Here is a 111,518-nt window from a genome sequence, read left to right as displayed (position 1 = left end):
CTTCATCATCGGTTTCATCGCCGATCTGTTTTCGGCGATCACGCCGGGCACCGGACGCTCGCGCGGCGGCTCTTGGTCGAGCGGCTCGTCGGGAGGCGGCTGGAGCAGCGGATCGTCGAGCAGCGGCGGGTTCAGCGGCGGCGGGGGCAGTTTTGGCGGCGGCGGCGCCTCGGGGAGCTGGTAGCGGTCATGAGCATCAAGCGCATTGCCAGACATCTCGTGCAGTATCATTGGCGGGCAAGGCAGATCTTTCCGCCAGACGTCCTCGCCCGCATCGAGCAGGCGGTCAGGCGCGGCGAAGCCACCCATTCCGGCCAGGTTCGTTTCGTGGTCGAAGGCGCGCTCGACGGCGTGCCGCTGTTCCGCAACCAGCCGGCGCGGGCGCGTGCGCTCGACGTGTTCTCGCACTTCCGCATCTGGGACACCGCGCACAACAACGGCGTCCTGATCTATCTCCTGCTCGCCGATCGCGACGTCGAGATCATCGCCGATCGTGGCATCGACGCGAAGGTGGGCGCGGCGGGCTGGGAGAGCATCTGTCACGCCATGGAGTCGGAGTTCGCCTCCGGCCAATTCGAGCGCGGCGTCATCGGCGGCATCGAAGCAGTGTCGCGCGAACTGGCGCGGCATTTTCCGCCGCAGGCGTCGCCTGCCAACGAGCTGCCGGATGCGCCGGTCGTGATGTGACGGACTGTGATGTGGCTAGAGCGGGCGCTCGATCTATCGCCGGCGCGTAGCTTCATTCCGCGGCCGTTCATCTTGCCCCGGTTACAAATTGTTTCACGCCCGCCACACCGGTTCCTTCTTCCCGGCCTAATTCGGCCCCGGATAATTTCCTAAAACTTCGGTAAGCGGGTCCCAAGGTAAGGATTTCGCAAGCAATGAAAGTTACCAAAAGGTCAATCCAGAGCGGAGTATTTGAACCGTGAGCGAACCAATGGCTGAGCAGGCTGCCCAGGACAACAGCGTCGTCGAAGCCGGGACGACCGTGCCGCGGGCTGTCGAGGCTGCCGGGATCGACGCCCCCTCGATCGCGCCCGACCACGAGGCGCCGCCGAAGCCCGACCCGGTGAAGGTCGAGCCACCGAAGATCGAGGTGCCGAAGATCGAAGCCAGGGTCGAGCCCAAAGCCGAGAGCAAGCCGGAGCCGAAGTCCGGCAAGCTGATCGTCATGGCGCCCTCGGAGCGCAGCTGGGACCGCGAGGATTTTGCTCCGCATGTGAAGGCGGACGAGCCGCGCGAGGCCGGCGGCAAGCGGCGCCTGTCGGCGATGGCCGCGGTGGTGGCGATCGCAGCCGGTGTCGGCGCGATCAGCGGCGCGCTCGCAACCGCCGGCATGATGCATTTCGCAAGCCCCGCCCAGGCACCGGTGCAGGTCACCGATACCAGCGCGCTCGATGCTTCGGTCGCGCGGATCGATGCCGATCTCGTCGCGCTCAAGGCCAATGTCGAGCACAGCTCGAAGACGGGTCTCAGCCAGTTCAATCGCGCCAACGACCGTCTCGACAAGCTCGAGAAGGCGCAGGCCGAGCCGCTCGCCAGGATCGCAAAGCTGTCGGAAGCGGTCGACAAGCTGCGTGTCACGCCGCCCGCCGCGCCCGCGCAGGCTGCCGCAGCTGCGGCGCCCGCGAAGGAGATCACCGGCTCGGTCGCGCCGACCCAGGTTGCGACCGCCGCCGCAGCGGCCCCGGTGGCTGCCGCTCCCAAGCCCGAGGTCGGCCGTCTGCCGACGGTCGAAGGCTGGCGGCTGCGCAACGCCGGCAATGGCGGCGCGCTGATCGAGGGCCGCGACGGCCTCTACGAAGTCTATCCCGGCGACCCCATCCCCGGCGTCGGCCGCGTCGATGCGATCCGCCGCCAGGACGGCCGCTGGGTGGTCGTCACCAGCAAGGGGCTGATCGTCGCACGCTGAGCGTCCGATATCCGAGTTCGAAGAGGCGCTTCACCAGCATGTGAGGCGCCTTTTTGCTTGAATAGGCATCCCGGCGCGGTGTTACCTAAGGCATGAGCCGCGCGCTGCGAATTCTCGTTGCTGCTGCCTTGTTGCTTGGCGGCGTCGCCTCGTCGTCAGCTGCGGAGACCGCACAGCTGCTGCGCGGCACGGCAATCACCGATCCCGATCTGTTGCGCAAGCTCGACGACGGCGACGTCCTCACGATCGCGCGCCTGCTGGCGCCTGAGCGCAAGGCGGACGGTCCGCTGACGACCGACCGGCTGTTCGCGGCGCTGCCGCAGCTCAGGGAGATTCCTCCCGCGATCGACGCGGAGCTCGAGCGCTACATCGCCAGGCAGAAGGCGGCTTGGCCGACCGAGACCATCGGCACCGGCGAAGGTTTCGACGTGCAGCTGTTCGATCGGGCAAATCTGACATCGCCCGACACGCGCTTCGTGCTGGCCGGCATCGTCAATCGCATGGACCGCGCCTATGTCGCCGAAGAATCCTGCGGCGAGATCCGGCTGATCTACCGGCTGGCGCGGTTCGACGCTGGCAAGCCCGCGACCCGCCTGCCGATGACGTTCAATCTGGTGCTGAAGGCGCGGGATGCGCGCCGGACGGAGCGGAACGGCAAGCCGGTCAGCTGCGCCGAGATCGCGCGGCGCTGGCTCGACAACGGCAATTGGCAGGAGCTGATCGGTGGCCGGGACGATGCCATGCTCGACCGCATCGAGACCAACATCCAGGTCTCCGTCGCGCCGAAATCGGCGCTTCACGATTTCCGCTCCGACTATCTGCTCAAGGTGTTCAAGTACGACGCCGCGACGAAGACGTTCGCGGAAGCGGTGCTGGAGAACCAGATCGACCGCGACCGTATCCTCGCCGACGATGTGCTCCGGCTGGATTTCAAGCACTGGCTGCTCACACCCGGGAATCTGCGCGAGTTCGATCGCGGCACGGTGGTGATCCCGGAAAGATTCCTGGCCAAGGCTGCGGTGGTGCCGACGCCCGCCGGCCTCGACGCTTCCGCGCTGCAGCCCGAGTTTGGCATGGTGCAAGGAGAGGAGAACGGCGAGGGCGGCGACCCGGTCTTCACCGATGACGACGTGGTCGGTGCGCTGAAACAGGCCGCCGCGCGCGGAGACATGCAGAACATCCGCTCGGTCGCGGGCTTTCAGCGTCGTCTCAATGACGTCACCTGCTCAGGATGCCACCAGACCCGCGGCATCGGCGGCTTCCATTTTCCTGGCGTCGACTGGCTCGCTGACAAGCGGTCCAACGCGGCCATCGTGCCGGCCTCGCCGCATTTCGTCGGCGATCAGCTGCGTCGCCGCGACATCCTGACCGCCTTCGCCGCGGGTAAACGTCCTGATTTCTCACGCGGATTCGCCAGCCGGCCGCAGACCCGCGGCAGCCGCGAGCTCGCCGGAAGCGAGTATCAGGACGGCTGGGGCGCGCATTGTTCCCTTGCGGATGCGGGATCGGGAACGCCAGACAAGAGTTTTACGTCATGGAACTGTGCTAACGGTCTCAGCTGTCAGGCCGCCGCGGCCTCGCGCCGCATCGGCATGTGCTTCATCAAGACGCGTTAGCCAACAAGCGATTTGGATGATTCATGACGGATACGGGCAACGCCAACAAGGCGCGCAATCGCCAGATCGCGCAGAACGAAGAAGCCAAGCAGGTCGCCGGCAGCGCCCGCGTCAGCGTCTGGGCGATCGCGATGGCCGTCGTGGTCGGCGGCATCCTGTTCACGCTCGGCTGGCTGTCGCTGCGGTAGGATCTCTGTCGACTGAGTCTCGGAACGAGCCGCGAGGTTCGCCTGGCCCCGCTTGCGGGGAGAGGCCGACGCGCAAAGCGCGGCGGGTGAGGGGACTCTCCGCGAGCCTCGCCGTGACCGTCCCCGTGGAGACTCCCCCTCACCCCAACCCTCTCCCCGCAAGCGGGGAGAGGGAGAAGAGACCCTCATTTCGCGTAATTCGTCATCCGCTTGCCCGGCAGCAGCTCATAGGCTGGCTTCCAGCCGGGCAGTGCGGCGATGCGGCCGAGCCAGGCGTAGATGGCGGGATGGCTCGTGGCAAAGTCGAAGCCGTGCTCGTCGCTCGGGTAATGCAGATAGGCCATCATCGAGATATCGGCCACCGTCGGCCTTGCACCGATCGCGAAATCGTTGTGCTGAAGATGCCCGTCGAGAATGCCGAGGAAATCCTCGAGCCGGCGGCGAAAATGCTTCAGCACCTGCGGATCGTTCTTCTCGGTGAAGGCGCGCATGAAGCGATAGGTCGCCATGTAGCCGGTGAGCTTGTGGTTGTCCCAGAACAGCCAGCGCAGCAGCTCGAAGTTTTCGTTCTCGGTCTCGGCGCCGAAGCGGCCATATCGCTCGGCGAGCTTGAGCAGGAGAGGCGCCGTCTGCGTCATCTTCGCGCCGTCGATCTCGAGCACGGGAATCTCGCCCATCTCGTTCACCGCCTGGCGCCATTCCGCCGCGCGCGTGACGCCGCCGGCAAAATCGGTCCACACCGGCTCGAACGTCTCGCCGCAGAGCGTCAGCATCAGTGCCAGCTTGTAGCTGTTGCCTGACTCGGGGAAATAGTGGAGGCGGTAGCGGGGCATTGAACGCTCCTTGCCTTCGGGGGCCTGGACAACGATATTACATATGATCCGTACAACAGAACATTTGTTCTGTCATCGGTCAAGAGCTGGATGCTGGGCCGGATGAGCAGGAATTCAAAAACAGAGGCGGGCGAGCGCGAGCGCCCCCTGATGCAGGCAACGCTGCGCATCATCGGGCGACATGGGCTCGACGGCGTGACCCACCGCGCGGTCGCGGCCGAGGCTAGGGTCTCGCTCGGTGCGGTCACGCATCATTTCGGAACCCGTGATGCGCTGATTGAGGCCGCCCTGCAGTTCGCTCTGGCGCGCGAAATCGGGAGGCTGCGTGCGTTGGCTCTCAGCCTTCAGGACAAGGCGTTCGAGGTGGAGGCCTGGATCGACGCGCTGGTCGATTTCTACGTCCGCGAGATCAGCACGGAAGCCGAGACGCATATCGCCTGCTATGAGGCCTTCCTGGCCGCCGCTAGGCAAGAGCACTATCGGCCCGTGGTCGCCGAGTGGTTTGACACGTGGCGGCAGAGTGCGGAGCTTGCGCTGAAAGCTGCGAAGTCACCAAACCCACGCCGCCACGCCGAGTTGTTCGTCTCGGCGCTGATTGGCTTGCTCTTTCGCCAACTCGCCACGCCCAGAGCCGGTTTCCGACGCGAGGCGAAGGCGGAGCTGTTGGACTTGGTGGGCGGCTTGATCGCGCGGAAGTAACGCCGGCGCGCCGGCCTATCCCACCGCCCCCTTCGACCGCAGCTGCTTGATCGCCGCCTCGTCGTACCCCGCGCCGCGCAAGATCTCGTCACTGTGCTCGCCGACGGCGGGCGGCTTGCGCGGCTGCACCTTCCTGGCGCCGTCGATCCAGATCGGGCTGCTGATGGTGAGCATGGTGTCGTTCTCGAACGGCACCAGCACCTCGTTGTCGAGCATCTGCTTGTCGTTCGGGATGTCGTCGAGAACGGCGACGACACCGAACACGAGGCCATTGCCGTCGAGGATCTTGCGCCATTCGGCGAGGTCCTTCGTCGCAAAGGTCTCGTCAAAGATCCTGATCAGCTCGACCGAGCGGGCGTGGCGGTCGGCCTTGGTGGCAAAGCGGGGGTCGGCGATCAGGTCCTCGCGCCCCAGGCACTTGGCCAGCGTCGGAAACTGCTTCTCCTCGCTCAGCAGGGACAGGATCAGCCAGCGGCCGTCCTTGCACTGGTAGTGGTTGGCGACCGCATTCAGCGCGCGCTCGCGCGGACGCCGCTCGCCGAACTTGGCGCCGCAGAGTTTTGCCTGCGCCAGCACGCTCGCGGCCCACACCCCGTTCGCCATCAGGTTGGAGGCGACGTGCGAGCCCTTGCCGGTCTTCTCGCGCTGATACAGCGCGGTGACGATGGCGCCGTAGAACGCCATGGCGCAGGGATGGTCGCCCATGCCGGCGACCGAGCGGGCCGGCGTGGTGTCGGTGTCGGCGCGGACCAGATCCATCAGGCCGGAGCGCGCCCAATAGGCGTTGCTGTCGAAGCCGGGCTTGTTGGCCTCCTCGCCCTTCTCGCCATAGCCGGTGAAGGAGGCGTAGATCAGCCGGTCGTTGAGATGGGCGAGATGGTCATAGGTGATGCCGAGCTTGGCGCGCACCGGCGGCGGCATGTTGGTGATGAAGACGTCGGCTTCCGCCGCCAGCTTGTACAGCACGGCCTGCGCCTCGGGCTTGGCGAGGTCGAGCGCGATGCTCTTCTTGTTGCGGGCCTCCAGCAGCCAGGCGAAATTGTGCTCGCCGGTCGGATAGCCCGGCAGGTTCGGCAGGTTGCGATAGGGGTCGCCGGCGCCGGGCGGCTCGATCTTGATGACGTCGGCGCCGAAGTCCGACAGCACGGTCGCGGCCGCGGGCGCTGCGATGAAGCTCGCGCAGTCCAGAACCTTCAGGCCGGCAAAAATGCCCTTATCCATCGCAGCGTCGCTCCCTTGGCTTCGGTCGTTTCCCGCGCGCTGGAATTGGCGCGGGCCGGTGGTGGGAGCCATTAGACCGATGTTTCCGCGGGATGCAACGGCGCCCGGCGCAGGGCCTCACTCCTCGCCCGCAAGCAGCGCCGCATTGCCGCCGGCAGCAGCGGTGTTGATGGTCACCGTCTGCTCGGTGGCGAAGCGCGCGAGGTAATGCGGGCCGCCGGCCTTGGGGCCGGTTCCAGAGAGGCCGTTGCCGCCGAACGGCTGCACGCCGACCACGGCACCGATCATGTTGCGGTTGACATAGATGTTGCCGATCTCAGCGCGATCGATGATGGCTTCGACGGTGTCGTCGATGCGGGAGTGGATGCCGAGGGTGAGCCCGTAACCGGTGCGCTCGATCGCCTGCAGCACGCGCGCGAGGTGTTCCGCACGATAGCGCACGACATGCAGGATCGGGCCAAAGACCTCCTCGGTGAGCTGGCCGGCGTCCCTGAGCTCGAAGATGTGCGGCGCGACGAAGCAGCCCTCCGGTGCGTCGCCTGCAAAGTGCAGCTTCGCCTCGCTCTTCATCCGCGCGACATGCGCATCGAGCCTCTGCTTGGCCTCGAGGTCGATCACCGGGCCGACATGGGTCGCGACATCGGAGGGATCGCCGATCTTCAGTTCGCGCGCGGCGCCCGCGATCATCTCGATCATGCGGTCGGCGACGTCCTCCTGCACGAACAGGAGACGCAGCGCCGAGCAGCGCTGGCCGGCGGAACGGAACGCGGAGGTGACGACGTCGTCGGCGACCTGCTCGGGCAGCGCGGTGGCATCGGCGATCATCGCGTTGATGCCGCCGGTCTCGGCGATCAGCGGCACGATCGGCCCGTCCTTGGCGGCGAGCGTCCGGTTGATCAGGCGGGCGACCTCGGTCGAGCCGGTGAAGACGACGCCCGCGATGTCAGGATGCGCCGTCAGCATCGCGCCGATCTTGCCGTCGCCGGTGACGAGATGCAGCGCGCTTCTGGGGATGCCGGCCTCGTGCAGCAGGGCTACGGCTTCGCGCGCGATGCGTGGCGTCTGCTCGGCCGGCTTTGCCACCACGCCGTTGCCGGCCATCAGCGCGGCCGTGACCTGACCCAGGAAGATCGCCAGCGGGAAATTCCATGGCGAGATCGCGACGAAGACGCCGCGGCCGCGCATCGCGAGCGCATTGCTCTCGCCGGTCGGGCCGGGCATCGCGGTCTCCCGGCCGAACAGCTTGCGGCCTTGCGCGGCATAATAGCGGCAGAAATCCGCAGCTTCCCGCAGCTCCGAGAGCGCATCGTCCAGCGTCTTGCCGCCCTCGGCTTGCAGCAGCGCGATGAAGCCGGCGCTGCGGCTTTCCAGCAGATGCGCCGCCTGCTCCAATGCCGCCGCGCGCGTGGCCGCCGGCGTCCGGCTCCAGGCGGCAAAGCCCCCGCGCGCCGCAGCGACTGCCGCATCGGTCTGATCCGGCGTGGCGTCAGCGATGGGCTCGAGGTCCACCGCCTCGGCCTTCACGTCGGCCAGCAATTGGTCGAGCGCGAGGCGGGCGCCGAATTCGACGCCGCGCGAATTGCGCCGCTCCGGCGCGAACAGGTCGGCCGGCAACGGAATCCTGGAATGAGCCGCCGCCTGCGGCCGGACAATGGCATCCGCTGGACGCTGCAGCAGTGCGGTCACCGGCACGCGATAATCGGCAGCCTGCGCCACGAAGGAGGAGTTGGCGCCGTTCTCCAACAGGCGCCGGACCAGATAGGCCAGCAGGTCGCGATGGCTGCCCACCGGCGCATAGGTGCGGTAGGCGATGTCGGGCTGATCCTTGGCGAGCTGCTCGTACAGCGCTTCGCCCATGCCGTGCAGGCGTTGGAACTCGAAACCTCCGCCGCCTGCGGCGAACTCCAGCACGGTCGCGACCGTCAGCGCGTTGTGGGTGGCGAATTGCGGGAAGATGCGCGGCCGCAGGGCCAGCAGCTTCGTCGCGCAGGCAACGTAGTTCAGGTCGGTCATCGCCTTGCGCGTGAACACGGGATAGCCAATGAGCCCGCGCTCCTGCGCGCGCTTGATCTCGGTGTCCCAATAGGCACCCTTGACGAGGCGCACCATCAGCTTGCGGTCATGAGCGCGCGCGAGTGCATCGACGTGGTCGATCACGGCGCCGGCGCGCTTCTGATAGGCCTGGATCGCAAGGCCAAATCCGTCCCAGCCTTTGAGCGAGGCATTGGCGAGCGTTGCCGCGATCACGTCGAGCGACAGCTCGAGCCGGTCGGCTTCCTCGGCATCGACGGTGAAGTTGAGGTCATGGGCCTTGGCACGCTGCGCCAGATCGAGCAGCAGCGGCACCAGCTCGGCCATCACCCGCGCGCGGCTGATCGCCTCGAAGCGCGGATGCAGCGCCGAGAGCTTGACCGAGATGCCGGGCCGGTCGGGCAGGGAATGAGTGCCTGCGGCCCTGCCGATGGTTTCGATCGCGCTGGCATAGGCATCGAAATAGCGCGTCGCGTCGGCCGCCGTGCGCGCGCCTTCACCGAGCATGTCGAAGGAATAGCGCGACTTCTGGCCGGAGCGCGGCTGCGCCCGCTGCAGCGCCTGCTCGATGGTCTCGCCCAGCACGAAATGGTTGCCCATCAGCCGCATCGCCTGGCGCGTCGCGGTGCGTACCGCCGGCGCACCCAGTCGCTTGACGAGGCGGCCGATGGTGCCGTCCGGCGTCTCGCCGGGCTGGATCACCCGTGCCGACAGCCCGAGCGCCCAGGCCGAGGCGTTGACCAGGAAGGCCGTGGACTTGGTCTCGTGGTGGATGAAGTCACCCTCGCCGAGCTTGTCCTCGATGAACTGGTCGGCGGTGCGGGCGTCGGGCACGCGCAGCAGTGCCTCGGCCAGCACCATCAGTGCGAGGCCCTCCTTGGTCGAGAGCGCGAACTCCCGCAGCATGTCCTCGACCCCGCCAAGATTACCTGCGAGCCGGTCGTCGCGCTTGCGGATCGCCTCGATCAGCCGGGTCGCGGTCCGGTCGATCCGTGCCTCCTGCGGCGGGGAGAGATGCGACGCCGGCAACAGCTGCGCGGCGAGCTCGGCATCGTCGGGCGCGTAGGGGGCGGCAAAGGGAGGCGGGATGTTCGGCATGGCGTGTCCTGTGGCTGAATTCAGGATAAGGCCCGCGTGACCGCAGTTCGATAGACATTCTAGCGCATTTGCCTTAGAAAATGAAGATTGACAGGCAAATGACCTCAGAAGCTATGGAACTAGATCGTATCGACCGGAGAATCCTCTCGATTTTGCAGGAGGATGGGCGGATCGCCAATGTCGACCTCGCCGAGCGCATCGGGCTGTCGCCGACCTCGATCGGCGAGCGGCTGAAGCGGCTGCAGCGCGAGGGCTTCGTCGAGGGCTACGGCGCGCGGCTCAACCCGCAGCGGCTCGGCCTTGGCCTTCTGGTGTTCGTCGAAGTGCTGCTCGACAAGACCACGCCCGACAATTTCGAGCGGTTCGCGCGCGCGGTGAAGCTCGCGCCGGAGGTGCTGGAGTGTCACATGGTTGCCGGCGGCTTCGACTATCTTGTGAAGGCGCGGCTTGCGGACATGTCCGCCTATCGACGCTTCCTCGGCGAGACCCTGCTGTCGATGCCGGGCGTGCGCGAGACGCGGACCTATGCGGTGATGGAAGAGATCAAGCGCGACGCACCGTTGCCGGTGGGCTGACGAAATGTCGTCGCGATTGTCATTGCTGCGGCGTCGAACAAGCGGTCTTCGCAGGAAAAATAGCTATCCTCGTGCAATCGCAACGCCTGTCGTCGAATGCACTGGCCGTCTTCTGAAATTTTCTTGGCCCGCTCCCGGAAGGTGATCCGGGAGGCAGCAAAGGCTGGCGGGCTTATACTTTGAGGTTCTCTGCGGAAGTCTTGCCCCGGTTTGCGATCTCTTCGTATTCCACCGTCTGTCCCTCGTTCAGGGTCGACAGACCGGCCTTCTGCACTGCCGAGATATGCACGAACACATCCTTGCCTCCCGACGCAGGCTGGATAAATCCATAACCCTTCGTCGGGTTGAACCACTTGACCGTACCTTTAGCCATCACGACTTCTCCGCGGGTCTTCCTCCGAAATCTCCGAACCGCCAGTCCCCGCCAACCGGCCGGTTCGGTCCTAACAGGATACGCGGAATGTGGCGGGCTTGGTAGCTCAAACCACATCGGCATTTCGCCGAATTCCGCTCAACTTCGCGGCGCTTTTGCCGGTTTTGCCCGTTTCGCGGTCAGATGACGGAGGACTGCGCCGTCAGTCCCCGTATCATTGATATGCGATTGGCTGCCGCTTGCGGGCAGAGGCGACATCACGCCGCGACGCGCTGGCTGCGATCGACCAGCGCGGCCAGCTCCCTTGCATCCGCCACCACCCGCACGGCAAGCGGCTCGTCGCGGCCGCGGATCGCGACCTCCTGGTGCGGCAAGGCATCGTCGGGGAGGCCCGCGCTGCGGCTGATCTCGTCCGAGACGATGGCCTCGCAGGCCAGCGTCTTGGTCATGTCCTGGAGGCGGGCGGCGACGTTGACGGCATCGCCCAGCGCCGTGAAGACGATGTGATCGCGATAGCCGATGTCGCCGATGATGACCTCGCCGCCGTGAATGCCGATGCCGAAGCGGATCGGCTGGCGCAGATCATGGCTCAGGAGCCGGTTCAGCTCGTCGAGTTGGGTGGCGATGCCGCTTGCCGCCTTCAGCGCCTGCCGGCAGGCGGTTTGCGGATCGGCCGTGAGCCCGAACAGTGCCAGCATGCCGTCGCCGACGAACTGGTTCGGCTGGCCGCCATTCTCGATCACGGCCTGCGACACCGCGCCGAGGAAGCGGTTGACGATGAACACGGTGTCGAACGGCAGCCGTTTCTCGGCGAGCTGCGTCGAGCCGCGCATGTCCACGAACAGGCTGACGAGATAGCGCTCCTGGCCGATGCTCGCCGGCGCCGAGGCGTGCGCGGTCGCCGTCGTCGCTTGCGGGGTGAAGAGCTGGAAGAAGGAGAGGTCCGACGTCGGCCGCAACTGGCAGGCCAGCCTGATCGAGGGATCGTTGGTGCCGACGCGCGTCAGCACGAAGGCTTCGCGCTGCGACGGCTCGGGCAGCGTGGCATGATCGCCGATGATCCGGATGCGGCAGGTCGAGCAGCGGGCCCGGCCGCCGCAGACGCTGGCATGCGGCAGATTGTGGCGCAGACTCGCCTCCAGCACCGAGAGGCCCTTGGGAACCCGCACCGTCTTGCCGTTGCCGTAGGACAGCGCGATCACGCCGCCGCGCCGCTCCCGCCAGGCGCGCACGCCGCGCGCCGCCAGCGCCAGGCCCACCAGCCCGAAATAGGCGATGGTGAAGCCGCCGGTGATGCGATCGAGCGTCGCGGCCTCGGCCGCGGTGCCGACCTGGCGTCGGGTGAGGTTGTTTGCGCGCCATTCGCCGTCTTCGGCTTCGAGCGCGACGCTGCGGCCGCCCTGGTAGATGCCGAGCAGCGACAGTGTCGGGATCAGCACGGCGGCGGCGAGCAGATAGGGGGCGGCACGCGTGAAGAACGGTTTGAGGCGCAGCCAGAAATAGATGCCGATGCAGCCATGGACCCAGGCGATCATGAGCAGGATCGTCATCTGCCAGAGCCGGCCCGGAGCGGCGACGAAGAACAGATAGAGCTCTTGCGGGTAGAGCTTCTCGTGATCGTACAGCGTGTAGCCGAGCCGCACCCCGACCACGTGGCCCATGACCAGAGCAGGGATGCTCAAGCCCAGCGCGAGCTGCAGCGGCTCGGTCGTCCGCCAGCGGAACTGGCGGCGCTGATACAGCGCGTAGATGCCGAGCCCCATATGCGTCAGCGCGGCGGTGTAGAACACGATCGCGACCGGCAGGAACTGCCAGAACAGGATGTGGTAGGTGACCCCGGCCTCCATGGCCTCGACCGAGATATTGCCGAGCGCATGGTTGAGGAAATGACTGATCACATAACAGAACAGGATCACCCCGCAGACGAGCCGCACCTGCCGCACGCTGGTGGCGCGGACGAGTTCGGACATCTGTGCAGCAGCGGTGACCATGATTCGGTTGTATCAGCTCGGAAAGCAGAACGGCCAGCCTAGCGTTTAATTCCCGGGGGTGACAGGTCACATGCGCGACAAGCCTCACTGTCGTCCCGGACAAGCGCGCCCCCCAACCACGGGTCTTCGCCAAACTCCTCCCTGTGGTTATGGATCCCCGGGTCGCGCTTCGCTCGCCCGGGACGACACCTGGGTTGGGGCCCCCCGCATTGACTCCCTCTCCCGGGTTGGCGAAAAGCGCGGCCGTGACGATCGCTGCCGATATCCCTGTGAAGCCAGACGGTGCCCAACGCCGTCTCATCCTTGTTGCCGTGCTCGTCATCGCCGCGATGACGCTGCTGCGCATCGTCTACGCTTCCGCGATCGAGCTGCGTACCGACGAGGCCTATTACTGGACCTGGTCGAAGGAGGGTGCGCTCAGCTTCCTCGACCATCCTCCGGGCATCGCCTGGCTGATCCGCCTCGGCACTGCGATCTTCGGCGACACGCCGCTCGGTGTCCGCTTCGGCGGCATCGTCGCGATGCTGCTGACGCAGCTGTTGCTCGCCGACATGGTCCGCCGCCTCACCCATGATGTGCGCGCGATCGCGCTCGCGGTGCTGATGCCCGAGGCCGCGCTCTATTACGGCCTGCTGATGGCCAAGGTCGCACCCGATGTCGCCATGATCCCGTTTGCGGTGGCGATGATGTGGTCGCTGGTGCGGCTGTCGCAGAGCGGCGACGGACGCTGGTGGCTGGCGGCCGGCCTGTTCGCCGGCCTCTCGATGCTGTCGAAATTCACCGCGATCATGTTCGCGCCGGCGGTCGCCGCCTTTCTGCTGGTGCCGGATTGGCGCTGGCGCTGGTTGCGCAGCCCCTATCCTTATCTCGCCGTGCTGGTTGCCACCCTCGTGTTCTCGCCGGTGCTGATCTGGAACGCGCAGCACGATTGGGCCTCGTTTCGTTTCCAGGGCGTGCGCGCCACCGCCAGTTACGGCATCTCGCTGCGGACGCTCGGCGATTACATCGGCCTGCAGTTCGGCCTGGTCGGCTTCGTCATGCTGCCGGTGGTGCTGACCGGGCTGGTGCTGACGGCGTGGCGCGGCTATCGCACGCGCGAGCCGGTCGCGATCCTGCTGTCGACTGCGGTGCTGGTGCCGTTCCTGTATTTCCTCGCGAAGTCGACCACGCTGCGGGTCGGCGATACCTGGCCGATGTTCATGTGGCCGGTCGGCTTCGCCGCGGCCGCCGTGAACCTCGTGGCGATGATGAAGGAGGATTGGTCGGCGCGCATGCTGAGATCGTCGCTGTTCTGGGCGAGGACCGCCATCGTCTCCGGCATCGCCTTCGTCGTCATCGTGTTCCTCTATTACGTCGCCGCGCCGTGGAATCTGCTCGGCAGGATCGACCCCATCGGTGCCGAGGCCGGCTATGAGCAGGTCGCCGCACGCGCGCAGGCCGCGCTGGACGAGACCGGCGCGACCTGGATCGCCACCACGGACTACCGCACCTACGCCATGATGCGCTGGCTGTTCAGGGGGCGCGTGCCCGTCATCGAGATCAACGAGCGCGGCCGCTTCCAGGATTTCGCCGATCCCGGCATGGACCGGATCAAGGGACACGCTGGCGTCTATGTCGGCCGCGAGCCGGACAACCGTTCGCCGCTGTGGCAGAGCATTCCGGCGAAACGTGAACAGCTCGGTCAGGTCGAGCGGCGCTGGCGCGGCCTCGTGATGGACACCTATGCGATCGAAAAGCTCTCCGGCTGGACCCCGGAGCTGTCGCCGCCGAAGGACTCGCCGCTGTTTCAGTGGAAGGTGCTGGCGGGCGCTTACCCTCCCCTGGAGGGGGAGGGTCGATCGCGCGCAGCGCGAGCGGGGTGGGGTGATCTCTCCACACGGGCAGTATCGTAGGACCTCCTAGCCTTGGTCAAGAGCTTTCGTGCCTTGGTGAACCAGGGTAGCGCGGTGCTCACCGCAGTCCAGGACGCTTCGCGCCGGCTACGCCGGTGCCGATGGCATCCTGGACAGCGGCTGGGGCGCGGGTCCTACGTCGGTGCTCAAGGCACAGGTGGGCAAGGCGGCTCCCGGCGGATCGGCCCGGCCGACCAGCCTACACCAACTGACTGGCCTCCGAACGCCAGAAGGGTACAGGGTGGGCAAAGCGAAGCGTGCCCACGCAGCTTTTGCGATCGAGGGAGATGGTGGGCACGGCGCAAGTGCGCCTTTGCCCACCCTACGATACTAGCCCTCTTCTCCCTCTCCCCGAAGAGGCGAAGAGAGAGGCTACTCTTCCTCGTCCTTCTTTCGCAGCAGATCGCTCGCCAGGTCCGACAGCTTCGGCGGCGGCAGTGCGGCGAACGGCAGCGGGCGCGTGACGTCGATCGCGGCGAGGCCGAGCCGCGCCGTCAGCAAGCCGTTCAGCACGCCTTCGCCGAGCCGCTGCGACAGCTTCGCCGCGATGCCGTGGCCGAGCACCTGCTGCACCAGGCTGTCGCTCGCGGCCATGCCGCCGGTGATGGCGAGATGGGCAATGACGTGGCGCAGCAGGCGGATCATGCCGAGCGCGCCGGGGCGGCCGCCATAGAGAAAAGCGAGCTGGCGGATCAGGCGCAGCGCGGCGACGAACACGAACAGCACGTCGATCGCGGCGCGCGGGCTCACCGCGGTCACGATCGAGACCTTCTGCGCGGCCGACGACACCAGCCGCCGCGCCTCCGCATCGAGCGGCGACATCAACTCGCGCTCGGCGAGCCGGATCATGTCGGCGCCGTCGATGATCTCGCCGGCATGGCTCTCCAGCGTCGCGCGGGCGCGCGCCAGCTGCGGGTTCTGGTGCGCGATCTTGAGCAGATCCTGCACGATGACGCGGCTCTCCTTGCGGTCGTCGCTGGCAAGGACGGTCGCTGCGCGCTCGTGCAGTTTCTCGATCGTCGCAAGACGCGCGAGGCCGAACGCCTCGCGTCCGATCACCACGGCCAGCGCCAGCGCGGTGACGGAGGCGAAAGCGAGGCCGACGAAGCCGAGCGTTTCGCTCCGCGCGAACAGATCCTCGATCAGATGGACCACGGCGAGCCCGGTGCCGAGCAGCGTCAGCCCGGCAAGCCCCGACCAGAACAGCGTGCCCCAGGGAAAGCCGCGCCGCGCCGGCCGCGCCGCCTCGATCGGCACCGGCAGCGCCTGGGGATCGTGCTCGGGCGTGATCTGGATGGTGGCGCGGCCGAGCCGTGCCGTCTCGTCGGCTTCGGTGACGACGACGCCGGGATCGTCGAGCCGGAACGTCGCCGGCCGCCGTGGCTTCGATCGGTCGTTCATGCGAGCTTGTCTCCGATCAGGAACTGCAGGGCGCGGTCGAGGCGGATGTGTGGCAGCGTCGGCGGCTCGGTGCCGTCCCGCTCGAGTGTTGGCGGACGGAAGCGCAGGAAGCGGAAATCGCTTCTCTCGGCAGCCTCGGTCGCAAGGCCGCGGAACGCATCCGTACCGTTGAACAGCGGCTCGGGGTCCAAGGGCAGGTCGCCCGGAAAGGTTGCCACTTCCGTGTTGCCGTCGAAGAACTCGCCGCCCGCGCTTTCGCCGGCGGCCGGCGTTCCCAGGATCGACGGCAATTTGTCGCGGCCGCGCGCGACCTGCGCTTCCCGCGTGGCGCGCACGGCGGCCAGCGCCACCACGTCGATGGAGGCACCGGTGCTTTCCGCGCGCGCAACCGCGCCCGAGACGGCGCGGCGCAGCACGGCCTCGAGCCGGTCGTGGCTGGAATGATGCAGATGGTCTGCCTTGGTGGCGGCGAACAGGATGCGGTCGATGCGCGGCCGGAACAGGCTGGAGAGCAGGGTGCTGCGGCCGATGTTGAAGCAATCGAGAATGCCGGCCAGTGCGGCTTCGAGATCGTGCAGCGCCTCGGGGCCGGAGTTGAACGCCGACAGCGCATCGGCCAGCACGATCTGGCGGTCGAGCCGGGCAAAATGATCGCGGAAGAACGGCCGCACCACGACGTCCTTGTAGGCCTCATAACGGCGCACCATCATCGCCCACAGCGATCCCTCGCCCGCCTGGCCGCCGATGGGCACGTCGAGCGGCGCGAAGGTCAGCGCGGGGGAGCCTGCGAGATTGCCGGGCATCAGGAAGCGGCCGGGCGGCAGCAGGCTCATCGCGAAGCGCTCGTCGCGGCAGGCGCGCAAATAATCGGTAAAGAGCTTCGCAGCGGCGAGCGTCGCCTGCTCGTCCTCGCGCCCCTCGGGCTTGAGCGTTGCGAGATGGGCGTGCCATTCGCCGGCGAGATGCGCGCGCGGCGCCTCGCGCGACAAGGCGAGGCTCTCCGCCGACCATTGCTCGAAACTCTTCTGCAGCAATGGCAGGTCGAGCAGCCATTCGCCGGGATAGTCGACGATGTCGAGCGTCAGCGTGCGGTCGGCGCCGTTCGGGCGCTGGTACTCGATCACGAGCCGGAGCTCGCTGATGTCGACGGTCGAGTTCGGCCAGCGCCGCTCCTCGACCAGCGCGTGCAGATGGCTCTCATAGGCAAAGCGCGGCACGGCATCGTCGGGCTGCGGCGCCAGATGCGCCCGCGCGATCCGGCCCGAGGCATAGGCTTCGAACACCGGAAACCGGCCGCCACGGGTGAGGCCGTGGATCAGCGCGGTGATGAACACGGTCTTGCCCGCCCGCGACAGGCCGGTAACGCCTAACCGCACCGTCGGATTGAAGAAGTGCTCGCCATAGTCGATCAGCGCCTGCGCGGACAGCCGCGCTTCTTCGACCATATCCTGGAAACTGAATGCCATCTGAACGTTAGAGGATCCGGGGCGGGAGGAATGTGCGGCCGTTCACAAAAGTGGCAATTGCGTGAGGAAAATCAAGCTCCATACTTCCACCGCCTTTGTCGGAGAATCAGCCGTTTGAACGACGCGCCGATCCCGAAACACCCATAGCAGAGGGCATCACCTCTTTTTGCGGATTGCCATGACCGTCTTCCAACTGAAACAGCTTGCCTCCAGCTCTGTCCACGCCGCGGCCGACGCCATGGGCTGGCACTACGACCGCGCCGAACTCATCGCCGACGGCGTCGTCCACGCGATCGGAGTGCTCGCCGGCATCGTCGCGGCCACCGTGCTGGTGGTGCTGACGGCGATCTATGCCGACGCGACCGACGTCGTCGGCGTCTCGATCTACATCGCCGGCCTGCTCTCGATGCTGGTGCTGTCGGCGACCTATAACCTCTGGCCGGTGTCGCCGGCCAAATGGCTGCTGCGCCGGTTCGACCATTCCGCGATCTATCTCCTGATCGCAGCGACCTACACGCCGTTCATCCTGGAGGTGAAGGACAGCGGCTTCGCGCTGGTGCTGCTCGCCGGCGTCTGGTGCGTGGCCATATCAGGAATCGTGCTGAAGCTTTGCTACCCCGGGCGCTTCGACCGCGTCTCGGTCGGCATTTATCTTGCGATGGGCTGGAGCGGGGTGATGCTCTACGACGCCGTGGTCCGGGCGCTGCCGGCGCTGGCGCTGGGCTTCATCCTGGCCGGCGGACTGCTCTACAGTTTTGGCGTGATCTTCCACGCCTGGCGGCGGCTGCGCTTCCAGAATGCGATCTGGCACGGCTTTGTGTTGGCCGGCGCGGCATGCCATTATACCGCGGTGCTCGACCTCGTGTTGAGCTGAGCAAGCCCCGCGCCGCGGAATAAGTGCGCGCGGCGTCAAGCGGTATGAGACAAGAGGAGACGTCGCATGCAGGTGACCGGCAAGGTCGTGGTCGTCACGGGCGGCGCAAACGGCATCGGCAAGGCGCTGTGCGAGGCGTTTCATAACGCGGGCGCGGCCAAGATCGTCGTCGCGGACATGGACGCCGCCAATGCCAGGGCGGTCGCCGCGATGGTGGATGGCGCCGCCTTCAAATGCGACGTCGCGCAGGAGAAGGACATCGCGCACGTCATCGAGGAAACCGAACGGCAGTTCGGTCCCATCGATTTGTTCTGCTCCAATGCCGGCATCGGCGGCGGCTTCGATCCGATGTCGGAGAATGCCGGCGGCGCCTCGGACGAGCCCTGGCAGCGCAGCTGGGCGATCCACGTCATGGCGCATGTCTATGCGGCGCGGCATCTCGTGCCCCGCATGAAGGCGCGCGGCGGCGGCTATTTCCTCAACACCATCTCGGCCGCTGGGCTGTTGTCGCAGGTCGGCAGCCCCGCTTATTCCACGACCAAGCACGCCGCGGTCGGCTTTGCCGAGAATCTCGCGATCTCGCACAAGGCCCACAACATCAAGGTCTCGATCCTCTGCCCGCAGGGCGTCGACACCAACATGCTGCGCTCGATCCCCAAGGGTCCGCAATCCGGCGACGGCGACCTGACGCCGGAGCAGGTGGCGAAAGACGTGCTCGCCGGCCTCGAGCAGGAAACCTTCCTGATCTTGCCGCACCCCCAGGTGCTCGGCTACATGCGCAAGAAGACCGAGAATTACGACCGCTGGATCGGTGGCATGGCCAAGATCCAGGCCAGGATGCGGGAAGAGTTCGGGAAGTAGGGAAGGAACACGCGTTTGAGCCACACTCGCGCTAAACACTCGCTGTCGTCCCCGCGAAGGCGGGGACCCATAGCCACAGGGAGAAGTTTGGCGAAGACTGATGGTGTCGTACCGCGGGACTGATACCTGCACTGATCGATCAATCACGCGGTATGGGTCCCCGCCTTCGCGGGGACGACACCGGTGACTAGGCAGCCGCCTCATCCTCCACCCGGCTCGCCCGCAGCGCCCGCGCGTAGAGCATCATGCCCTCGCGCACCTTGCGCTGCTCGGCGTCCGTCAGCGCCGCCAGCGCGCCGCGTACCTGCTGACGGCCGAAGGCGTGCAGCGCCTCCAGCGTGCGCCGGCCCTTTGCGGTGAGCGAAAGCCTCTTGCTGCGTGCATCCGTCTCGTCCGGTGTCTCGCGCAGCTCGCCGCAATCGATCAACTTGCGCACCAGGCGGCTGACGCTGGATTTCTCCAGACGCAGGAAATCGCCGAGCTCGCCCGAGGTCATGGGGCCGCGGATGCCGATCTCCAGGATGGTGTGGACGGCGGACGGCGGATAGTCCGACGCTGCCACCGTCGCATCCATGAAGCCGAGCTCGCGCACCATCAACCGCGAGGCGGCACGGATGTCGTCGATCAGCGCAAGCTCCGTCATCCTTGACTCCCGGCATATAGTTGTATCATACAACTATATGGGCGCAACGGCGCGCGCAAGCGTTTTGGAGTGGACCATGAGCGGAGCTTTGCCGGCAGGTCAGCGAATGAAGGGCAAGGTCTGTCTGGTCACCGGTGGCGGCAGCGGCATCGGCCGCGCCACCGCGCTGCGGATGGCATCCGAGGGTGCCGAAGCGGTCCTGGTTGCCGGCCGGCGCGAGGCCGAGATCGCGGCGACCGCCGCCTCGTGCCGCGAGCTCGGCACGGAGGCGATTGCGCTCAAGACCGACATCACGCGCGAGGACGAGGTCGAACGGCTGATCCGCACCGCCGTCGAACGCTGCGGTCGGCTCGACGTCGCCTTCAACAATGCCGGCTTCCAGGAGCGTCGCGCGCCGCTGGAGGAGCAGGGCACCGAGATCTACGACAGCGTGTTCGACACCAATGTCCGCGCGCTGTTCCTGTGCCTGCGCCACCAATTGCCTGTCATGCTGGCGCGGGGGCGCGGCAGCATCGTGGTCAACGCCTCCGTCAGCGGCGTGCGCAATCCCAATCCCGGCTTCTCGCTCTATTCGGCCTCCAAGGCCGCCGCGATCTCGCTGACGCGTTCAGTGGCGCTGGAGAACGCCCCGCGCGGCATCCGCATCAACGCCATCGCGCCCGGCCGTGTCGTCACCGACATGATGCTGCGCGCCGGCGTCGGCGACGTCGCAACCGTCAGCGCCGGCCTGCCGCTGCGGCGGATGGGGAGTCCGGAGGAGGTGGCGGAGGCCGTGGTGTGGCTGTCGTCGGATGCGTCATCCTACGTAGTTGGCCACGTGCTGGCGGCGGACGGGGGATTTCTGGCGTCGTAGTAGTGATCGTAGCCCGGATGGAGCGCAGCGTAATCCGGGGCCGACTCGCTTGTGGCATGAACCCGGATTGCGCTGCGCTCCATCCGGGCTACCGGCGCCTCAATGCTTCTGCCCGTACAGAACCGGCACCGCTGAATCCACCACGACCTCGACGAGGCTCGTGCCCTCGAACGCCATGCCGTGCTTCAGCGCTTCGCCCAGCTCCGTCGCCTTGCTCACCCGCACCGCATGGCAGCCCATGCCTTCGGCGAGCCGGACGAAATCGATCCCCGGCAGCTCCAGCCCGGGCACGCCCCGCACCTGCATCACCTGGCTGAACGAGCGCATCGCGCCGTAGCCGGAATTGTTGATGACGACGATGGTGAGCGGCAGGTTGCGCTGCGCGGCGGTCCATAGCGCCTGGATCGAATACATCGCCGAGCCGTCGCCGATCAGGCACACCGTGCGCTGCTTCGGCTTGCCGAGCGCCATGCCGACGGCGGCGGGCAGCGAATAGCCGAGGCCGCCGCTCGCCATGGTGTAGAAACTGTCCTGGCCGGGCATGGGCAGAAACTTCTGCATGGCCGGCCGGTGCGAGGGCACCTCCTCGACGAGCGAGGCGCCGTCCGGCATCGCCTGCGACAGCGAATGCAGCAGGAACTCGACCGGCAGCGGATCGCCGGCCTGCGGCGCCGGCGGCAGCGTGCGGCCCTTGGGTGTGGTGCGCTTGCTCTCGGGGAGCAGGTCAAGCAGCAGGCTGAGAGCCGGCTTCATCGTGGCGATGATGCTGGTGCCCACCGGAGTCACCGCCGCCGCGTCAGGATCGTCCGTGATCTGGAAGATCGTCGCGCCGCCGTCGAAGATCGCGGCATGGCCCTCGACATGGAAGGTGAACACCGGTGCGCCGATCACGACGACGAGGTCGTGCGCGCGCAGCGCGTCGGACAGCTGCGCGGGCGAAGCGTGCAGGAAGCCGGCGAATTGCGGGTGGCGCTCGGGGAAGGAGCAGCGCGCCGAGAACGGGCTGACCCAGACGCTGGCCTTGGCCTTCTCGGCCACGCGTACCATGAGGTCCACCGCGCCGGCGCGGTCGACGCCGGGGCCGACCACGAGGGCAGGGTGCTTTGCGCTGGCGAGCGCGGCAACCAGCGCCTTCATCGCGTCAGGCTCGGGGCCGATCTCGCGGCTGACCTTGCGCGCTTCCACGGGGGGGGTGGCGTGAGCCCAATCATCGATCGGGATCGACACGAAGGTCGGCCCGCACGGCGGCTGCATCGCGGTGTAATAGGCCCGCGCGATCGCGGCCGGCACGTCCTCCGGCCGCGCCGGCTCGACGCTGTATTTGACGTAAGGCCGCGGGAATTCCGAGGCGCGTTCGGCGTAGAGGAACGCCTGCAAGGGCAGGATCGAGCGCGCCTGCTGACCCGCAGTGATCACCAGCGGGGTCTGGTTGCGATGCGCAGTATAGATGTTGCCGAGCGCGTTGCCGACGCCGGCCGCCGAATGCAGATTGACGAAGCCGGCATTCCGCGTCGCCTGCGCGTAGCCGTCGGCCATGCCGACGGCGGAAGCCTCCTGCAGCGCCAGCACGTAGTCGATGTCGTCGGGCCAGTCGGACAGGAACGGCAGCTCGGTCGAGCCGGGATTGCCGAACACCCGGTCGATGCCGAAGCCGCGCAAGAGGTCGAGCGTCGCCTGCTTGACGGTGACGGACTTGCTGCCGGTCTTGCCGTTCTTGGCCATGGTTTCCGTCCCCTTCTTGTTCCTCATCCTGAGGAGCGCGTCTTCGCGCGTCTCGAAGGATGAAGGCCCGGCTGGTGGCCTCGCCCTTCGAGACGCGCGCGAAGGGCGCGCTCCTCAGGGTGAGGGTCTAACTTCCCACATCGCTGTTCGCAACGATGCGGACGGAGCTACCACACCGCCGTGCCCTTCATCGTCGGCTGCCCCTCCGCGTTCGCGGTCCACAGCTCCATGCCCGCCTCTAGCTCGTTGGCGTTGACCGAGAACTCCGTGCCCTCGAACAACGGCTGCAGCCCGCGATAGGTGAACTTCTTCGGCGCCTTGCCGCCACGCAAGCGCGCCGCCATCTCGATGATCAGCGCCGCCTGCAACGGCCCGTGGAAGATCAGGCCCGGATAACCCTCGACCTTGGTGACGTAGTCGCGGTCGTAATGGATGCGGTGGCCGTTGAAGGTCAGGGCGGAATAGCGGAACAGCAGCACGGGATCCGACACATGGGTCTCGCGGTGCTGCGCCTTCGGCGGATGAGGCGGGGCCTTCGCGCCCGCCGGCGCGCTGCTGGTCATCTCGCGATAGACGATATCCTGCCGCTCGCGGATGGCGGTGCCACGCGGGGAAGAGATGCTGTGCTCGACCGAGACGAAGCACAGCGTGCCGGTGGAGCCTGACTTCACCTGCACATCGGCGATGCGCGAGGTCCGGGTCGATTCGTCGCCGACGCGCAGCGGCTGCAGGAACTCGATCTCGCCGCCGGCCCACATCCGGCGCGGCAGGGGCACCGGCGGCAGGAAGCCGCCGCGGGTGGGGTGGCCGTCGGGGCCGAGCATCGACATCGGAAACACCGGCTGCGCCAGGCACCAATGCACCGTGAACGGCGCGGCGTCGCCCTTCCTGGGCTCGCCGACGTCCTGGAACAGCGTCGCGCGCAGGCCCATGACGAGCTGCGCGGTGACGATGTCGGTCGCCTCCGTGCTGCGGCCGATCCATTGCCGCAAATGATCGATGTCGAGCTTCTCGGTCATGACGCCTCGCTCTGTTACTTCTTGGACTGCGGATTTTCGCCGATCGCGGGCACGGCGCCATAGCTGCGCGTCTCGCCGACGACGATCGGCGCCGGCGCGGGATAGCTGACACGTCCCTGCGGCGTGTCCACCTCGATGCGGCGCAGATGCGGATGCTTGGCGAGGTCGGCCATGGTGTTGACCTCGGCGAATGCAATGTCGGCATCCGACAGCCGCTTCAGCAACTCGTCACGCGTCATCCTGCCGAAAGCCTCCGCCACAATCGTGTCGGTGAAGTCGCGGTTGCGCACGCGCTCGACCATATTGGCGACGCGGGGATCGGCCGGCAAATCGGGCTGATCCAGCACCTTGGCGCAGAGCGTCTTCCACTCGCGCTCGCTCTGGATCGAGATCAGGATGTCCTTGCCGTCCTTCGAGGTGAACACGCCGTAGGGCGCGATCGAGGGATGGCGCAGGCCCATCCGCTTCGGCGGATTGCCCGCTTCGGAGTTCAGCAGCGGCACGGTGCACCAGTCCGCCATCACGTCGAACATGGAGATGCGAATATCGGCGCCCTTGCCGGTGCGCCCGCGCGCGATCAGCGCCTCGAGGATCGCCGCATGCGCGGTGGCGCCGGTGGCGACGTCGACGATCGACATGCCGACGCGCGAGGCGCCATCGGGATTGCCGGTGATCGAGGCGAGCCCGCTCTCGGCCTGGATCAACAGGTCATACGCCTTGCGATGCGCGTAGGGACCCTCGTCGCCATAGCCGGTGATGGTGCAGGAGATCAGCTTCGGATAGTCCTTCAACAGCCGCTCGCGGGAGAAGCCGAGCTTGTCCATCGAGCCCGGCTTGAGGTTCTGGATCAGCACGTCGGCGCCGGCGATCAGCTTCTCCAGCTCGGCGCGGCCTTCCGTCGTCGTGAGATCGACCACCGCCGATTGCTTGCCGCGGTTGAGCCAGACGAAGTAGCTGCTCTGGCCCTTGGCCGCCGCGTCATAGCCGCGGGCGAAATCGCCCTCGGGCCGCTCGATCTTAATCACCTCGGCGCCGGCATCGGCCAGGCGCGAGGAGCAGAACGGCGCCGCCACCGCCTGCTCGACCGCAATCACCCTGATCCCGTCAAGTGCTCCCATGGCCGGACCTCAATACGAGCGCGGCATGCCGAGCACGTGCTCGGCGACAAAGGACAGCACGAGGTTGGTCGAGATCGGCGCCACCTGGTAGAGCCGCGTCTCGCGGAATTTGCGCTCGACGTCGTATTCCTCGGCAAAGCCGAAGCCGCCATGGGTCTGGATGCAGGCATTCGCCGCTTCCCAGGACGCGTCCGCCGCCAGCATCTTGGCCATGTTGGCCTCGGCGCCGCAGTCCAGGCCAGCCTCATATTTCCGCGTGGCTTCCTTCACCATCAGCTCGGCCGCGCGCATCGAGGCGTAGGCCTTGGCGATCGGAAACTGGATTCCCTGGTTCTGGCCGATCGGCCGTCCGAACACGCTGCGCTCCTTGGCGTAGTTGGTCGCCTTGGCGATGAACCATTTGGCGTCGCCGACGCATTCGGCTGCGATCAGGATGCGCTCGGCGTTCATGCCGGAGAGGATGTAGCGAAAGCCCTTGCCTTCCTCGCCGATCAGGTTCTCAGCCGGCACCTTCATGTCGGTGAAGAACACTTCGGTGGTGGCGTGGTTCATCATGGTGCGGATCGGGCGGATCTCCAGGCCGTTGTTCTTGGCCTCGCGCATGTCGACGATGAACACCGACAGGCCGTCGGTGCGCTTCTTGGCCTGCTCCTTCGGCGTGGTGCGCGCCAGCAGCACCATCAGGTCGGAATGCTCGGCGCGGCTGGTCCAGATCTTCTGGCCGTTGACGATGTAGCTGTCGTTGCCGTCCTTGCGTGCGAAGGTCTTCAGCGAGGAGGTGTCGGTGCCGCTGGTCGGCTCGGTGACGCCAAAGGCTTGCAGGCGCAACTCGCCGCTCGCGATCTTCGGCAGGTACTTGGCCTTCTGCTCGGCGTTGCCGTGGCGCAGCACGGTACCCATCGTGTACATCTGGGCATGGCAACCGCCGCCATTGCAGCCCGCACGCTGGATCTCTTCGAGGATCGCCGCCGCGGCCGACAGCTTCAGGCCCGCGCCGCCATATTCCTCGGGGATCAGCACCGAGAGATAGCCGGCCGCAGTCAACGCATCGACGAAGGCCTTCGGGTAGGCCATCTCGCGATCGAGCTTGCGCCAATATTCGCCGGGAAACTGCGCGCAGAGCTTGGCGACGGCGTCGCGGATGTCGGCGTAATCTTCAGTGTGGTGTTCATCGCTCATGGCGTTTCCCGTTGGTAGCGGCAGTTAAGATAACGCCGGCCGATCCCAAGGCGTTGTGAAAACAACGCCAGCCCCCTATGCTCATTTGCTATAGCGTATGGAGTAGCCTTCCAGGATTGGCAAGCATGGATTTCCGGCAGCTCAGGACCTTCAGTTGCGTGGCAGAGCTCGGCAGCCTGTCCAAGGCGTCCGACACGCTGCGCGTGGCACAGCCGGCGCTCTCCAGGCAGATCAAGCTGCTGGAACACGAGCTGCGCACCGAACTGTTCACCCGCAATGGCCGCGGCATGGTGCTGACCGAGGCCGGCCGGCTGCTGCTGGCGCGCACCTCCGGCATCGTGCGGCAGATCGACCAGATCCGCGACGACATCCAGTCGTCCCAGGGGCCGCCTTCGGGCCAAGTCGTGCTCGGCCTCGTTCCGACCGTCAGCTGCGTGCTGTCGGCGCGCTTTGCGCGGCGCTGCGTCGAAAAGTTTCCCGGCATCTCGCTGCGCATCGTCGAGAGCTACAGCGGCCATCTGGTCGAATGGCTGCATCGCGGCGAGATGGACCTCGCCATCCTCTACGGCCGCTCCGCCGACCTGCACCTCAACGTGGAGAGCCTCGGGCGCGACAACATCGTCGCGGTCGGGCCGCGCGGCTGTGGGTTGGCGCGCAAGAAGAGCGTCGATGTCGGCTGGCTGCTGCGGCAACGGCTGGTGCTGCCCTCTCACTCCCACGGCCTCCGCGCGCTGATCGAGCACGCCGCCGCCCAGCGCAAGATCAAGCTCAACGTCCAGCTCGAGGCGGATTCCTTCCGCGTGCTGACGAGCCTCGTCGAGGAGGGCCTCGGCTTCGCGCTGCTGCCGCCGTCCTCGGTCCATGGCGAGGTCGCGGAGGGACGGCTGGAAACCGCTTCCGTCTCGAAGCCGATGACGCGCGAGCTCATTTTCGCTTCTCCGATCGACCGGCCGGTCTCGACGGCCTCGCTCGCCGTCACGGCCCTCCTGCGCGAGGAAGTCGCCGCCTGCCGCAAGGACGGCGTGTGGGACATCAAATTGAGTTAGATGTGCCCATGTCGTAGAACAGTCAGGCGCCCACTTGCCTTCGCATCTGGCGCGAGCTGTCATGCCGGAATTTTATAGCCGGAAGGCGTGTGGAGCCTGCCGTGCATCAGGGGCCATGCGCTCTTCGCCTCGCCCTCGGTGTCATTGCCCGCCTAGTGCGCAATTGCGCACAGGGGCGGGCAATCCAGTATTCCAGAGGCGACGCGGCTGGAACCGAGAGGCTGCGGCGTACTGGATGCTCCGCCTTCGCGGAGCATGACAGCGGAGGGTGATGAAGCAGCCTGACTTCAAAGCCTTCGTAGTAGCGCGCCTACCCCGGAATCCGCACCGGCAGCGTCTCATAGCCCTTGATGAAGCTGGAATAGATCCGCTTGGGCTCGCCGACCACCTCGATGCGGTCGAAGCGCTTCAGCATCTCCTCCCAGACGATCTTGAGCTGCAGCTCGGCGAGGCGCATGCCGACGCAGCGGTGGATGCCGAAGCCGAAGGAGAGATGGGTGCGCGGGCGCGGACGGTCGATGATGAACTCGTTCGGCCTGTCGAACATCTCCTCGTCGCGGTTGCCGGAGACGTACCACATCACGACGCGGTCGCCCTTGCGGATCGGCTTGCCGCCGATCTCGGTGTCCACCAGCGCGGTGCGCCGCATATGCGCCAGCGGCGTCTGCCAGCGGATCACCTCGGGCACCATGGAGTCGATCAGCTCCGGATTGGCGCGCAGCTTGTCGTACTGCTCCGGGTTCTCGTTCAGCGCCAGCACCGAGCCGGTCATGGTGTTGCGCGTGGTGTCGTTGCCGCCGACGATGAGCAGGATGATGTTGCCCATGAGGTTGTCGGGATCCATGTGGCGCGTGGCGTCGTTATGGGCCATCAGCGACAGCAGATCGTTGCGCGGCTCCGAGTTGACGCGCTCGTTCCACAGCCTCGACATGTAGGCGTAGCACTCGTCCATCTCGCGGCGGCGCTCTTCGGCGGAGGCGACGATGCCGCTCTTGGGCAGCGCGGTCGAGACGTCCGACCAGCGCGTCAGCTTGCGCCGCTCCTCCCAGGGGAAGTCGAACAAGGTCGCCAGCATCTGCGTCGTCAGCTCGATCGAGACGCGCTCGACGAAGTTGAAGGTCTCGTTGCGCGGCAGATTGTCCAGCACGGTCTGCGAGCGCTGGCGGATCAGCTTGGCGAGCTCGTCCAGATGCGTCGGCGTGAACATCGGCGACACCGTCTTGCGCTGCGCCGAATGCCTGGGCTGGTCCATCGCGATGAAGCTCGGCCAGTCGTAGCCTTGCGGCACGTCTCGGATCGAGATGCCGCCGAGCGTCGAATCCGAGGAGAAGATGCCGTGATTGGTGTCGACATGCATGATGTCGTTGTACTTCACCACCGACCAATAGGGCTCGATCGGCGCGTTGGTGCAGTAATGCACCGGCTCCTCCTTGCGCAGCCGCTCGAACCAGGGCCACAGCGTGTCGTCCTGGAACAGCCGGGGCGCGCCGGGATGGAATTGCGACAGCGGCGTCGCATAGGCCTCCTCGCGGGCCCTGCGCATGCGTTCGGCCTTGTCCACCTTAACCGGCGCTTGGATGTTCATCGTCGTGGCTCCAGTGTTTCTCTTCACTTCGCCTCTCCCCGCAAGAACGGGGAGAGGGAGATGTCCTAAGCCGCAATCTTCACCGGCAGCTCTTCCAAACCCTTAACGAAGCTCGAATAGACCCGCTTGGGCTCGCCGACCACGTCGATATGGTCGAACCGCCCAAGGATCTCTTCCCAGATAATCTTGAGCTGGAGTTCGGCAAGCCGCAAGCCCACGCAGCGGTGAATGCCGAAGCCGAAGGACAGATGGGTGCGCGGGCGGGCGCGGTCGATGATGAAATCGTAGGGCTTTTCGATCGCCTCCTCGTCGCGGTTGCCCGAGACGTACCACATCACGACCTTGTCACCCTTCTTGATCTGCTTGCCGCGGAACTCGAAGTCGGAAAGCGCGGTGCGGCGCATATGCGCCAGCGGCGTCTGCCAGCGGATCACCTCCGGGACGAAACTGTCGAGCAGCGCGGGATTTTCGCGCAGCTTGCGATATTGCTCCGGATGCTGGCTCAGCGCGAGAAGCGAGCCCGACATGGTGTTGCGCGTGGTGTCGTTGCCGCCGACGATCAGAAGGATGAGATTGCCGAGGAAGTTCTTTGCATCCATGTCGCGCGTCGCGGCGCCATGCGCCATCATCGAGAGCAGGTCGCTCTTCGGCGGTTGTTCGCTGCGCTCCTTCCACAGCCGGGAGAAGTAGGCCGCGCATTCCGTCAGCTCGGCCATCCGCTCGTCCTCGGTGGCAACGAGGCCGTCGGGGCCGGGAATCGTGGTGGCGATGTCGGACCAGCGCGTCAGCTTGCGGCGGTCCTCCCAGGGAAAGTCGAACAGCACCGCCAGCATCTGCGTCGTGAGCTCGATCGAGACACGGTCGACCCAGTCGAACACCTCGCCGCGGGGCAGGTTGTCCAGGCACTCGGCCGAGCGCTTGCGGATGTTGAGCGCGAGATTGTCGAGGTGCGTCGGCGTGAACATCGGCGCCACGGTCTTGCGCTGCGCCGCATGACGCGGCGGATCCATCGAGATGAAGCTCTCGCGGCGCAGGTCCGGATCGATGTCGCGGATGGTGATGCCGCCGAGCGCGGAGGCCGAGGAGAACACCGAATGGTTGGTCTCGATCTCCATGATGTCGTTGTAGCGGGTTACCGACCAGTACGGTCCGAACATCGAGTCCTTGCAATAATGCACGGGGTCTTCCCGGCGCAGGCGATCGAAATAGGCCCAGAACGTATCGGTCCTGAACAATTCAGGATCGCCCGGATCGAATTGCTCCAGCGGCAACGAACTGGCGCGATCGCGCAATGCGTCGAGCTTGGCCGCGCTCATGGTCCCATGCATGACCGTTCTCCCTGGCACGAACCGCGCGTTCTCGTTGAATTCTGCGCTGCGGTATTTGATTTGCAATTACAGCCGGTTGTCTGCGCCGGAGCAAGGGAGAGTTTTGCCACATCCAACTTTTGCGAGAGGGCCGCGGGACCTTCCTTAGCGTGATCCCCCGCACACCGTTCGTCGTGAAATCGTGCCGAAACCGATTGGAATCGAGGTAAATCGAACCCGGCCGTGTTGGGGATCGACCAATCTCTGATCTATAGTTTGATTGGAATAGACCGACATCTCGAGGTTGCCGCCGTGAACGACATGCAATGGACCCCGATCGGCTCCGAGCCCATTCCGCCGCCGCTGCCGCCGACGCGGGTCGAGTTTTCCGGCCACCGCTCCGACTTCCGAAAAATGGTCACCAAGGGTGCCATGCTGGAGCTCGTCACCTTCGGCTTCTACCGGTTCTGGCTCGTCACCGACATTCGCCGTCATCTGTGGGCGCACACTGCGATCGACGGCGATGCCGCCGAATATACCGGGCGGGCCAGGGAGCTTCTGGTCGGCTTCCTGTTCGCGCTCGCGATCCTGGTGCCGATCTACCTCGCCTACTTCCTGATCGGCATCGAGTTCGAGCGCTGGCAGGGCTTTGCCTCGGTGCCGCTGTTCATCGGATTCTACGCCTTCGGTCAGTTCGCAATCTTTCGCGCGCGACGCTACCGGCTGACGCGCACGGTCTGGCGCGGCGTGCGGTTCTGGATGGACGGCTCGGGCTGGGCCTATGCGTTCCGCGCCATGGCCTGGGGCCTGCTGGTGTTGCTGACGCTCGGCCTGGCGCTGCCGTGGCGCGAGGCCGCGCTCGAACGCTACAAGATGCAGCACAGCCATTACGGCGATCTGCGCGGCGATTTCGAAGGTGACGGCTGGACCTTCTTCAAGCGCGCCTGGTGGCTATGGCTGCTCAGCCCGATCGCGGTCGTGATCTTCCCGCTCGCGCCGTTCGTCTATGCCGAATTCAAGGCGCGCGAATGGCGCTGGTGGCTCGATGGCATCCGCATCGGCGGCGTCAGCCTGTCCTCGGACCTGCCTCATGATGCCTTCTACGGCTTGTACTGGAAGGTGGTCGGCTGGTGGATGCTGCTCACGGTCGCCTTCGCTGCCTATATGGGCGTCGGCGGCTTGCTGCTGGTTCAGCTGAGCGGCGTTCCGGCCGAGGAGATCTTCGCCGGTGACAACGGCACCAAGAGCATCCCCATGGTGGTGATGATGGTAGCAGGCTATTTCGCCCTGGCGCTGGCGATCAACATCGTGATGCGGGTCTATCTCCAGCGCGATCTCTGGGCCAAGGTGCTCGAGACCGTTGCGGTGCACGACATCGCGGCCGCGGCGGACGTGCGCGGCAGCGGCCAGCTTGCCAGCGCGCTCGGCGAAGGTTTTGCCGACGGGCTCGATGTCGCGGGATTCTAGGCTGTGAGTGAAACATTTGCCGCGGCGCCGGCGCAGTCGGCGAAGCCGACCATCTTCTTCGACGGAACGTCGAGCCGCAGGCGGCAGGTCACACTGACGTTCGGCGATGCGCTGGAGATCGCCGAGGAGGGCGGGGCGCCGGTTCGCTGGGCTTACGCCGACATTCGCCGCGCCGACAGTCCGTCCGGCATCTTGCGCCTGGCGTGCATCGCCGCGCCGCCATTGGCGCGGCTGGAAATCCGCGACGCTGTGCTTGCGGCCGACGTGACGGCGCGCTGCATGCGGCTCGACGAGCACATGACCTCGCGCCGCGGTGTCGCAAAGATCGTCGGCTGGTCGGTGGCCGCCGCCGTCTCGATCGTCTGCGTCGTTTTGTTCGGCGTGCCGCTCGCCGCCGACCGTCTGGCGCCGCTGGTGCCGAAACCCGTCGAACGGCGTATCGGCGACGCCGCCGAAGTGCAGGTGAAGACCATCTTCGGCCGCAATGCGTGCGAAGATCCCGCCGGCAAGGCCGCCTTCACCAAGCTCGTCAACCGCCTGCGCGATGCCGCCGGCCTCGACGACGATTCCATGACCGCGGGGGTGCTGCCGACCTCGGTGCCGAACGCGTTCGCGCTGCCGGGCGGCAAGGTCTACGTGCTCAAGGGGCTGCTCGACAAGGCCGAAAGTCCCGACGAGCTCGCCGGCATCCTCGCGCACGAGCTCGGTCATCTCAAGCATTACGACAACATGCGCGGGCTGATCTACAACGGCGGCACCTCGTTCCTGATCGGCCTCTTGTTTGGCGACGTCACCGGCTCGTCCGCGGTGATCTTCGCCTCGCGCAGCCTGGTCGAAGCCTCCTATTCGCGCGAGGCCGAGACCGCCGCCGACACGTTCGCGATCGAGGTCATGCACAAGCTCGGCCGCTCGCCGAAGCCCGCCGCCGAATTGATGTTCCGCATCACCGGCAAGGAGGGCGGCTCGACGCTCACGACGATCCTCGCCAGCCACCCGCTGACCGAGGACCGCCTCGCCCGCATGACCAAAGAAGATCGCCCGGCCTCCGGCCCGCCGCTGCTGACGGACAAGGAATGGCAGTCGCTGAAGCTGATTTGCGGCAGCGGGAAGGTGTGAGCGGGCCGCCAATCACTTTGCCGGCGCAGCAGGCGGATTCGATCCGGTGGTGACGTTCGGCGCCGTGTTCGGATTCGAGGTCGTGGTCTGGGGACCGAACTCGCGTCCATTGTAGAAGAAGACGGCCGCGACCACGGCGATCACGAAGATGGCGCCGACCGCCCAGCCCACCGGGCTGTTGCGGCGCGCCCTGTCGGCCCTGCGGTCGTTGTCCTGATAGGTCATCGAGCTCTCCATCCTGAAAGCAGGAGAACCGCGCGCGATCGAAGGCGTTCCTAAACGGGTGGAACGCCGCCGAGAGACCTATCGCGTTCCGTAGGCGCGGTCGCCGGCATCGCCAAGGCCGGGCAGGATGAAGCCGTTCTCGTCGAGACCCTCGTCCACCGCCGCGGTCCAGATCGGCACGTCGGGATGCAGTCCGCGTAACCGCTCCAGTCCTTCCGGGGCTGCGATCAGGCAGGCGAGGCGGATGTCCCTGGCGCCGCGCTCCTTCAGCCGGTCGATCGCGGCCACGGCCGTGTTGGCGGTCGCGACCACCGGCGTCACCACGATGGCGAGGCGCTCGCTGAGGTCGGAGGGCGATTTGAAGAAATACTCGACCGCGGCAAAGCTGTGCGGCTCGCGGTAGAGCCCGATATGGGCGACGCGCGCGGTCGGCACCAGGTCCATCATGCCGTCGACGAAGGTCGTGCCGGCCCGCAGCATCGGCACGAACACCAGCTTCTTGCCGGCGATCTTGGCCGAATGCATCGTCGCCAGCGGCGTCTCGATCACGGTGTCGGCGAGCGGCAGATCGCGCGTCACCTCGTAGCAGAGCAGCATGCCGATCTCCTTGATCAACTCCCTGAACGATTTGGTCGAGATTGACTTGTCCCGCACCAGGGTCAGCTTGTGCTGCACCAGCGGATGATCGACGATCGTGACGCCTTCCATGGGATGCCTTTCTTCCTTCTCCCCTTGTGGGAGAAGGTGGTATAGGCGGCCTTCAGGCCGCCGTTCTCAAAAGCGCCGAAGCGTAGCTTCGGCTACGGCGCCGGATGAGGGGTTCTCTCCGCGAACTTCACTGGGAGATGGATTCGCGGAGAGAACCCCTCACCCGGCTTCGCTTTGCGAAGCCACCCTCTCCCACAAGGGGAGAGGGTTTAGAAAACCGTGCCGTCGCTGATCACCTTGAGCGGCGGCGAGCCGTCGGGACGGCGGGCGAAAGCGATGGCGCGGCCGGCCGCCCAGGTGCCGCCTTCCAGGATGCTGGCGAGCGGCAAGGTCTGCGGCGTGCGGCCGAGCTTGGCGCGAACCAGATCGGCAAGCCGGTCCAGCAGTGCGACCGTCAGCGCCCGCCATTCCACGACCAGCAGCGAATCCACCGCATGCGCGCGCCCGGCATCGGCGCCATCGCGCAGGCGCAGCACCCCGTGATCGACGAATAGGCCGCCATTGCGATATTCGGCCAGCCCGGTCAGGCCGTCGATCTCGGTGACGTCGAGACCGGCGCGCTGCAGCGGCTCGATCAGCGAATAGCTCAGCCATTGCGACAGCTTGTGCAGCGGCACGAGGCCCGCCGTTGCGTCGTCGGCCCTGAGCGCGGGATGGCGCCAGCAATCGCCGAGCGGCACGCCTCCAAGCTCGAGCCGCGAGGGCCAGATCGGTCCGAGCTGGTTCAGCACCGCGGCGAGGATCGCAGGCGCGGCAACGGTGCCGCCATTTGCCTGCGCCGCGATGTGATCGAACAGGCAGCCCGGCCGTGGCGTGTCGCGCAGGCCGAACACGTCTGCGCGCTCCGCCGTCAATGTGCCCAGGCGCCGCAGCAGGTCGACGCGTCCCTCGAGGCCGAGCAGCGGATTGGCATCGCTGACCTGAAAGGCGGGGGTGAGGGAGGCCAGCGGCAGTCTTGCCAGCACCTCCGCATCGGCCCTGAACGGCGCGCGGGCGTCGCCCGAGAACAGGCCGCCCGCGAACATGTCGAGGCTCGCGATCGCAAGTCCCTCGGATCGGCCGATGCTTGCGCCGCTGGCAGCATCGCGATATCGCCACGCTGCGCCCGCGCCGGCGTCGAGCAGCACGCTGACGATGGCAAGATCAAACTCGGCCCGCGCCCGTGCCGCGCGGTCCGGCCACGATGCAGCGTCGGCAAGCCGCGCCCAGCGGTCGATGCCGCCGGTCACAAAATGCCGCCAGCGCGCATGGAACGGAATCTCCAGCGTCGGATAGGCCCGTCGCGTCACCGCGAGCACGGCCTCCGCGACACCATCCATGCGGTCGAGATCAACAGTGAAGTGGCGCAAGCCGCCGGCAAGGCCGATATCGAGCATCTGTCCGGCACGCGCGCGCACCGCTCCTGCGCTGAGCAGGGAGCGGGCCTGTCGTTCTAAAGCGTCCGCCATCGCGCGATCAGTATTTTTCCAGCGAACGTCCGACCACGCCATCGACGTCCTTTTCCGGCGCGATGTCGGTCGAATAATAGCCGGCGGCCTTCTTCGCGGCGATCTCGACATAGGCGTCGGCCGGGATCAGCTCCGGCGGGATCGGCACGCGCTCGACGATGTCGATGCCTTGCGAAGTCAGCGCGTCGTATTTCATGTCGCTCATCGACAGGAAGCGGTCGATGCGCTTGAGGCCGAGCCAGTGGATCGTGTCCGGCATCAATTGCTGGAAGCGCGCGTCCTGCACGCCGGCGACGCATTCGGTGCGCTCGAAGTAAGCCGCCGCGGCGTCGCCGTCCTCCTGGCGCTTGCGTGCGTTGTAGACCAGGAATTTGGTGACCTCGCCGAGCGCGCGGCCCTCTTTCCGGTTGTAGACGACGAGCCCGAGCCCGCCCTCCTGCGCGCCGCGCGCGGATTCCTCGATGCCGTGGATCAGATAGGGCCGGCAGGTGCAGATGTCGGAGCCGAACACGTCGGAGCCGTTGCACTCGTCGTGGACGCGGCAGGTGATCCTGGTGCGATGGTCCGGCAGTTTCGTCACGTCGCCGAACATGTAGACGGTGGTGCCGCCGATCGGCGGCAGGAACACCTTCATGTCCGGCCGCGTCACCAGTTCGGGGAACATGCCGGCGGTCTGCTCGAACAGCGTGCGGCGCAGCTCGGTCTCGCCAGTGCCGAAGCGCGTCGCAAGGCCGGGCAGATACCAGACCGGATCGATCGCGATCTTCACCACGGAGACGCTGCCATTGGCGTGCACGACCTCGCCGTCGGCGCGCAGCCGTTTCGCGGCGAGTGCCTCGCGGATCTCCGGCAGGTCCAGCCGCGCCCGCGTCACCGCGATGCTCGGGCGGATGTCCGCGCCCTCAGTGATCTCCTGACGAAAGTTTTCGGCGACCAGATGGCCCCAGGGATCGAGCGCGACGATCTTGGCCGGATCCTGCCACTGCTCGAACGGGCCGATGGTCGCGGCCGGAAACGTGTTGGTGAGGTCGGGCCTGCGAATCGGATCGAGTGCGCCGGCGGACACCGCGAGCGCACGGTACATCGCATAGGAGCCGCCATGGCTGCCGATCACGTTGCGATCGCCGGCGCGCGACACCGTGCCGATGACCGGCCCACGCGCGCGCGCCTCGGTGGCGCCCCAGTGGATCGGGAAGGCGGACTTCTTGCCCGGCTCCGGATGGGAGGTGAGGCGGATGTGGTCGGTACGGTTAGCGCGGCTCATGTCCAGGCTCCCAAAAAGCCAACGGCCCGCCGCTGGGACGGGCCTGGCTCGCTTGCGAGGCCGAACCGGCGGCGCAAGCTCAATCCAACATATTGTAACCGCGGCGAGCGACAGACAAGTTAATCGTGCGCGGCGGCCGCGACCCATTCCCGCGCTCGTCCGGATCGAAGAGCGGCGCCAGAATGTTTCCTATATCTATGTAATTGCTGTCATTTTTGAAGGGGCGGGCGGCCGCCTCGGCGGTCCGAACAGGTGACTGGATAAAACCTGCATGTTCGGACATATCGACCGGATCGGCTCTGCCCCCGGAGACTCCCATGCCCGCCAGCTACATCGACCCTCGCAACGGACAGCTCTATCCCCTCGACCAGCCGCGCTGGTGCTCGGACGAGCGCACGCCGCTGCTGGTGACGCCGGGAGCCGGCATCTCGCGTGACGATATCGATAGCCGCGTGCGCTCGCTCTGGCGCTATCGGGCCGCGCTGCCGGTCGAGATCGCAAACCCGATCACGCTCGGCGAAGGCTGCACGCCGCTGGTTCAGCAAAATTGGGGCGAGCTGCGCCCGTTGTTCAAGCTGGAATGGTTCAACCCGACCGGCAGCTTCAAGGACCGCGGCTCCGCCGTGATGCTGTCGTTCCTGCGCCAGATCGGTGTCTCGGCCATTCTCGAAGATTCCTCGGGCAATGGCGGCTCGTCGATGGCGGGCTTAGGGGCCGCCGGCGGCATGCGCGTGAAGATTCTTGCGCCGGCCTCGACCTCGCCGGCCAAGATCGCGCAAGTGCGCGCCTATGGCGCGGCGGTGCAGCTCGTCGAAGGCCCGCGCGAGGAATCCGAGGCCGAGGCCATCCGCCAGTCGAGCCAGACGTTCTATGCCAGCCACAATTGGCAGCCGTTCTTTCTGGAAGGCACCAAGTCGCTCGCCTATGAAATCTGGGAGGATCTCGGCTTCCGCGCGCCCGACAACATCATCGTTCCCGTCGGCGCCGGCAGCAGTCTCCTGGGCTGCGCCTTCGGCTTTCGCGAGCTCAGGAAGGCCGGCCAGATCGCGAAGCTGCCGCGGCTGTTCGCGGCGCAGCCGCTCAACTGCTCACCGGTCGATGCGAGCTTTCAGGCCGGCGTCGACACGCCCGTCGCGCGCGAGGTGAGCAAGACAATTGCCGAAGGCACCGCCATCAAGCACCCGCTGCGTCTGCGTGAGATCATTGCCGCCCTGCGCGAGAGCGGCGGCGGCACCATTGCGCTCACGGAAGCTGAGATCGTCGCCGCGCTGCGCCGCCTTGCGCGCCAGGGCCTGTTCACGGAGCCGACCAGCGCCAGCGCGGCCGCCGCGCTGGACAAGCTGTCCGCGGCCGGATCGCTCAAGGCGAGCGAGACCACGGTCGTCATCCTCACCGGCACGGGGTTGAAGGCCGCGACGACGGTGGCTGATCTGGTGGGGTAGGGCAGTAGGATGGGTAGAGCGCAGCGAAGCCGATCTTCTTCCTTCTCCCCTTGTGGGAGAAGGTGGCGCGAAGCGCCGGATGAGGGGTATCTCTGCGCGGACTCAATGCGTACTGAACGCGCGGAAAGATACCCCTCACCCGTCTCGCCGCTGCGCGGCGAGCCACCCTCTCCCACAAGGGGAGAGGGAAGGAAGCGTCACTTCGCCAGTGAGCTCAGTCCTTCAGCTCGTTCACCTGCTTCACCCACGCCCGCACGTCCTTGAGCACGGCGGGCAGCACGGCCTTGACCTCGGGGAGGGTCATGCCCGCCCTGATGCGGGGGTCGTACAGCAAATTGAGGATGTACTGGTCGTAGACGTCGAAATAGCCCATCGAGACGTTGTCGTTGAACATGGTCCAGGGCACGCTGGTGGTGTCGTTGATCGGCCCGAGCGATTGCAGCAGCTCCTCATAGGCGCAGTCGAGAAAGACGAAATCGCCGTTGTCGACGGTGAGGATCACGTCGGAATGCTCGATCTCGAAATTGTCGTTCTTGCGGAAGCCGGACAGGCATTGCGGGTCGAGCGAGGAGCGGATCTCGCGCGCCTTCGCGGCGCCGTAGAAGCTGGTGAGGGTGCGGTAGACGTCGCGATCGCGCACCAGCTTCACCCGCACATTGGCCGCTTCGGAGGTCGCGGTCATGGCGATGTCGAGATGCTGCACGCGCTTGCCGATGTCGGCCACGACCTTGGCCAGTTGCGCCTTGCGATCGGCGCGGTCGCTCTCGGCGTAGACGCGCACGGGTCCGTCGAACTTGCGGATGCGGTCGACGCGGCCGGCGAGGTGATATTCGGCGCCGAACGCCGTCTTCAGGAAGCCGTCGACGATCTCGCCGTCGGTGAAGCTCTTCTTCTCGGCGCGCTGGCGCGCGGAGACTGCGGGCAATTCACCGGCGGCGGCCGCCACCGTGATGTCGGGCATCAACGTGAGCGCCGCGAACGCCAGCAGGGCGGAGCGAACGGCAGCCGAGGACGGATTCAATGCGCTCATCATGGTGCGACGCTGCCGCATTCACGCCGCGCGCACAAGGGCGCAAGGTCGCACCTCCCGCGGTTCCCGGCGTTGTTTGTCGCGAGGGAGTGAGAGTGCGTAGGGTGGGCAAAGCGGAGCGTGCCCACGCATCTGTGGCCGGATCGGAAAGATCGTAGGCACGGCGCTTCGCGCCTTTGCCCACCCTACGAGGGCTTGCCTCTCATCAGTTGTTCAGCACCACCACAGGGGTGCCGACCGCGACGCGGCTGTAGAGATCGCTGACGTCGTCGTTGGTCATGCGGAAGCAGCCCGAGGAGACCGCCTGGCCGATCGTCTCGGGCTCGTTGGAGCCGTGGATGCGATAGAGCGTCGAGCCCAGATACATCGCGCGTGCGCCGAGCGGGTTGTCGATGCCGCCCTTCATGTGGCGCGGCAGGTCGGGGCGGCGGGCCAGCATCTGCGAGGGCGGCGTCCAGTCCGGCCATTCCTTCTTGGCGGTGATCCTGTGCATCCCGCCCCAGCGGAAGCCGTCGCGGCCGACGCCGATGCCGTAGCGCAGCGCCTGACCGTTCCCGAGCACCAGATAGAGCCGGCGCTCGGCCGTGTTCACCACGACCGTGCCGGGCGCATAATTGCCGTTGTACATGACGGTGGTGCGGGGGATCGGGCTGGCGCCGCTGCCGAGAAAGCCGGTGGAACTGGTGCCCGTGAAGTCTATCATTCCCGCCGCGGATGCGTCGGCCGCGCCGGCCAGCACGAGCGCGATTGCGGCGATCGGCGCGGCAAAAAACCGGATCATTGCTTCCCCCAGAATAAAATCGATTCAACGAAAGCCACAGGCCATATTTGCGGGCATTTCGCAACCCACGGGCCCGTGAGGCAGGGCATCCTTAACGGATGGTGTCACCAAATCGGCAACCGCGTCAATTTGCTCAAGAACGTCAGACTCCGTTCCAACTCCACCGGAACGGAGCATTAGCCAAACCCGCGCATCGTCATGCGGGGCAGGGCCGCGATGCCGGCTCTTGCTTTGACGGGCCGCGCGAACAATGATTGATCGCATGGATCGCCGGAAGCGACCGGTTGCGGAGCAAAAAGAATGAACGGTGCGGAAAGCCTGGTGCGGACGATGGTCAAGGGCGGGGTGGACGTCTGCTTCACCAACCCGGGCACTTCCGAGATGCATTTTGTCGCAGCGCTGGATCGTGTGCCGGGCATGCGCTGCGTGCTCGGCCTGTTCGAGGGCGTGGTGACGGGCGCGGCCGACGGCTATTTCCGCATGAAGGGCACGCCGGCCTCGACCCTGCTGCATCTCGGCCCCGGCCTCGCCAACGGCCTTGCCAATCTGCACAACGCCAAGAAGGCCAATTCCGGCATCGTCAACATCGTCGGCCAGCACGCGGTCTACCACATCGGCTACAACGCGCCGCTGACCTCCGACATCGAGGGCCTGGCCCGGCCGATGTCGTCCTGGGTCCGGACCTCGCCGGATGCCAAATCGGTCGCCGCTGACGGCGCCGCGGCCATTGCCGCCGCCAAGAGCGCGCCGCCGCAGATCGCCACCCTGATCCTGCCCGCCGACACCGCCTGGAACGAGGCCGACGGCATCGCCGAGGTCCCGGCCGAGCAGCAGCGCGCGAGCTATTCGCCGCAGGCGGTCGAGCAGGCCGCAAAGATCCTGCATGGCGACGGCGAGGGCACGCTGCTCTTGATGACCGGCAGCGCCCTGAGCGAGCAGGGCCTGGCGTTCGCCGAGCGCATCGCGAACAAGACCGGCTGTACCGTGATGGGCCCGACCTTCCGGCCCAAGATGGCGCGCGGCCGCGGCCGCTTCTCGATCGACCGCATCCATTACGTGATCGAGCAGGCGCTGCCGATGCTGGCCAAGTTCCGTCACATCGTGCTGGTCGAGTCCGACGATCCCGTGGCGTTCTTCGCCTATCCGAACAAGCCGAGCATGCTCAAGCCGGAAGGCTGCGAGGTCCATCGCATGACCTCCTGGGGCGAGAACTCGGTCGCCGCGCTCGAGGCGCTCGCCGGCGCGGTGAAGGCCAGGCCTGCGGACGTCAAGCCGCAGGCTTTGCAGGAGCTGGTCAAGCCGACGGGCGCGCTGACCTTCGCCTCGATCGCGCAGGCGATCGCGTGCGCGATCCCCGAGAACGCCATCATGGTCGACGAGTCCCTGACCACCGGCCGCGGCTTCTTCCCGCCGACCGCGGCGGCAGCTCCCCACGACTGGCTGCAGAACATGGGCGGCTCGATCGGCTTCTCGACGCCGCTGTCGATCGGCGCCGCGATCGCCTGCCCGGACCGCAAGGTCATCACCATGGTCGGTGACGGCAGCGCGATGTACACGATCCAGTCGCTGTGGACCCAGGCGCGCGAGAACCTCAACATCGTCACCATCGTGTTCGCCAACCGCATCTACCAGATCCTGCGCGGCGAGTTCGACAATGTCGGCGCCGGCGAGCCCGGCCAGCGCGCCAACGACATGCTGCGGCTCGACCGTCCGACGCTGGATTTCGTCGCGCTGGCCAAGGGCATGGGCGTGCCCGGCCGCGCCGTCACCAATGCCGACGAGTTCAACAAGGCCTTGGCCGAAGCCGTCGCCGAGCCCGGGCCGCGGCTGATCGAAGTCCAGGTGTAGGTCTGGCCGATCGCGCCGCGAATTCAGCCCTCGTAGCCCGGATGGAGCCAACGGGCCGGCGCAAAGCGCCGCCCGATGACAGGCTCCGCGTAATCCGGGACTTCGTGCGTCTTGCGAGAACCCCGGATTGCGCTACGCTCCATCCGGGCTACGAATTCTTGCGTGCGCGTGATGAGCCCGGAGGCACGATGCAGACCGAGCTGAACAAGGTGGTCGCGGCTGTCAGGGACTTCTACGCCCACGAGGGCTTCCTGTTCGAGAAGGACATCGGCGAGCGCGCGCTGACGCACCGCTTCGCCGTGCATCTGGAGAAGCACTTCTCCGGCTGGTCGGTCGACTGCAATTACGACCGGCTCGGCGAGCGCACGCTGCATCTGCCCCACGGCACCATCATCTCGACCGACGATCATCTGGGAAAATCGATCTATCCCGATGTCGTCGTGCATCAGCGCGAGATCCCGAACAATCTGCTCGCCGTGGAGATCCGCAAGGCGAGCAATCACACGCCGCTGGAGCACGACCAGCACAAGCTGAGGGCGCTGACCGATGTCCACGTCTGGTTTCCCTACTGGATCGGCGTGCTGCTGGTGCTGGACAAGGACCGGGTGACGATGTCGGAGGTCTATGTCAGCAGCGCTGCCGACGACACGCTGTCGCGCTGGTTCGCGGCGCGGCTTGCGGAGGCCGGCCTCGGCGTCGCGGGGTAGTACCTGCAACCATGCCGGCAGGACCCGCTCCGGGTGATCACCGACGACCCATCTGCCTTGCCGGTGACCTGATGGTCGCCGTGTCGTCCGAGACCGGCAGCGGACTGGCGAGCAATGTGATCTCGGCCACAGTTCTCCTGTGGGATCGGACCTAATGTCGCCAGACTTGCACGCGTCGATGCCGCAGGCCTAGCTTCGGCCCGTTGGGATCAGGCAATTTTGGAGGTTCTGATGCAAAAGTCATTCTTGCTGGCCGCGACCGCGGCGCTGGCGCTCATCATGCAGACACCGCTCGCGCAGGCCCAGACCGCGCCCGCCGCCGGCGGGGCCGCCGCGCCTGCGGCGACAGCCACTGCGCCGGCGACGACGGCGGCACCGGCACCTGCTGCGACCACCGACAGCGCCAGCCAGCCGACCGACGCCAAGAAGAGCGCATCGAAGAAGCCGGCGAAGAAGATGACGCGGCAGCAGGAAATCGATCACTCCGTCGACACCGGCACCGTGCCCGCGCGCTATCGCAGCTCGGTGCCCAAGCAGTACCATCAATATATTCCGTTCGATAAGCGGTGACGGATCGCGCGGCGGGGCGCTGGGCGTCGCGCCGCTGCGACCTTCGAAGAACGGAGCTTCAGCCGGGCCCTCCGGCGAACGGTCTGCGACGAACCGCCTCTGCCAGGCGGACTCCGATCGCAGATCCCCGGTGGCGGTCTGCGGGAGCAGTGCTAGAGTAGGCCGAAGCCGGGGGAATGATGAGTGACGACGTGAAGGATGCTGGCCTTGTGGCCATGATCAGCAGCATCCTCGGAGGCAACAAGCGCGCAGACAATGTTGCACCGCCGCCGCTCGCCGAGGCGCCGCCGACAATGCCCGCGAACGGAGCGGAACCGGTTTCCGCGCCCGTCGCCGAGGCAACCTCGATCCGGCAAGAGGATGCGTCCGACGCTGCACCGGCCAAAGCGGAGCCGGTCGAGCAGCCTGCAAAGATCGTCACGACGCGGGATGGCAGACAGCTGCTGCCCGCCGAAGCGATCGCCGATCTCGTGCTGGGCGAGTTGCGCAAGCTGGAGGATTTTCCGGCAAACGGGGCCTCGATCACGGTCTATGGCTACCGGCAATGGAACGCGATGATCACCTTCGCGCCGTTCTCGACCAGCTTCCAGAATGCAACGCGGTTCCGCCAGGCCCTGCCGGATATCGTCTTCAAGCTCCGTCGTTTCGTCGAACTTGAGATATAGTCCGGGACAAGCGGCGTCGCCTGGCGCCGCCCCCGGAACGGTTCGACAGGATTGTTGCATTGAGCGTCGCCTTTACCAAGGAAGAAAGCGCCGAGACCGCGTCCGAGACGCTGTTGCCGGATCGCCCGATCTCGCCGCATCCCAACCTCGTGACGGAAGCCGGCCTGCAGGCGTTGCAGACCCAGCTTCGAGAAGCCCGCGAGGCCTATGAAGCCGCACAAGCCATCGACGACGTCAACGAGAAGCGGCGGCAATCGGCCGTGCCCTTGCGCGACGCCCGCTATCTGACGGAGCGGCTGCGCACGGCGCAGCTCGTTCCCGATCCGGTGTCGAACGACGTCGTCGCTTTCGGCAGCACGGTGACCTTCAGCCGCGCGGACGGCCGCGTGCAGACCTATCGCATCGTCGGCGAGGACGAAGCCGACCCGAAGGCCGGGACGATCTCCTTCGTCGCGCCGGTGGCGCGGTCGCTGATGGGCAAGGCGGTTGGCGATGTCGTCGGGGCAGGCGCGCAGGAGATCGAGATTTTGTCGATCGCGTAGCAATGCGCGCTATCGACAGGAGCGATCTTGTTCGCCTAAAGCATGATCCGGAACAGCGCGAGGCCGTCGTCTCCGCCAAACGAAGCGCGATGGTCGGATGAGACGGTTTCTATCGGGAGCACTGCCGTTCTACGCGCTGGCCGGCCTCGCCGTGTGCATGTACCTCGTTCTGTACAGGACGAGCCTGTTCGACTTGAACGCGATCGTGCACGGCGCCACCGGGTCGGCATGGTTTCCGGCCTTCATGTTCGTCTGCGTGCTGCTGGAAGCGGTGTTCCCGTACTTCGGCTATTTTCCCGGAACGGCCTTGATCCTGATGTCGGTGGCGCTCAGCCCCAAGGCCGTGGATGGCTCCGTCTTCATCGTGGCGTGGCTCGCCATCATCCTCGGCGCCGTTCTCAGCTACGGACAGGCTCGTTTCTTCAGGCCGTTCCTGCAGCGGGTGGCCTCGAAAGCGGCCCTGCGCCGATGCGAATCGCTGTTCGATGCCTACGGTCGTTACGCGCGCATCGCCTTGTTCATCCATCCCAACGCCTGCGCGATGTATTTCACCGCGCTCGGGCTTCTCGGCCGCAATCTGATGCGGGAGCTCGCTTATCTCTGCCTCGGCGCCGCGGCCGCCGTCGGTATTCTGTTCGTCATCGTCACCCGGCTGGTGTCGTCCGTCGGCCCCACCGACGATGGCGAATTGCAGCTGCTGCTGGCGGGCGCGCTGATCGCCATCGGAACTCTGGCCGGTCTCTACACGGCGTGGCGGCCTCAGCGGGCTGCGTGAGCTCGCTCCGCGATCGCTTCCTACACCTCCGCCAGCTCGACGCCCGTCAGCGCGCTCAATTTGCCGATCAACGCGTCCTGAAACCTCGGATCCGCCGCCTCGCTGGCCGGCTGCTGCTGCTCAAGATGATGCCAATAGCGCCCGCTGACCAGGGCCGCGGAATCCTCGCTGACCGCCAGCCAGGTTTGCGTCCGTTGCCCGGTGTCGATATCGACCGGCGCGCCTGCGCCGCCCATCTTCGTGCGCACCCAGCCGGGATCGACGGCGTTGCAGAGGACCTCGGGCCAGCGCCGCGCCAGCGCGAAGGCGAGCGCGACCACGTGCAGCTTGCTCTCGGCATAGGCCTTGGCCGCATCCCAGGGACGCCTGGTCCAGTCGAGGTCGTCGAGCGAACCTTCTCCACCCCGGTGCAATCCGCTGCTGAGATACACCAATCGACCTGGCCGTTCGATCAGCGCCGTCAGCATGTAAGGCGCAAGCGTGTTGATCGCGAGCGTTTCGGCATGGCCTTCCGGCGTCGTGCCACGGGCTGGCCGCGTGTAGACGCCGGCGTTGTGGATGACTGCGTCCATGCGCCCGATCGCGTTGACTTGCTCGGCGACTGCCTTCGTCTCGGCCGCGCTTGTGAGATCGCCGATCGCAATGCCCGCGCAGCGCGACCTCAGTTCGCCGAGCGCGTCGGCACGATCGGCCGAGCGCGCGTGCAGCACCACGCGGTGTCCTTGATCGAGCAGCGATTGCGCCGCCGCCCGGCCGAGGCCATCGGTGCTGCCGGTGATGAAGATGGCCGCCATGTGCTACTCCAGAGGCTAATTCGGGAAAGCCGTAACCCCTTGATCCGGCTGAGGTCGGCTACTGTGCATGGGGTTGTTTTCGAGATTTTGCCGGAGCGGAAGCAAACGCCCCAGTCCGTCGACACGCTTCGAGCTACGCCGGACCCGCTTCGCCATGATTGGACGTGGCTGCGCCACGCGAAGCCTGTTGGCGAAGCGTGGTGGGCGCACAAGGGATCGAACCTTGGACCTCTCCCGTGTGAAGGGAACGCTCTCCCGCTGAGCTATGCGCCCGGGACCATCATGCAGACGGCCGGACCTCGTCGGCCGGCCGGCGCATCGGAGCCCGCGATTTAGAAGTGCGGGCTTGAGGTGTCAAGTTTCCAGGTGCCGCGAGGCCGGAAAACCTTGCCCCGGTCACCCGATGCGCCACCGAGGGGCGATTTGGGCCGCTGATTTGGGCCGCTTACGCGCCCTGCTGGCGCGCGCGGGAGGCGTGGGCCTGCAGCGCCCGGATCCGCTCGGCCAGCGTTCCGCCGCCTTCGGGCAGGCTCGGCGCACCGTTGGTCGCGGCGTCGTTGGCCGGGCGCGGCGCCGGCTTCGGCGGCTGGCCGGCCTCGGCCGCCAGCAGCGCCTCGATCGGCGAGTTCGGGCCTTCGAGCTGCATCGCGAGCTTGGCCACCTCGGCGGCGATGTCGTTGATGCGCTCGCGCAACAGCGCGTTCTCCATGCGCTCGGTCGCCCAGGAGCTCTCGGCCTGCTGCTGGATCGCGTTGACGTCGCGCTGCAGCTTGGCGCGTTCCTCGCGCGCGGTGCGGAGCTGCGCCTCGAGCGCGGTCTTTTCCGCGCGCAGGGTCTCGACGGCGGCCGACGACTTCGCGCTGCTCAAGCCGGCGATGTCGACGCGCAGGTCCTTGATGGTGCGCTCGGCTGCTTCATTGGCCTGGCGCAGCTGGTTGTTCTCGTACTCGCGCTCGGCGAGCAGCTTGCCCTGCGTGGCGAGGCGGCCTTCGAGGTCAGTGACGCGGCCGGACAGCATCTCGGCTTCCTTGACCTGCAGCAGCAGCTGGCGATCGAGCTCGGTGACGCGCTGGCTGAGATTCTCGACCCGGCCACGCGCCTCGCCGAGCTCGCGCGAGGCGGTCTCGGATTCAGTGCGCTCCTGCGCGAGGCGCGCCTGGGTGGCGGCAAATTCCTTCTCGGCGTCGCCGACGCGGTTCTTCAATTCCTCGATCTGCGCGCGCACGGCGAGCAGCTCGACCTGGCGGCTCTCCGCCATCATCGAGCGATCGGAGAGTTCAGAGTTGATCCTGGCGAGCTCGGCCTGCTTGTCGGCCAGCGCGATCTCGGCTTCGCGCAAGGCTGCGGTCTTGGTGTTGAATTCCTCCTCGGTGGCGCGGAGCTGCTCCTTCACCGCTTTCTCGCGCGCCTCGAGCGCGAAGATCGTGGCGTTCTTCTCGCCGAGCTCGATCTTCATGCGGTTGATGGCGTCGCTCTTCTTGCCGAGCTCGGCGAGCTGACTCGTGGTCTTGTTCTTGAGCTGGTCGACGCTCATCTCGAGCCGCCGCGCCGACATGGCGAATTCGGCACGGAGCTGGTCCTTGTCGGCCTGGATCTCCGCCATCGACAGCGGCGTGGCGGCCTCCAGTCGGCGCGTGGTCAGGCGCACGGCGCGGTTATGCACCAGCGGCACGATCGCGAGCCCGCACAGCATCGACAGCAGGAAACCGATCGCCAGGTACATGATCGGTTCGACCATGGGGCAGAACTCCCAAGCTTAAGGAAAAATTCACCAACGACCATGCCATGGGGCGCCGGCAGAAAGCCAGCCCCGGCCTGTCGTTAACCTTGATCCGTAACCGGATGGGAGCAGAAGGACCTAGAACGGGTTCCAGGTCGCCCGCGGGGTGTATTTGAGATAGCCGATATTGGCGCCCAGCCGCAGGCCGAGCCCAGAGCGGATCGGCACCAGCACGATGTTGTTGGCGGTGAGCGCCGTCATGCCGAAGCCGCCGATGATATAGGCCGAGCCGTCGAGGCCGGCGAAGCGCTGGTAGATCGCGTTGGTGGCGGGCAGGTTGTAGACCAGCGTCATGGTGCGCGCGCCATCGCCGCCCCAGTCGAAGCCGAGCGAGGGGCCCTGCCAGTAGACGCGCAGATCCCCGGCGTTCTTGGTGTAGAGCGTGCCTTCGCCGTAGCGCAGGCCAGCGACGAAGGCGCCGGAACCTTCCTCACCCAGGATGTAGCCGTTGGGCAGGCCCCATTGGCTGACCGCCTTCTCGATGATCGAGGCGAGCCCGCGCGAGACGTTGCCGAAGAAGCGGTGGCCGGCGGTGACGAGCTCGTCCGGTCCGTAGGTGCTGGGCGTCGGGGTCCGCTGCGGCGGCGGCAGGTCCGGCGGCGGCGCCGTCTGGGCCGAAGCCGGCACGATCCAGCCGACCATCGCGGCAAGCGCGAGCGCAGCAAGGCGTGATGCGAAAGTCATGAAAGAACCCCTGGTACCGAATCCGGTCGCTTCCTTAACCTGACGCCAACAGGCATGGCTCTAGGTTGCGCCGGATGTCCCCTCGACTCGGATGTTATCCGTAGCAACTATGACGGCACAACGGCAGGAAGATAGCCCTTTGCGCCCCGGAATCGCCTTGATCGGGCTCCTCGTCTGCCTGCTGTCGGGCATATGGATTGCCGGCTCGGGGTTGCCGGCCGAGGCCGCCACCACCGAGCGGGTCGTCGTCAACCGCTTCACCGGCGTCGCCATCGAAGGCTTCGACCCCGTCGCCTATTTCGTCGATGGCCAGGCGGTGCAGGGCACGGCGGAGTTCGAGGCGAACCTGTGGGGCGCGGTCTGGCGCTTCCGCAACGAGGGCAACCGCGCCTCCTTCCTGGCCCATCCCGAAATCTATGGACCGCAATTCGGCGGCTACGATCCCGCCGATATCGCCCGCGGCGTCACCATCGCAGGCAATCCCCGTTTCTTCGCGATCGCGGCGCAGCGGCTGTATCTGTTCAGCCGGGAAGCCAATCGCGACGCCTTCGCCGCCAATCCCGAACGGTTCCTCTATGAGGTCGGCAAGCGCTGGCCGGCGCTTCTGGAACAGCTCGGTCAGTAGCGGCCTACCGCCTGCGGATCGCCCCAGGCGATGAATTCCGGGATGATGAAGCCGCTCGCCTGCCGCGCACCGAAGCGCAGCTCGCCGCCTTGGCCGTCGGTCACCCTGCCGCCGGCCGCGGTCACGACCGCAGCACCGGCCCCGACGTCCCATTCACAGGTGGGCCCGAAGCGCGGGTAGATGTCGGCGCTGCCTTCCGCGATCCGGCCGAATTTCACGGCCGAGCCGCAGGTCTTGCGCACGGCATTGGGCCTGTCATCGATGAAGGCCTCGCTCCTGGGATCGCCATGCGAGCGGCTCACCGCTGCGATCCAGGGCTCGCCTCGCGCCGGCAGCTTGCGGGTGTGGATCGGCTCGGCTGCGCCGATGGTCGCGTCGTCAAACCTTACGCGCTCGGCGCCGCGGCCGACGATGCCGCGCCAGAGCACGCCGAGCGCGGGCGCGCTGACGATGCCGAGCAGCGGCGCGCCTGACGTCACCAGGGCGAGGTTGACGGTGAACTCGTCGCGACCGGCGACAAATTCCTTGGTGCCGTCGAGCGGATCGATCAGGAAGAAGCTGGCGTCAAACGGAGGCGAGCCGAGCTGGGCCCGCTCTTCCGAGAGCGTCGGGACGTCGCCTGCGAGCTGTGCCAGGCCCTCGGCGATGATGCGGTCGGCGGCGAGGTCGGCCTCGGTCACGGGCGAGCCATCCTGCTTGCCCTCGACCCGCATCGCCGCGCGGTTGACCGACAGGATCGCCTCGCCCGCCTTCACGACCAGCGCCGTCAGCGGCTCCATCAGGCCGGAGGCGGCCGCGCCGTCGATGATCCGCTTCACCTGGATGCCTCAATCATCGGCAATTCGTTCCTTCTCGACTGATTCGGCCCGATCGATTGATTGGGCTTATGTCCGCCTCGACCCGATCGCAAGCTAGCTGCCGCGGGCTGGCGAATGTTAGAACCCGCAGCATCCGTCAAGCATGCGTGATTCGCGGCGTCCAGCGCCGTGCATTCCAGGAACCCTCCAGGACCCCTTTATATGTCTGACGCCTCGTCGCCCGCGACCGCTACTGCTCCCGATATGCTCGAACTCGCCGCGCTGCTGTGCTCGCGGGTCTGCCACGATCTCATCAGCCCCGTCGGCGCCATCGTCAACGGGCTCGAGGTGCTCGACGACGATCCCAAGCCCGAAGACCGGGAGTTCGCGCTCGACCTGATCCGCAAGAGCGCCAAGACCGCCTCGGCCCGGCTTCAGTTCTGCCGTCTTGCCTTCGGCGCGGCCGGCTCCTCCGGCGCGCAGATCGATCTCGGCGATGCCCAGACCATGGCGAAAGGCCACATCGAGGACGGCAAGTGCTCGATCACCTGGAATCTGCCGCGGCTCCTCCTGCCGAAGAACCGCGTCAAGCTGCTGCTGAACATGCTGGTCGTCGCCCAGCACACGATCCCGCGCGGCGGCATGCTGACGATCGACCCGATCGGCGAGGGCGAGACGATGAGCTTTCGCATCACCGCGACCGGTCACAACGCGCGCCTGCCGCAGAACATCTCCGAGCTGCTGAGCGGCGAGCGCGGGCCTGCCGCCGATGCGCACGCGATCCAGCCTTATTATACGCGGCTGCTGGCGCAGGCCTGCGGGCTCACCGTGAAGCTCGCGCCGGAAGGCGAAGCCATCACCGTTACCGCTTCGTAAACGGCGCGTCGCGCCCCGGCCTCTTAAGCAAATCTTTACGAGGCGCTTCGGCTTGTCCGGAGCGCCTTATCTCTTTGTTGGTTCCGTTCTTTTGCACATACTCAACCAATATTAAACGCTTTGCGGTGAAGCTGGCATCATTCCGAAATGGCGCATCACACCTCGTGCGCGCCCTTCCTGTATGAAGGCCTTTTTCATGGATGATCTGTTGCGGGAGTTTTTGACGGAGACCAGCGAGAGCCTGGACACCGTGGACAATCAATTGGTGAAGTTCGAGCAGGAGCCGAACAACGCCAAGATCCTGGATAACATCTTCCGCCTGGTCCACACCATCAAGGGCACCTGCGGCTTCCTCGGCCTGCCGCGGCTGGAAGCGCTGGCCCATGCCGGCGAGACCTTGATGGGCAAATTCCGTGACGGCATGCCGGTGACGGCCGAAGCCGTGACGGTGATCCTGTCCTCGATCGACCGCATCAAGGAGATCCTCGCAGGTCTCGAAGCCACCGAGGCCGAGCCTGAAGGCAACGACCGCGACCTCATCGACAAGCTGGAAGCCATGGTCGAGCAGGGGATGGCCGCCATGTCAGGCTCGGCGCAGCCGATGCCGTCAGCGTCGGCTTCGCCGATCGCGGCGGCAGGTGCAGTCGCTGCCGCTCCCGTCGCCGACGCGCCGCCGCTGGTGCCGGAAGCCCCGGCTGCCGCGCCCGCCAAGGAGATGGCCACGGGCACGCTGATCGACCAGACCCTGGAGCGTCCGCTGCGTCCGGGCGAGGTCTCGCTCGACGAGCTCGAGCGCGCCTTCCGCGAGACCGCGATCGAAGCACCGGTGCCCGCGCCGGTTGCCAAGCCCGAAGTGAAGCCCGAGGTGAAGGCCGAGGTTGCACCTGAAGCGCTGGCCGCCATGTCCTCGCGCGAGATCGCCGGCGTGCTCAATCTGCGCGGCCGCATCGTCACCGTGGTCGACATGCGCGCCCGTCTCGGCCTGCCGCAGCCCGAGGACGGCAAGGTGCCGATGGCGGTCGGCGTCGATCTGCGCGGCGAATCCTACGGCCTTCTGATCGACCAGATCGGCGAGGTGCTGCGCCTGCCCGAAGCCGGCATGGAAGAGAACCCCGTCAACCTCGATCCCCGCATGGCCAAGCTCGCCGGCGGCGTCCACCGCCTCGACGGACAGCTCATGGTCGTCCTCGACGTCGATCGCGTCCTCGAGCTCGCGCCCGAGATGATGGCGGCCTGATACCGCGGCCTCACCGCCGACGGACCTGCAATTGGAAGTGCCCCCCAACGGGGGGAGGAAGCAGAGGTTCACATGCGCACTTGTCTCGTCGTTGATGATTCCAGCGTCATCCGCAAGGTTGCGCGCCGCATCCTGGAGGGCCTCGACTTCCAGATCCTCGAAGCCGAGGACGGTGAGAAGGCGCTGGAAGCCTGCAAGCGCGGCTTGCCCGACGCGGTGCTGCTCGACTGGAACATGCCGGTGATGGACGGTTACGAGTTTCTCGGCCATCTCAGGCGGATGCCCGGCGGCGACCAGCCCAAGGTGGTGTTCTGCACCACTGAGAACGACGTCGCGCATATCGCGCGCGCGCTGCATGCCGGCGCCAACGAATACATTATGAAGCCGTTCGACAAGGATATCGTCACGGCGAAATTCCAGGAAGTCGGCCTTATCTGAGCGATCCGCCGGTGGCCGACCGGATTCTTCGGCGCCTGTTTTCAACTGTCTCCTTTCAGTCTGAGTTGGTGAGTAATGAGTGTTGCGTTCGCAGGTAATTCGACCACGACCGGCTCGCGTGAAGCGGGGCCGCTGCGGGTGATGATCGTCGACGACTCCGTCGTCATCCGCGGTCTGATCTCGCGCTGGGTCGGTGCCGAGCACGACATGGAGGTCGCAGCCTCGCTGCGGACCGGGCTCGAGGCGGTCAACCAGATCGAACGCATCAACCCTGACGTCGCGGTGCTCGACATCGAAATGCCCGAGCTCGACGGCATTTCGGCGCTGCCGAGGCTGCTGGCGAAGAAGCGCGACCTGGTCATCATCATGGCCTCGACGCTGACCCGCCGCAACGCGGAAATCAGCTTCAAGGCGCTGTCGCTCGGTGCGGCCGATTACATTCCGAAGCCGGAATCGACCCGCGAGGCGTCGGCCGCGGACATCTTTCATCACGACCTGATCCAGAAGATCCGTCATCTCGGCGCGCGGCTGCGGCGCAAGTCCGCAGTTGCGAGCCCGCCGCTGGCGCCCGCGAGCCCGGCTCCGGCCCCGCGCGGTCCCGTTGCGCGGCCCGCAGCGCCCGCTGCGACCGTGCAGGCCGCGCCGTCGGGATCGCTGGCGCTTCGCCCATTCTCCAATCAGGCCCCCAAGGTGCTGCTGATCGGCTCCTCGACCGGCGGTCCGCAGGCGCTGATGGCGCTCGTCACCGAACTCGGCCCGGTGATCGACCGCTTCCCGGTGCTGATCACCCAGCACATGCCGCCGACCTTCACGACCATCCTCGCCGAGCATCTGGCGCGTTCGAGCCGCCGGCCGGCAGCCGAGGCGGTCGACGGCGAGCCGGTGAAGCCGGGACGGATCTATCTCGCGCCCGGTGGCAAGCACATGCGCGTCGCACGCAACGGCGCGGACACCGTGATCGCGCTCGACGACGGCCCCGCGGTCAATTTCTGCAAGCCCGCGGTCGACCCGCTCTTCATCTCGGCCATCGATATCTGGCACGGCAACATTCTCTCCGTGATCCTGACGGGCATGGGCTCGGACGGCATGCGCGGCGGCAAGGACATCGTCGCCGCCGGCGGCAGCGTCATCGCGCAGGACGAAGCCTCCAGCGTGGTCTGGGGCATGCCCGGCGCGGCGGCCAATGCCGGCATCTGCGCGGCCGTTTTGCCGCTCAACCAGATCGGCGCCAAGGTCAACCGCCTGTTCGCGGGAGACCGCTCGTGACGCCCACCGATTACGACTATCTGCGCAAGTTCCTGAAAGAGCGCTCCGGGCTCGATCTCTCGGCCGACAAGCAATATCTGGTCGAGAGCCGGCTCTTGCCGCTGGCGCGCAAGGCGAGCCTTCCCGGCATTCCCGATCTGGTGCTGAAGATCAGGAACGGCGACGGCCGGCTTGCGACCGACGTGGTCGAAGCCATGACCACCAACGAGACGTTCTTCTACCGCGACAAGATCCCGTTCGATCACTTACGCGACACCATCCTGCCGGGCCTGGTCCAGGCGCGCGCGGCGCGCAAGAGCCTGCGCATCTGGTCGGCGGCGTCCTCGACCGGGCAGGAGCCCTATTCGATCGCGATGTGCGTGAAGGAGATGGGCGCGGCCCTCGCCGGCTGGCGCATCGAGATCGTCGCCACCGACCTGTCGCAGGAGGTGTTGGAGAAGTCGAAGGCCGGCGTCTACAGCCAGTTCGAAGTGCAGCGCGGTCTGCCGATCCAGATGCTGGTCAAATATTTCAAGCAGACCGGTGAGCTCTGGCAGCTCAATGCCGACATTCGCGCCATGGTGCAGTTCCGCCAGCTCAATCTGCTGCAGGACTTCTCTCATCTCGGCACGTTCGACGTGATCTTCTGCCGCAACGTGCTGATCTATTTCGACCAGGACACCAAGGCGGTGATCTTCGAGCGGATGGCGAAGGCGCTGGAAGCCGACGGCACGCTGCTGCTGGGGGCCGCCGAATCCGTCGTCGGCATCACCGATGCATTCCGTCCCATCGCGGACCGCCGCGGTCTCTACCAGCTCAATCCCGCCCGCTCAGGCCGCCCGATGGGCGGATTGATGCCGCAGCCGCTGAAGCTCGCCGCGGCGAAGTGAGTTCTTTCTTCCTTCTCCCCTTGTGGGAGAAGGTGGCGCGAAGCGCCGGATGAGGGGTTGCTTCAGCAAACTCCAATGCGAGATGTGTGCGAGGATAGAGACCCCTCACCCGTCTCGCCGCTTCGCGGCGAGCCACCCTCTCCCACAAGGGGAGAGGGAAAGAACGCGACTCACAAAATCGCATGCGGCAAAAACCGCGAGCGGTTGCCCGTGATCGGGCTCTCGTCCTCGCGGATCGACAATCCGCACGGCTCGTGATTCACCAGCCAGCTTCCCACCACCGGATAGAAGCCCGAGAAATTCGGCAGCGGTGCCAGCGCCTGGCGCACGAAACCTTCGGCGCCGTAGGGGCCCGCCTGCTCGTCGAGCGGTATCCCGCCGGACACCAGCGTGACGTTGGCGCCTTCGCGCGACAGCAGCGGCTTGCGCACATAGGACGTGCCGAGCTCGACGGCTTGCGCATCATCCTCGAAGAACGCCGGCAGCAGGTTGGGATGGTTCGGAAACATCTCCCACAGCAGCGGCAGAATGCCCTTGTTGGAGAGCACCGCCTTCCACGGCGGCTCGATCCAGCGCGTCGGCGCGTCCTGCAGCTTGGCGCCGAAGGAATCGTGGAACATCCACTCCCAGGGATAGAGCTTGAAGGCGAGCGCGATGTCGGTCTCGTCGAGATCGACGAAGCCGCCGCCCTCGTCGCGCCAGCCGACTTGCTCGATGTCGAGCAGGGTGGTCGACAGCCCGGCCTGACGCGCGGTGTCCTCGAGATAAGCGAGCGTGCCGGCATCCTCGGCGTTGTCCGTGATGCCGGCGAGATGGAGATGGCGCCCGGCAGCAACCTCCTTCCATGCCGCGATCAATCGCTCATGGATGGAATTGAACTGATCGGCACGCGAGGGGATGACGCGGCGTTCGATCGCCTGTTCGAGCCAGGTCCATTGAAACACCGCGGCCTCGAAGATCGAGGTCGGCGTGTCCGCGTTGTATTCGAGCAGCTTTGCTGGACCTTTGCCGTCATATTTCAGATCGAGACGGCCATAGAGGCTGCGGTCGTCGCGCTGCCAGCTTTCGGCGATCAGGCTCCAGAACGCTTCCGGTATCTGCAAGCGCCGCAGATGCCGCTCGTCGCCGATGACGCGGCCGGCAAGCTCGAGGCACATCGCCTCGATCTCGCCGGTCGGCGCCTCGATGCCGCGCTCGATCTCGTCGAGCGTGAAGCCGTAATAGGCACGCTCGTCCCAATAGCGTTCGCCGTCGATGGTGTGGAAGACGAAGCCGCATTGCGCCGCGGTCTCTCGCCAGTCGTCGCGCTCCAGGCAAGTGATGCGTTGCATGGATCAGCCGCCGCCGGAGAAGCCGTGGCCGAACGAGCCGAAGCCGCCGCGGCTTACGCTGCTGTGGCCGGAATCGGACGAGGTTGCCGACGATGAATGGGACGACGAATCGCTGCTGAACAAGCTCGATCGCGACGACCAGCGCGAGCTGCTGCCACTGCCCGACGAACTGCTGCTGCTGCTGGTGGTGCAAGTCGTGGTGGTCTGTCCCGGCACGGCGCCAGGGGTCGGCTCGCAAGTCTGCCGCGGCATCAAGGTGTAGGCGGTGGTGCCGACCGCGAGCGTGCCCATCACCAGCAGCGCGACATGGCCGGAACGTTTCACCGGCGGACCCGACGGTGGTTTCTCGGCGGCCGGCCGGCGCTTGCCGAATTCCTTCTTGGAAGATCTGTCCGCCATCTCAATAGATCATGCTGGCAGCGTTGAGGAGGCCGGCGGCGAGCGAGGCCAGGCCGAGCCAGATCGCAGGCGCGAGCTCGCCGGCATCGATGCGCGTCGACAGGTTCGGCACCGGAACCTTGACGAGATAGAACACGATCACCTGCACGATCAGCGCGATGGTCGCCCAGATCAGGCAGTCCAGCACGTTGGCCGAATGCGCGATGGCGCTGACCAGCGGCGCCACGAAGCCGAGCAGGCTGAGCCCGAGCGCGATCGCCGCGGCCGGCTGGTTGTCGCGGATGAGCTGGAATTCGTTATGCGCGGTGATGCGGGTATAGACGAGCAGATACGCAACGATCGCGATCAGCCCGGTGCAGAAATAGACCAGGAAGGCGGGCAGGCCGGCCAGTGATTGCAGGATCATCGTTCCCCCGTCGAGCAGCGACCATTCGTCGGCCGGGGAAGGATAGCGGTTCAAACGTTAAGAGATGAGCTGTCGCCGCGAGGGTAGTGCACCTCTCCCGCTTGCGGGGGAGGTCGGCGCGGAGCGCCGGGTGGGGGCTCTCTCCACACAGGGATTGTCCCGATGTGGACAAACCCTCTCCCCGACCCTCTCCCGCAAGCGGGAGAGGGAGAAATCCCGTCCCCCAAAAAACAAAACCCCGCCATTTGCGGCGGGGTCCAGGCTGGGAGGAGCGAGCCCTAAGGGCTCGCGACGTAACCCTAGAGATCAGGCGGGGATGCGCTCGTCGGCCTCGTGCGGCTCGCGCAGCACGTAGCCACGGCCCCACACGGTCTCGATGAAGTTGCGGCCCTCGGAAGCGTTGGCCAGCTTCTTGCGGAGCTTGCAGATGAAGACGTCGATGATCTTCAGCTCCGGCTCGTCCATGCCGCCATAGAGGTGGTTGAGGAACATTTCCTTGGTGAGGGTGGTGCCCTTGCGGAGCGAGAGCAGCTCCAGCATCTGGTATTCCTTGCCGGTCAGATGCACGCGCTGGCCGCCGACTTCCACCGTCTTGGTGTCGAGGTTGACGACGAGGTCGCCGGTCTGGATGACCGACTGGGCATGGCCCTTGGAGCGGCGCACGATCGCATGGATGCGGGCCACCAGCTCGTCCTTGTGGAAGGGCTTAGTCATGTAGTCGTCGGCGCCGACGCCGAGACCCTTGACCTTGTCCTCGATGCCGGCGAGGCCGGAGAGGATCAGAATCGGTGTCTTGATCTTGGAGACCCGGAGCTGCTTGAGCACGTCGTATCCGGACATGTCGGGCAGGTTGAGGTCGAGAAGGATAATGTCGTAATCGTATAATTTACCGAGATCGACGCCTTCTTCCCCCAAATCGGTCGTGTAGACGTTGAAGCTCTCCGACTTCAACATCAGCTCGATCGACTGCGCGACGGCGCTGTCATCTTCAATCAGCAAAACGCGCATGCCAGTTCCCCATAGTCGCCGCTCCTGGGCGTCAGGTCGGCCGCATTCGCGGCACTCAACAAAACGCCTTTGAACAACTGATTCGGATCCTGACAACAGATGGTTAACAAATCCTGATTCTGGAACGCAAGTCCCTCGGGTGCAATTTTTGTCGAATCGCCCTAAGGTCTTGCGGTGAAGCAGCTTTCGTCACCCAGCTCCGTTCAAGTTCCACTTTAAGAGACGGGCCTAACCGACTCCCGCGACTCAGCCTTCTTCTGAAGGGGAGTCACGCTCAGTCACAAAGACAGTGACGCAATGATTAATGATGCGGGTAAACACGAAGTTAAGCGGCGTTCAGAAATATGGCGAAACTTAAGGTTTCCTCCGTGAAGTCCCGGGGATCGCTGCGGCGGCCGGAATTCGCGAAGGCGACCCATTACATGAAGGCCCTCACATTGAACGCGCGCTCCTGATGAAGGCTTCCCGATGAAGGCTCTTGCCGAACAGATCGGCGACATCGACGGCATCAATATCTACGGCCGCGTGGTCGGCGTCCGCGGCCTGATGGTCGAGGTGGCCGGTCCCATTCATGCCATGTCGGTCGGCGCGCGGCTGGTGATCGAGACCGGCGCCAACCGTTCGATTCCTTGCGAGGTGATCGGCTTCTCCGGCAACAATGCTGTCGTGATGCCGTTCGCCGGCCTCGACGGCGTGCGCCGCGGCTGCAAGGCCGTCATCGCCAACGCCGCCAATCTGGTGCGGCCCTCGTCGGCCTGGCTCGGCCGCGTCGTCAACGCGCTGGGCGAGCCGATCGACGGCAAGGGACCGCTGCCGCAAGGCGCCTCGCCGATGCCATTCCGCAACACGCCGCCGCCGGCGCATTCGCGCAAGCGCGTCGGCAGCCCGCTCGATCTCGGCGTGCGCGCGATGAACACCTTCCTCACCTGCTGCCGCGGCCAGCGCATGGGCATCTTCGCCGGTTCCGGCGTCGGCAAGTCGGTGCTGCTGTCGATGCTCGCCCGCAACGTCGACGCCGATGTCAGCGTCATCGGGCTGATCGGCGAACGCGGCCGCGAGGTGCAGGAATTCTTGCAGGACGACCTCGGCGAGGAGGGCCTGGCGCGCTCCGTCGTGGTGGTCGCGACCTCCGACGAGCCGGCGCTGATGCGCCGCCAGGCGGCGTATCTGACGCTCGCGGTCGCCGAATATTTTCGCGACGAGAACAAGGACGTGCTGTGCCTGATGGACTCGGTGACGCGCTTTGCCATGGCCCAGCGCGAAATCGGCCTGTCCGCCGGCGAGCCGCCGACGGCCAAGGGCTATACGCCGACCGTCTTCACCGAGCTGCCGAAGCTTCTGGAGCGCGCCGGCCCGGGCCTGGGGGAGGGCGCCATCACCGCGATCTTCACGGTGCTGGTCGACGGCGACGATCACAACGAGCCGATCGCGGACGCCGTGCGCGGCATCCTGGACGGGCACATCGTGATGCAGCGATCGATCGCCGAGCGCGGCCGCTATCCCGCGATCAACATCCTCAAATCCGTCTCCCGGACCATGCCGAAATCGGCCGATCCGCAATTCTGGCCCGTGATCCAGCGGGCGCGCCAGGTGATGGCGACCTATGCCGACATGGAGGAATTGATCCGGCTCGGCGCCTATCGGGCCGGCTCCAGCCCGGAAGTCGACGAGGCGATCCGCCTGCACGAGCCGCTGGAGGCCTTCCTGCGCCAGCGCAAGGACGAAAATGCCTCGCTTGCGGACGGCTACCGCCAGTTGGCTCACATCCTCGGTAATTTGGAAACGGAACGCTAACTTTGTCCGGTCATCATCCGATCCCACAGAGTAGCAGAGCCGGTCTGGGCCTCCATCGGGCCCGTGGGGTGACCGGTATCGTCCCACGTGCAGCGGGGGGACTTCTGGGGAGTACGAGTCGATGAAGTCACGAGATACCCTCATTCGCCTGAAGAAGTTTCAGGTCGACGAGAAGCGCCGCCGGGTCACCCAGATCGAGACCATGATCGCCGACTTCCAGCGGATGTCGGTCGATCTCGAGCGCGAGATCCAGACCGAGCAGGAGCGCGCCGGGATCAACGATCCCTCGCACTTCGCCTACCCGACCTACGCCAAGGCCGCGATCCAGCGCCGCGAGAACCTGACCCGCTCGGCCGACGAGCTCAAGGGCCAGCTCGACGAAGCCAAGGCCGCGCTGGCCGAGGCCTTCGAGGAGCTGAAGAAGGTCGAGCTGCTCGACGAGCGCGACCAGGCCCGCGAGCGCGCCGAAGAGAACGCCCGCGAGCAGGCCGACCTCGACAGCATCGGCCTGATGCGCGCCCGCATCGGCGCCGTCGCCTGACGGCCGACAAGCAAGGCTACCAAGAAATCCGCAGAACCCGGACCCGCAAGGTCCGGGTTTTCGCATGTGCTGTCCACAGCGTGGCGCCGCGCCCCTTGGTGCTCGGCTTGGCCGCGCGCTATGGTGGCGGGGATGAATGCTGTACCAGCGACGGCGGTGCCCACCTCTCCCTTGGGAGAGGTCGGCGCGGAGCGCCGGGTGAGGGGTGACGGTCTCTTGTTAGCCCTGCGCCCCTTCACCCGATTTGCTGGGCAAATCGACCTCTCCCCATCGGGGAGAGGTGACGGCAAGCGGCGGACCGTGTGTCAGGGGGCTGAATGCTGACGCCAGCAGAGCTGGTCGGGTTGATCGAGGCGGTGGCGAAGGGCGATCAGGCCGCGTTCGAGCGCCTCTACGCCGCCACGCGCGCGAAACTCTATGGTGTCGTGCTCCGTATCTTGCGGCGGCAGGATCTCGCAGAGGAGGTCATTCAGGAGACCTACGTCAAGATCTGGAACGGCGCCGGCCGGTTCAATCCGGCGCTGTCGTCGCCGATCACGTGGATGGCCTCGATTGCGCGCAACGGCGCGATCGACGTCGTCCGCAAGAAGTCGGAAACCTCCATCGAGGAAGAGCCTCAGGCGATGGAGGTTGCGGCCGACAGTCCCGATCCGCTGGCGCGCCGGGAGATGACCGAAGAGCTGAAGCGGCTCTTGGAATGCATCGGCCGGCTCGAGCCGGACCGTCAGCGGCTCGTGCTTCTCGCCTATTACAACGGCTGGAGCCGCGAGCAATTGGCGGAGAAGTTCGCAGCCCCCGTCAACACGGTGAAGACGTGGCTCCGGCGCAGCATGTTGGATATCCGGGAGTGCCTCGGACTATGAATGGCTCGATCGTGAGGATGGGTCTGGATCGGAATTGATGGCCTATACCGAAGACCATATCGCGCTCGCCGCGGAATATGCCCTCGGCACGCTCGATGCTGACGAGCGTACGCAGGTCGAGACCATGATGGCGGTGGACGAGGCGTTCGCCGCGATCGTGCAGGCGTGGTCCTTCCGGCTCGGCGGTCTCAACCAGATGGTCGGATCGATCGAGCCGCGGCCGATCGTGTGGGAGAACATCAGGGCCGAGATCGTGCGGTCGTCGCAGGCGCAGCAGCCGCCCGCGCTTGCGGAAGCTTCGCTGCCGCCACCTCCGCCTGCACCGGAGCTGCCCGCTGCGGAGGCGGCAGAGCCGGCGACGGAGGCTGCGCCGACACCGGGGGGCTCGCAGGCCGAGGCCGCGCCGCCGGAGATGCCGCGTCCGGAGCCGGACACGCTTGCCGACGTCGCGCCGCAATTCATCCCGCAGGTCCACGCCCCGGATCTTGCCGTCGCGCGCGCGCCGCAGGCGGCGGTCGTCGACGATGGCAACGTGATTCGTCTCGAGGGGCGCATCAAGCGCTGGCGCTCCATCGCATCCGTCGCCGGTGCGCTCGCGGCGGCGCTGCTCGTGACGCTGTCGCTCCAGATCTTCCTGCCCGACGCGCTGCCGAACGGCTTGCGTCCCGCACCGCGCATCCAGACCGTGGAAGTGAAGGCGCCAGCCGCGCCGCTCGCCGCGTCCGCGCAATATGTCGCGCTGTTACAGGGCCAGGCCGGCGGTCCCGCCTTCATTCTCACCGTCGACGGCGCGACGCGCAATTTCACGGTGCGCAAGGTCGGTGCGACGCCGGAGCCCGGCAAGAGCTTCGAGCTCTGGCTGATCTCCGACAAGCTGCCGCGCCCGCGCTCGCTCGGCGTGATCGGCTCCGGCGATTTCACCGCGCGTCCGCTGCTCGCCTCCTATGATGCCGAGATCGTCAACGGCGCGACCTACGCCGTCACCGTCGAGCAGGCCGGCGGCTCACCCGACGGCCGGCCGACCTCAGCCCCGGTGTTTTCCGGCAAGCTGATCGAGACCGTGCCGCCGTCCCAGCCGCAGGCGCCCGCGAAAAAATAGGTGCCGTAGCCCGGATGGAGCGCAAGCGTAATCCGGGGCCGCCGTCCCGCATTCCGCTTGCGCTCCGTGCGGGCTACAAGATCCCTGTCGCCAGCGTCCATCCCGCCGTCGCATCCCGACAAGCCCCCCTGAATCGGCCTCCGATTTGAACCTCGCCGCAATCCGTGGCGTCAAATTTCCGGAAATTGCAGTCGGCGCCGCCGATCGCGGAGCCGAAAGAGGGGCTAGAGATCAAATGGATGCAGCGAAAACGCCGGGCATCGTCGTTCACCAATATACGGGACTGCCGCAGGGTGCGGCGTTCGAGCATTGGCGCGAGCGGGCCGTCGGTCCCTGCGGCCTCGACATCGGACCGAGCCATGGCGACAGCATCGATTGCCGGCTCCAGGTCAGCGTGGTCGACAACATCACGCTCGTCATTCCCGAAGGCGCCTCCGCGCAATATTCCCGCACCCAGAGCCATCTCGCCGACGGCAGCGACGACCTCGTCCTGATCGCCGCCCATGCCGGCCGCGTCCGCGTCGGGCAGAACGGCCACACCGTCGAGCTTGCGCCCGCCCAGATGGTGCTCGTCGACATGAGCATCACCGGCACCGTCGGGCACACCGACGAAAACCGCTTCACCACCATCCGCATGCCGCGCCGCGCGCTGCTCGACATCAATCCGCGCGCCGAGGGCAAGCTGTCGCAAGTGCTCTCCGACGGCGCGGTCGCCGAGACCATCTTCCGCTACCATGCGCTCGCCGCCAATCACGCGCCGCATCTCGACGCGGTCGGCCAGCGCCTGACCGCGCAGCACATGGTCGATCTCGTCGGCCTTCTGCTCGGCACCGATGCCGAGCAAGCGAGTCTCGCGCGCGGCCGCGGCCATGCGGCGGCGCGGCTCGACCTGATGCGCGCCGACGTAATGGCCGCGCTCGGCCGCAACGATCTGTGCCTGTCCGAGGTCGCGACGCGCTCGGGGCTCAGCCCGCGTCAGGCGCAACGTCTGTTCGAGCAGGCCGGCACGACCTTCACCGAATTCGTGCTGGAGCAGCGTCTGCTGCAGGCACGCAAGCTGCTCGGCGATCCCCGCGCCAGGGCGCGCAAGATCAGCGACATCGCGCATTCCTCGGGCTTCGCCGATCTGTCCTATTTCAATCGCGCCTTTCGCAAGCGCTTTGGCGCGACGCCGTCTGAACTGCGCGACGCCTGAGCGGGCGCCCCGTAGACTCGTAGCCCGGATGGAGCGCAGCGCAATCCGGGGCCTTTGTGCGTCTGCGCGAGAACCCCGGATTACGCTGCGCTCCATCCGGGCTACAAGATGTCGCGCTGCCTGACGGGCAAAACACACAAGCCCTCGGTCAATCCGCGCCACCGAAAATATTCCACTTTACCGAATTTCGGAAATGGCGTATGTGTCGCGCAACCCGGCCCAAGGAAGAGGGGCGTATCGCGATCGTCACGAACGCGGGCCGGGCGGCGGTGGACGCCGATGGCATCGGCGCGACGGGTTTTGCAGGGCGGGCAACCGTGAGCAAGGCGCCTCGCGCACACGACCGGTGCGATCGGCGTACGGCAAAATCGTGTGGTCCTGGCGCCCGGGGTCTGTGCGCCAAGTGTTGCGGTGATGCGGCGGCCCGACCGGGCCCGCGCATCGATCAGCCGCAAGGCGACGGGGGCAATAGTGCAACGCTCCCCGGGGAGAGCACGACATAAGCCGTTCCAACCACTGCGCAGGGAAGGCCGGGATGTCCTGGTTGCCCTGTTCTCCGCTATGCAGCAGCATACGCAGTCTGCCCTTGGCATGGCGGTCCATGGGAGCCACCGGCTCCCGGCCTTCCCTGCGCCCTCTTTCAATTCAGAGGGCGAAGCGACGAGCAAAGCTCGGGCGAACAAGCCGCGAGGATGCGATCCCATGTCAATCATTCACCGCTCTCGTGCCCCGGACGCAGCGCAGCACGACGTGATGCGCTGCAGAGCCGGGACACGCGAGAGACGCATTGCCGTCCCCACACACTTCGTCATGGGGGGCGTCGGGAGGCCACGCTGAGTTTGAGGCGGATGCAACCGGAAGCAATCGCTCCCCCAGACATGAGAAAGCGCCCGTGGGGGGCGGGCGCTTTCTGTAGTCGACTTGGGGTTGGGGTCGTCTACATATCCACGTGGCGACTTTGGGGGGCTGATAAAGAGCCGCGTGAATTCAAAAAACTCGTGTTCTCCTTAGCGAACGAGCGACGTGTTCGCGCTGGTAATGGTGACCGGCTTGCCGGCCTTCATGACGCGTGCGGTCTGGGTGAGGCCTTCGTCCGAGCTCGTCGCGCGCGCAGTGATGCCAAGCCCCGCAACGGCGATGCCGGCAACGAGGGCAACGACCACGATCTTCAAGTGGGTCGAGCGATCTGCGCTGTAAATCGAGTGGTTCATGGAAGGCTCCTGCCGCCATCTACCCGAAGTAGTCGCCTGCGTATTTGGGCAGGTTCATGCTTCCGGTGCCCAACAACCTAGTATTGGGGGGATTCGTTCCCAAGAGGCCATCACAAGAGCGTGACAGGACGTGAGAAATCGCGAGCGAAAGCGATCCCTGATCGTGCATTTTTGCAATTATTTCAAAGATGTAATGTGCCGGTCAGGCGCCTTTTCGACAGCTGGTCGACAAGGCACCAGGAACTCAAAAACCATTTGCGTGTGCCGAAAAACACACGGCTTCTTAAGACAAATCAGACGCTTCCGACCGTTTTCAACCTCGCCCTGGGGTGGATTTCGGCCTGCGACAGCACGGTGGTCTGGGCCCGGAACCGTTCCACCAGGGACCGGACGAAGGGACGAATGGCCGCAGAGGTGACCAGCACCGGCGCCTCGCCCTCGCGCGCGGCACGCTCGAAGGCTTCGCGCACGGCGGTCATGAATTCCGACAGCTTCGAGGGCTGCATCGCGAGGCTGCGTTCCTCGCCCTGGCCGATGATGGATTCGGCAAAGGCTTGCTCCCATTTTGCCGACAGCGCGATCAGCGGCAGATAGCCGGCGTAGGAGGTGTTCTGGGCGCAGATCTGCCGCGCCAGGCGCGCCCGCACATGCTCGACCATGGTCGCGGGATTGCGCGAGAAGGCCAGCGAGTCCGCGATGCCTTCGAGGATGGTGGAGAGGTCGCGGATCGAGATGCGCTCGGCGAGCAGCAATTGCAGCACGCGCTGGATGCCGGAGACCGTGACCTGTCCCGGCACGATGTCCTTGACCAGCTCGCTCTGCTCCTTCGGCAGCTCCTTGAGCAGCTTCTGCACCTCGCCATAGGAGAGCAGGTCCGACATGTTGGCCTTGAGCAGCTCGGTGAGGTGGGTGGAGAGCACGGTCGCGGCGTCGACCACGGTGTAGCCCTTGAGCGAGGCCTCCTCCTTGAGGCTGGCATCGACCCAGGTCGCGGGCAGGCCGAAGGTCGGCTCGGTGGTGTGGATGCCGGGCACCTGCACCTGGCTGCCGCCGGGGTCCATGACCATGAACTGGCTCGGCCAGATCTTGCCGGTGCCGGCGTCGACCTCCTTGATCTTGATGATGTAGGTGTTGGCTTCGAGCTGGACGTTGTCGAGGATGCGCACCGCCGGCATCACGAAGCCCATCTCGATCGCGAGCGAGCGGCGCAGCGCCTTGATCTGCTCGGTGAGGCGGTCGGTGCCGTCGGGGCCGTTGACCAGCGGCAGCAAGGCATAGCCGAGTTCGATCTTGAGGTCGTCGATCTTGAGGGCTGCCGAGATCGGCTCCTCGGTCGCCGCGGCCCCCGGCGCACCCGGCGTTCCCGCAGCGGGCGCGGCTTGGGCGGCCGCTTCGGCCTTGGCCGTCACCCGGTTGCGGTTGCGGGCGTTCCAGGCCAGCGCACCGGCGCCGGCGCCGAGCGCGAGGAAGGGAAGGGTCGGAATGCCCGGCAGCGCCGCCAGCACCAGCATCACCGCAGAGGACATCGCCAGCGCCTGCGGATAGCCGGAGAACTGCTTCATCAGCGCCTTGTCGGCGGCGCCGGAGACGCCGGCCTTGGAGACGAGCAGGCCGGCCGCGGTCGAGACGATCAGCGCCGGCACCTGGGTGACGAGACCGTCGCCGACGGTCAGGAGCGTGTAGGTGCGGCCGGCGTCGGCGAAGGACATGCCCTGCTGCGCCACGCCGATGATCATGCCGCCGACGACGTTGATGAAGACGACCAGGAGGCCGGCGATGGCATCGCCCCGGACGAATTTGGAGGCGCCGTCCATGGCGCCGAAGAAGCCGCTCTCGTCCTCCAGCTCCTTGCGGCGCTCCTTGGCGACCTTCTCGTCGATCAGGCCGGCTCCGAGGTCGGCGTCGATCGCCATCTGCTTGCCGGGCATGGCGTCGAGGTGGAAGCGCGCGGCGACTTCGGCGATACGGCCCGAACCCTTGGTGATGACGACGAAATTGACGATGATCAGGATGGCGAAGACGATGATGCCGATGACGAAATTGCCGCCCATCACGAAGTTGCCGAAGGCTTCGATGACGTGACCGGCGGCGGCCGTGCCCTCGTGCCCGTGCGACAGGATCAGGCGGGTCGAGGCCATGTTGAGCGACAGGCGCAGCATGGTCGAGATCAGGAGGACGGTCGGGAAGGACGAGAATTCCAGCGGCGTCTGGATGAACAGCGAGGTCATCAGGATCAGGATCGAGAGCGTGATCGAGATCGCCAGGAACACGTCCAGCACGATCGCAGGCAGCGGCAGGATCAGCACCACCAGGATGGTGAGAACGCCGAGCGCCAGCGCGATGTCGCCGCGCTTGAGGACGGTGACGATGTCGTTGAGGGAGGGGATCGAGGGCCTCGCGCTGCCTACGCCCTGTCCTGCGGTGACGTCGACCATGGTAGCTGCCTCCCCGCGCGACTGCCGTCCGCGCGCCCCAAACGTCTGCGCGGCGGCCGATGGGCCGCCGTTCCGAAAGTGAGGCACCGCACTGGCGTCCACGGGGTTCCTCCCGTTCTACGCGGCCGACGACACTCGACTTCACCCGGCAATTCTTGCCGGGTGTATGGTTAGCAAAGGGTTAACGGAGGGTGGGAAGGGCGGGGTGTTTCGGGGCCCGGCTGTGGTCATTCCGGGGCGCGCGAAGCGCGAGCCCGGAATCCATCGGGCCGCATACGCTATGGAGAAATGGATTCCGGGCTCGCGCCAAAGGGCGCGCCCCGGAATGACGGTCGGGGGAAAAGCCCCCTATTTCGCCTTCTGCATCTTCGTCACCGTGTATCCCGAGGCCGCCTCCTCGGCCTCGAAGGTGATCTTGTCGCCGACCTTCACCTGCTTGAGCATGGCGGGATCCTTGACGCGATAGACCATGGTCATGGGGTCCTCCATGCCGAGGCTCTTCGCCGGACCGTGCCTGAGCGTGATCTTGCCGGCGCCCTCGTCGATCTTCTTGACCTCGCCGCTGATCGCGGCGCTCTCGGCGGCGAGGGTTGCAGTCGCAAGGCCGACGGTCAGCGCCAGCGCGGCAGTGATACCGATGATGCGGTTCATGTGGATCTCCTTTGGCGTTACTTCACGGTGACCTGGCCGACCATGCCGTACTCGCGGTGGTCGGGAATGAGGCACGAATATTCGAAGGTGCCGGGCTTGCTGAACTTCCAGAGGATCTCGGTCGTCTTCTTTGGTGCAAGCCGCGCCGCATTGGGCTCGTCGTGCTCCATGTGCGGATGCTTCTTCATCTGCTCCGCATGCGCGAGATTCTCTTTGGTCGTGGCGAGCAGGAATTCGTGGTCCTCCTTGCCGACATTGCGCAGCACGAAGCGGATCTGCTCGCCGCGCTTGACCTCGATTTTCGCAGGCGTGTAGTCCATCTCGTTGAGCAGGATCTCAATGGTGCGCGCGGGCTTCTTGGGGTCGCCGGGCTCGCCGGCCGAAAAGGTCGCGTGAGAGTGCTTGTCGTGCGCAAGGGCCGGCGCGGTCGACAGCGCAACCAGCGCGAGGCCGAGCCTGATCGTGGTCTTCATCGTGGTCTCCAGTTCGTGGTTCATCGAAACGCTCACATCTTGTGCTTCATCGGCGGGCTGCCGGATTTCTGCCGTGCCGGCTCTGGGGCGGGTGCGGCCACTTCGTAGGCGACGGTGCCTTGCGGGAATTTGTACGGACCGGGATCGCGGTAATCGTCGCGCGCGAGGTCCTCGCGGATCTTCATCACCGTGAACATGCCGCCCATCTCGATCGGGCCGAACTGGCCGGTGCCGGTCATCATCGGCAGCGTGTTGTCCGGCGTCGGCATCTCCATGTTGCCCATCGCCATGCCGGTCGAGCCCATCGCCATGCCGTCGGGCGCGAGCTTGCCGACGGCCTTGGCGAGATCCTTGCGCGACACGCCGATCAGGTTGCGCACGTCGTGCCCCATCGCGTTCATGGTGTGATGCGACTTGTGACAGTGGAATGCCCAGTCGCCGGGATTGTCGGCGAGCACGTCGAACACCCTGACGGCACCGACCGGCACGTCGGTCGTGGTCTCCGGATATTGTGCGCTCTCCGGAATCCAGCCGCCGTCGGTGCAGGTCACCGCGAAGCTGTGGCCGTGCAGATGGATCGGATGATTGGTCATGCTGAGATTACCGATGCGCACGCGCACCTTGTCGCCGAGCCGGACCGGCAGGGGATCGATGCCGGGAAACACCCGGGCATTCCAGGTCCACATGTTGAAGTCGGTCATCTCGTTGACATGGGGCAGGTAGGTGCCGGGGTCGACGCGATAGGTGCTCATCACGAAGACGAAGTCGCGGTCGACCGGCCGGAAGCTCGGGTCGCGCGGATGCACGACGACCATGCCCATCATGCCCATCGCCATCTGTACCATCTCATCGGAATGCGGGTGGTACATGAAGGTTCCGCTTTTCTTCATCTCGAACTCGTAGACGAAGGTCTTGCCCGGCTGGATGTGCGGCTGGGTCAGCCCGCCGACGCCGTCCATGCCGCTCGGGATGATCATGCCGTGCCAGTGCACACTGGTGTATTCGGGCAAGCGGTTGGTGACGAAGATGCGCAGCTTGTCGCCCTCGACCGCCTCGATGGTCGGTCCGGGCGACTGGCCGTTATAGCCCCACAGATTCACCTTCATGCCCTCGGCGAACTCGCGCACCACGGGCTCGGCGACGAGATGGAATTCCTTCCAGTCGCCGTTCATGCGGAACGGCAGCGACCAGCCGTTCAGCGTCACCACGGGGCGATAGTCGGGTCCGCTAATCGGATGCAGCGGCGGCTGCATCACCACCTTGTCCATGTGCGGGGCTTCCGGAATCGACGCCGCCTGCACGCGGCCTTGAACCGCAGACGCGCCGACGAGCGCGGCGGTCCCCAAAAATCTTCGGCGGGAAAACATCTCGGTCTCCGTGTCAATGGCCGCCGCCGGCGGCAGGCGCTGCCGCGGCGATGGCGGTTGGATTCTCGCTGCTGGCGGCCGGCACGCCACCGCCGCCGTTGACGGCGGTCTGCAAGTCGGCCTGGGCGAGGAAGAAGCGCTGCCTGGCGTCGATCGCGCCGCGCAGCGAGGCCAGGCGCTGCCGCGCCTCGGTCAGCAGCGCGAAGATGTCGACCTGCATGCTGGAGAAGCGCAGCTGCATCTCCTCGGTGATGATCTTGCGCAAGGGGATGATCTCGCGCTGGTAGTGGCTGGCAATGTCGTAGCTCGAGCGATAGATGCGATAAGCATCGCGCGCTTCCGAGCGTACGTTGACGGCGCGCTCGGTCAGGCGGTTGAAGGCGAGATTGTAGGTCTCCGCCGCCTGCCGCACCCGCACCTCGCCGCCGTCAAAGATCGGGATCTGGAACTGGACGTCGAAGCCGCGCTCGCGGAAAGACGGCCCTTCCGGATCCTGCGTGCGGCGGGCGATGCCGGCGAGGTCGAGCAGGGTCACGAAGCGCGTCGCCTCGGTGAGGTTCAAGGCCTTGGCCAGTGCCACCAGCTCCAGCCGCGCGATCTGCAGGTCGATGCGATGGGCGACCGCGTCGGTCTCGATCGAAGGCAGGGTCAGCGGGCGGCGCGGCAGCGGCGGCAAGGCGTTCGGCAGGCGGAAATCGAGGCCGCCGTCCCACAGCCCCATCAGGCGTGCCAGTCTTTCGCGCGAGCTCGCTGCCATCTGCCGCGCGGTGGCGAGATCGGCGGTGGTCTCCGCGTAAAACACCTGCTCGCGCGCCTGGTCGAGCTTGTTGAGGGAGCCGGTCTCGCCGAGCTTGACGGCGAGCTGTGCGGTCGATTCCGCCGTCGCCTTGGCGTCGGTCAGCAGCGCCACCATCTCGTTGCCGGCAACGGCGCGCCAATAGCCGCGGCGGACGTCGGCTGCGAGCCGCAGCGTTGCCAGCGCCGCGCGCAACTGGGCCTGACGAAAATGCTCGCGGGCGATCTCGGAGCGGAACGGCAGGGTGGCGAGCGCGAGGATGTCGCCGACCACCTGGCGCTCGATCTCGCTGGCGCCATTGCCCGTGATGCGCGAGACCGCGAACACGGGATTGGGCGGCAGGCTCTGCTCGACCAGATCGGTCTCGGCCAACGCCAGCTCGTTATAGGCGGCCTGCAGTCCCTTGTTGTTGAGCAGCGCGATCTGCACCGCGCTCTCGACGCTCAGCGTGCGCGCCAGCAATTGGTGAACGCGCGCCTCGACCGCGCCGGCGCCATCAGCCGTTCGCACGAAGGCGACGTCCTTGTTGATGGCCCGGCTGGTCAGCTCGGAGACGGCGCTCATGCCGCTGTCGGGCGAGAACGCGGCGCAGCCGGAGACGCTGAACGCGGTGAGGACGAGCAGGCCTCGCGCAAGATGGCATGTCATGGCGCGCTCCTACCGGTCCTGCTTCGGCTGCGGCGTCACCGCGTCGTTGCGGCCCCGCCATGGCGCCGGCGTCGCCGGCCGCAGGCTGGTGTAGGGCGCGATGGTCGACCGATAGCCGACCGGCGCGACCTTCGCCGCCGGATCGGCCGGATCGGCGGCCGCGACCTGCGTGGTGGCCGGCATGCAGCCGGACAGCGCCAGCGCAACCAGGGCCAGCAACGGCCAATAGAATCGAAAGTATCGTCCACGCACCGCAGATGTTGCGGCGGACTCCGCCCCGGAAAGCGTCAGCATGATTCATCCCTGATCTGAAAGACCACAGGCTCGCGCGCGCGAAAGAGCGCAACGGCCCGAAATCGTCGCGTCAGATCAGGTGATGGGAGGGCGGTAGTGCAGGGGCGGCGCCGCGCTGTGCAGGCTGGCCACGATCTCCGGCGCACAGGCGGTGACAGGCAGAAGCGGCATGGCGACGCTGGGCAGATCGGCCGGCAATGCGCTCACGCACATCATTGCGCAGCAGGGACCGACCGTGCCCTTGTCGCCATGGTGATGCGGCGCCGGCGCATCCCGTTCGGCGGTCTGGTGATGCGCGTGCGCTCCGGCGTGCTGATGCGAGCTGGCGTCATGCCCGTGGCCGGCAGGAATCTGATGATGCGCCGGCACGGCCTCATCGAGGCAGGGCGCCGGGCCGTTGCTCCAGGCGAGGCTTGCTGCCGGCGCGAGCACGCAGAACAGATAGGCGAGGGCAATGAGGCGCCCCACCTTGATCCGCACCGATCGTCTCAATCGCAGCAACATGGCGTCGTCAAGTTCCCACGCGGCGATGGTGCCTGCGCTGATTGCAAGCTAATCGCAAAAGCGGCGGCCGCCAAGCACCTTGTTACCGCAGTGCACAGCGCATGCCCAATATCGCGCCACGATGCTTGACCGAAAAGCGTCCAGCGAACATGTTCCGGCCGTGCTCGCGCCAAATCATCCAGGACAGAGACCGGCCTCCTTCACGCCTGATTCGCGTCAGGCCTGGGTGCGCCTCGTCCTTGCACTCGTCATCGGCTCGATCGGTGCCGTCGGCATGTGGGCGGTCGTGGTTGTGATTCCCGTGGTGCAGGCCGAATTCGGGGCGACGCGCGGCGCCGTGTCGCTCGCCTTCACGATGATGATGTTCGGTTTCGGGCTCGGCGGGGTGATCGCCGGCAAGATCACCGACCGGTTCGGCATCGTGCTCGCGATGGCGATCAGCATTGCCTTTCTCGGCATCGCCAACCTGCTCGCGGGCCTGTCGACACAGCTCTGGCAGTTCGTCGCCGCCTATTTCCTGATCGGCCTCGGCACCTCGGCAACCTTCGCGCCGCTGATGGCGGAAGCCTCGCATTGGTTCGAGCGCTATCGCGGCCTTGCCGTGACCATCGTCGCCAGCGGCAATTACGTCGCGGGAGCGATGTGGCCGCCGATCGTGAGCTGGGGCACCGAGACGATCGGCTGGCGCTACACCCATATCGGCATCGGCATCGTCTGTGCCAGCACGATGGCGCTTCTGGTCCTCGTCCTCCGTGCGCAGATGGGCGATGACCATGTCCGCGACCATGCCAATGCGCCGCCGCCCCGCGTCGATCTCAAGCTGTCGACCAACACGCTGACCGTGCTGCTCTCGATCGCCAGCATCTCCTGCTGCGTCGCCATGGCGATGCCGCAGGTGCACATCGTCGCCTATTGCGGCGATCTCGGCTACGGCGTGGCGCGCGGCGCCGAGATGCTGTCCTTGATGATGGGCTGCGGCATCATCAGCCGGATCGGCTCCGGCTATCTCGCCGACAAGATCGGAGGCATCCGCACGTTGCTGGTCGGATCGCTGGCGCAGGGCTTTGCGCTGGTGTTCTATCTGTTCTTCGACAGCCTCGCCTCGCTCTATCTCATCTCCGCGATGTTCGGCCTGTTCCAGGGCGGCATCGTGCCGAGCTATGCCATCATCGTGCGCGAGGCGATGCCGGCGAGCGAGGCGGCGACGCGCGTCGGCATCGTGATCTTCGCCTCCGTGTTCGGCATGTCCTTCGGCGGCTGGGTCTCGGGCGTGATCTTCGACGCCACCGGCTCCTACGGCGCGGCGTTCGCCAATGGAGTGGCATGGAACGCGCTCAACATCAGCATCGTCGTGCTGCTGCTGATCCGCTCGCGGATGAGCGCGGCGAAGGCGGGCCCGGGTTTCGCGACTTAGACCGGCTCTTCCCTTCGGCAGCGAACAGCCGGATCTCGCATTTTCCTTTCGACTAATGCTTCCGCCTTGCGGTCGGCTTCACTGGCTTAGCTGTGCGTGCCTTGACTGCGCCTGTCTTGACTGCGTTTGTCTTCGCCTTGCCGGCCGGCTGCACGCGCAAGCCATCGACGAACACGTCGAGCATGCGCAGCACCGAGGATTGCCAGCCGGGCTGGTCGTGCATGTAGCACATCCCGATCAAGGCCCTGAGCAGGTCCTCCGGGCTGATATCGCCGCGCATCTGGCCGGCCGCGACGGCGCGGTCGAGCAGCGAGCCGATCGCCTTGGTCAGTCGGTCCATCGAGAACGCGGCGAGCTCCGACGAGCTCTGGAATGTCAGCGCCAGCGCGGCCGACATGCCTTTCTTGGTGGCGACGAATTCGACATTGGATCGCAGCCAGCGCCTGAGCGCGTCGACCGGGTCCTTGGCGTTCTTCAATTGCTCGGCCAGCTCGCTGAGCTGCTCGACCTCGCGCCGGTACACCGCCTCGAACAAATCCTCGCGCGTCGGAAAATGCCGATAGAGCGTGCCGATGCCGACGCCGGCGCGCTTCGCCACGGCTTCCAGGCTCGCCTCGGGGCCTCCGGCGCTGAACACGGCCTTCGCGGCCTCGAGCACGCGCTCGCGGTTGCGCACGGCATCGGCGCGGGGCTTCCGAATCTGGTCGGCGTGGTCGTCCATGGTGCGCAATGTAGATCACGAATTGGTTAGATTGAACCCTTTCCGGACCTTCGCAGGGCTGCATCGCGTTGATGGTGCAAGCGCTTTCGACGAATTCCAAATATTTCCGCACCGGCCTTGTTAAACGGAGGGTGCCTCCGTATCTTCGCTGGGCTGTTGGCCGGCTCCCTCTGGCCGACGCATATCGACGGCGGCCACGGCGGTGGCGCGCTGCGCGATGATTCATGTCCAAATCTGATCGGAGCCTTGTATGAACCACTCCATCAGCCTCACCGTGAACGGTGCGCGGCGCGACTTCGTCCTCGACGATCCGCGCGTCACGCTGCTCGATCTCCTGCGTGAGCGCCTCCATCTCACCGGAACCAAGAAGGGATGCGATCGCGGCCAGTGCGGCGCCTGCACCATTCTGGTCGACGGCAAACGCATCAATTCCTGTCTCGCGCTCGCCATCAGTCATGACGGCGCCGACATCCTCACCATCGAGGGCGTCGCGCGCGGCGACCAACTGCATCCGGTGCAGGCCGCCTTCATCGCCCACGACGGATTCCAGTGCGGCTTCTGCACGCCCGGCCAGATCATGAGCGCGATCGGCATGATCCAGGAGGCGCAGGCCGGCAACGATCCCGAGCGCATCCGCGAATGCATGAGCGGCAATCTCTGCCGCTGCGGCGCCTATGCCGGCATCGTCGATGCCGTGCTCGATGCGCAAGGACAGATGGACCAATCCAACCAGAGGCGCTCGGCATGAAACCGTTCGACTACATCAGGCCCGCCACGATCGCCGAGGCGGTCGCCGCCGCAGCCCAGCCCGGCGCCGCCTATCTCGCCGCCGGCACCAATCTGCTCGATCTGATGAAAGGCGGCGTCAGCCGTCCGGATCGCCTGGTCGACGTCACATATCTCGACGGGCTCGATGCCATCGAGACGCTTCCCGACGGCTCGTTGCGCATCGGCGCGCTGGTGAGCAATGCCGATCTCGCGCATGATGCCGCCTTTGCAACGTCCTATCCCGCCGTCGCCGAGGCGCTGCTCTCCGGCGCTTCGGCGCAATTGCGCAATGCCGCGACCGTCGGCGGCAATCTCCTGCAACGGACGCGTTGCGCATATTTCTACGACACCGCCAGCCGCTGCAACAAGCGCGAGCCCGGCAGCGGCTGCGATGCCCGCGAGGGCGAGAACCGCACCCACGCCGTGCTCGGCTGGAGCGAAAGCTGCATCGCCACGCATCCATCCGACTTCTGCGTGCCGCTGGTCGCGCTCGACGCCATGGTCGAGATCGAGGGCAGGAGCGGCCGGCGCGAGATCGCGCTCGACGAGCTGCATCGCCTGCCCGGCGACACGCCGGCGCGCGAATCCGCGCTCGAGCTCGGCGACCTCATCGTCGCGGTGCGGCTGCCGCCGGCGGCGCGCGCGTTTGCGGCGCATGCGTGCTACCTCAAGGTCCGCGAGCGTACGTCCTATGCGTTCGCAGTCGTCTCCGCCGCCGCCGCGTTGCGGATCGAGAACGGCAAGATCGCGGACGCGCGGCTTGCGCTCGGCGGCGTTGCCGCAAAGCCCTGGCGGGCCCGCGCAGCGGAAGACGTGCTGAGAGGCGTCGCGCCCACGGCAGACGTCTTCCAGGAAGCCGCCTGGCGTGCGCTGGCCGACGCGAAGCCGTCCGGCGACAACGCCTTCAAGATCGAGCTCGCGCGCCGCATCGTCGTGCGCGCGCTGCGACTTGCCGCCGCCGGTACGCCCGCGCGCATTCCCGCGCTGCCGGCGTCTCCCTTTGCCTCCACGTCCGGAGCCGTTCATGTCTGAGCTCAACCTCACCAGCGCACCTGCCCATATCAGGCACGGTTCGAACATCGGCCAACCGCTGACCCGCCGCGACGGCGTCCTCAAGGTCACGGGGCAGGCGACCTATGCCGCCGACAATCATCCGCCGGGCATGCTGTTTGCGGTGATCGCTGTTTCCAGCATCTCGCACGGCCGCGTGGTCTCGCTGGACGTCGCCGCCGCAAAGCGCCATCCCGGCGTCGTCGACGTCATGACGCCGGAGCACAAGCCGCAGCTGGCGATCGATCCGGAGATCAAGACCAATCCGTTCGTGTTCCGGATGGAGGCCTTGCAGAGCAACGAAGTTCGCTACGCCAACCAGCCCATCGCGGTCGTGATCGCCGAAACGCTGGAGGCAGCGACGGAAGGCGCGGCATTGCTGGCGCCGCGCTACGAGGCCTTGCCTCCGTTGGTCGGGCTCGACGCCGGCGAGAGCTTCGTGCCGCCGGTCGTCGGCGTCGGCAATCCCACCGAGAATCACCGCGGCGACGTCGAGGCCGGCCTTGCCGCGGCCGAGAAGCGGGTCGAGGCGACCTACGAGACGCCGCCGCAATACCACAACGCGATGGAGCCGCACGGCATCGTCGCAAGCTGGGATGGCGACAGATTGTCGGTCGACATGCCGACCCAGGGCCTGAAGCTGTCGCTGGCGCGCATTGCTGAACTGTTCGGCATCGCGCACGACAAGATCCATATCCGCAGTCCCTTCCTCGGCGGCGGCTTCGGCTCGAAGGGGCTGATGGGCGGGCCGCCGGTGCTCGGCATCATGGCGGCGAAGCTGGTCGGCAAGCCGGTCAAGCTGGTGCTGCGCCGTGAGCAGATGTACGGCCCGGTCGGCCATCGGGCGCCGACGCGTCAGCGCCTGCGTCTCGGCACTGACGGCGAGGGACGTCTGACCGCGCTCGATCACCATGCACGGACCGTGTCGAGCACGTTCGACGATTTCTACGAGCCCGCGGCCGATGCCTCGCACACGCTCTATGCGGCCCCCGCGATCCGCACCTCGCATGACGCCGTACGTGCCCACACGGGAACGCCGCTGTTCATGCGCGCGCCCGGCGAGGCGACGGGCTCGATTGCGCTGGAGAGCGCGATCGACGAGATGGCCTGGGCCTGCGGCATGGATCCGCTCGCCTTCCGCCTCAAGAACTACGCCGAGGTCGAGCCGATCAGCGGCAAGCCGTTCTCTTCAAAGGCGCTGCTGGCCTGTTACGAGCAGGCCGCAGCGCGCTTCGGCTGGGCCAAGCGTCCGCTGCAGCCGCGGCAGATGCGTGACGATGCCGGCCTCCTGGTCGGCTGGGGCATGGGCACGGCGACCTTCCCGGCGCTGATGTTCCAGGCGGAAGCCCGCGCGGCGATCCGGCGCGACGGCTCGGGCGTGATGGAGATCGGCGCGCACGACATGGGGCAGGGCGCCTGGACCGCGCTGGCGCAGATCGCGGCCGACCAGCTCGGCCTCGACATCGACCGCGTCGAATTCAAGGCCGGCACGTCCGACCTGCCCGATGCCGGCATCGCCGGCGGCTCCGCGCATACGGCAACGGCCGGTGCTGCGATCCACAGCGCCGGTGCGGCCGTGATTGCCAAGCTCGCTGAGCTCGCGACCGGTGACGAGCGCTCGCCGCTGTTCGGCGCCGGCAATGCCGGCGTGATCGCGCGCGAAGGAGGGCTGGTCCGGCGCGACGACGAGAGCCGCGGCGAGAGCTATTCCGAAATCCTGGCGCGTGCTGGCGTCGCTGAAGTCGAAGCGCGCGGCACCGGTGCGCCGAACCCGGCGGCGATGGAGGAATACGCGATGCACGCGCACGGCGCGGTGTTCGCGGAGGTGAAGGTCGATCCCGAGCTCGGCCAGGTCCGCGTCAGCCGCATGGTCGGCGCCTTTGCCGCCGGGCGGATCGTCAATCCGCGCATGGTGCAGAGCCAGCTGTTCGGCGGCATGATCTGGGGCCTGTCGTTCGCGCTGCACGAGGAGGCGATTACCGATCGCCGGACCGGCCGCATCATGAATGCCAATCTCGGCGAGTACCACGTTCCGGTGAATGCCGACGTGCCGCCACTCGACGTCATCACGGTCGAGGAGCACGACCCCCACGTCAACGCGCTCGGCATCAAGGGCGTCGGCGAGATCGGCATCACCGGCAGCGCCGGCGCGGTCGCCAACGCGGTCTGGCATGCAACCGGCATCCGTGTCCGCAAGTTTCCGATCCGGATCGAGGAGCTGCTGACGCCGCACTGAGGCGGCCGGCGAGGCGAGGTCTCCTCGCTCCGCCGGGTGTCAGTTCATCATCTTGCGGAGGGTCTTGATCTGCACTCGCAGCGCCGCGATGTATTTCTCGAGGGCCGCGCGCAGCTCTCGCGAGTGCAACTGGTCGGCGTCGCTCAGCACGTCGTGGAGTGTGGCTTCGGTATTGGCGAGGGTGGTCTTCATCCGCGAGCTCCGTCTACGAAGCGGCTAGGCTGCTCGGCTATGTTTTTCAATATAGAGGCGGTTTGGCCGCCGGAAATTGAGCTGGCTCAATCTGCTTCGGAAAAGGCGGGGCCCCGTATCCTCCCGGATGCGGCCGATCGCGCCTCAGAACGTCGGCGGCGTGCAGGCCGAGATCACCTCGCACGGCTTGCCGCCGACGCAGCGGAAGCGATGCGGTCGGCGGCTCTCGAAATAATAGGCATCGCCCGGGTTGAGGATGCGCCGCTCGTCCTCGACGGTGACCTCGAGCTTGCCCGAAATCACGATGCCGCCTTCCTCGCCCTCGTGGACGAGGTGGACGCGTCCGGTGTCGCTGCCGGGCTCGTAGCGCTCTTTCAGGATCTGCAGATTGCGGCCGAACAGGTTGTCGCCGATCTGACGATAGGAGATCGGTTTCTTGCCGACCTCGGTGAGTTCCTCGGCCCGGTAGAAGATCTTGCGCCTGGACTCCGGTTCCAGCGCGAAGAACTCGGCGAGCCCCATCGGGATGCCGTCGAGGATGCGCTTGAGCGCTCCGACCGAGGGGTTCATCTGGTTGGATTCGATCAGCGAGATCGTCGAGTTGGTGACCCCGGCGCGCTTGGCCAGCTCGCGCTGCGACAGCTTGTGGCGCGCCCGGATGAATCGCAGCCGTCCACCGATGTCGACGCTCATGAGCCCAGGTCCCTGTTGCGAGTGTTGCGGATCGCGCAAATATGGACCGGTAGCCCCAGAAAAATCAATGGCTTGCGGCGCACCAGAAAAGGACTTGTTGCGCATGCCAAGCCGTGCCTCTGCTATGAAGTCAGCAAAGGAGCGCGGCCGTGACCCTTCATCAGATTCCGAACACTATCAAGACCGACTCGTTCTGGATGCCGTTCACGGCCAACCGGCAGTTCAAGAAGGCGCCGCGCCTGTTCTCCTCGGCCGAAGGCATGCACTACACCACCGTCGATGGCCGCAAGGTGATCGACGGCTCCGCCGGCCTCTGGTGCGTCAATGCCGGCCACGGCCGCAAGCAGATCGCCGCTGCGGTCGAGCGCCAGCTGATGACGCTGGACTTCGCGCCCTCGTTCCAGATGGGCCATCCGCTGGCGTTCGACTTCGCCGAGCGGCTCGCCGAGATCGCGCCAAAGGGCCTCGACCGCGTCTTCTTCACCAATTCCGGCTCCGAGTCGGTCGACACCGCGCTGAAGATCGCGCTCGCCTATCACCGCGCCACCGGCCAGGCCAGCCGCACCCGCCTGATCGGCCGCGAGCGCGGCTATCACGGCGTCGGCTTCGGCGGCACCTCGGTCGGCGGCATGGTCGCCAACCGCCGCGCCTTCACCACCCTGCTGCCGGGCGTCGACCACATCCGCCATACCCACGATCTCAGCCGCAACGCCTTCGCCAAGGATCAGCCGGAGCATGGCGCCGAGCTCGCCGACGATCTCGAGCGTCTGGTCGCCCTGCATGGCGCCGAGACCATCGCCGCCGTCATCGTCGAGCCGGTGCCGGGCTCGACCGCGGTGCTGCCGCCGCCGAAGGGCTATCTGCAGCGCCTGCGCGAGATCTGCGACAAGCACGGCATCCTCTTGATCTTCGACGAGGTCATCACCGGCTTCGGCCGTCTCGGCACGCCGTTCGCCGCCAATTTCTTCGGCGTCACGCCGGACCTGATGACGACCGCCAAGGGCATCACCAACGGCACCATTCCCTGCGGCGCGGTGTTTGCGAGCCGCAAGGTGCATGACGGCTTGATGGTCGGCCCGGAGAGCCAGATGGAGCTGTTCCACGGCTACACCTATTCGGCGCATCCGACCGCCTGCGCCGCCGGCATCGCGACGCTCGACATCTACAAGGACGAAGGCCTGCTGACGCGCGGTGCGTCGATCGCCGAATATTGGCGCGATACGCTGCATCAGCTGAAGGGCCTGCCGAACGTCGTCGACATCCGCAATTGCGGCCTGATGGGCGCGGTCGAGCTGGCGCCGCGTGACGGTGTCGTCGGCGCGCGCGGCTACGACGTCATGGTCGACTGCTTCAACACCGGTCTTTACTTGCGCATGAGCGGGGACAGCTTCGCGATGTCGCCGCCCCTCATCGTCGAGAAGAGCCACATCGACCAGATGGTCTCGATCCTCGGCGACGCCATCAAGAAGGTGGCCTGATAATTGCTCTCGCCGCTAGCGAGTTGTGTCCTTGCAGCGGCGGGCGTGATGCCGCGGGAGTTTGACCAAGCGTGAAAGTTCTGATCCTCGGCAGCGGTGTCATCGGTGTCACCTCTGCCTACTACCTCGCACGTGCCGGCCACGAGGTGACGGTCGTCGACCGTCAGCCCGAGCCGGCACTGGAGACCTCTTTCGCCAATGCCGGCGAGGTGTCGCCCGGCTATTCCTCGCCCTGGGCCGGCCCCGGCGTGCCGGTGAAGGCAGTCAAGTGGCTGTTGATGAAGCACGGCCCGCTGGTGATCCGGCCGAAGCTCGATCCCGTGATGTGGGTCTGGCTGCTCAAGATGCTGCGCAACTGCACCAGCGCACGCTATGCGGTCAACAAGAGCCGGATGATTCCGATCGCCGAATACAGCCGCGACGCCTTGCGCGATCTGCGCCGCGACATCGGCATCCAGTATGACGAGCGCGCGCAAGGCACGCTGCAGCTGTTCCGCTACCAGGCCCAGCTCGACGGCACCGCCGAGGACATCGCCGTGCTCAAGCAATATGGCGTGCCATTCGAGGTGCTGAGCCGCGAGGGCTGCATCGCGGTCGAGCCGGCGCTGGCCGGCGTCAAGGAGAAGTTCGTCGGCGGGCTGCGCCTGCCGCAGGACGAGACCGGCGACTGCCACATGTTCACGCAGGCGCTGGCCAAACATGCCGAAGCGCTCGGCGTGCGCTTCCTGTTCAACACCTCGATCGATCGTATCGTCACCGAGGGCGCGCGCGTCAGCGGCGTTGCGACCGGCGCCGGGATGTTGCAGGCCGACGCCTACGTGCTCGCGCTCGGCAGCTGGTCGTCGCGGCTGGTCGCGCCGCTCGGCATCTCGCTGCCGGTCTATCCGGTGAAGGGCTATTCGATCACGGTGCCGATCAAGGACGCCTCCGGCGCACCGGAATCGACCGTGATGGACGAAAGCTACAAGGTCGCGATCACGCGATTGGGCGATCGCATCCGCGTCGGCGGCACCGCGGAAATCTCCGGCTATTCGGACAAGCTCTACGATGCGCGCCGTGCCACGCTCGATCATTCGCTGACCGACCTGTTCCCGCGCGGCGGCGATCTCACCAAGGCGACATTCTGGAGCGGCCTGCGCCCGATGACGCCGGACGGCCCGCCCGTGATCGGCCGGACGCATTACGCCAATCTCCACCTCAACACCGGCCACGGCACGCTCGGCTGGACCATGTCCTGCGGCTCGGGCCGCGTGCTCGCCGACATGCTGTCGGGCAAGAAGCCGGACATCGACGTCAGTGCGTTGTCGGTCGAGCGGTACAAGCACCGGTTCGGATGATTGACGCTGTCATTCCGGGTTCGCCTTCGGCGCCCCGGAATGACAGCAACCGACTACGCCCCCGTCACGCAATTCACCCACAGCACCACGGCGTTCGCATCATTCGCCGGATTGGAGAACCGGTGCGGCCGGCGGCTGGCGAAGCGAAAGCTGTCGCCTCGCTTCAGCGACCAGGTCTCGCTGTCCACCGTCAGCAGCATCTCGCCTTCGAGCACGAGCCCGGCTTCCTCGCCGTCATGGGTGTAGAGCTCGTCGCCGGTGGAGCCGCCGGGCTCCAGATGCACCAGGAACAGGTTGAGCTTGCTGTCGGCGCTCGCCGGGCTCAGCAGCTGCTTGGACACGCCGGTACGCCACAGCTTCAGCTCCGGGCGCTGCTGCCCGCGCGTCACCACCTGGTCGGATCCGCCGTCGGCGCTCGGGCTGGCGCCGAACAATGCGGCGATGCCGACGCCGAGCACGTCGGCGAGCGTCGCCAGCACGCGCAGCGAGGGCGAGGACAGGCCGCGCTCGATCTGGCTGAGGAAGCCGATCGACAGCTCGGTGCGCGCCGCGACGCTCTCCAGCGAGAATTGCCTGACGCGCCTGAGATCCCGGATGCGGCGGCCGACCGCGACGTCCATCGCGGGCTCCGCCGGTTTGGTCACGGCCTTGGACTTCGCCCGCTTCGCCGGCTTTGCGGCCGGTTTGCGCATTCTTGTGCCACCGCTCACGTCAAACCGCTTCCTTCATGTGCATGAAAACCGCTTGCATCGTCAGCGAAAGTGTGACCAAATTTTCATATTGGTGAAAATAGGCCGAAACGGCGCGGCCCGCAACGTCTGATCACGACATGCGCGAAGCGCCGCCGCCGGCCGGGCCCAAAGGGGGATGCGATGAAGCGTTTTGGTCTGGCCGCGGTCGCGGCACTCGCACTTGCCACTGTCGTGCCGGCTTCGGCGCAACAGGTGCTGAAGGTCGGCTCGACGCCGACGGGCGTTCCCTTCACCTTCCTCGACACCAAGACCAACACCATCCAGGGTATCATGGTCGATCTCATCACCGAGGTCGGCAAGGATGCCGGCTTCAACGTGCAGATCGAGCCGATGCAGTTTTCGGCGCTGATCCCGTCGCTGACCTCGAGCAAGATCGACATCATTGCCGCCGCGATGTTCATCACGCCGCCGCGCAAGGAGGTCGTCGACTTCTCCGACCCGATCTACAGCTACGGCGAAGGCCTCGTGGTGCCGAAGACCGACACCAAGGCCTACGCCACCCAGGACGATCTGAAAGGCGCGACGGTCGGTGCCCAGGTCGGCACCGCCTTCGTCGACGCATTGAAGAAGACCGGTCTGTTCGCCGAGGTGAAGGCCTACGACACCATTCCCGACATCCTGCGCGATGTGAACACCGGCCGCCTCAAGGCCGGCTATGCCGATTATCCGATCCTCGCCTACAATCTGAAGCAGGGCGGCTTCCCCGAGGTGCGCCTGGTCGACGGCTACAAGCCGGTCACGGTCGGCTCGGTCGGCATCGGCGTGCGCAAGGGCGAAGCTGCGCTGCTCGGCAAGATCAACGCCTCGCTGGCGAAGCTGAAGGCCAACGGCACCATCGAGAAGATCCTGGATAAATGGGGCCTGAAGGCCCAGGGTTGATCAAGAGGTGCTGATCACTAGCGACGGATCGATGAAGGCTGCGCGATGAAAGGGTTCTGGCACGACGCCGCCGAGTTCTTCCCGATCCTGATGAGCGGTGTCGCGCTGACGATCCTCGTCACGATCGGCTCGCTGCTGCTCTCGACGGTGCTCGGTCTCGTCTGGGCGATGATGCGGGTCTCCGGCATCAAGGCGCTGTCGATGCTCAGCGCCAGCCTGATCAACGTGATCCGCGGCATCCCGATCATCGTGCTGTTGTTCTATCTCTACTTCGTGATGCCCGAGCTCGGCGTCACGTTGTCTGCCTTGCAGGCCGCGATCCTCGGGCTCGGCATCGCCTATTCGGCCTATCAGGCGGAAAACTTCCGCGCCGGCATCGAGGCGATCGACAAGGGCCAGATCGAGGCGGCGCAGTCGATCGGCATGGGCTGGTGGCTCACCATGCGCCGCGTGGTGCTGCCGCAGGCCGTGCGCATCGTGCTGCCGCCCTACGGCAACGTCATGATCATGATGCTGAAGGATTCCTCGCAGGCCTCCACCATCACGGTCGCGGAGCTCGCGCTGCAGGGCAAGCTGATCGCGTCCTCAACCTTCAAGAACACCAGCGTGTTCACGCTGGTGGCGCTGATGTATCTCACCATGAGCATTCCGCTGATCCTCCTGGTCCGTCACTTCGAAAAGCGGGCCGGCAAGCGATGATCGAGCTGAACGACGTCCACAAGAGCTTCGGCAAGGTCGAGGTGCTCAAGGGCATCACGGCCTCCGTCGAGAAGGGCGAGGTGGTCTGCATCGTCGGCCCCTCCGGCTCCGGCAAGTCCACCATCCTGCGCTGCATCAACGGGCTGGAAAGCTACGATCGCGGCGACATCAGCATCGAGGGCCTCAAGGTCGACCGCGAGGCGCCGTCGATCGTGAACATCCGCACCCAGGTCTCGATGGTGTTCCAGCGCTTCAACCTGTTCCCGCATCGCACAGCGCTGGAGAACGTGATCGAGGGACCGCTGTTCGTGAAGAAGGAGCCGCGGGCCCAGGCGCTGGAGCGCGGCCGCGCGCTGCTCGCCCAGGTCGGCCTTGCCGAGAAAGCCGATGCGCATCCGCCGCAGCTCTCCGGCGGCCAGCAGCAGCGCGTCGCGATCGCGCGGGCACTCGCGATGCAGCCCAAGGCCATCCTGTTCGACGAGCCGACCTCGGCGCTCGACCCCGAACTGGTCGGTGACGTCCTCGGCGTGATGCGCAAGCTCGCCGACGACGGCATGACCATGGTCGTCGTCACCCACGAGATGGGCTTTGCCCGCGACGTCGCCGACCGCGTGCTGTTCATCGACGGCGGAATCATCGTCGAGCAAGGGGCGGCCAAGACCGTCCTCAATCAACCCCAGCATCCGCGCACGCAGGATTTTCTCCGCCGCGTGCTGCATCCGCTCTGACCGGTCTTTCGCCATGTCGCGCCTGCCCTTGCCGCCCTCGCTCTATGCCGACACCGCCGTCGCGCCGGTGGCAACGCCGCCGCTCGACGTCGACAAGAATGTCTCGATTGCGATTATCGGTGGCGGCTACACCGGGCTTTCGACCGCGCTGCACCTGGCCGAGCAGGGCGTCGAGGCCCTGGTGCTGGAGGCGCAGGAGCCGGGTTGGGGCGCCTCCGGCAACAATGGCGGCCACACCAACCCCGGCTTGAAGCACGATCCCGATCAGATCGAGGCGGATTTCGGCGCAGAGGTCGGCCGCCGCATGATCGAGTTCGCCTACGGCACCACCAACTTCACCCATGATCTGATCCGCCGTTACCAGATCCCGTGCGAGGCCCGGCAGAACGGCACGCTGCGCGCGGCGTACAACGAGGCGAGCGCCGCCGCGATCGAGAAGACCGCGCAGCAATGCATCCGCCGCGGCATGCCGGTGACCTATCTGAACCGCGAGCAGCTCCGCGCGATGACCGGCACCGACCGCTACATCGGCGCCATGCTGGACACGCGCGGCGGCGATCTGCATCCGCTGAGCTACGCCCGCGGCCTCGCGCGCGCCGCGATCTCGGCCGGCGCGAAGGTGCATGGCGAGACGCCGGCGCTGTCGCTGCGCCGCGAGGGCAGCCGTTGGCGCATCGAGACGCCGCGGGCAATCGTGCATGCCGACAAGGTTCTGCTCGCCACCAACGGTTTCACTGGGGATCTCTGGCCGGCGCTTCGCCGCACCATCGTGCCGGTGTTCTCCTCGATCGCCGCCACCGCACCGCTCTCCGATGCGGTGGCGCGCTCGATCATGCCGACGCGTCCGGTGCTCTACGAGAGCGGCCACATCACGGTCTATTACCGCATCGATCAGGACAATCGTCTCCTGATGGGTGGCCGCGGCCCGATGCGCTGGATCAAGTCGCCGTACGATGTCGCCTATCTCATGCGGTATGCGGAGCGGCTATGGCCGCAGCTCAAGGGCGTTGCCTGGACCCACGGCTGGAACAGCCGGCTCGCCATCACCGCGGATCACTATCCCCATGTGCATGAGCCGGCCGAGAGCGTCCTGATCTCGCTCGGCTGCAACGGCCGCGGCGTTGCGCTCGCGACCGCGATGGGCGCGCAGCTCGCGCGCCGGCTGATCGGCGGCGCAAAGGCGGAGATCGACATGCCGATCACGGGCATCAAGCCGATTCCGATGCACGCGTTCTGGCCAGTCGGAGTAACGACCGCTGTGATCGCAGGCCGGGTGCGGGACCGGCTCGGCATCTGAAAAAGGCGCCGCCCGGTGAGGAGCGACGCCTTACGCAATTGGCAGATTGGGCTTCAGCAGCGGCCCTGCTTCCACAGGCCGGGCGGGCAGCTGTGACCGCGCCAGCCGACCTTGCGACCTTGGTACCATCCGAACGACTTGCCATGGTGATGATGGCCCATCTTATGGCCGTGACCATGGCCATGACCGCCGCCATGACCGCCCTTGGCCAGTGCAGGGCCTGTCAATGTAAAGCCGGCCGCGATGATCAGCGACGCGGCGAGCGCAAGTTTCTTCATCATGTCCTCCACAGGGATGAGCGCATTTGTCCGTTGAGCGAACGAACCGTACGCAGCTAAGTTCCCCGCGAATGTGGAGGAGTGATGATGCTCGCCCGGATGCGTAATCGCACGAGAACTCAACGCGCGCTGGCAGAAGCGCGCGGCGATCCCTCGCGCTCAGGCTTCCGCGACCGCGTCGGCCCAGGGCTGGAAGATCTCGACCGCGCCGAAATTCGTGTCGCCCTCGCGCATCACCACGCTCGGGCAGGCGAATTTCTGCGGTAGCGTCTGCACGCGGGTCTCTTCATAGTCGAAGCGCGCGGCCAGGGTCTTGCGCACGTCCTCCGGCAGACGAGCATCGCCGATCACCACCGCGCCTTCGCTGGCGTCGATGCGCGGCTGATGGATCGCGGCATCGAGGTCCATGCCGTAATCCATCGCGAACGAGACGAGCTGCAGCACCGACGGCAGGATGCGGCGGCCGCCGGATGCGCCGACCGCGAGGCGCTTGCCGTCCCCGGTCTCGGCGATGACGGGCGTATAGTTGCAGAGGCAGCGCTGGCCGGGCGCGAGCGAGTTGGTGGTGCCGGGCGTCGGATCGAACCACATGATGCCGTTGTTCATGGCGATGCCGGTGTGCGGCGTCACATATCGCGAGCCAAAGGACGAGAGCAGCGTCTGCGTCACCGCGGCGATGTTGCCGTGGCGGTCGACCACGGAGAAATGCGTGGTGCAGGCCGGCGCCAGATATTCGGCGCCGAGCGAGCGTTTGCCGTCGGCATCGCCCATGTCCTTGAGCCGCTCGCGGAAGGCCGCCTGCAGAGCGATTGCATATTCGGCATAGGCGGCCGCGTCCGGCGCGCCTGCCGGCGTCAGGCTCAGCTGCAACAGGCGCAGCGCGTGCGCCATGGTGGGCCCGGCCGTGAGCTCGGGCGTCGCATACACCTTGCCGCCGCGATACGGGATCGCCAGCGGCTCGCGCACATGCGCACGGAAGGCGGCGAGGTCCTCGACCGACAGCGAACCGCCGTCGGCCTTGACGTCGGAGGCAATGCTCCGGGCGAGATCGCCGTGGTAGAAGTCGCGCGGCCCGGCCTCGGCGAGATGCGACAGCGTCGCTTTCAGCGTGTCCTGCGGCAGCCGCGTCTCGGCCTTGATGCCCCATGGCGCGCTCGGCGGCAGGCCGTCCTTCAGGAATGCGGCCGCGCTGGCGGGATAGCGCCTGAGATCGGCGGCCGAGCCCGAGATCGTCACCGTGGTCCACCAATCGACCAGCAGGCCTTCGCCGGCGAGCCTGGCTGCCGGCGCGACCAGATCCTTCCACGGCATCTTGGCGTAGCGGCGATGTGCCTCCTCCATCCCGGCGACGACGCCAGGCACCGCGATCGAACCGGGACCGTGGATGTTGCGATCGTCCTTCACCCGCGGCCAGGGGAAGAGATCGGACGCAGCGCCTTCGCCGCTGAGCGGATAGTCGGCGACGCGCAGGCTCTGCGGCGCGCACATGCCGTAATCGATCACCTCGTAGCGATTTTCCTTGGCGCGGAAGAGCACCATCGCACCACCGCCGCCGATGCCGCTGTTCCAGGGCTCGAGCACGTTCAGCGCCATGGTCGTGGCCACGACCGCGTCGACGCAGTCGCCGCCCGCCGCCAGCACCTGCGCCCCGACTTCGGCCGCCCGCCGCGATTGCGAGGCGACGATGCCGCCCTTGGACGTGACGGCGGGTTTGCGGACGGTTTGGTTGAGGCTGAACTGATGAGGCATGATGTCGTCTTGTTGTTCTATGCTGGCTTCGCTGCGCTGACTTGCTCCGCGATTGGCGAAGCTCGCGGACAATGGCACATTGCGGCCAACGAGAACATCCAAAGGGAGGCGCGACATGGCTGGTGTGAAACGGGCGCGGGATGGCGCGGTCGGAATCCTGACGCTCGACGAGCCGGCGAGCCTGAATGCGATGACGCCGGATTTGCTCGGCGCGCTCGCCGCCGCCATCGGCGAGATGTCGCAGGACGAGACTATTCGAGCCCTGATCCTGACCGGCGCGGGACGCGGCTTCTGCTCGGGACAGAACCTGAAGGCTTCGGAGGCGCTGGGCGAAGATATCGCGGCCGGCGTCATGCGTTTCTACTGGCCGACCTTCAAGGCTTTGCGCGAGTGCCGCGTGCCCGTCGTCGTCGCCGTGAACGGGGTGGCGGCCGGCGGCGGCTTCAGCCTCGCCATGGCCGGCGACATCATCGTCGCGGCGCGGTCGGCAAGCTTCATCCAGGTGTTCAGCCGCATCGCGCTGGTGCCCGATCTCGGCTCGACCTGGCTGCTGCCGCGGTTGATCGGCCGGCAGCGCGCGCTCGAGCTGATGCTGCTGAACGAGCCGCTGACGGCAGAGCGTGCCCAGGAGATCGGCCTGGTGCGGCAGGTCGTCGACGACGCGAAGCTGATGGACGAGGCGCTTGCTTTGGCGCGCCGGCTCGCCGAGGGCCCGACGCGCGCTTTGGTCGCAACCCGCCTGCTGGTCGAGGAGAGCGAGCATGCGACCTACGAGGCGCAATTCCGCCGCGAGATCGAGCTCCAGGCCACCATCCGCAAGAGCGCGGATGCGATCGAAGGCCGCAATGCCTTCGTCGAAAAGCGCAAGGCGAGGTTCACGGGGAGGTAGGGCAGGAGCACGCTTGTCCCCCCAAACGTCATGGCCGGGCTCGTCCCGGCCATCCACGTTCTTTCGTGGTGGCTAAGACGTGGATGCCCGGGACGAGCCCGGGCATGACGATGGAGAGACCGTTAGCGGGATTGCTCTGAACCCAGGCTCACAGCCTGCGGTTCAGCCGGCTGGCCTGATATTTGGCGCGCCATTTCGGGCCGGGCCCGCGCATATAGTGGAGCTCGGGGCGGTAGGGGTCGCCGGCGACCCTGACCAGCGTCTGCCATTTGGCGGCGACGAAGCTCAGGGGGTGGCGAAGCAGGCTCAGGGAGGCGATCAACATGACATCACCTCAATGCGGCTTGCCGAGCATGGCGGTGAAGGGGAGATCGAAAATCTCCTCGCCGTCGTCGTCGCTGACATGGATCACCCAGTCGCGCCAATCCTCGTTGCTCGGCGTCAGGATCATCGACCGCATGATCTGAGAGGCACGGTCGCGCGCCTCGGTGAGATTGGAGACGGCGGTGCCGTAGCGGTCGATCAGCGTGCCCTCGGTATTGGAGCAGTGAAAATAGACCTGGACCATATGCGCCTCCTGGCGGAGCAACTAGGATGGCAAAGCGATACCACCTGAAGCCTTCGCGAAACATTCGGGTCGATTCCGGTGAGGGAATCTACGGAGATTGGTCGTCACGAAGATCGTTACAGGTTTAATCACAGGCGAGTGATGGTTCGGCTGGACTGCGTTTCCGCGTCATGGAACAGATTTTCGCGGGAAGTCTGGGAGGCCGCCGTGAGCTATTTCACATATGGGAGGCTGCGCGCATGTGCATGGGCGCTTGCTGTCGTGCTCGGGCTCATTTCGGTGGCGTCATCGGAGCCGGTCCGCCGCAGCGGCTATGCGATTGGCGCGGACACTTGCGGCAACGGCGATCTCGCTTTCCCCAGCATCCAGATCGACATGATGGCTGGATTTTGCGCCGGACTCGTCGCCAGCGAGGAGGATCGCCTCAAGTTTCCGCGGTCGATCGTCCAGGTTCCGGGCCGCGAGCTGTTCGTGGTGGCCGACATGGGCGGCTGGGGCCACAGCGACGGACGGCTGCTGCTGCTCGATCCGCGCGCGCCGCAGGGCGGGCGGCTCAAGGAGCTTCTCGGGGGAATCGAATATCCGTTCGGCCTCGCGATCGGTCCGGACAAGAAGCTCTACGCCTCCACCGCCGAAACGATCTTCCGGTTCGATCCGCTCGCGGACGATCCGCGCGCCACGGTCGAAACCATCATCCGTCACATGCCCGGCCGCCGGATCAAATTGCCCGGCGGCACCAGGCTCGAGGACAGCGCGCATCCGCTCAAGCAGTTCGTCTTCGACAGGAACGGGCGGCTGTTCGTCAATGTCGGCTCGCACAGCGACGACTGCATCACGCCGGCTCCGATCACAAAACCTTGCGCTGCGGCCGGGGGCGCTGCCGCCCTGGCCTCGATCTGGTTGTTCGCGCCGCCCGCGGGCGGCGTCTTCCCCGCGCTGAACCCCGGCGATCCCGATCCGCCGCACACCGTCTATGCGCGCGGCCTGCGCAACTCGATGGCGCTGGCGCTGCATCCGAATTTCCCTGATGCCGGCTACGCCTTCCTGCAGGGCGAGAACAGCCGCGACCTGCCCGACATCTTCAAGCCGAACGAGGAGATCAACGCGATTGTGCAGGGCGGGCATTATGGCTGGCCCTATTGCTACGACCTGTCGACGCCGAGTCCCGAATTCAGAAGCGTGCTGCAATCCGGACCCTACAAATCGTTTTGCACGGCAGGCGCGCTCTACAAGCCGCCGTTTACGCTGCTGCCGCCGCACGGTGCGCCGCTCGCGATGCTGTATTATCGCGGCGCCAAATTCCCGGAGCTGGAGGGCAAGCTGCTGGTCGGCCTGCACGGCTATCGCCCGACCGGCAGCCGCGTTCTCGTCTACGACGTCGACGACCGCGGTTTCCCCAGGCCAAGCCCGGCACCGGTGCGCTATCACGTCAGTTGTGCGGCCGAGCCAACGCGCAGCTTCCAGACCGAGGCCGGCGACGTCGCCGCCGCGCCGTTCGACGAACTGATCGCGGGCTGGCACCGCGTCAACGGGGCGCGGCCGCAAGGCGCGCCGGTCGGCATGACGGTCGCAGAGGACGGCGCGATCTGGCTGGTCGAGGACAAGAACCGCAGCGTGATCCGCATCGACCGTGCCGCGGGCGATCCGCCGCCACCGCTGCCGTGCGACACGCGCAGCGAGGCGATGATCGACCAGCTTGCGGCCTTCGTCGCTCGAGACGCGCAGAACAGCGCGCGGCTGACTACGCTGCGCAAAGGCCTTGTCGAGCGGCATTGCGTCGGCTGTCATTCGGACTTCGGCTTGAAGCCGGGACAATCGGAGGCGGAGAAGGACGGCGCTGTGCTCCGCTTCATGCTCGCGCAGGACGGCTGGATCTATCCGGGCGACCCCGCTTCCGGCAGGCTGCGCACACGCCTGCGCGGCATCGGCGCGGAGAAGCTGATGCCGCCGGGCGGCGAGAACCTGCCGAAGACCGAACCCGGCTATGCGCGCCTGCTCGACACCATGGACCTGCTTGTTGCGAAGATGGTTCCGGGCACGCGGATGCGGATCAAGCCCGGCCCGCCGCAGCGCAAGTTCTTTGGCAAGACCGGCAAGGAATGCGGCGAAATACCGGCTGGGAAGGTCGTTGTCGTGACACAAAGCAGCGCTGTAGACAAACTTGGCTTCAGCCGATTCTTCCGGCCGGCCGACCCTTACCTGAACGGCGAGTGCACCGACGGCGATGGCTATTACATCCGGCAGGAGTTTCTGGTGCCTGTGCAGTAGCGTCCTGTTCGCGGTTGCGGCGGCCTCCGCGCAAGCGGAGACGAAGCTGTTCGAAAGCGCGCAGGTGACGCCCGCCGGCGAATACACCTTCGGCATCGAGGGCCCCGCGGCGGACCTCGATGGCAATCTGTTCGTGGTCAATCTCGGCAAGCCCGGCACCATCGGCAGGCTGCCTGCGGGCGGTGCGGCGTCGGAGCCGTTCGCGGCGCTGCCCGAGGGCAGCATCGGCAACGCCATCCGCTTCGATCGCAGCGGCACCATGTTCATCGCCGACTACAAGAAGCACAACATCTTTGCGATCCCGAAGGGGACGACCGCGCCGGCCATCTGGTTTCACTCCGACGAGATGAACCAGCCCAACGACATCACGATCGCCCGCGACGGCACCATCTATGCGAGCGATCCGAATTGGAAGGGCAGGGAAGGTCACATCTGGCGGATCGCGAAAGCCGCCGACGGCACGGTGCAGGGACAGCCGATGACGTCACCGCGGGCGATGGGCACCACCAACGGCATCGATCTCAGCCCCGACGGCAAGACGCTCTATGTCGGCGAATCCAGCAACGGCCAGATCTGGTCCTATGCCATCAACGGCACCGAGCTGACGGCGGCAAAGCTGATCAAGACATTCCAGCCCGACACCGTCGACGGCTTGCGTACCGACATTGCCGGCCGTCTCTATGTCGCGCGCATCCTCAAGGGCACGGTCGCGCTGCTGAAGCCCAATGGCGCGGTCGAGCGCGAGATCGCACTCAAGGCCAAGGAGCCGACCAACATCGCCTTCGGTGGCGGCGACGGCAAGACCGTCTTCGTCACCCAGCGTCAGGGCGGCTTCATCGAGTCCTTCCGCACCGACCAGGAAGGCCGCGAGCACTGCCTGCAGCGCGGGCGCTGCTAGAGCAATGGCTTTGGGTTGAAACGGTCGCCGCGGGTGGTTCACCTCTCCCGCTGGCGGGAGAGGTCGCGCCGTAGGCGCGGGTGAGGGCTCTCTCCTCTCGGGGATTGTCCCATTGCGGCAACACCCTCTCCCCAACCCTCTCCCGCTTGCGGGAGAGGGAGTGCACCTCGCTCGTTGCAACGATCAGCTTCACGCGACAGGTTGCGGCATTCTTCTTGCTTGCATCCTGCGGCCGCAGCGATCAAGACATCTGTGGCATCTTCAAAGCGACCACGGAGTGTTTGAGTGAAAGCCGTCCACACCGAACTGCACCGCAGCCACGATCCGCAATTCTTCCTGGTTCGCGGCGTCGTCAAGCGCACCACCGAGCAACCGGAGCGCGCCGACCGCCTGCTCAAGGGGTTGCAGGACGGCAAGCATCAGCTGGTCGAGCCGACCACTTTCGGGCAGGGGCCTCGCGCGCGCATTCACAGCCCGGAATATCTGTCGTTCCTGAGCGAAGCTTGGGACGCCTGGACCGCGCTCGGCGATTCCGGCCCGGAGATGATTGGCAACATCCACCCGGTGCGGCATGCGGCGACCTATCCGACCCATATCGTCGGCAAGCTCGGTTGGCACACCGCCGACACCGCGGCGCCGATCGGTCCGGGCACCTGGGCCGCGGCCTGTGCCGCCACCGACGTGGCGGTCACCGCCGCGCAGATGGTGATGGACGGCGAGGACGCGGTCTATGCGCTGTGCCGTCCGCCCGGTCACCACGCCTATCGCGACATGGCCGGCGGCTTCTGCTTTCTCAACAACAGCGCGATTGCCGCGGCCCATCTGCGGCAGAAGCACGAGCGCGTCGTCATCCTCGACGTCGACGTCCATCACGGCAACGGCACGCAGGGCATTTTCTACGCGCGGCCGGACGTCTACACGGTGTCGATCCACGCCGATCCCATCGCGTATTATCCCTATGTGTGGGGCTATGCGCACGAGCGGGGCGAAGGTCCGGGCCTCGGCACCAATCTCAACATCCCGCTTCCGATCGGCACCGGCGATGACGGCTACATGCAGGCGATGGAGGTCGCACGCAAGGCGATCGAATCCTTCGCCCCCGGCGCGCTCGTCATCGCGCTCGGTCTCGATGCCTCCGAACACGATCCGCTGAGGGGACTGGCCGTCACCACGCCGGGCTTCCGCCGCATCGGCCATGCCATCGCCAGGATGGGCCTGCCGACCGTGTTCGTCCAGGAGGGCGGTTATCTCTCGGATATTCTGGGTGCGAACCTGACCTCGGTGCTGGCCGGGTTCGAAGAGGCGAGGTGAGGTCTCTTCACCTCGTCGGGTCGGTCGTCATGCCCGGGCTTGTCCCGGGCACGCGCCGCCGCGAGCGACGAACGCTCAATCCGCTTCAGTTCGATCCTCTGCTTGTTTCGCTTTACCTTGATTCGAATCGTGAGTTTCTCTGGTCTCGTCAGGCGGCTATGAGTGCGGCCTGATGGCCATTTGAGCGCGCTCCATGCATTCCGTTGCCCTGCTGACTGCCAGCTACGCCAAGGATATTGAACGCTTTTCGCTGCTCAGCGAGAGCATCGACACCTGGCTGACGGGATACACGCGGCATTATGTTCTCGTTAACGATGAGGACGTGCCGCTGTTTGCGCGCTTCGCCTCGGACAAGCGGGTCATCGTTCCGGCCTCGCGCTACCTGCCGAAATGGCTGTTCGCCCTGCCGCCGGCGCTTCAGTTCATCAGCAAGCGGCGGGTCTGGCTGTCGCTGCTGTCGTCGCCGGTGCACGGCTGGCACATCCAGCAGATCCTGAAGATCGCCGGCGTTCTCAACGCGCCCGAGCAGCGCGTCTGCATTCTGGATTCGGACAATCTGTTCTTCCGCGAGTTCGACGTTGGCCAATATGCCGGCGCCGAGAAGACGCCGCTGTTCGTCACGCCAAAGGACATCGGCGCCGACCACCCGCTGCATGGGCTGTGGCTGCGGACCGTCGATCAGCTCCTCGGCATCAAGGACCGCTCGTTTCCTGCTGACGATTATGTCGGCAATGCCCTGGTCTGGGACAAGGACACCGCGCGCGCGATGACCGCCGCCATCAAATCTGCGACGGGGCTGAACTGGGTCCTGGCGCTGTGCCGGAAGAAGAAGTTCTCGGAATATCTGATGTACGGCCATTTCGTCGCGAGCTCGCCCGCGCACCTGGCCACACACCGGGTCACGGAAGACAGCATCGCGGTCTCGCATTGGGACGACACCCCGCTCGACCGTCCCGCCATCGAAGCGATGATGCGCGCCGCTTCGCCCGAGCAGGTCGCGCTCTGCATCCAGTCCTATTCCTCGACCTCGGTCGACGACATCCGCGAGGTGTTCCGCCTCTCGTCGCGCGATCGCCGGGCTCCGGGCCTTGCACCTGATCACATCGACGAGGCGGCCGCCTTCGTCGCGCCGAAGACGCGCTGAGATCCTGCGTCCTCAAGCGTCTTTCGTGAACTTGCTGATCACGTCCAGGAACGGCTTCGGCTTGAACTCGCCGTCGAGCGGCAGCGGGCGGTTCGGCTGCTTGTCGGCACGGGCGAAGGTGCCGTTGATCCAGCTGTAGCGATCCGAAAGTCCCCAGGTCAGGATCGAGCGCACCGGGCCGCTGGTCGAGATCGCGGTGAGGAGATCGTCGACGCGCTTGGCGACGATGGCGTCGCGCTGCGCAGGACTTCCCGCCAGCTTCTGGTCGTCAACGTCGAGCTCGGTGACGAGCACATCCAGTCCCCACGAGCGCAGCTCGGTGACGAATTCGGCGAGGCCATGGGTGTCGATCTCGAGCTCGGCATGCAGATGCGCTTGCAGGCCCACGGCGTGCAGCGGCACGCCCCGGTCGAGCAGGTCCATGATGAGATTGCGATACGCGGCGCGCTTGGCGATGAACGAGTCCTTCGCCGACTCGATGTCGTATTCGTTGATTGCGAGCTTGACCGATGGATCGGCCGCGGCGGCGGTGCGGAAGGCCAGCGGAATCCAGCTCTGGCCCAGATGCTGGGTCCAGAACGTGTCGCGCCGGTCCTTCGGACTGCGGGGATTGTCCGGGATCGGCTCGTTGACGACATCCCACGACGTCAGCTTGTCCTTGTAGTAGGAGACGACGGTGCCGATGTGGTCGACATAGGCGCGCTCGACGCCGCGTGTGTCCTTGATCTGCTTGGTCCAGTCCGGAATGTCGTGATACCAGGCGAGCGCGTGGCCGCGCATCGTCAGGTCGTTGTCGCGCGCGAAATCCAGGATCGCGTCGGCGCGCTCGAAGTTGAACGTGTGGGCGTTCGGCCGCAGCATCGGCCATTTCAGCTCCAGCACCGGCACCACCTGCGTGCAATAGGTGCTGATGGCTTCGCCGAGCCTGGGATCGGCCTGCAGGTCCCAGAGCGTGGCGGCCGCGCCAAAGCCGGGGCGGCGCTGCGCAAGCTTCGACGCCGGGGCCGCGGATGCCGTTGCTCCGGCCGCCAGGGTTGCGGCGCTGCCGAGGAGGAATTCGCGTCTGTCGAGCCTGGTCACGGCGGTCCTTTTCGAGCCAACGCAGCATCGTACCAAGCGGGGAGCTGCGACGCCGGGATTTTGCCGTGTTGGGTTAACCCCTGCGGTTTGCCGGCCATCGCCGCGCATGACCTCGCCTCGGCGTTCCGGGAAGGCCAAATTTAACGCTAACGCGCGAAAGCGGCTTCTAGGCTTCATTTGCCGCCCGATCTGCGCACTTATGTGACAATCTTGAGCGATGTTGCGGCGCAGTTCGTTCGCCTCACCAAGGTCCCATTGATTAACGGCCGCCACACTCGCAAGACCGCCACGGTCCCGTGCTCGCATGCTGAACCGCCATTTCTCGATTTATCTCGTCGCCTACATCCTGCCCGCGGCGGTGGGCTTCTTCGCCGTCACCGCCTATACGCGGCTGCTCAGCCCTGCGGAATACGGCGCCTATGTCGTCGGCATCAGCCTCGCCGGCATTTTGGGCGCGATCTTCTTCGCCTGGATCAAGCTGTCGGTGTCGCGCTATCAGGCGATGTCGGCGGAGGTGGATTTTCGCGGCACGGCGATGGTCGCCTTCGCCCTCACCGCGGCCGTGCTCTGCGCCACGACCCCCTTGGTCTTCCTGGCTCGTAGCGACGTCAGCGTCGAGCTGCTGCTGGCCAGCATGTTCGTCGCGATCATGGCCAATGCCGTCGATGTCGGTCAGGAGTTCGAACGCGCCAAATTGCGCCCCTACCGGTTCGCCGCGATCTCGATCGTGCGCAGCGTGTCGAGCGTCGGGTTCGGCCTGCTCGCTATCTGGCTCGGCTGGGGCGGATTGGGGCTGCTGGCCGCGTTCGGCCTGGGCTCGCTGACCGGGATCATCCTGAACCTTGTCGGCGACCGCACCAGGATCGCACGCTTCCAGCCCAGCCAGTTCATGCAGCTGGCGCGCTACGGCCTGCCGCTGACGCTGGCCGGATTGTCGGTCGCGGTCTATTCGGCCTGCGACCGGCTTATCGTCGCCTATCTGCTCGGCAAGGATGCCGCCGGCATCTTCGGCGTCGCGGCCGACCTGCCGCGCCAGTTCATGGTCATGATCGCATCCAGCGTTGCCGCTGCCACGGTGCCGCTGGTGTTCCGGTCCTTGTCCGAGAACAACAAGCAGGCGACGCGGGAGCGCTTGACCGAGAGCCTCGAGCTCCTGCTCGTCGTGGTCACGCCGGTTGCGGTCTGGCTCGCGCTTGCCGCGGACCAGGTTGCCGGCACGCTCGTCGGCGTCGACTTCCGCGCCGGCGTGTCGGCCCTGCTGCCGACCCTGGTGCTCGCCCGCTTGTTCGGGATCGCCAATCAGTTTTACGTGCAGATCAGCTTCCAGCTCGCCGAGCGGCCCTTCATGCTGGCGGCGCAGTCCTTCCTCACCCTGGTCGTCAGCGTGGTGCTGATGGTGATGCTGGTCGCCGGCTACGGCATCTACGGCGCGGCGCTGGCGACGCTCGCGACCGAGGCGATCGGTTTGCTCGTCGCAATCGCCCTGATGCATCGCGCCCATCCCGTGCCATTCGATTTCAACCGGCTCGCCGGGGTCGCGGTTTCGGCCGCGGCGATGGCCGCCGCCATCCTCCTTGCGCGTTCTCAGGCCGGCGGCACCGGCCTCATCGCGCTCATCATCGTCAGTCTGGCAGGCGGGCTGGCTTACGCCCTCGCGGCCTGGCTCCTCAACGTCGCCAATGTCCGGACGCTGTCGCTGCGGTTCCTGCGGAGCTTCAACCGCAAGGCTCTCGGCGTCTGAGCGGCGTCCTCGCTCGCGGGCAGAGTGGACATTCTGCCGCACTGACTGGTGCCAGCTTCGGACCAGCCCCGGCTGCAACCGATCTTCCGCCGGCTCGGGCCATCGTATATGAGGGATTTGTTGCCGGGCCGTGCCGAATATCGCCACAGACGGAACGTAAGCCGGCTGCGATTTCTTAATTCAATGATCGCAATCTGATACATGATCGGCACAGGCCGGCATTTTCGACCGAGGATGGCATGAACAACCGACTGACCACGGCGCGATCCACCTGGGCCATGCGGTGTCGGGGCCTTCCCGGAATTGTGACGATGGCGGCGGTGGCCGTCCTTGCGACGGTTGCGCCGGCGACCGCGGCCAAGCAGGCGCGCCAGGCGGCCGAGGCGGTGGCGCCGCGCCAGGCCGGCGACCCGATCATGGCGATCGTCTCGATCAAGAGCCAGCAGGTCACTTTCTACGATGCCGACGGCTGGATCGTGCGCGCGCCGGTGTCGACCGGCACCACGGGACGCGAGACGCCGGCCGGCGTCTTCGCCATCCTCGAGAAGAACCGGGAGCATCGCTCGAGCCTCTATGACGATGCCTGGATGCCGCATATGCAGCGCATCACCTGGAACGGGATTGCGCTGCATGGTGGACCGCTGCCCGGCTATGCCGCCTCGCACGGCTGCGTGCGGATGCCGTTCGGCTTTGCCGAGAATGTGTTCGACAAGACCTATATCGGCATGCGCGTGATCGTCTCACCGCACGACACGGTCCCGACCGAGATCTCTCATCCCTCGCTGTTCGTGCCGAAGCCGGAGGCCATCGCGGCGGCGCCCCGCCAGGCCGACAAGCTCGCCGTCGAGGCGGAGGAGGCGACAAGGGCTGCGGACGAGGCTAAGAAGGCTGCTTCCGTCGCCGCGAAGGAAGCTGCCTCGCTTCCCGCCGCGCTGCGCAAGCTGGAACAGCAGAGGGCCCGCGCGGATGCCGAGCTCGCCTTCGCCGACAAGACGCTCGCGAACGCCAGGAACGATCAGGCCCGCGCCAAGGCCGAGGAGCTTACGCAGAAGGCGGCAGCCAAGGCCGCCGACGCGGCGACGCAGCTCGATGCCGCCAAGGCCGCCGCGCAGCCGAAGCGCGATGCCGTGGCCGCGACGAAGGAGGCCGCCAAGGCCGCTGCGGCCAGAAAGGCTGAAGCCGTCAAGGCCGCGACCGACGCAAAGCTCGCAAGCGAGCCGGTCTCGGTCTATATCAGCCGCGCCACGCAGAAGCTCTACGTGCGGCGAAACACGCACAAGCCGGCGCCCGACGGCGGCGGCGAGGTGTTCGACACCAGCATCGAGGTCCCCGTCACGATCCGCAACCCCGAGCAGCCGATCGGCACGCACATCTTCACGGCGATGGCGAAGACCGATGCGGGCCTGCGCTGGAGCGTGGTCACGATCGAGAACGGCGACGAGGCCCGCAACGCCCTCGACCGCATCACCATCCCGCAGGACGTGTGGGATCGCATCGGGCCGACCGCCTTGCCGCGATCCTCGATCGTCATCTCCGACGAGCCGCTGAGCAGCGAGACCAATTACCGCACCGAGTTCGTCGCGGTGCTCAGCAACGAGCCGCAGGGCGGCTTCATCACCCGCAAGCCGACTGCGCCTGCCATGATCGCGAGCGACGACGGCTGGGACAACGGCTTTGGCTTCTTCTTCCAGCAGCGCGATCCCTACGTCCAGCAAGGCAATCCGCGCCGCCGCAGCCAGTATCAGTATTATCAGCCGGCGCAGCCGATGCAGCGCGGCTTCTGGTAGGAAAGCCGGGCTTGCCTGCGGCGCAGGCTTATGGCCGCGCCGTGATCACCAGGGCCTGGATCTTGGCTTCGACCGGTCCGAAGCCATGGCGCGCGCGGATCGCAGCGGCGACAGCGTCCGTCGCGGCCTGAAGATCGCCGCCGCTTCTCGCCTCGATTTCGCCGCACAGCGGCGTCCCCTGGCAATAGGCGAACGCCACGAGGTCGGGCGACGGGGCGCGGCTGGTGGCTGCCAGCGTTTCGATCGAGACGTTGTCGAAACCGGCGCGTGCGAGATCGGCCCGTATGATCGCCTGGTCGAAATAGCCGTGCGGTGTCCGCATCATGAAGCGGGGCGGATCGTCGGGAAACAGCTTGCCCAGGGCGGTCGTTGCGTCGTCGGCGAACACGTTCTCCTCGATGCGGTCCCAGACATTGAAGAGAAACGTGCCGCCCGGCTTCAGGACGCGCTTTGCTTCCGAATAGCCCTTGACTCGGTCCGGAAAGAACATGGCGCCGAACTGGCAGCAGACCACGTCGAACTCGGCGTCGCCGAACGGAAGCGCCAACGCATCCGCCTGGCGCCAGGAGATGCGATCATCGCCGGCCTGGCGCTGTGCGGCGACCGCGAGCATGGGTTCGTTGAGATCGGTCGCAACGTAGCGGACGTCGCTCGGCAAAGCCGCCGCCACGGCGCGCGTCACGGCGCCGGTGCCGGCTGCGATCTCGAGCAGCGCGGAGGGCGAGAGCGCAGCGACGCGTCTTGCGATGTCGTCGGCGTAACCGGCGAAGATCATCGGGACGAGATGCTCATCGTAGAGCTTTGGGATGGAGCCGGCGAAAACCTTGTCAGTGTCGGACATGCCTGCCTCGCTGAAGGTTCGGACGTCAGGTCCAACCTTACCATGGATGCGCCGGCAAGGATGTGAAATAGACCGGCTCAACACGGCGTTGCGCTCTCAGCGAACATCGGCGAAGTAGGTCATCGCGCCTTACGATTTTGCGCCGCCGACCTCGCGGATCGGCCGGGTGCCGTCCCAGTTCAGTGCGGCCTGCCGGACCTTCTCGAAGAACGGCCCCTTGGTGCCGCTGATGTCGGAGATCTCGATCACCGTGCCGGGATGGGCCTGGGTGTCGAAATAGGCAAAGCGTCCGCGCTCGCCGCCGATCTGGCCCTCATGGCCGATCCTGTAGCCAAGCCCGAGTGCCCTGTCGTAGAGCGCCTGGTAGTCCTGGCTCCAGTACGACATGTGCTGGAGCCCTTCGTGGCCGGCGTCCAGGAACTCCTTGTACAGCGAGGGCGCGTCGTTGCGCTGCTGGATCAGCTCGATCTGGAGGTCGCCGGAATTGGCCAGCGCAATGCTCATCTCGACGGCAGAGTCCTGGCCGCGATGGCGGAACCAGTCGGTCTTGACGCGGTCCATGTAGTACCAGGGACCGACGCCCATCACCTCGATCCAGTGCTTCATCGTGGCGTGGATGTCCCGCACCACATATCCGTTCTGGCGCACCGCGCCGAAGATGCGGCTCATGTCCGCGCTCCCAGTCTCAACCTGTTCACTTGACCTCGATGCCGGCGTCCTTGGCGACCTGCTTCCAGGCTGCGATGTCGCGGGCGTTGATGTCGCGCTGCTCCTCGCCGGGCACGAATTGCGGCGTGATGCCGAGCGCAAGCAGCTTCCCCTTCACAACATCATCGCCGAGCGCCTCCTTCAGCGCCGCCGACAATTTCCCTGCGATCGGCGGAGCAAGGCCTGCGGGCGCATACATCGCCCAGGACAGGTTGCGGTCGAACGGCACGCCCTGTTCCTTGTAGCTGGCGACGTCAGGCAGGCTCGGCGAGCGCTCGCCGCAGGCGGCCAGCGCCTTGATCGAGCCGTCCTTCACCAGCGGCGTCGCGGTCGCGACGTCGAGCGTCGCCAGCGAGATGTGGCCCCCGAGCAGGTCGCCGGCCAGCTTCGCGATGCCGTTGAACGGAACGTGATCCATCTTGATGCCGGTCTGCTGCATCAGGATTTCGGCACAGAACTGCCCGGTCGAGCCAACGCCCCAGCTGCCGTACTGGACCGGCTCGCCCTTCTTGGCCAGCGCGACCAGGCCCTTGATGTCGTTGGCGGCAAAATTCCTGGTCGCGACCAGCATGATCGAGGAGGTGCCGACGCGGCCGATGGTGGTGAAATCCTTGATCGGATCGTAGGGCAGCTTCGGATAGATCGCCGGCGCCAGCACATGCGTGGTCATGCCGCCGACGGTGATGGTGTAGCCGTCGTTTGCAGATGTCGCGACCATCTGCGTGCCGAGCGTGCCGGCCGCGCCCGTGTGGTTCTCGATATAAATGCTCTGACCCAGCGTCTTGCCCATCCTGTCCGCAAGCAGCCGGCCGACCACGTCGCCGCCGCCGCCGGCCGCATAGGGCAGCAGCATCTTGATCTTGTGGGTGGGGTAGACGGCCGGATCCTCGGCGCGGGCGGACGGCGCCGCAGACAAGATCAGCAGCAATGATGCGACGATGCGAAGCGCTGCGGTTGATTGTGTGGGCAAAAGGCGAGCGTGGCTTGCCATGGCTTTCTTCCCCCAATTGCTCTCCGCTTATCGAGCGGAGTTGAATGTCCCGATCGTGCACGGCGCTTGCTGCGTCGTGCCGGTGATCGCTGAATGGAAAACGAACGATCGTTCGTACGGTTGACTAGCGAACGAGCGTTCGTTAGTCAAGCATTATGGCTGTCCACACCTCCAGCGCGGCGGATGCGGCCGCGCCCACGACGCGCGAGCGCATCCTCACCGAAGCGCTCAACCTGTTCGCGCAGAGCGGCTATGGCGGCGCTTCGATGCGCGAGCTCGCGCGTCGCGTCGGCATCCGCGAGAGCAGCCTCTACAATCATTTCCCCGGCAAGGCGGCGATCCTCGAAGCGATCGTCAGCGAGCATGGCCCGGCCAGCTCCGCGAGCCGGCTGGAGGAGCCGCGCTACAAGCAGCTCGCGCGCCAGCCTGCCGCGTTCTGCCGCCAGTTCGCGCTCGACCTGGTCGAGCAATGGTCGGACCCGCGCGAGCACCAGTTCCAGAAGGTCATCACCGCCGAGCGCAACCGCGTCCCCGGCATCCGCGCCAAGTTCGCCGATCACTTCTATGCGCGCGAAGAGAGCCTGATGACGGCCTATTTTCGCGGCTTCGCGCTGGCCGGCCTGGTGTCGACGCCGGATCCGCGCGAGACCGCGCGGCTGTTCGCGGCGGGCCTGATCTACATCCGTCTCGAGCATTACGTGATGGGCGCAGCCCCTTCGCCGCGGGCGAAGGTGCTCGAGGCGATCGACCGCTATCTCGAATTCTTCCTGTCGCTGATCGCGGCAGGGACCGGCGCCGACAACAAGAAGCGAAAGCCCAAGGGAGAGAACCGTGGCAAGGCTGCCTCTGATTGATCCTGAGACGACGCGCGGCGACATCCGCGCTTCGTTCGACCGCATGCCGGTCAAGCTCAACATCTTCCGCATGATGGCCCATGCCGAGGCCAACATGATTCCGGCGATGCGGCTCGGCAATTCGATCCTGCACAAGCAGAAGCTCTCGTCCATCAACCGCGAGCTTCTGATCCTCCAGGCCGCCCAGCTCGAGGGCGGCGCCTACGAATGGCGCCAGCACGTGCCGATCGCGCTCGGCGTCGGCTGCACGCAGGCCCAGGTCGATGCGGTGGAGCGCGGCGACTACGATGCTGCCGCGCTGAATGAGGCGGAGCGCGCCTTGCTGAAGTTCGGACGTGAAGTCGTCGAGAACGTCCGCGTGCCCGAGGCGATCTTTGCCGCCGCGCGACAACAGTTCAGCGACCAGGAGATCGTGGAGTCCATCGTCGCGCTCGGCTTCTACATGATGATGGCGCGCCTGACTGAAGCGACCGAAACCGATCTCGATCCCGCCGCCGGCATGGCGGTCTATGACGGCGGCAAGAAATAGGGCGGCTGGGGATGGCGGAGACCGAGAGCAAGCCGGAGCGCTTTGTCCGTCCGCCGAGCGCGGAATCGCTGGGCGAAGCGCCGGGCAGGGGGCGACTGAAAGGCCGCCATATCCTCATCGTCGGCGGCGGCCAGCGCGTGTTCGATGCGGCCACAGATCCGATCGGCAACGGCCGCGCCATGAGCATCCTCTGCGCCCGCGAGGGCGCGAAGGTCGCGGTCGCCGATCTCAACCACGCCTCCGCGCAGCAGACCGTCGAGCGCATCACCGACGAAGGCGGCGAGGCCTTCGCCATTGCCGCCGACGTCACGCGTGAGACCGATGTCATCCGCATGATCGAAGAGGCGCATCGCGCCATGGGCGGCCTCGACGGCATGGTGCTGAACATCGGCACGTTCGGCAAGACCGGCCTCGATAACGTCAGCCCGGAAGAGTGGAACAGGATCTACGACGTCAATGTTCGCGGCCCCATGCTGTGCTGCCGCGCCGGCTTGCCGAAATTCGACGATGGCGGCGCCATCGTCTTCATCTCCTCGATCGCCGCGCTGAAGGCCGGATCGCAAATGGCGGTCTATGATTCGTCGAAAGCCGCGCTCGGCGGCCTGATGCGCAACATCGCCCATCTCGGCGCGCGCCGCGGCATTCGCGCCAATCTGGTCTATCCCGGCCTCGTCGACACCCCGAACGGCCGCGAAGCCGGCGCCGGCCGCCCCAATCGCGGCAAGGGCCACATTCCGTTCGGCCGCCAGGCCACGGCGTGGGAGGTCGCCTATGCCGTGCTGTTCTTCCTGTCCGACGAAAGCGTCTATGTCACCGCGCAAACGCTCGCGGTGGATAGCGGCCTGAGCGGGATGTGACTCAGTAGCCCGGATGGAGCGCAAGCGTAATCCGGGACCGGTGCTTCACCGCGCGAGTTGCCCCGGATTGCGCTGCGCTCCATCCGGGCTACGAATGCGGCAGATGAGGTGATCGAGCGAGATGTTTCCGGGTCCGTAGGCCATCAGCGCGAGCGCCATGGCGGCCCAGGTGAGGTGGATCGGCCAGCCGTCGGGCACCGTGAGCTCGACGATGATTGTCATGAACAGCAGCCCAAGCCCTGCGAACCGCGTGCCGAGCCCGAGCACAAGCAGGATCGGAAACATGATCTCGCCGCAGCCCGACAGGAATGCCATCAGGGTCGGCGCCGGAAAGTGGTAAGTCCCGCCCGGTAGGTGCAGCATGAACTCATCGCTGAACAGCGTCACGGCGGTGTCATTCAGCCTGAGGAAGCCGTCCCATTTGAGCATCCCCGAGCGCCAGAACGGCACCGCCAGCGCGAGGCGCAGCACGAGCAGGACGAGCGAGGGGACGGCGATCGCCTGCACCAGCTGGTTGGCCTTGTCGACGAGCAGCCAGGGCGACGGCAGGCCGCCGCCGGTTGCCATGCGTTGGTCCGTGATCATGGTGCGTCTCCAGCAGCAAGCGAGGTGAAGGCGCCGGCCTCGATCAGGCCGGCGATGTTCGAGGCAAGGTCGAAGTCGGGCGATGCCTCCAGGGCCGCCGCGGCAGCTTCGCCGAGCGGTTGGCCGGATGCGAGGCAGGCGGCAAAGACGGCGCCGGCGGGTGGAAGGTGCCGCACCGCGACCTCGAATTCGGGCCGTGTGATCAGCGCGTCCTCCGGCCTGGACGCATCGATGCGCGCGGGGGGAGCGCTGCCACGATTGGCGGCGAAAATCGTCACCGCGGCGTATGGCGAACGAACGATCCGCATCGCCGGGTGCGGGATGAAGACGGCGTCCGCCAGACGTTCCGGGTCGATCGCGGACAGCCGGGCCGGGGACAGCGGTGCGGCGTCGCCGGCATGATAGGCATCGAGCCAGGCCCGTTCGATGCGGGCGACATCGGCGAGCCAGGGCATATCCTGCGCATGCTCATAGGCTTCGATGAACCCGGGAAATTCGCGGCCATACTCGAACAGCAGCGGCGAGGCCGGCGGATGGCTGCGGACATGGAAGCGCGCCATGGCGCGGAAGAAGTCGGCCCCGGTGATGCGCTGCACCGCCGGATAGACCGCGGCCAGCGCTTCGATCAGGCTGACGGTAACGTTGTTGCGGTAGACGTCGTAGCGCCGGCCGGCGGCCTTGCCGTTCGGGCCGGTCACGATTTCAGGCGTGCTGCGTGCAGGATCCAGCAGCGCCGGCGCGAACGCAGCAGCAAAGGACAAGCCGGCTTCAGGCCGCATGACGCTCTCCTGCCATCGCGGCGGACTGATGACGGTCGAGGATCGCCTGGGCGGCAGCGGCTTCCGCCTGCAGCACCGGCCAGTCCGGAATCTTGCTGTCCCATTCGATCAGCGTCGGCACCGCGCCGCGGCGCTGGATCACGATCTCGTAGAGTTTCCAGACGGCATCCGCGACCGGTCCGTCGTGGCTGTCGATCAACAGCAGATCGCCTTCGTCGTCGGCCTGCTCGGCATGGCCCGCAAGATGAATTTCCTGGACGTGCGACAGCGGGAAATCCGCGAGATAGTCGAGCGCCGAAGTGCCGTGATTGGTGGCGGAGACGAACACGTTGTTGACGTCGAGCAGCAGCCCGCAGCCGGTGCGCTCTGCAATTGCGCGAATGAACTCGGTCTCGCGCATCGAGGATTCGCGGAAGGCGATGTAGGTCGACGGGTTTTCCAGCAGCAGCGGGCGGCGGATCGCCTCCTGCACCTGGTCGATGTGGTCGCAGACGCAAGCCAGCGTCGCTTCGGTGTAGGGCAGCGGCAACAGATCGTTGAAGAAGCTGGCCTCATGCGTCGACCACGCCAGATGCTCGGACACCAGCGCCGGCTGATAGCGCGCGACCAGGCTGCGGAAGCGCGCCAGATGCGCATTGTCGAGCGGCCGTGGCCCGCCGATCGACATGCAGACGCCATGCAGGGACAGCGGATGGTCGCGGCGGATCGCCTCCAGCGCGCGATGCGGTGGGCCGCCATCGCCCATGTAGTTCTCGGCGTGGACTTCGAAGAAGCCACGCCGAGGTCCTGCCTCGAGGATATCAGGTAGATGCTCCGGCTTGAAGCTCGTCCCGGCAACGCCGCCGATGGGAATCGCGAAACGGAGCGGCATGGCTGCCGGTCGGGTCGACTTGATCGCCGTGCTCATCGTGCTGCTCCGTTCGTGCTTGCTGGCGACGTCGAGAAGGCCGCTAGACCGGCTTGAGCGAGCCCTTCTTGCCGCCCGGCAGCTCGATGCTGGTGCAGGTGCCGCCCTGCACGAATTTCCAGGCATTGCCTTGGTAGTCGACGGTCGAGGTGCCCTGGCAAGTCGTGCCCGGTCCCGCCGCGCAGTCGTTCTGGCCCTTCAGCGCGACGCCGAAGCACTTCTCTTTCTTGGCGGCGACGGCGGCCTCGGCCTCGGACTTGGTCAGCGGGCCGGCGGGGGCGAGGGTCGCGAGCGCGGTCGACATGGCGCCGGCGAGGACGAGCGAGGTGACGGCATGCTTGGCAGACATCGAGATTCTCCTGTTCGAGATGGCATCGCCTTGCGGGCGATGTGCGCGTGGTCTCCTTCGCTGCGCGCGCAGCCGACGTTACTTGCAGGCCGCTCACAAAGCCGTGAGACCGATTGGATCAAGCGCACCACCGGTGCGCTTGGCCGATATTAGCGGGCAAGCCTCCGCTCAAAGCCAATGCCTTGGCTCTATCGAGACGGTAGCCGCCGCGCATTGGCGGTCGGAGCTCGATCCTGTCAGACGTAACGGACGAGCGCCGGCGGCGTAGAACAAGGTCAGCGGCTCGGCGTGAACCGGCAGGCGAAGAGGGCGATGAAGGTTGATCCCGAACGACGGCTGCGTGCGATCGCAGGGCTGACGATCAGCATCCGCCTCGCGGTGTCCGCGCTGGTGCTGGCTGCGATCCTGCTGACGGCCGCGCTCTCCAGCCTGCTCTGGTGGCGCACGGCCGAGGCGACCAGCCGGCAGCTTGCCTCGACCATCAACGAGCAGATCGTGGCGGCGGTGCGCAAGGAGGTCTCGGCCATCGTCGACGAGGCGCGCGCCGCGCACACCGCGATCCGCACCCTGTTCCTGCAGAACGTGCTCGACACCCGCGAGGCCGACAAGCGCGAGTTCGTGTTCCTGTCGCAATTGCAGTCGCAGGCGACGATTTCCTGGGTCGCTTTCGGCTGGCCCGACGGCTCCTTCTTCGCCGCGCACAAGCTCGGCGATCGTCGCCTGGAGATGATGGAGATCTCGCTGACCGACCATCCGGGCGAGCGCCGGGTCGATGAATATGACGTGGTGCCCGGCGACATCGAATTCGCCAACCGCCGCTTCGAGCCGACCTCGTTCCGCGTCGCCGATCAGGTCTGGTTCAAGGCCGGGCTCGACGCTGACGAACCGCAATGGTTCAGGGTGACGGAGCACGCGACTGGCGAGCGGCCCTCGATCGCGTTCGCGGGGCCGATCGACGTCTACCAGGAGCGGCAGGGCGTTCTGGCCGTCATCATCGAATATACGAGGCTCGCGCGCTTCCTGTCGCAGCTCGAGGTCGGGCGCACGGGGACTGCGTTCATCGTCGATGGCAGCGGCGAGCTGGTCGCGGCACCGGACAAGGACGCCGACGAGCTCCATCCGGCGCGTGGCGACACCACGTTGCTGCCGCTGGCGCGCGCAGCGCTCGACAAGGCAGGGGAGGCCGGCCGCAAGGAGGCGTGGCGGAGCCGGCTCATTTCGGGCGGCGCGGCCTACGAGGTTGCGCTGACGCCGCTGCCGTTTCCCGGCTGGTCGCTCGCCACCGTGATTCCGGAGGCCGAGTTTCTCGGGCCGGTCGAGACGACGCTGCGCCGCCTGATCCTCGGCCTTGCCGTCGGCGCCGTGCTCGCGGCGCTGGCCTCCGCGATGCTGGCGCGGTCCGTCATCGCCGCGCCGCTGTCGCGCGTCGTCGGCGAGCTTCGCCATGTCGAAGCCTTCGCGCTGGAGCAGGTGCGTCGCCATCCCTCGCGGCTCAAAGAGATCGCGAGCCTGTCCGGCGCCATCGCGGAGATGGCGTCCGGCCTGTCCGCCTTCCGCAAGTTCATTCCGGCCGATCTCGTCCGCGGCCTGCTGCGCCAGGGCGTCGAGGCGAGGCCCGGCGGCACGGTCCAGGAGCTCAGCGTGATGTTCATCGACATTGCCGGCTTCACCGGGCTGTCGGAGCGGCTCGGCGATCGCGTCGTGCCGCTGCTGTCGCGCTATCTCGACGTCACCTCGGAGATCATCGTCGCCAATGGCGGCACCATCGACAAGTTCATCGGCGACGCCGTGATGGCGTTCTGGGGAGCGCCGCAGCCGCAGGACGATCACGCCGCGCGATGCTGCCGCGCGGCGCTCGCCTGCCGCAAGGCCGTGGCAGAGTCCGGTCTGGTCGACGATCTCGGCCAGCCGCTTCAGATCCGGATCGGCATCAATTCGGGCCGCATGCTGGTCGGCAATATCGGCTCGGAGCTGCGGTTGAATTACACGGTGATCGGCGATGCCGTGAATGTCGCCAGCCGGCTCGAAGGCGCCAACAAAGCCTACGGCACGCACATCCTGATCGGCGAGACGACCGAACGCCTGGCGCGCGGCGCCGTCGTCACGCGAGAGGTCGACAGCATTGCGGTCTATGGCCGGGAGGAGGGTTTGTTGGTCCACGAGCTGATCGGGATCGTGGATGGAGAGGCCATCGACGCCGAGGCGGTCGGCTGGATCGCGGATTACGAGCGCGGCCTTGCCGCCTATCGCGCGCGGCGGTTCGCTGCTGCGCTGGCCGATTTCGAGGCCGTGTTGAAGCAGCGCCGCAACGATCGTCCCGCCGAGCTGATGCGGGACCGCTGTCGGCAGCTCGCATCGGCCGCGCCCGGCGCCGATTGGCGGGCCGTGGCAGCCTTGGCGACGAAATAGCGAGGTCGCAGTTCATGACGCTTGGCGCGTCAATCACGACATCCGCGCATGTCACATCAGGCTCTTGAGCCCGCCGGACGTCTATAGTATGGATTGCGTGGGTCTGCAGTTCACCCAGGCGTCACCGTCCCGCGAGGGAAGCTAAACCTGCAAGGCTCCATCGAACCGACACCAAACCTCGTGCCGCGTCGTAAGCCGGTGACCTCCGACAATCCTATCCGGATCGGCACTTTGAGGATTGGTCATGGCCAGAACTCCCATTGCCTTTGTTGCGGGCGACATCTCCGCGCTCGCGAAATCCGTGCGCGCCCAGCTTCTGCAGCGGACGTCGCCACCCGGGCACGTCGAGCTGCTCAACATTCTTGCGCGCGCGACGGGACATAAGAACTACCAACACTTCCGGGCAGCTATGGTCGGTAAGCCCGTGGACGATCGCAGTCCCGCGCCCCGAGCCGATACGGTCGATCTGAAGCGCGTGCAACGCGCGGCGCGCCATTTCGACGATCACGGCAGGCTGCTGCGTTGGCCGGCCCGCCACAATTTGCAGCAGCTGAGCCTCTGGGTGTTGTGGGCCGGCTTCCCGTCGCGGTGCAGCCTGGCCGAGGCGGACGTGAAGACGCTGTTGAATCGACAGCATGCTTTCGCCGACGATGCCTTGCTCCGCCGCGCGCTGTGCGATCACGGCCTGGTTTCCCGCACGGCCGATGGGCGAGCCTATCGCAGGATCGAGCGTCCGCCGCCGATGGAGGCGGCTGCGCTTTTGCGGCACCTCAAGGCCAGCGCACCCGGACAATCGGAAGCCGCGCCATGATCGCAAGTCCGGACGTATTGCCGCTCGCCGGGCCTGCTCCGGTTTGGGTGCAGACTTCCCGCGGGGCAGTCCAATGCGCAAGCGCAGGCGAGGGGCCGGCCATCCTGGCCATCCATGGCGGCATGGGTGGCCACGACCAGTCGTGGCTGCTGGCGCGCGCCCTCGCCACGACGCTCAGAGACAAGCGGGTGGTGGCCGTATCCCGCCCGGGCTATCTCGGCTCTCGCCTCGCACTCGGCGCGTCACCCAACGAACAGGCTGATCTCTATGGAGCGCTGCTCGACGCGCTCGGGATTGCGAGCGCGGCGGTCGTCGCGGTCTCCGCCGGCGGTCCCTCGGCGCTGCAATTCGCAGCCCGTCATCCTTCGCGGTGCCGCTCGCTCGTGCTGGTATCGGCCTGCACCGGACAATTGCAAACGCCGCCGGAGATAGCAGCGCGCCTGCGCCTGATGCGGCACCTGGCGCGCCTTCCCGGCCTGCCGCGCTTGCTGAAACGGCGGGCTGAACGGAATCCGCAGGCCGGTGCCCGCCGCGCCATTCCCGATGACCCCATGCGCGAACGCACGCTTCGCCATCCCGAGGCCGGTCCGCTCCTGCGCGCCGTGCAGTCGAGCGTGTTCGAGCATCTGTCCGAGCGGCTGCCGGGGACCGTCAACGACATCGCGCAGTTTGCCGCGCTGGAACAGCTGCCCGCGGGATCGATCTCGGCGCCAACTCTGGTCGTGCATGGCCGCGCCGACAATGTCGTGCCGTTCGCACATGCCGAGAACGTCTGCCGGGCTATTCCTCGGGCGAAGCTGCTGGCGCTCCCCGACGGCGGCCACGTCGCGCTTTTCACGCATCTGGACGTCGTGCGCGAGGAGGCCGAGCTACTGCTCGAAGCGCGCGAACTCGCTCCGTCCCCTCATCGCCTCGAGGCTCTCCCATGAAGACGACATTGCTTACACCCGAAGACTACACCCGCTCACCGTGGAAGAACGGCGGCGGCATCTTCACCGACATTGCGGGCGCCTGGCGCACTGAGGCGGCGGCGAAGGATTGGAGCAGCCTGCTGTGGCGCTTTGCCAGCACGCCGATCGTGGCGTCCGGCCCGTTCTCGCACATGCCCGGGATCGACCGGCTGCAGATGGTCGTCGCTGGGCGAGGGCTGGTGCTGAAGTCGCCGACGCAGGAGTTCGACGAGCGTGAACCTTTTACGACGGTGCGCTTCACCGGCGAAATGGAGATCGTGACAGCGCTCGAAGAAGGTCCGGTCGAGGTCGTGAACCTGATGGCCCGGCGCGGCGCGGCGGAGATCGAGCTCGTGGCCGTCAGGGAGCCCGGCACGCGGCAGCTTGCCGCCGGCACGCATCTGGTCTACGCCGCGCGCGGCGATTGCCGCGTCAGCCTCGATGGCGCGGAATTTTCACTTTCGCACGAAGATACGCTGAAGGTGGAGCTCGCCGCGGCCTCGCAGCTCGCGCTCGTGTCCGGCCTGGCGGTGCTGGGCTCGGTCCGGCTTCTCGGATAGGCGGCATCGGTCCCGCAGCCCGTTGCGCATAATCCATGCAACTGGCCAGGTTGACGTGGCGAAGCCGGGCACGATATCTGCCCTGATGCAGGCCACGGCTATAAGGGGCAGGATATGGACGCACCGACCAACAATGCCCCGACGCTATCGGACGGTGTCATCGACTGGCTGACCAACGGTACGCGCGACGAGCGTTTCATCGACGACATCTTCGCGCAGATGTGCATCCGGCTGCAGCAGGCCGGCATTCCGCTCAAGCGGGCGACGCTTCACGTCCAGATCAATCATCCGCAATGGCTCGGCGCCCGCATGACTTGGTCCGACGGGATGAAAGGGGCCGAGATCGCGCGGGTCGATTACGACGTTCGCGAGCGGTCCGAGTATATCGGAAGTCCTGCCAACGAGATTCATGAGGGAGCGGACGAGCTGCGCGAGAATCTCGAGCGCGATCCCTCGCTCGGCCGCAAGCACGCCCTCTATGACGAGATGCGCGCCAACGGCCTGACCGACTACGTCGCCTGGCCGCTGTACCACACGCTGGGCAAGCGGCACATCGTCACCTTCGCGACCGGCCGGCGAGGCGGTTTCGATCCGGCGCATATCGCCGCCCTCAAAAAGCTCCTGCCGGTGCTGGCGCTGGTCAGCGAGATCCGCATCAAGAACCGCCTGGCGCGAACCCTGCTGGAGACCTATGTCGGCTCCCATGCCGGCGAGCTCATCCTGGCCGGCGCCATAAGGCGCGGCACCGGCACGACGGTGCGCGCCGCGATCATGATCTGCGACCTCAGGGATTTCACCAAGATTTCCGACAATTGGCCGCGCGACGACGTCATCGACCTGCTCAACGATTATTTCGACGCGATGTCGGAGCCGATCGCGCGGCACGGCGGCGAGATCCTGAAATTCATCGGCGACGGCCTGCTCGCCATCTTTCCGCTTCAGGATCCCAACGCCTGCGC

At 66.3% G+C, this 111,518-nt stretch carries 109 protein-coding genes and 1 tRNA gene (2 of these 110 running past the window's edge); 57 read left to right on the top strand and 53 right to left on the bottom strand.

Annotated features, from left to right (window positions below):
- From DCM79_RS01315 to DCM79_RS01295, 5 genes are all read left to right on the top strand, one after another.
- Positions 1–184: the 3' end of a YgcG family protein gene (locus DCM79_RS01315; protein WP_257178173.1), read on the top strand. It extends 710 nt beyond the left edge of the window; only the last 184 of its 894 coding nucleotides appear in the window; its start codon lies beyond the left edge, outside the window; it ends in the stop codon at positions 182–184.
- A 5-nt stretch (positions 185–189) separates the two neighbouring features.
- Positions 190–687, top strand: coding sequence for a TPM domain-containing protein (locus tag DCM79_RS01310; protein ID WP_257178172.1), 498 nt, complete (start codon positions 190–192; stop codon positions 685–687).
- Between the two features lie 250 nt (positions 688–937).
- The gene (locus DCM79_RS01305; RefSeq protein WP_257178171.1) at positions 938–1,912 is read left to right on the top strand and encodes a hypothetical protein; all 975 of its coding nucleotides are present in this window, start codon (positions 938–940) and stop codon (positions 1,910–1,912) included.
- 92 nt (positions 1,913–2,004) lie between these two features.
- Complete coding sequence (locus DCM79_RS01300) at positions 2,005–3,528, top strand: hypothetical protein (RefSeq protein ID WP_257178170.1); 1,524 nt, start codon at positions 2,005–2,007, stop codon at positions 3,526–3,528.
- Positions 3,529–3,551: 23 nt separating this feature from the next.
- On the top strand, positions 3,552–3,716 hold the full coding sequence (locus DCM79_RS01295; RefSeq protein WP_196236002.1) for a hypothetical protein: 165 nt from the start codon (positions 3,552–3,554) through the stop codon (positions 3,714–3,716).
- Positions 3,717–3,901: 185 nt separating this feature from the next.
- Here the strand turns inward: DCM79_RS01295 and DCM79_RS01290 are convergent, their stop codons facing one another.
- Positions 3,902–4,549 carry a glutathione S-transferase family protein gene (locus DCM79_RS01290; RefSeq protein WP_257178169.1) on the bottom strand — a complete coding sequence of 216 codons (648 nt, stop codon included), beginning with the start codon at positions 4,547–4,549 and terminating at the stop codon, positions 3,902–3,904.
- A 90-nt stretch (positions 4,550–4,639) separates the two neighbouring features.
- On the opposite strand from DCM79_RS01290, the gene DCM79_RS01285 reads away from it, so the two are divergent.
- Positions 4,640–5,248 (top strand): TetR/AcrR family transcriptional regulator, encoded by a 609-nt coding sequence (locus DCM79_RS01285; protein ID WP_257178168.1) that lies wholly within the window; start codon positions 4,640–4,642, stop codon positions 5,246–5,248.
- Between the two features lie 15 nt (positions 5,249–5,263).
- Here DCM79_RS01285 and DCM79_RS01280 read toward each other — a convergent pair whose 3' ends face one another.
- Positions 5,264–6,469 (bottom strand): CaiB/BaiF CoA-transferase family protein, encoded by a 1,206-nt coding sequence (locus tag DCM79_RS01280; protein WP_257178167.1) that lies wholly within the window; start codon positions 6,467–6,469, stop codon positions 5,264–5,266.
- 117 nt (positions 6,470–6,586) lie between these two features.
- Entirely contained in the window at positions 6,587–9,598 is a 3,012-nt protein-coding gene (gene putA, locus DCM79_RS01275; protein WP_257178166.1) for a bifunctional proline dehydrogenase/L-glutamate gamma-semialdehyde dehydrogenase PutA, read from the bottom strand.
- Between the two features lie 113 nt (positions 9,599–9,711).
- Here putA and DCM79_RS01270 point away from each other — a divergent pair, with 113 nt between their 5' ends.
- Positions 9,712–10,173, top strand: a complete 462-nt coding sequence (locus tag DCM79_RS01270; RefSeq protein ID WP_257180921.1) for an Lrp/AsnC ligand binding domain-containing protein — start codon at positions 9,712–9,714, stop codon at positions 10,171–10,173.
- 172 nt (positions 10,174–10,345) lie between these two features.
- Here the strand turns inward: DCM79_RS01270 and DCM79_RS01265 are convergent, their stop codons facing one another.
- Complete coding sequence (locus DCM79_RS01265; protein ID WP_008563500.1) at positions 10,346–10,546, bottom strand: cold-shock protein; 201 nt, start codon at positions 10,544–10,546, stop codon at positions 10,346–10,348.
- Positions 10,547–10,803: 257 nt separating this feature from the next.
- Positions 10,804–12,537: an adenylate/guanylate cyclase domain-containing protein gene (locus DCM79_RS01260; RefSeq protein ID WP_373568098.1), complete on the bottom strand. Its 1,734-nt coding sequence runs from the start codon at positions 12,535–12,537 to the stop codon at positions 10,804–10,806.
- A gap of 329 nt (positions 12,538–12,866) precedes the next feature.
- Here DCM79_RS01260 and DCM79_RS01255 point away from each other — a divergent pair, with 329 nt between their 5' ends.
- On the top strand, positions 12,867–14,429 hold the full coding sequence (locus DCM79_RS01255; protein ID WP_257180920.1) for a glycosyltransferase family 39 protein: 1,563 nt from the start codon (positions 12,867–12,869) through the stop codon (positions 14,427–14,429).
- 372 nt (positions 14,430–14,801) lie between these two features.
- Here the strand turns inward: DCM79_RS01255 and DCM79_RS01250 are convergent, their stop codons facing one another.
- Positions 14,802–15,830: a YcjF family protein gene (locus DCM79_RS01250; protein ID WP_257178164.1), complete on the bottom strand. Its 1,029-nt coding sequence runs from the start codon at positions 15,828–15,830 to the stop codon at positions 14,802–14,804.
- Positions 15,827–17,296 carry a YcjX family protein gene (locus tag DCM79_RS01245; RefSeq protein ID WP_257178163.1) on the bottom strand — a complete coding sequence of 490 codons (1,470 nt, stop codon included), beginning with the start codon at positions 17,294–17,296 and terminating at the stop codon, positions 15,827–15,829. The genes DCM79_RS01250 and DCM79_RS01245 overlap by 4 nt, the downstream gene beginning before the upstream one ends.
- 178 nt (positions 17,297–17,474) lie before the next feature.
- On the opposite strand from DCM79_RS01245, the gene DCM79_RS01240 reads away from it, so the two are divergent.
- Together DCM79_RS01240 and DCM79_RS01235 are read left to right on the top strand one after the other, a co-directional pair.
- Positions 17,475–18,170: a hemolysin III family protein gene (locus DCM79_RS01240; RefSeq protein WP_257178162.1), complete on the top strand. Its 696-nt coding sequence runs from the start codon at positions 17,475–17,477 to the stop codon at positions 18,168–18,170.
- 66 nt (positions 18,171–18,236) lie between these two features.
- The gene (locus DCM79_RS01235; protein ID WP_257178161.1) at positions 18,237–19,031 is read left to right on the top strand and encodes an SDR family oxidoreductase; all 795 of its coding nucleotides are present in this window, start codon (positions 18,237–18,239) and stop codon (positions 19,029–19,031) included.
- A gap of 187 nt (positions 19,032–19,218) precedes the next feature.
- On the opposite strand, the gene DCM79_RS01230 is transcribed toward DCM79_RS01235, so the two are convergent.
- Positions 19,219–19,674, bottom strand: coding sequence for a MarR family winged helix-turn-helix transcriptional regulator (locus tag DCM79_RS01230; protein WP_257178160.1), 456 nt, complete (start codon positions 19,672–19,674; stop codon positions 19,219–19,221).
- Between the two features lie 76 nt (positions 19,675–19,750).
- On the opposite strand from DCM79_RS01230, the gene DCM79_RS01225 reads away from it, so the two are divergent.
- The gene (locus DCM79_RS01225) at positions 19,751–20,527 is read left to right on the top strand and encodes an SDR family NAD(P)-dependent oxidoreductase (protein ID WP_257178159.1); all 777 of its coding nucleotides are present in this window, start codon (positions 19,751–19,753) and stop codon (positions 20,525–20,527) included.
- A 99-nt stretch (positions 20,528–20,626) separates the two neighbouring features.
- On the opposite strand, the gene mdlC is transcribed toward DCM79_RS01225, so the two are convergent.
- The 4 genes from mdlC to DCM79_RS01205 all read right to left on the bottom strand — a co-directional run bounded on the left by mdlC (position 20,627) and on the right by DCM79_RS01205 (position 25,565).
- On the bottom strand, positions 20,627–22,249 hold the full coding sequence (mdlC, locus tag DCM79_RS01220; protein WP_257178158.1) for a benzoylformate decarboxylase: 1,623 nt from the start codon (positions 22,247–22,249) through the stop codon (positions 20,627–20,629).
- A gap of 167 nt (positions 22,250–22,416) precedes the next feature.
- Positions 22,417–23,268, bottom strand: coding sequence for a MaoC family dehydratase N-terminal domain-containing protein (locus DCM79_RS01215; protein WP_257178157.1), 852 nt, complete (start codon positions 23,266–23,268; stop codon positions 22,417–22,419).
- A gap of 14 nt (positions 23,269–23,282) precedes the next feature.
- The gene (locus DCM79_RS01210; protein WP_257178156.1) at positions 23,283–24,386 is read right to left on the bottom strand and encodes a CaiB/BaiF CoA-transferase family protein; all 1,104 of its coding nucleotides are present in this window, start codon (positions 24,384–24,386) and stop codon (positions 23,283–23,285) included.
- A gap of 9 nt (positions 24,387–24,395) precedes the next feature.
- On the bottom strand, positions 24,396–25,565 hold the full coding sequence (locus tag DCM79_RS01205) for an acyl-CoA dehydrogenase family protein (protein WP_257178155.1): 1,170 nt from the start codon (positions 25,563–25,565) through the stop codon (positions 24,396–24,398).
- A gap of 125 nt (positions 25,566–25,690) precedes the next feature.
- On the opposite strand from DCM79_RS01205, the gene DCM79_RS01200 reads away from it, so the two are divergent.
- Positions 25,691–26,611, top strand: coding sequence for a LysR substrate-binding domain-containing protein (locus DCM79_RS01200; protein WP_257178154.1), 921 nt, complete (start codon positions 25,691–25,693; stop codon positions 26,609–26,611).
- A gap of 310 nt (positions 26,612–26,921) precedes the next feature.
- On the opposite strand, the gene DCM79_RS01195 is transcribed toward DCM79_RS01200, so the two are convergent.
- Both DCM79_RS01195 and DCM79_RS01190 read right to left on the bottom strand, forming a co-directional pair.
- Positions 26,922–28,196: a cytochrome P450 gene (locus tag DCM79_RS01195; protein WP_257178153.1), complete on the bottom strand. Its 1,275-nt coding sequence runs from the start codon at positions 28,194–28,196 to the stop codon at positions 26,922–26,924.
- A 65-nt stretch (positions 28,197–28,261) separates the two neighbouring features.
- A complete protein-coding gene (locus tag DCM79_RS01190) occupies positions 28,262–29,524 on the bottom strand; it encodes a cytochrome P450 (RefSeq protein WP_257178152.1) in 1,263 nt (420 codons plus the stop codon).
- Between the two features lie 291 nt (positions 29,525–29,815).
- Between DCM79_RS01190 and DCM79_RS01185 the strand changes: the two genes are divergently transcribed.
- On the top strand, positions 29,816–30,970 hold the full coding sequence (locus DCM79_RS01185) for a DUF898 family protein (RefSeq protein WP_373568097.1): 1,155 nt from the start codon (positions 29,816–29,818) through the stop codon (positions 30,968–30,970).
- Positions 30,971–30,973: 3 nt separating this feature from the next.
- On the top strand, positions 30,974–32,086 hold the full coding sequence (locus DCM79_RS01180) for a M48 family metallopeptidase (protein ID WP_257178151.1): 1,113 nt from the start codon (positions 30,974–30,976) through the stop codon (positions 32,084–32,086).
- Positions 32,087–32,098: 12 nt separating this feature from the next.
- Here the strand turns inward: DCM79_RS01180 and DCM79_RS01175 are convergent, their stop codons facing one another.
- The 4 genes from DCM79_RS01175 to DCM79_RS01160 form a co-directional block, all read right to left on the bottom strand.
- Positions 32,099–32,311 carry a hypothetical protein gene (locus tag DCM79_RS01175; RefSeq protein WP_257178150.1) on the bottom strand — a complete coding sequence of 71 codons (213 nt, stop codon included), beginning with the start codon at positions 32,309–32,311 and terminating at the stop codon, positions 32,099–32,101.
- 78 nt (positions 32,312–32,389) lie between these two features.
- Positions 32,390–33,019, bottom strand: a complete 630-nt coding sequence (gene upp, locus DCM79_RS01170) for a uracil phosphoribosyltransferase (RefSeq protein ID WP_028179165.1) — start codon at positions 33,017–33,019, stop codon at positions 32,390–32,392.
- A 209-nt stretch (positions 33,020–33,228) separates the two neighbouring features.
- Complete coding sequence (locus DCM79_RS01165) at positions 33,229–34,467, bottom strand: URC4/urg3 family protein (RefSeq protein WP_257178149.1); 1,239 nt, start codon at positions 34,465–34,467, stop codon at positions 33,229–33,231.
- Between the two features lie 7 nt (positions 34,468–34,474).
- The gene (locus tag DCM79_RS01160; protein ID WP_257178148.1) at positions 34,475–35,731 is read right to left on the bottom strand and encodes a GTP cyclohydrolase II; all 1,257 of its coding nucleotides are present in this window, start codon (positions 35,729–35,731) and stop codon (positions 34,475–34,477) included.
- Between the two features lie 317 nt (positions 35,732–36,048).
- On the opposite strand from DCM79_RS01160, the gene DCM79_RS01155 reads away from it, so the two are divergent.
- On the top strand, positions 36,049–37,173 hold the full coding sequence (locus DCM79_RS01155) for a threonine synthase (protein ID WP_257178147.1): 1,125 nt from the start codon (positions 36,049–36,051) through the stop codon (positions 37,171–37,173).
- 214 nt (positions 37,174–37,387) lie between these two features.
- Here DCM79_RS01155 and DCM79_RS01150 read toward each other — a convergent pair whose 3' ends face one another.
- Together DCM79_RS01150 and DCM79_RS01145 are read right to left on the bottom strand one after the other, a co-directional pair.
- Positions 37,388–38,203 carry a DUF2927 domain-containing protein gene (locus DCM79_RS01150; protein ID WP_257180918.1) on the bottom strand — a complete coding sequence of 272 codons (816 nt, stop codon included), beginning with the start codon at positions 38,201–38,203 and terminating at the stop codon, positions 37,388–37,390.
- 205 nt (positions 38,204–38,408) lie between these two features.
- Positions 38,409–38,906, bottom strand: a complete 498-nt coding sequence (locus tag DCM79_RS01145) for a L,D-transpeptidase (RefSeq protein ID WP_373568142.1) — start codon at positions 38,904–38,906, stop codon at positions 38,409–38,411.
- 378 nt (positions 38,907–39,284) lie between these two features.
- Between DCM79_RS01145 and DCM79_RS01140 the strand changes: the two genes are divergently transcribed.
- The 6 genes from DCM79_RS01140 to DCM79_RS01115 all read left to right on the top strand — a co-directional run bounded on the left by DCM79_RS01140 (position 39,285) and on the right by DCM79_RS01115 (position 44,091).
- Positions 39,285–40,832, top strand: coding sequence for an acetolactate synthase large subunit (locus DCM79_RS01140; RefSeq protein WP_257178145.1), 1,548 nt, complete (start codon positions 39,285–39,287; stop codon positions 40,830–40,832).
- Positions 40,833–41,020: 188 nt separating this feature from the next.
- Positions 41,021–41,539, top strand: coding sequence for a hypothetical protein (locus tag DCM79_RS01135; RefSeq protein WP_257178144.1), 519 nt, complete (start codon positions 41,021–41,023; stop codon positions 41,537–41,539).
- Between the two features lie 231 nt (positions 41,540–41,770).
- Positions 41,771–42,109 (top strand): hypothetical protein, encoded by a 339-nt coding sequence (locus tag DCM79_RS01130; protein ID WP_257178143.1) that lies wholly within the window; start codon positions 41,771–41,773, stop codon positions 42,107–42,109.
- Between the two features lie 179 nt (positions 42,110–42,288).
- Entirely contained in the window at positions 42,289–42,774 is a 486-nt protein-coding gene (locus DCM79_RS01125; RefSeq protein WP_257180917.1) for a hypothetical protein, read from the top strand.
- A gap of 59 nt (positions 42,775–42,833) precedes the next feature.
- The gene (gene greA, locus DCM79_RS01120) at positions 42,834–43,316 is read left to right on the top strand and encodes a transcription elongation factor GreA (protein WP_257178142.1); all 483 of its coding nucleotides are present in this window, start codon (positions 42,834–42,836) and stop codon (positions 43,314–43,316) included.
- 97 nt (positions 43,317–43,413) lie between these two features.
- Positions 43,414–44,091, top strand: a complete 678-nt coding sequence (locus tag DCM79_RS01115) for a hypothetical protein (RefSeq protein WP_257178141.1) — start codon at positions 43,414–43,416, stop codon at positions 44,089–44,091.
- 20 nt (positions 44,092–44,111) lie between these two features.
- On the opposite strand, the gene DCM79_RS01110 is transcribed toward DCM79_RS01115, so the two are convergent.
- The 4 genes from DCM79_RS01110 to DCM79_RS01095 all read right to left on the bottom strand — a co-directional run bounded on the left by DCM79_RS01110 (position 44,112) and on the right by DCM79_RS01095 (position 47,349).
- Complete coding sequence (locus DCM79_RS01110) at positions 44,112–44,885, bottom strand: SDR family NAD(P)-dependent oxidoreductase (protein WP_257178140.1); 774 nt, start codon at positions 44,883–44,885, stop codon at positions 44,112–44,114.
- Between the two features lie 198 nt (positions 44,886–45,083).
- A tRNA-Val gene (locus DCM79_RS01105) sits at positions 45,084–45,158 on the bottom strand.
- 172 nt (positions 45,159–45,330) lie between these two features.
- Positions 45,331–46,623: a hypothetical protein gene (locus tag DCM79_RS01100; protein WP_257178139.1), complete on the bottom strand. Its 1,293-nt coding sequence runs from the start codon at positions 46,621–46,623 to the stop codon at positions 45,331–45,333.
- Between the two features lie 120 nt (positions 46,624–46,743).
- A complete protein-coding gene (locus DCM79_RS01095; protein WP_028134577.1) occupies positions 46,744–47,349 on the bottom strand; it encodes a DUF1134 domain-containing protein in 606 nt (201 codons plus the stop codon).
- Positions 47,350–47,488: 139 nt separating this feature from the next.
- On the opposite strand from DCM79_RS01095, the gene DCM79_RS01090 reads away from it, so the two are divergent.
- Positions 47,489–47,974: a YHS domain-containing (seleno)protein gene (locus DCM79_RS01090; protein ID WP_257178138.1), complete on the top strand. Its 486-nt coding sequence runs from the start codon at positions 47,489–47,491 to the stop codon at positions 47,972–47,974.
- Here DCM79_RS01090 and cysQ read toward each other — a convergent pair.
- Positions 47,968–48,792, bottom strand: a complete 825-nt coding sequence (gene cysQ / locus DCM79_RS01085; RefSeq protein ID WP_257178137.1) for a 3'(2'),5'-bisphosphate nucleotidase CysQ — start codon at positions 48,790–48,792, stop codon at positions 47,968–47,970. The genes DCM79_RS01090 and cysQ overlap by 7 nt on opposite strands.
- A 201-nt stretch (positions 48,793–48,993) precedes the next feature.
- On the opposite strand from cysQ, the gene chpT reads away from it, so the two are divergent.
- From chpT to DCM79_RS01055, 5 genes are all read left to right on the top strand, one after another.
- Entirely contained in the window at positions 48,994–49,647 is a 654-nt protein-coding gene (gene chpT, locus DCM79_RS01080; protein WP_028134580.1) for a histidine phosphotransferase ChpT, read from the top strand.
- A gap of 196 nt (positions 49,648–49,843) precedes the next feature.
- Positions 49,844–50,884, top strand: coding sequence for a chemotaxis protein CheW (locus DCM79_RS01075; RefSeq protein WP_373568183.1), 1,041 nt, complete (start codon positions 49,844–49,846; stop codon positions 50,882–50,884).
- Positions 50,885–50,956: 72 nt separating this feature from the next.
- The gene (locus tag DCM79_RS01065) at positions 50,957–51,322 is read left to right on the top strand and encodes a PleD family two-component system response regulator (protein ID WP_007600538.1); all 366 of its coding nucleotides are present in this window, start codon (positions 50,957–50,959) and stop codon (positions 51,320–51,322) included.
- A gap of 75 nt (positions 51,323–51,397) precedes the next feature.
- Positions 51,398–52,588 (top strand): chemotaxis response regulator protein-glutamate methylesterase, encoded by a 1,191-nt coding sequence (locus DCM79_RS01060; protein ID WP_257178136.1) that lies wholly within the window; start codon positions 51,398–51,400, stop codon positions 52,586–52,588.
- Positions 52,585–53,457 (top strand): protein-glutamate O-methyltransferase CheR, encoded by an 873-nt coding sequence (locus DCM79_RS01055; RefSeq protein WP_257178135.1) that lies wholly within the window; start codon positions 52,585–52,587, stop codon positions 53,455–53,457. Before DCM79_RS01060 ends, DCM79_RS01055 begins: the two co-directional genes overlap by 4 nt.
- Before the next feature lie 170 nt (positions 53,458–53,627).
- Here DCM79_RS01055 and DCM79_RS01050 read toward each other — a convergent pair whose 3' ends face one another.
- The 4 genes from DCM79_RS01050 to ctrA all read right to left on the bottom strand — a co-directional run bounded on the left by DCM79_RS01050 (position 53,628) and on the right by ctrA (position 56,601).
- Positions 53,628–54,788: a glutathionylspermidine synthase family protein gene (locus DCM79_RS01050; RefSeq protein ID WP_257178134.1), complete on the bottom strand. Its 1,161-nt coding sequence runs from the start codon at positions 54,786–54,788 to the stop codon at positions 53,628–53,630.
- 3 nt (positions 54,789–54,791) lie between these two features.
- On the bottom strand, positions 54,792–55,187 hold the full coding sequence (locus DCM79_RS01045) for a hypothetical protein (RefSeq protein ID WP_257178133.1): 396 nt from the start codon (positions 55,185–55,187) through the stop codon (positions 54,792–54,794).
- Position 55,188: 1 nt separating this feature from the next.
- Positions 55,189–55,593, bottom strand: a complete 405-nt coding sequence (locus tag DCM79_RS01040; protein WP_257178132.1) for a DUF350 domain-containing protein — start codon at positions 55,591–55,593, stop codon at positions 55,189–55,191.
- 306 nt (positions 55,594–55,899) lie between these two features.
- Entirely contained in the window at positions 55,900–56,601 is a 702-nt protein-coding gene (gene ctrA, locus DCM79_RS01035; protein WP_016848562.1) for a response regulator transcription factor CtrA, read from the bottom strand.
- A gap of 468 nt (positions 56,602–57,069) precedes the next feature.
- On the opposite strand from ctrA, the gene fliI reads away from it, so the two are divergent.
- The 5 genes from fliI to DCM79_RS01010 all read left to right on the top strand — a co-directional run bounded on the left by fliI (position 57,070) and on the right by DCM79_RS01010 (position 62,093).
- Positions 57,070–58,395, top strand: coding sequence for a flagellar protein export ATPase FliI (gene fliI / locus DCM79_RS01030; RefSeq protein WP_257178131.1), 1,326 nt, complete (start codon positions 57,070–57,072; stop codon positions 58,393–58,395).
- 121 nt (positions 58,396–58,516) lie between these two features.
- Positions 58,517–58,936: a flagellar export protein FliJ gene (fliJ, locus tag DCM79_RS01025; protein ID WP_011084990.1), complete on the top strand. Its 420-nt coding sequence runs from the start codon at positions 58,517–58,519 to the stop codon at positions 58,934–58,936.
- 317 nt (positions 58,937–59,253) lie between these two features.
- Entirely contained in the window at positions 59,254–59,799 is a 546-nt protein-coding gene (locus tag DCM79_RS01020) for a sigma-70 family RNA polymerase sigma factor (RefSeq protein ID WP_257178130.1), read from the top strand.
- A 37-nt stretch (positions 59,800–59,836) separates the two neighbouring features.
- Complete coding sequence (locus tag DCM79_RS01015; RefSeq protein ID WP_257178129.1) at positions 59,837–60,898, top strand: anti-sigma factor domain-containing protein; 1,062 nt, start codon at positions 59,837–59,839, stop codon at positions 60,896–60,898.
- Positions 60,899–61,133: 235 nt separating this feature from the next.
- The gene (locus DCM79_RS01010) at positions 61,134–62,093 is read left to right on the top strand and encodes an AraC family transcriptional regulator (RefSeq protein WP_257178128.1); all 960 of its coding nucleotides are present in this window, start codon (positions 61,134–61,136) and stop codon (positions 62,091–62,093) included.
- Between the two features lie 1,007 nt (positions 62,094–63,100).
- On the opposite strand, the gene DCM79_RS01005 is transcribed toward DCM79_RS01010, so the two are convergent.
- The 8 genes from DCM79_RS01005 to DCM79_RS00970 form a co-directional block, all read right to left on the bottom strand.
- Complete coding sequence (locus tag DCM79_RS01005) at positions 63,101–63,304, bottom strand: hypothetical protein (RefSeq protein WP_024341740.1); 204 nt, start codon at positions 63,302–63,304, stop codon at positions 63,101–63,103.
- 293 nt (positions 63,305–63,597) lie between these two features.
- Positions 63,598–65,739, bottom strand: a complete 2,142-nt coding sequence (gene flhA / locus DCM79_RS01000) for a flagellar biosynthesis protein FlhA (protein ID WP_257178127.1) — start codon at positions 65,737–65,739, stop codon at positions 63,598–63,600.
- A 348-nt stretch (positions 65,740–66,087) separates the two neighbouring features.
- The gene (locus DCM79_RS00995; protein WP_257178126.1) at positions 66,088–66,390 is read right to left on the bottom strand and encodes a copper-binding protein; all 303 of its coding nucleotides are present in this window, start codon (positions 66,388–66,390) and stop codon (positions 66,088–66,090) included.
- A gap of 17 nt (positions 66,391–66,407) precedes the next feature.
- Positions 66,408–66,863, bottom strand: a complete 456-nt coding sequence (locus DCM79_RS00990) for a cupredoxin family protein (RefSeq protein ID WP_257180916.1) — start codon at positions 66,861–66,863, stop codon at positions 66,408–66,410.
- Between the two features lie 32 nt (positions 66,864–66,895).
- A complete protein-coding gene (locus tag DCM79_RS00985; RefSeq protein WP_257178125.1) occupies positions 66,896–68,230 on the bottom strand; it encodes a copper oxidase in 1,335 nt (444 codons plus the stop codon).
- A gap of 13 nt (positions 68,231–68,243) precedes the next feature.
- Positions 68,244–69,674: a TolC family protein gene (locus DCM79_RS00980; protein ID WP_257178124.1), complete on the bottom strand. Its 1,431-nt coding sequence runs from the start codon at positions 69,672–69,674 to the stop codon at positions 68,244–68,246.
- A 9-nt stretch (positions 69,675–69,683) separates the two neighbouring features.
- Positions 69,684–69,968, bottom strand: a complete 285-nt coding sequence (locus DCM79_RS00975; protein ID WP_257178123.1) for a hypothetical protein — start codon at positions 69,966–69,968, stop codon at positions 69,684–69,686.
- Between the two features lie 75 nt (positions 69,969–70,043).
- Positions 70,044–70,448: a hypothetical protein gene (locus DCM79_RS00970; RefSeq protein ID WP_257178122.1), complete on the bottom strand. Its 405-nt coding sequence runs from the start codon at positions 70,446–70,448 to the stop codon at positions 70,044–70,046.
- Positions 70,449–70,698: 250 nt separating this feature from the next.
- Between DCM79_RS00970 and DCM79_RS00965 the strand changes: the two genes are divergently transcribed.
- Positions 70,699–71,886 carry an MFS transporter gene (locus DCM79_RS00965; protein WP_245269346.1) on the top strand — a complete coding sequence of 396 codons (1,188 nt, stop codon included), beginning with the start codon at positions 70,699–70,701 and terminating at the stop codon, positions 71,884–71,886.
- Positions 71,887–71,938: 52 nt separating this feature from the next.
- Here the strand turns inward: DCM79_RS00965 and DCM79_RS00960 are convergent, their stop codons facing one another.
- Entirely contained in the window at positions 71,939–72,607 is a 669-nt protein-coding gene (locus DCM79_RS00960; protein ID WP_257178121.1) for a TetR/AcrR family transcriptional regulator, read from the bottom strand.
- Positions 72,608–72,857: 250 nt separating this feature from the next.
- Between DCM79_RS00960 and DCM79_RS00955 the strand changes: the two genes are divergently transcribed.
- The 3 genes from DCM79_RS00955 to DCM79_RS00945 are packed head-to-tail and all read left to right on the top strand — an operon-like array spanning position 72,858 to position 76,661.
- Positions 72,858–73,355 carry a (2Fe-2S)-binding protein gene (locus DCM79_RS00955; protein WP_257178120.1) on the top strand — a complete coding sequence of 166 codons (498 nt, stop codon included), beginning with the start codon at positions 72,858–72,860 and terminating at the stop codon, positions 73,353–73,355.
- Positions 73,352–74,407 carry a xanthine dehydrogenase family protein subunit M gene (locus DCM79_RS00950; protein ID WP_257178119.1) on the top strand — a complete coding sequence of 352 codons (1,056 nt, stop codon included), beginning with the start codon at positions 73,352–73,354 and terminating at the stop codon, positions 74,405–74,407. Before DCM79_RS00955 ends, DCM79_RS00950 begins: the two co-directional genes overlap by 4 nt.
- The gene (locus DCM79_RS00945; RefSeq protein WP_257178118.1) at positions 74,400–76,661 is read left to right on the top strand and encodes a xanthine dehydrogenase family protein molybdopterin-binding subunit; all 2,262 of its coding nucleotides are present in this window, start codon (positions 74,400–74,402) and stop codon (positions 76,659–76,661) included. The genes DCM79_RS00950 and DCM79_RS00945 overlap by 8 nt, the downstream gene beginning before the upstream one ends.
- A 39-nt stretch (positions 76,662–76,700) precedes the next feature.
- Here the strand turns inward: DCM79_RS00945 and DCM79_RS00940 are convergent, their stop codons facing one another.
- Positions 76,701–76,853 carry a hypothetical protein gene (locus tag DCM79_RS00940; RefSeq protein ID WP_257178117.1) on the bottom strand — a complete coding sequence of 51 codons (153 nt, stop codon included), beginning with the start codon at positions 76,851–76,853 and terminating at the stop codon, positions 76,701–76,703.
- 144 nt (positions 76,854–76,997) lie between these two features.
- The gene (locus DCM79_RS00935) at positions 76,998–77,546 is read right to left on the bottom strand and encodes a cupin domain-containing protein (RefSeq protein WP_028134606.1); all 549 of its coding nucleotides are present in this window, start codon (positions 77,544–77,546) and stop codon (positions 76,998–77,000) included.
- A 149-nt stretch (positions 77,547–77,695) separates the two neighbouring features.
- Between DCM79_RS00935 and DCM79_RS00930 the strand changes: the two genes are divergently transcribed.
- Positions 77,696–79,024, top strand: coding sequence for an aspartate aminotransferase family protein (locus tag DCM79_RS00930; RefSeq protein WP_257178116.1), 1,329 nt, complete (start codon positions 77,696–77,698; stop codon positions 79,022–79,024).
- Between the two features lie 71 nt (positions 79,025–79,095).
- Positions 79,096–80,361 (top strand): D-amino acid dehydrogenase, encoded by a 1,266-nt coding sequence (locus DCM79_RS00925; protein ID WP_257178115.1) that lies wholly within the window; start codon positions 79,096–79,098, stop codon positions 80,359–80,361.
- 53 nt (positions 80,362–80,414) lie between these two features.
- On the opposite strand, the gene DCM79_RS00920 is transcribed toward DCM79_RS00925, so the two are convergent.
- Entirely contained in the window at positions 80,415–81,053 is a 639-nt protein-coding gene (locus DCM79_RS00920; protein ID WP_257178114.1) for a helix-turn-helix domain-containing protein, read from the bottom strand.
- A gap of 180 nt (positions 81,054–81,233) precedes the next feature.
- Here DCM79_RS00920 and DCM79_RS00915 point away from each other — a divergent pair, with 180 nt between their 5' ends.
- Genes DCM79_RS00915 through DCM79_RS00900 form a run of 4 tightly spaced genes read left to right on the top strand, consistent with a single transcriptional unit; the run spans position 81,234 to position 84,716 of the window.
- The gene (locus DCM79_RS00915; RefSeq protein WP_257178113.1) at positions 81,234–81,992 is read left to right on the top strand and encodes an ABC transporter substrate-binding protein; all 759 of its coding nucleotides are present in this window, start codon (positions 81,234–81,236) and stop codon (positions 81,990–81,992) included.
- Between the two features lie 45 nt (positions 81,993–82,037).
- Entirely contained in the window at positions 82,038–82,691 is a 654-nt protein-coding gene (locus DCM79_RS00910; RefSeq protein ID WP_257178111.1) for an amino acid ABC transporter permease, read from the top strand.
- On the top strand, positions 82,688–83,419 hold the full coding sequence (locus tag DCM79_RS00905) for an amino acid ABC transporter ATP-binding protein (protein WP_257178110.1): 732 nt from the start codon (positions 82,688–82,690) through the stop codon (positions 83,417–83,419). The genes DCM79_RS00910 and DCM79_RS00905 overlap by 4 nt, the downstream gene beginning before the upstream one ends.
- A gap of 13 nt (positions 83,420–83,432) precedes the next feature.
- Positions 83,433–84,716: an FAD-binding oxidoreductase gene (locus DCM79_RS00900; RefSeq protein WP_257178109.1), complete on the top strand. Its 1,284-nt coding sequence runs from the start codon at positions 83,433–83,435 to the stop codon at positions 84,714–84,716.
- Positions 84,717–84,769: 53 nt separating this feature from the next.
- Here the strand turns inward: DCM79_RS00900 and DCM79_RS00895 are convergent, their stop codons facing one another.
- Positions 84,770–84,997 (bottom strand): hypothetical protein, encoded by a 228-nt coding sequence (locus tag DCM79_RS00895; protein WP_257178108.1) that lies wholly within the window; start codon positions 84,995–84,997, stop codon positions 84,770–84,772.
- Between the two features lie 156 nt (positions 84,998–85,153).
- Entirely contained in the window at positions 85,154–86,743 is a 1,590-nt protein-coding gene (locus DCM79_RS00890; RefSeq protein WP_257178107.1) for a gamma-glutamyltransferase family protein, read from the bottom strand.
- Between the two features lie 115 nt (positions 86,744–86,858).
- On the opposite strand from DCM79_RS00890, the gene DCM79_RS00885 reads away from it, so the two are divergent.
- Entirely contained in the window at positions 86,859–87,632 is a 774-nt protein-coding gene (locus DCM79_RS00885) for an enoyl-CoA hydratase-related protein (RefSeq protein ID WP_257178106.1), read from the top strand.
- 148 nt (positions 87,633–87,780) lie between these two features.
- Here the strand turns inward: DCM79_RS00885 and DCM79_RS00880 are convergent, their stop codons facing one another.
- Together DCM79_RS00880 and DCM79_RS00875 are read right to left on the bottom strand one after the other, a co-directional pair.
- The gene (locus DCM79_RS00880; RefSeq protein WP_257178105.1) at positions 87,781–87,957 is read right to left on the bottom strand and encodes a hypothetical protein; all 177 of its coding nucleotides are present in this window, start codon (positions 87,955–87,957) and stop codon (positions 87,781–87,783) included.
- Positions 87,958–87,966: 9 nt separating this feature from the next.
- A complete protein-coding gene (locus DCM79_RS00875; RefSeq protein ID WP_094895205.1) occupies positions 87,967–88,200 on the bottom strand; it encodes a hypothetical protein in 234 nt (77 codons plus the stop codon).
- A 207-nt stretch (positions 88,201–88,407) separates the two neighbouring features.
- Here DCM79_RS00875 and DCM79_RS00870 point away from each other — a divergent pair, with 207 nt between their 5' ends.
- The 4 genes from DCM79_RS00870 (at position 88,408) to DCM79_RS00855 (ending at position 93,821) form a co-directional block, all read left to right on the top strand.
- The gene (locus DCM79_RS00870; protein WP_257178104.1) at positions 88,408–90,468 is read left to right on the top strand and encodes a sorbosone dehydrogenase family protein; all 2,061 of its coding nucleotides are present in this window, start codon (positions 88,408–88,410) and stop codon (positions 90,466–90,468) included.
- A complete protein-coding gene (locus tag DCM79_RS00865; RefSeq protein ID WP_257178103.1) occupies positions 90,425–91,366 on the top strand; it encodes an SMP-30/gluconolactonase/LRE family protein in 942 nt (313 codons plus the stop codon). Before DCM79_RS00870 ends, DCM79_RS00865 begins: the two co-directional genes overlap by 44 nt.
- A gap of 285 nt (positions 91,367–91,651) precedes the next feature.
- Positions 91,652–92,677, top strand: coding sequence for a histone deacetylase family protein (locus DCM79_RS00860; RefSeq protein ID WP_257178102.1), 1,026 nt, complete (start codon positions 91,652–91,654; stop codon positions 92,675–92,677).
- Positions 92,678–92,870: 193 nt separating this feature from the next.
- Complete coding sequence (locus DCM79_RS00855) at positions 92,871–93,821, top strand: DUF6492 family protein (protein ID WP_257178101.1); 951 nt, start codon at positions 92,871–92,873, stop codon at positions 93,819–93,821.
- Between the two features lie 12 nt (positions 93,822–93,833).
- Here DCM79_RS00855 and DCM79_RS00850 read toward each other — a convergent pair whose 3' ends face one another.
- Complete coding sequence (locus DCM79_RS00850; protein ID WP_257178100.1) at positions 93,834–94,901, bottom strand: endo-1,4-beta-xylanase; 1,068 nt, start codon at positions 94,899–94,901, stop codon at positions 93,834–93,836.
- 304 nt (positions 94,902–95,205) lie between these two features.
- On the opposite strand from DCM79_RS00850, the gene DCM79_RS00845 reads away from it, so the two are divergent.
- Both DCM79_RS00845 and DCM79_RS00840 read left to right on the top strand, forming a co-directional pair.
- Positions 95,206–96,642, top strand: a complete 1,437-nt coding sequence (locus DCM79_RS00845) for a lipopolysaccharide biosynthesis protein (RefSeq protein WP_257178099.1) — start codon at positions 95,206–95,208, stop codon at positions 96,640–96,642.
- A 239-nt stretch (positions 96,643–96,881) separates the two neighbouring features.
- The gene (locus DCM79_RS00840; RefSeq protein WP_257178098.1) at positions 96,882–98,429 is read left to right on the top strand and encodes a L,D-transpeptidase; all 1,548 of its coding nucleotides are present in this window, start codon (positions 96,882–96,884) and stop codon (positions 98,427–98,429) included.
- A 28-nt stretch (positions 98,430–98,457) separates the two neighbouring features.
- Here DCM79_RS00840 and DCM79_RS00835 read toward each other — a convergent pair whose 3' ends face one another.
- The 3 genes from DCM79_RS00835 to DCM79_RS00825 form a co-directional block, all read right to left on the bottom strand.
- The gene (locus tag DCM79_RS00835) at positions 98,458–99,270 is read right to left on the bottom strand and encodes a class I SAM-dependent methyltransferase (protein ID WP_257178097.1); all 813 of its coding nucleotides are present in this window, start codon (positions 99,268–99,270) and stop codon (positions 98,458–98,460) included.
- 129 nt (positions 99,271–99,399) lie between these two features.
- Entirely contained in the window at positions 99,400–99,939 is a 540-nt protein-coding gene (locus DCM79_RS00830) for a VOC family protein (protein ID WP_257178096.1), read from the bottom strand.
- A gap of 25 nt (positions 99,940–99,964) precedes the next feature.
- Positions 99,965–100,969, bottom strand: coding sequence for a tripartite tricarboxylate transporter substrate binding protein (locus tag DCM79_RS00825; RefSeq protein WP_257178095.1), 1,005 nt, complete (start codon positions 100,967–100,969; stop codon positions 99,965–99,967).
- Positions 100,970–101,124: 155 nt separating this feature from the next.
- Here DCM79_RS00825 and DCM79_RS00820 point away from each other — a divergent pair, with 155 nt between their 5' ends.
- From DCM79_RS00820 to DCM79_RS00810, 3 genes are read left to right on the top strand one after another with little or no spacing between them, the layout of a single operon-like run.
- On the top strand, positions 101,125–101,823 hold the full coding sequence (locus DCM79_RS00820; RefSeq protein WP_257178094.1) for a TetR/AcrR family transcriptional regulator: 699 nt from the start codon (positions 101,125–101,127) through the stop codon (positions 101,821–101,823).
- A complete protein-coding gene (locus DCM79_RS00815) occupies positions 101,801–102,352 on the top strand; it encodes a carboxymuconolactone decarboxylase family protein (RefSeq protein WP_257178093.1) in 552 nt (183 codons plus the stop codon). The genes DCM79_RS00820 and DCM79_RS00815 overlap by 23 nt, the downstream gene beginning before the upstream one ends.
- A gap of 11 nt (positions 102,353–102,363) precedes the next feature.
- Positions 102,364–103,209, top strand: coding sequence for an SDR family NAD(P)-dependent oxidoreductase (locus DCM79_RS00810; protein WP_257178092.1), 846 nt, complete (start codon positions 102,364–102,366; stop codon positions 103,207–103,209).
- 45 nt (positions 103,210–103,254) lie between these two features.
- Here DCM79_RS00810 and DCM79_RS00805 read toward each other — a convergent pair whose 3' ends face one another.
- The 4 genes from DCM79_RS00805 to DCM79_RS00790 are packed head-to-tail and all read right to left on the bottom strand — an operon-like array spanning position 103,255 to position 105,829.
- Complete coding sequence (locus DCM79_RS00805) at positions 103,255–103,794, bottom strand: DoxX family protein (protein WP_257178091.1); 540 nt, start codon at positions 103,792–103,794, stop codon at positions 103,255–103,257.
- Positions 103,791–104,573 (bottom strand): DNA-binding domain-containing protein, encoded by a 783-nt coding sequence (locus tag DCM79_RS00800; RefSeq protein WP_257178090.1) that lies wholly within the window; start codon positions 104,571–104,573, stop codon positions 103,791–103,793. The genes DCM79_RS00805 and DCM79_RS00800 overlap by 4 nt, the downstream gene beginning before the upstream one ends.
- A complete protein-coding gene (locus tag DCM79_RS00795) occupies positions 104,563–105,480 on the bottom strand; it encodes a DUF692 domain-containing protein (RefSeq protein WP_257178089.1) in 918 nt (305 codons plus the stop codon). The genes DCM79_RS00800 and DCM79_RS00795 overlap by 11 nt, the downstream gene beginning before the upstream one ends.
- Positions 105,481–105,523: 43 nt before the next feature.
- Positions 105,524–105,829, bottom strand: coding sequence for a DUF2282 domain-containing protein (locus DCM79_RS00790; protein ID WP_257178088.1), 306 nt, complete (start codon positions 105,827–105,829; stop codon positions 105,524–105,526).
- 312 nt (positions 105,830–106,141) lie between these two features.
- On the opposite strand from DCM79_RS00790, the gene DCM79_RS00785 reads away from it, so the two are divergent.
- From DCM79_RS00785 to DCM79_RS00765, 5 genes are all read left to right on the top strand, one after another.
- On the top strand, positions 106,142–108,238 hold the full coding sequence (locus DCM79_RS00785) for an adenylate/guanylate cyclase domain-containing protein (RefSeq protein WP_257178087.1): 2,097 nt from the start codon (positions 106,142–106,144) through the stop codon (positions 108,236–108,238).
- A 244-nt stretch (positions 108,239–108,482) separates the two neighbouring features.
- Entirely contained in the window at positions 108,483–109,049 is a 567-nt protein-coding gene (locus DCM79_RS00780; RefSeq protein WP_257178086.1) for a DUF2087 domain-containing protein, read from the top strand.
- Positions 109,046–109,978 (top strand): alpha/beta fold hydrolase, encoded by a 933-nt coding sequence (locus DCM79_RS00775; protein ID WP_257178085.1) that lies wholly within the window; start codon positions 109,046–109,048, stop codon positions 109,976–109,978. The genes DCM79_RS00780 and DCM79_RS00775 overlap by 4 nt, the downstream gene beginning before the upstream one ends.
- On the top strand, positions 109,975–110,559 hold the full coding sequence (locus DCM79_RS00770) for a HutD family protein (RefSeq protein ID WP_257178084.1): 585 nt from the start codon (positions 109,975–109,977) through the stop codon (positions 110,557–110,559). Before DCM79_RS00775 ends, DCM79_RS00770 begins: the two co-directional genes overlap by 4 nt.
- A 114-nt stretch (positions 110,560–110,673) precedes the next feature.
- Positions 110,674–111,518: the 5' portion of an adenylate/guanylate cyclase domain-containing protein gene (locus DCM79_RS00765; protein WP_257178083.1), read on the top strand. It continues 346 nt past the right edge of the window; 845 of the gene's 1,191 nt are visible here — the first part of the coding sequence; the start codon lies at positions 110,674–110,676; the stop codon falls past the right edge of the window.

This window comes from Bradyrhizobium sp. WBOS07 (genome assembly GCF_024585165.1).
GTDB lineage: Bacteria > Pseudomonadota > Alphaproteobacteria > Rhizobiales > Xanthobacteraceae > Bradyrhizobium > Bradyrhizobium japonicum_B.
Note: the sequence above shows the minus strand (reverse complement) of the source record. Positions and strands in the feature narration are given on the sequence as shown.

Coding starts and splice junctions, on each gene's coding strand:
- DCM79_RS01310 (WP_257178172.1), top strand. CDS start 190: ATGAGCATCAAGCGCATTGCCAGACATCTCGTGCAGTATCATTGGCGG.
- DCM79_RS01305 (WP_257178171.1), top strand. CDS start 938: ATGGCTGAGCAGGCTGCCCAGGACAACAGCGTCGTCGAAGCCGGGACG.
- DCM79_RS01300 (WP_257178170.1), top strand. CDS start 2,005: ATGAGCCGCGCGCTGCGAATTCTCGTTGCTGCTGCCTTGTTGCTTGGC.
- DCM79_RS01295 (WP_196236002.1), top strand. CDS start 3,552: ATGACGGATACGGGCAACGCCAACAAGGCGCGCAATCGCCAGATCGCG.
- DCM79_RS01290 (WP_257178169.1), bottom strand. CDS start 4,549: ATGCCCCGCTACCGCCTCCACTATTTCCCCGAGTCAGGCAACAGCTAC.
- DCM79_RS01285 (WP_257178168.1), top strand. CDS start 4,640: ATGCTGGGCCGGATGAGCAGGAATTCAAAAACAGAGGCGGGCGAGCGC.
- DCM79_RS01280 (WP_257178167.1), bottom strand. CDS start 6,469: ATGGATAAGGGCATTTTTGCCGGCCTGAAGGTTCTGGACTGCGCGAGC.
- putA (WP_257178166.1), bottom strand. CDS start 9,598: ATGCCGAACATCCCGCCTCCCTTTGCCGCCCCCTACGCGCCCGACGAT.
- DCM79_RS01270 (WP_257180921.1), top strand. CDS start 9,712: ATGGAACTAGATCGTATCGACCGGAGAATCCTCTCGATTTTGCAGGAG.
- DCM79_RS01265 (WP_008563500.1), bottom strand. CDS start 10,546: ATGGCTAAAGGTACGGTCAAGTGGTTCAACCCGACGAAGGGTTATGGA.
- DCM79_RS01260 (WP_373568098.1), bottom strand. CDS start 12,537: ATGGTCACCGCTGCTGCACAGATGTCCGAACTCGTCCGCGCCACCAGC.
- DCM79_RS01255 (WP_257180920.1), top strand. CDS start 12,867: ATGACGCTGCTGCGCATCGTCTACGCTTCCGCGATCGAGCTGCGTACC.
- DCM79_RS01250 (WP_257178164.1), bottom strand. CDS start 15,830: ATGAACGACCGATCGAAGCCACGGCGGCCGGCGACGTTCCGGCTCGAC.
- DCM79_RS01245 (WP_257178163.1), bottom strand. CDS start 17,296: ATGGCATTCAGTTTCCAGGATATGGTCGAAGAAGCGCGGCTGTCCGCG.
- DCM79_RS01240 (WP_257178162.1), top strand. CDS start 17,475: ATGACCGTCTTCCAACTGAAACAGCTTGCCTCCAGCTCTGTCCACGCC.
- DCM79_RS01235 (WP_257178161.1), top strand. CDS start 18,237: ATGCAGGTGACCGGCAAGGTCGTGGTCGTCACGGGCGGCGCAAACGGC.
- DCM79_RS01230 (WP_257178160.1), bottom strand. CDS start 19,674: ATGACGGAGCTTGCGCTGATCGACGACATCCGTGCCGCCTCGCGGTTG.
- DCM79_RS01225 (WP_257178159.1), top strand. CDS start 19,751: ATGAGCGGAGCTTTGCCGGCAGGTCAGCGAATGAAGGGCAAGGTCTGT.
- mdlC (WP_257178158.1), bottom strand. CDS start 22,249: ATGGCCAAGAACGGCAAGACCGGCAGCAAGTCCGTCACCGTCAAGCAG.
- DCM79_RS01215 (WP_257178157.1), bottom strand. CDS start 23,268: ATGACCGAGAAGCTCGACATCGATCATTTGCGGCAATGGATCGGCCGC.
- DCM79_RS01210 (WP_257178156.1), bottom strand. CDS start 24,386: ATGGGAGCACTTGACGGGATCAGGGTGATTGCGGTCGAGCAGGCGGTG.
- DCM79_RS01205 (WP_257178155.1), bottom strand. CDS start 25,565: ATGAGCGATGAACACCACACTGAAGATTACGCCGACATCCGCGACGCC.
- DCM79_RS01200 (WP_257178154.1), top strand. CDS start 25,691: ATGGATTTCCGGCAGCTCAGGACCTTCAGTTGCGTGGCAGAGCTCGGC.
- DCM79_RS01195 (WP_257178153.1), bottom strand. CDS start 28,196: ATGAACATCCAAGCGCCGGTTAAGGTGGACAAGGCCGAACGCATGCGC.
- DCM79_RS01190 (WP_257178152.1), bottom strand. CDS start 29,524: ATGCATGGGACCATGAGCGCGGCCAAGCTCGACGCATTGCGCGATCGC.
- DCM79_RS01175 (WP_257178150.1), bottom strand. CDS start 32,311: ATGACCTATCAGGACAACGACCGCAGGGCCGACAGGGCGCGCCGCAAC.
- upp (WP_028179165.1), bottom strand. CDS start 33,019: ATGGAAGGCGTCACGATCGTCGATCATCCGCTGGTGCAGCACAAGCTG.
- DCM79_RS01165 (WP_257178149.1), bottom strand. CDS start 34,467: ATGGCGGACGCTTTAGAACGACAGGCCCGCTCCCTGCTCAGCGCAGGA.
- DCM79_RS01160 (WP_257178148.1), bottom strand. CDS start 35,731: ATGAGCCGCGCTAACCGTACCGACCACATCCGCCTCACCTCCCATCCG.
- DCM79_RS01155 (WP_257178147.1), top strand. CDS start 36,049: ATGCCCGCCAGCTACATCGACCCTCGCAACGGACAGCTCTATCCCCTC.
- DCM79_RS01150 (WP_257180918.1), bottom strand. CDS start 38,203: ATGAGCGCATTGAATCCGTCCTCGGCTGCCGTTCGCTCCGCCCTGCTG.
- DCM79_RS01145 (WP_373568142.1), bottom strand. CDS start 38,906: ATGATAGACTTCACGGGCACCAGTTCCACCGGCTTTCTCGGCAGCGGC.
- DCM79_RS01140 (WP_257178145.1), top strand. CDS start 39,285: ATGAACGGTGCGGAAAGCCTGGTGCGGACGATGGTCAAGGGCGGGGTG.
- DCM79_RS01135 (WP_257178144.1), top strand. CDS start 41,021: ATGCAGACCGAGCTGAACAAGGTGGTCGCGGCTGTCAGGGACTTCTAC.
- DCM79_RS01130 (WP_257178143.1), top strand. CDS start 41,771: ATGCAAAAGTCATTCTTGCTGGCCGCGACCGCGGCGCTGGCGCTCATC.
- DCM79_RS01125 (WP_257180917.1), top strand. CDS start 42,289: ATGAGTGACGACGTGAAGGATGCTGGCCTTGTGGCCATGATCAGCAGC.
- DCM79_RS01115 (WP_257178141.1), top strand. CDS start 43,414: ATGAGACGGTTTCTATCGGGAGCACTGCCGTTCTACGCGCTGGCCGGC.
- DCM79_RS01110 (WP_257178140.1), bottom strand. CDS start 44,885: ATGGCGGCCATCTTCATCACCGGCAGCACCGATGGCCTCGGCCGGGCG.
- DCM79_RS01100 (WP_257178139.1), bottom strand. CDS start 46,623: ATGGTCGAACCGATCATGTACCTGGCGATCGGTTTCCTGCTGTCGATG.
- DCM79_RS01095 (WP_028134577.1), bottom strand. CDS start 47,349: ATGACTTTCGCATCACGCCTTGCTGCGCTCGCGCTTGCCGCGATGGTC.
- chpT (WP_028134580.1), top strand. CDS start 48,994: ATGTCTGACGCCTCGTCGCCCGCGACCGCTACTGCTCCCGATATGCTC.
- DCM79_RS01075 (WP_373568183.1), top strand. CDS start 49,844: ATGGATGATCTGTTGCGGGAGTTTTTGACGGAGACCAGCGAGAGCCTG.
- DCM79_RS01065 (WP_007600538.1), top strand. CDS start 50,957: ATGCGCACTTGTCTCGTCGTTGATGATTCCAGCGTCATCCGCAAGGTT.
- DCM79_RS01060 (WP_257178136.1), top strand. CDS start 51,398: ATGAGTGTTGCGTTCGCAGGTAATTCGACCACGACCGGCTCGCGTGAA.
- DCM79_RS01050 (WP_257178134.1), bottom strand. CDS start 54,788: ATGCAACGCATCACTTGCCTGGAGCGCGACGACTGGCGAGAGACCGCG.
- DCM79_RS01045 (WP_257178133.1), bottom strand. CDS start 55,187: ATGGCGGACAGATCTTCCAAGAAGGAATTCGGCAAGCGCCGGCCGGCC.
- DCM79_RS01040 (WP_257178132.1), bottom strand. CDS start 55,593: ATGATCCTGCAATCACTGGCCGGCCTGCCCGCCTTCCTGGTCTATTTC.
- ctrA (WP_016848562.1), bottom strand. CDS start 56,601: ATGCGCGTTTTGCTGATTGAAGATGACAGCGCCGTCGCGCAGTCGATC.
- fliI (WP_257178131.1), top strand. CDS start 57,070: ATGAAGGCTCTTGCCGAACAGATCGGCGACATCGACGGCATCAATATC.
- fliJ (WP_011084990.1), top strand. CDS start 58,517: ATGAAGTCACGAGATACCCTCATTCGCCTGAAGAAGTTTCAGGTCGAC.
- DCM79_RS01020 (WP_257178130.1), top strand. CDS start 59,254: ATGCTGACGCCAGCAGAGCTGGTCGGGTTGATCGAGGCGGTGGCGAAG.
- DCM79_RS01015 (WP_257178129.1), top strand. CDS start 59,837: ATGGCCTATACCGAAGACCATATCGCGCTCGCCGCGGAATATGCCCTC.
- DCM79_RS01010 (WP_257178128.1), top strand. CDS start 61,134: ATGGATGCAGCGAAAACGCCGGGCATCGTCGTTCACCAATATACGGGA.
- DCM79_RS01005 (WP_024341740.1), bottom strand. CDS start 63,304: ATGAACCACTCGATTTACAGCGCAGATCGCTCGACCCACTTGAAGATC.
- flhA (WP_257178127.1), bottom strand. CDS start 65,739: ATGGTCGACGTCACCGCAGGACAGGGCGTAGGCAGCGCGAGGCCCTCG.
- DCM79_RS00995 (WP_257178126.1), bottom strand. CDS start 66,390: ATGAACCGCATCATCGGTATCACTGCCGCGCTGGCGCTGACCGTCGGC.
- DCM79_RS00990 (WP_257180916.1), bottom strand. CDS start 66,863: ATGAAGACCACGATCAGGCTCGGCCTCGCGCTGGTTGCGCTGTCGACC.
- DCM79_RS00985 (WP_257178125.1), bottom strand. CDS start 68,230: ATGTTTTCCCGCCGAAGATTTTTGGGGACCGCCGCGCTCGTCGGCGCG.
- DCM79_RS00980 (WP_257178124.1), bottom strand. CDS start 69,674: ATGACATGCCATCTTGCGCGAGGCCTGCTCGTCCTCACCGCGTTCAGC.
- DCM79_RS00975 (WP_257178123.1), bottom strand. CDS start 69,968: ATGCTGACGCTTTCCGGGGCGGAGTCCGCCGCAACATCTGCGGTGCGT.
- DCM79_RS00960 (WP_257178121.1), bottom strand. CDS start 72,607: ATGGACGACCACGCCGACCAGATTCGGAAGCCCCGCGCCGATGCCGTG.
- DCM79_RS00955 (WP_257178120.1), top strand. CDS start 72,858: ATGAACCACTCCATCAGCCTCACCGTGAACGGTGCGCGGCGCGACTTC.
- DCM79_RS00950 (WP_257178119.1), top strand. CDS start 73,352: ATGAAACCGTTCGACTACATCAGGCCCGCCACGATCGCCGAGGCGGTC.
- DCM79_RS00945 (WP_257178118.1), top strand. CDS start 74,400: ATGTCTGAGCTCAACCTCACCAGCGCACCTGCCCATATCAGGCACGGT.
- DCM79_RS00940 (WP_257178117.1), bottom strand. CDS start 76,853: ATGAAGACCACCCTCGCCAATACCGAAGCCACACTCCACGACGTGCTG.
- DCM79_RS00935 (WP_028134606.1), bottom strand. CDS start 77,546: ATGAGCGTCGACATCGGTGGACGGCTGCGATTCATCCGGGCGCGCCAC.
- DCM79_RS00920 (WP_257178114.1), bottom strand. CDS start 81,053: ATGCGCAAACCGGCCGCAAAGCCGGCGAAGCGGGCGAAGTCCAAGGCC.
- DCM79_RS00915 (WP_257178113.1), top strand. CDS start 81,234: ATGAAGCGTTTTGGTCTGGCCGCGGTCGCGGCACTCGCACTTGCCACT.
- DCM79_RS00910 (WP_257178111.1), top strand. CDS start 82,038: ATGAAAGGGTTCTGGCACGACGCCGCCGAGTTCTTCCCGATCCTGATG.
- DCM79_RS00905 (WP_257178110.1), top strand. CDS start 82,688: ATGATCGAGCTGAACGACGTCCACAAGAGCTTCGGCAAGGTCGAGGTG.
- DCM79_RS00900 (WP_257178109.1), top strand. CDS start 83,433: ATGTCGCGCCTGCCCTTGCCGCCCTCGCTCTATGCCGACACCGCCGTC.
- DCM79_RS00895 (WP_257178108.1), bottom strand. CDS start 84,997: ATGATGAAGAAACTTGCGCTCGCCGCGTCGCTGATCATCGCGGCCGGC.
- DCM79_RS00890 (WP_257178107.1), bottom strand. CDS start 86,743: ATGCCTCATCAGTTCAGCCTCAACCAAACCGTCCGCAAACCCGCCGTC.
- DCM79_RS00885 (WP_257178106.1), top strand. CDS start 86,859: ATGGCTGGTGTGAAACGGGCGCGGGATGGCGCGGTCGGAATCCTGACG.
- DCM79_RS00880 (WP_257178105.1), bottom strand. CDS start 87,957: ATGTTGATCGCCTCCCTGAGCCTGCTTCGCCACCCCCTGAGCTTCGTC.
- DCM79_RS00875 (WP_094895205.1), bottom strand. CDS start 88,200: ATGGTCCAGGTCTATTTTCACTGCTCCAATACCGAGGGCACGCTGATC.
- DCM79_RS00865 (WP_257178103.1), top strand. CDS start 90,425: ATGGCTATTACATCCGGCAGGAGTTTCTGGTGCCTGTGCAGTAGCGTC.
- DCM79_RS00855 (WP_257178101.1), top strand. CDS start 92,871: ATGCATTCCGTTGCCCTGCTGACTGCCAGCTACGCCAAGGATATTGAA.
- DCM79_RS00845 (WP_257178099.1), top strand. CDS start 95,206: ATGCTGAACCGCCATTTCTCGATTTATCTCGTCGCCTACATCCTGCCC.
- DCM79_RS00840 (WP_257178098.1), top strand. CDS start 96,882: ATGAACAACCGACTGACCACGGCGCGATCCACCTGGGCCATGCGGTGT.
- DCM79_RS00835 (WP_257178097.1), bottom strand. CDS start 99,270: ATGTCCGACACTGACAAGGTTTTCGCCGGCTCCATCCCAAAGCTCTAC.
- DCM79_RS00830 (WP_257178096.1), bottom strand. CDS start 99,939: ATGAGCCGCATCTTCGGCGCGGTGCGCCAGAACGGATATGTGGTGCGG.
- DCM79_RS00825 (WP_257178095.1), bottom strand. CDS start 100,969: ATGGCAAGCCACGCTCGCCTTTTGCCCACACAATCAACCGCAGCGCTT.
- DCM79_RS00820 (WP_257178094.1), top strand. CDS start 101,125: ATGGCTGTCCACACCTCCAGCGCGGCGGATGCGGCCGCGCCCACGACG.
- DCM79_RS00810 (WP_257178092.1), top strand. CDS start 102,364: ATGGCGGAGACCGAGAGCAAGCCGGAGCGCTTTGTCCGTCCGCCGAGC.
- DCM79_RS00805 (WP_257178091.1), bottom strand. CDS start 103,794: ATGATCACGGACCAACGCATGGCAACCGGCGGCGGCCTGCCGTCGCCC.
- DCM79_RS00800 (WP_257178090.1), bottom strand. CDS start 104,573: ATGCGGCCTGAAGCCGGCTTGTCCTTTGCTGCTGCGTTCGCGCCGGCG.
- DCM79_RS00795 (WP_257178089.1), bottom strand. CDS start 105,480: ATGAGCACGGCGATCAAGTCGACCCGACCGGCAGCCATGCCGCTCCGT.
- DCM79_RS00790 (WP_257178088.1), bottom strand. CDS start 105,829: ATGTCTGCCAAGCATGCCGTCACCTCGCTCGTCCTCGCCGGCGCCATG.
- DCM79_RS00785 (WP_257178087.1), top strand. CDS start 106,142: ATGAAGGTTGATCCCGAACGACGGCTGCGTGCGATCGCAGGGCTGACG.
- DCM79_RS00780 (WP_257178086.1), top strand. CDS start 108,483: ATGGCCAGAACTCCCATTGCCTTTGTTGCGGGCGACATCTCCGCGCTC.
- DCM79_RS00775 (WP_257178085.1), top strand. CDS start 109,046: ATGATCGCAAGTCCGGACGTATTGCCGCTCGCCGGGCCTGCTCCGGTT.
- DCM79_RS00770 (WP_257178084.1), top strand. CDS start 109,975: ATGAAGACGACATTGCTTACACCCGAAGACTACACCCGCTCACCGTGG.